General features: G+C 38.4%; 106 protein-coding genes, 11 pseudogenes and 1 riboswitch (1 of these 118 running past the window's edge). Of the genes and pseudogenes, 16 read left to right on the forward strand and 101 right to left on the reverse strand.

Annotated elements, in window-relative coordinates:
- Positions 1–64 precede the first annotated feature (64 nt).
- Both JCM9140_RS04190 and JCM9140_RS04195 read right to left on the reverse strand, forming a co-directional pair.
- Positions 65–571, reverse strand: a complete 507-nt coding sequence (locus tag JCM9140_RS04190; RefSeq protein ID WP_156314763.1) for a YhcN/YlaJ family sporulation lipoprotein — start codon at positions 569–571, stop codon at positions 65–67.
- Between the two features lie 17 nt (positions 572–588).
- Positions 589–777, reverse strand: coding sequence for a hypothetical protein (locus JCM9140_RS04195; protein WP_034742813.1), 189 nt, complete (start codon positions 775–777; stop codon positions 589–591).
- Positions 778–1,036: 259 nt separating this feature from the next.
- Here JCM9140_RS04195 and JCM9140_RS22970 point away from each other — a divergent pair, with 259 nt between their 5' ends.
- Positions 1,037–1,177: an aspartyl-phosphate phosphatase Spo0E family protein gene (locus JCM9140_RS22970; protein ID WP_081727559.1), complete on the forward strand. Its 141-nt coding sequence runs from the start codon at positions 1,037–1,039 to the stop codon at positions 1,175–1,177.
- Positions 1,178–1,246: 69 nt separating this feature from the next.
- Positions 1,247–1,430, forward strand: a riboswitch (Lysine riboswitch).
- A 131-nt stretch (positions 1,431–1,561) separates the two neighbouring features.
- Positions 1,562–2,448: pseudogene (gene dapA, locus JCM9140_RS04200) on the forward strand (4-hydroxy-tetrahydrodipicolinate synthase).
- A 25-nt stretch (positions 2,449–2,473) separates the two neighbouring features.
- Here the strand turns inward: dapA and JCM9140_RS04205 are convergent.
- The 6 genes from JCM9140_RS04205 to JCM9140_RS04230 all read right to left on the reverse strand — a co-directional run bounded on the left by JCM9140_RS04205 (position 2,474) and on the right by JCM9140_RS04230 (position 9,737).
- Positions 2,474–3,409 carry a DMT family transporter gene (locus JCM9140_RS04205; RefSeq protein ID WP_034742816.1) on the reverse strand — a complete coding sequence of 312 codons (936 nt, stop codon included), beginning with the start codon at positions 3,407–3,409 and terminating at the stop codon, positions 2,474–2,476.
- Positions 3,410–3,592: 183 nt separating this feature from the next.
- Positions 3,593–4,792: a M24 family metallopeptidase gene (locus JCM9140_RS04210; protein ID WP_034742818.1), complete on the reverse strand. Its 1,200-nt coding sequence runs from the start codon at positions 4,790–4,792 to the stop codon at positions 3,593–3,595.
- 37 nt (positions 4,793–4,829) lie between these two features.
- Positions 4,830–6,281: an aldehyde dehydrogenase family protein gene (locus JCM9140_RS04215; protein WP_034742821.1), complete on the reverse strand. Its 1,452-nt coding sequence runs from the start codon at positions 6,279–6,281 to the stop codon at positions 4,830–4,832.
- A 15-nt stretch (positions 6,282–6,296) separates the two neighbouring features.
- Positions 6,297–7,334: a homoserine dehydrogenase gene (locus JCM9140_RS04220; protein ID WP_034742824.1), complete on the reverse strand. Its 1,038-nt coding sequence runs from the start codon at positions 7,332–7,334 to the stop codon at positions 6,297–6,299.
- The gene (locus JCM9140_RS04225; RefSeq protein ID WP_034742827.1) at positions 7,324–8,526 is read right to left on the reverse strand and encodes a M20 metallopeptidase family protein; all 1,203 of its coding nucleotides are present in this window, start codon (positions 8,524–8,526) and stop codon (positions 7,324–7,326) included. The genes JCM9140_RS04220 and JCM9140_RS04225 overlap by 11 nt, the downstream gene beginning before the upstream one ends.
- A 20-nt stretch (positions 8,527–8,546) precedes the next feature.
- Positions 8,547–9,737, reverse strand: a complete 1,191-nt coding sequence (locus JCM9140_RS04230) for a cystathionine gamma-synthase family protein (protein WP_034742830.1) — start codon at positions 9,735–9,737, stop codon at positions 8,547–8,549.
- 187 nt (positions 9,738–9,924) lie between these two features.
- Between JCM9140_RS04230 and JCM9140_RS04235 the strand changes: the two genes are divergently transcribed.
- Positions 9,925–11,616 (forward strand): PucR family transcriptional regulator, encoded by a 1,692-nt coding sequence (locus JCM9140_RS04235; RefSeq protein WP_034742833.1) that lies wholly within the window; start codon positions 9,925–9,927, stop codon positions 11,614–11,616.
- A 28-nt stretch (positions 11,617–11,644) separates the two neighbouring features.
- Here the strand turns inward: JCM9140_RS04235 and kapB are convergent, their stop codons facing one another.
- The 7 genes and pseudogenes from kapB to gltB form a co-directional block, all read right to left on the reverse strand.
- The gene (gene kapB, locus JCM9140_RS04240; protein ID WP_034742836.1) at positions 11,645–12,025 is read right to left on the reverse strand and encodes a kinase-associated lipoprotein KapB; all 381 of its coding nucleotides are present in this window, start codon (positions 12,023–12,025) and stop codon (positions 11,645–11,647) included.
- A gap of 13 nt (positions 12,026–12,038) precedes the next feature.
- Positions 12,039–12,230: a hypothetical protein gene (locus JCM9140_RS04245; protein ID WP_034742838.1), complete on the reverse strand. Its 192-nt coding sequence runs from the start codon at positions 12,228–12,230 to the stop codon at positions 12,039–12,041.
- A gap of 16 nt (positions 12,231–12,246) precedes the next feature.
- On the reverse strand, positions 12,247–12,498 hold the full coding sequence (locus JCM9140_RS04250; RefSeq protein WP_034742840.1) for a hypothetical protein: 252 nt from the start codon (positions 12,496–12,498) through the stop codon (positions 12,247–12,249).
- A gap of 92 nt (positions 12,499–12,590) precedes the next feature.
- Positions 12,591–12,971 (reverse strand): hypothetical protein, encoded by a 381-nt coding sequence (locus JCM9140_RS04255; RefSeq protein WP_034742842.1) that lies wholly within the window; start codon positions 12,969–12,971, stop codon positions 12,591–12,593.
- A 110-nt stretch (positions 12,972–13,081) separates the two neighbouring features.
- Entirely contained in the window at positions 13,082–13,738 is a 657-nt protein-coding gene (locus JCM9140_RS04260) for a YpjP family protein (RefSeq protein ID WP_034742844.1), read from the reverse strand.
- Positions 13,739–13,828: 90 nt separating this feature from the next.
- Positions 13,829–15,315, reverse strand: a pseudogene (locus JCM9140_RS04265) (glutamate synthase subunit beta).
- 99 nt (positions 15,316–15,414) lie between these two features.
- Positions 15,415–20,009 (reverse strand): annotated as a pseudogene (gene gltB, locus JCM9140_RS04270) (glutamate synthase large subunit).
- A 655-nt stretch (positions 20,010–20,664) separates the two neighbouring features.
- On the opposite strand from gltB, the gene JCM9140_RS04275 reads away from it, so the two are divergent.
- The 4 genes from JCM9140_RS04275 (at position 20,665) to JCM9140_RS04290 (ending at position 24,825) form a co-directional block, all read left to right on the forward strand.
- Positions 20,665–21,624 (forward strand): toxic anion resistance protein, encoded by a 960-nt coding sequence (locus JCM9140_RS04275; RefSeq protein ID WP_369384399.1) that lies wholly within the window; start codon positions 20,665–20,667, stop codon positions 21,622–21,624.
- 75 nt (positions 21,625–21,699) lie between these two features.
- Positions 21,700–22,599: a hypothetical protein gene (locus tag JCM9140_RS04280; RefSeq protein WP_034742846.1), complete on the forward strand. Its 900-nt coding sequence runs from the start codon at positions 21,700–21,702 to the stop codon at positions 22,597–22,599.
- Positions 22,600–22,803: 204 nt separating this feature from the next.
- Positions 22,804–23,745, forward strand: a complete 942-nt coding sequence (locus JCM9140_RS04285) for an MBL fold metallo-hydrolase (RefSeq protein ID WP_034742847.1) — start codon at positions 22,804–22,806, stop codon at positions 23,743–23,745.
- 102 nt (positions 23,746–23,847) lie between these two features.
- The gene (locus JCM9140_RS04290) at positions 23,848–24,825 is read left to right on the forward strand and encodes a DUF2777 family protein (protein WP_034742849.1); all 978 of its coding nucleotides are present in this window, start codon (positions 23,848–23,850) and stop codon (positions 24,823–24,825) included.
- 51 nt (positions 24,826–24,876) lie between these two features.
- Here the strand turns inward: JCM9140_RS04290 and JCM9140_RS04295 are convergent, their stop codons facing one another.
- From JCM9140_RS04295 to JCM9140_RS04310, 4 genes are read right to left on the reverse strand one after another with little or no spacing between them, the layout of a single operon-like run.
- A complete protein-coding gene (locus JCM9140_RS04295) occupies positions 24,877–26,343 on the reverse strand; it encodes a PH domain-containing protein (RefSeq protein ID WP_034742851.1) in 1,467 nt (488 codons plus the stop codon).
- Positions 26,336–26,812, reverse strand: coding sequence for a PH domain-containing protein (locus JCM9140_RS04300; RefSeq protein WP_034742852.1), 477 nt, complete (start codon positions 26,810–26,812; stop codon positions 26,336–26,338). Before JCM9140_RS04300 ends, JCM9140_RS04295 begins: the two co-directional genes overlap by 8 nt.
- A 26-nt stretch (positions 26,813–26,838) precedes the next feature.
- Positions 26,839–27,057 (reverse strand): hypothetical protein, encoded by a 219-nt coding sequence (locus tag JCM9140_RS04305; protein ID WP_034742854.1) that lies wholly within the window; start codon positions 27,055–27,057, stop codon positions 26,839–26,841.
- Positions 27,058–27,067: 10 nt separating this feature from the next.
- The gene (locus JCM9140_RS04310) at positions 27,068–28,195 is read right to left on the reverse strand and encodes a conserved virulence factor C family protein (RefSeq protein WP_034742856.1); all 1,128 of its coding nucleotides are present in this window, start codon (positions 28,193–28,195) and stop codon (positions 27,068–27,070) included.
- 176 nt (positions 28,196–28,371) lie between these two features.
- On the opposite strand from JCM9140_RS04310, the gene JCM9140_RS04315 reads away from it, so the two are divergent.
- Positions 28,372–29,094 (forward strand): metallophosphoesterase family protein, encoded by a 723-nt coding sequence (locus tag JCM9140_RS04315; RefSeq protein ID WP_034742858.1) that lies wholly within the window; start codon positions 28,372–28,374, stop codon positions 29,092–29,094.
- Positions 29,095–29,100: 6 nt separating this feature from the next.
- Here the strand turns inward: JCM9140_RS04315 and JCM9140_RS04320 are convergent, their stop codons facing one another.
- The 6 genes from JCM9140_RS04320 to JCM9140_RS04345 form a co-directional block, all read right to left on the reverse strand.
- A complete protein-coding gene (locus tag JCM9140_RS04320) occupies positions 29,101–29,523 on the reverse strand; it encodes a TlpA disulfide reductase family protein (RefSeq protein WP_162232186.1) in 423 nt (140 codons plus the stop codon).
- Between the two features lie 74 nt (positions 29,524–29,597).
- Positions 29,598–30,035, reverse strand: coding sequence for a BrxA/BrxB family bacilliredoxin (locus tag JCM9140_RS04325; protein WP_034742860.1), 438 nt, complete (start codon positions 30,033–30,035; stop codon positions 29,598–29,600).
- A 14-nt stretch (positions 30,036–30,049) separates the two neighbouring features.
- Positions 30,050–30,388: a thioredoxin family protein gene (locus JCM9140_RS04330; protein ID WP_034742862.1), complete on the reverse strand. Its 339-nt coding sequence runs from the start codon at positions 30,386–30,388 to the stop codon at positions 30,050–30,052.
- A gap of 181 nt (positions 30,389–30,569) precedes the next feature.
- Positions 30,570–30,830, reverse strand: a complete 261-nt coding sequence (locus JCM9140_RS04335) for a DUF2524 family protein (protein WP_034742864.1) — start codon at positions 30,828–30,830, stop codon at positions 30,570–30,572.
- A 34-nt stretch (positions 30,831–30,864) separates the two neighbouring features.
- Positions 30,865–31,806 (reverse strand): ribonuclease Z, encoded by a 942-nt coding sequence (gene rnz / locus JCM9140_RS04340; RefSeq protein ID WP_034742865.1) that lies wholly within the window; start codon positions 31,804–31,806, stop codon positions 30,865–30,867.
- A gap of 5 nt (positions 31,807–31,811) precedes the next feature.
- On the reverse strand, positions 31,812–32,336 hold the full coding sequence (locus JCM9140_RS04345) for a type 1 glutamine amidotransferase domain-containing protein (RefSeq protein ID WP_034742868.1): 525 nt from the start codon (positions 32,334–32,336) through the stop codon (positions 31,812–31,814).
- A gap of 150 nt (positions 32,337–32,486) precedes the next feature.
- Here JCM9140_RS04345 and JCM9140_RS25030 point away from each other — a divergent pair, with 150 nt between their 5' ends.
- On the forward strand, positions 32,487–33,581 hold the full coding sequence (locus tag JCM9140_RS25030; protein WP_052002055.1) for a C40 family peptidase: 1,095 nt from the start codon (positions 32,487–32,489) through the stop codon (positions 33,579–33,581).
- A 68-nt stretch (positions 33,582–33,649) separates the two neighbouring features.
- Here JCM9140_RS25030 and JCM9140_RS04355 read toward each other — a convergent pair whose 3' ends face one another.
- The 3 genes and pseudogenes from JCM9140_RS04355 to ilvA all read right to left on the reverse strand — a co-directional run bounded on the left by JCM9140_RS04355 (position 33,650) and on the right by ilvA (position 36,698).
- Positions 33,650–34,282: a YitT family protein gene (locus JCM9140_RS04355; protein WP_052002056.1), complete on the reverse strand. Its 633-nt coding sequence runs from the start codon at positions 34,280–34,282 to the stop codon at positions 33,650–33,652.
- A 241-nt stretch (positions 34,283–34,523) separates the two neighbouring features.
- A complete protein-coding gene (locus JCM9140_RS04360) occupies positions 34,524–35,429 on the reverse strand; it encodes a chemotaxis protein (protein WP_439644266.1) in 906 nt (301 codons plus the stop codon).
- Between the two features lie 22 nt (positions 35,430–35,451).
- Positions 35,452–36,698 (reverse strand): annotated as a pseudogene (gene ilvA, locus JCM9140_RS04365) (threonine ammonia-lyase IlvA).
- Between the two features lie 233 nt (positions 36,699–36,931).
- Here ilvA and JCM9140_RS04370 point away from each other — a divergent pair.
- Both JCM9140_RS04370 and JCM9140_RS04375 read left to right on the forward strand, forming a co-directional pair.
- Positions 36,932–37,129 (forward strand): hypothetical protein, encoded by a 198-nt coding sequence (locus JCM9140_RS04370; RefSeq protein ID WP_034742870.1) that lies wholly within the window; start codon positions 36,932–36,934, stop codon positions 37,127–37,129.
- Positions 37,130–37,199: 70 nt separating this feature from the next.
- Positions 37,200–37,835: a trimeric intracellular cation channel family protein gene (locus tag JCM9140_RS04375; RefSeq protein WP_034742871.1), complete on the forward strand. Its 636-nt coding sequence runs from the start codon at positions 37,200–37,202 to the stop codon at positions 37,833–37,835.
- Between the two features lie 28 nt (positions 37,836–37,863).
- On the opposite strand, the gene JCM9140_RS04380 is transcribed toward JCM9140_RS04375, so the two are convergent.
- The 3 genes from JCM9140_RS04380 to JCM9140_RS04390 all read right to left on the reverse strand — a co-directional run bounded on the left by JCM9140_RS04380 (position 37,864) and on the right by JCM9140_RS04390 (position 40,180).
- Complete coding sequence (locus JCM9140_RS04380) at positions 37,864–38,250, reverse strand: YppE family protein (RefSeq protein WP_034742873.1); 387 nt, start codon at positions 38,248–38,250, stop codon at positions 37,864–37,866.
- A gap of 72 nt (positions 38,251–38,322) precedes the next feature.
- Entirely contained in the window at positions 38,323–38,862 is a 540-nt protein-coding gene (gene racA, locus JCM9140_RS04385) for a chromosome-anchoring protein RacA (RefSeq protein ID WP_034742875.1), read from the reverse strand.
- 382 nt (positions 38,863–39,244) lie between these two features.
- Positions 39,245–40,180, reverse strand: coding sequence for a DUF2515 family protein (locus JCM9140_RS04390; protein ID WP_052002057.1), 936 nt, complete (start codon positions 40,178–40,180; stop codon positions 39,245–39,247).
- Positions 40,181–40,332: 152 nt separating this feature from the next.
- Between JCM9140_RS04390 and recU the strand changes: the two genes are divergently transcribed.
- Both recU and JCM9140_RS04400 read left to right on the forward strand, forming a co-directional pair.
- Positions 40,333–40,950: a Holliday junction resolvase RecU gene (recU, locus tag JCM9140_RS04395; RefSeq protein ID WP_034742877.1), complete on the forward strand. Its 618-nt coding sequence runs from the start codon at positions 40,333–40,335 to the stop codon at positions 40,948–40,950.
- A 17-nt stretch (positions 40,951–40,967) separates the two neighbouring features.
- Positions 40,968–43,532: a PBP1A family penicillin-binding protein gene (locus JCM9140_RS04400; protein WP_052002058.1), complete on the forward strand. Its 2,565-nt coding sequence runs from the start codon at positions 40,968–40,970 to the stop codon at positions 43,530–43,532.
- Between the two features lie 41 nt (positions 43,533–43,573).
- Here the strand turns inward: JCM9140_RS04400 and JCM9140_RS04405 are convergent, their stop codons facing one another.
- The 8 genes and pseudogenes from JCM9140_RS04405 to JCM9140_RS22975 all read right to left on the reverse strand — a co-directional run bounded on the left by JCM9140_RS04405 (position 43,574) and on the right by JCM9140_RS22975 (position 52,641).
- Positions 43,574–47,167 carry a dynamin family protein gene (locus JCM9140_RS04405; RefSeq protein ID WP_034742879.1) on the reverse strand — a complete coding sequence of 1,198 codons (3,594 nt, stop codon included), beginning with the start codon at positions 47,165–47,167 and terminating at the stop codon, positions 43,574–43,576.
- Between the two features lie 76 nt (positions 47,168–47,243).
- Positions 47,244–47,747, reverse strand: coding sequence for a YpoC family protein (locus JCM9140_RS04410; RefSeq protein WP_034742881.1), 504 nt, complete (start codon positions 47,745–47,747; stop codon positions 47,244–47,246).
- A complete protein-coding gene (gene nth / locus JCM9140_RS04415; protein WP_034742883.1) occupies positions 47,744–48,400 on the reverse strand; it encodes an endonuclease III in 657 nt (218 codons plus the stop codon). The genes JCM9140_RS04410 and nth overlap by 4 nt, the downstream gene beginning before the upstream one ends.
- Before the next feature lie 15 nt (positions 48,401–48,415).
- Positions 48,416–49,120 (reverse strand): DnaD domain-containing protein, encoded by a 705-nt coding sequence (locus JCM9140_RS04420; RefSeq protein WP_034742885.1) that lies wholly within the window; start codon positions 49,118–49,120, stop codon positions 48,416–48,418.
- A gap of 159 nt (positions 49,121–49,279) precedes the next feature.
- Positions 49,280–50,571: pseudogene (asnS, locus tag JCM9140_RS04425) on the reverse strand (asparagine--tRNA ligase).
- A gap of 148 nt (positions 50,572–50,719) precedes the next feature.
- Positions 50,720–51,903 (reverse strand): annotated as a pseudogene (locus JCM9140_RS04430) (pyridoxal phosphate-dependent aminotransferase).
- 68 nt (positions 51,904–51,971) lie between these two features.
- Positions 51,972–52,457 carry a cell wall elongation regulator TseB-like domain-containing protein gene (locus tag JCM9140_RS04435; protein WP_034742887.1) on the reverse strand — a complete coding sequence of 162 codons (486 nt, stop codon included), beginning with the start codon at positions 52,455–52,457 and terminating at the stop codon, positions 51,972–51,974.
- Between the two features lie 13 nt (positions 52,458–52,470).
- Positions 52,471–52,641, reverse strand: coding sequence for a DUF4264 family protein (locus JCM9140_RS22975; protein ID WP_081727561.1), 171 nt, complete (start codon positions 52,639–52,641; stop codon positions 52,471–52,473).
- Positions 52,642–52,755: 114 nt separating this feature from the next.
- On the opposite strand from JCM9140_RS22975, the gene JCM9140_RS23555 reads away from it, so the two are divergent.
- Complete coding sequence (locus tag JCM9140_RS23555; RefSeq protein WP_156314765.1) at positions 52,756–52,911, forward strand: hypothetical protein; 156 nt, start codon at positions 52,756–52,758, stop codon at positions 52,909–52,911.
- A gap of 118 nt (positions 52,912–53,029) precedes the next feature.
- On the opposite strand, the gene JCM9140_RS04440 is transcribed toward JCM9140_RS23555, so the two are convergent.
- The 13 genes from JCM9140_RS04440 to JCM9140_RS04500 all read right to left on the reverse strand — a co-directional run bounded on the left by JCM9140_RS04440 (position 53,030) and on the right by JCM9140_RS04500 (position 65,728).
- Positions 53,030–53,896 carry a ComEC/Rec2 family competence protein gene (locus tag JCM9140_RS04440; RefSeq protein WP_034742889.1) on the reverse strand — a complete coding sequence of 289 codons (867 nt, stop codon included), beginning with the start codon at positions 53,894–53,896 and terminating at the stop codon, positions 53,030–53,032.
- A 34-nt stretch (positions 53,897–53,930) separates the two neighbouring features.
- Positions 53,931–56,747 (reverse strand): ATP-dependent DNA helicase DinG, encoded by a 2,817-nt coding sequence (gene dinG, locus JCM9140_RS04445; RefSeq protein ID WP_034742890.1) that lies wholly within the window; start codon positions 56,745–56,747, stop codon positions 53,931–53,933.
- A gap of 28 nt (positions 56,748–56,775) precedes the next feature.
- Positions 56,776–57,756 carry a tetratricopeptide repeat protein gene (locus tag JCM9140_RS04450; RefSeq protein WP_034742891.1) on the reverse strand — a complete coding sequence of 327 codons (981 nt, stop codon included), beginning with the start codon at positions 57,754–57,756 and terminating at the stop codon, positions 56,776–56,778.
- A gap of 63 nt (positions 57,757–57,819) precedes the next feature.
- Positions 57,820–58,203 (reverse strand): aspartate 1-decarboxylase, encoded by a 384-nt coding sequence (panD, locus tag JCM9140_RS04455; protein WP_034742892.1) that lies wholly within the window; start codon positions 58,201–58,203, stop codon positions 57,820–57,822.
- A complete protein-coding gene (panC, locus tag JCM9140_RS04460) occupies positions 58,204–59,058 on the reverse strand; it encodes a pantoate--beta-alanine ligase (RefSeq protein ID WP_034742893.1) in 855 nt (284 codons plus the stop codon). It abuts the gene before it with no gap.
- Complete coding sequence (panB, locus tag JCM9140_RS04465; protein ID WP_034742894.1) at positions 59,055–59,894, reverse strand: 3-methyl-2-oxobutanoate hydroxymethyltransferase; 840 nt, start codon at positions 59,892–59,894, stop codon at positions 59,055–59,057. The genes panC and panB overlap by 4 nt, the downstream gene beginning before the upstream one ends.
- 250 nt (positions 59,895–60,144) lie before the next feature.
- Positions 60,145–61,128 carry a biotin--[acetyl-CoA-carboxylase] ligase gene (locus JCM9140_RS04470; protein ID WP_034742897.1) on the reverse strand — a complete coding sequence of 328 codons (984 nt, stop codon included), beginning with the start codon at positions 61,126–61,128 and terminating at the stop codon, positions 60,145–60,147.
- Positions 61,125–62,264 carry a CCA tRNA nucleotidyltransferase gene (locus tag JCM9140_RS04475; RefSeq protein ID WP_034742900.1) on the reverse strand — a complete coding sequence of 380 codons (1,140 nt, stop codon included), beginning with the start codon at positions 62,262–62,264 and terminating at the stop codon, positions 61,125–61,127. Before JCM9140_RS04475 ends, JCM9140_RS04470 begins: the two co-directional genes overlap by 4 nt.
- A 15-nt stretch (positions 62,265–62,279) precedes the next feature.
- Positions 62,280–63,416 carry an N-acetyl-alpha-D-glucosaminyl L-malate synthase BshA gene (gene bshA / locus JCM9140_RS04480; protein ID WP_034742903.1) on the reverse strand — a complete coding sequence of 379 codons (1,137 nt, stop codon included), beginning with the start codon at positions 63,414–63,416 and terminating at the stop codon, positions 62,280–62,282.
- Between the two features lies 1 nt (position 63,417).
- Positions 63,418–64,131 (reverse strand): bacillithiol biosynthesis deacetylase BshB1, encoded by a 714-nt coding sequence (gene bshB1, locus JCM9140_RS04485; protein ID WP_034742929.1) that lies wholly within the window; start codon positions 64,129–64,131, stop codon positions 63,418–63,420.
- A complete protein-coding gene (locus JCM9140_RS04490; RefSeq protein ID WP_034742932.1) occupies positions 64,124–64,534 on the reverse strand; it encodes a methylglyoxal synthase in 411 nt (136 codons plus the stop codon). The genes bshB1 and JCM9140_RS04490 overlap by 8 nt, the downstream gene beginning before the upstream one ends.
- A 29-nt stretch (positions 64,535–64,563) precedes the next feature.
- A complete protein-coding gene (gene dapB, locus JCM9140_RS04495) occupies positions 64,564–65,364 on the reverse strand; it encodes a 4-hydroxy-tetrahydrodipicolinate reductase (protein ID WP_034742935.1) in 801 nt (266 codons plus the stop codon).
- A complete protein-coding gene (locus tag JCM9140_RS04500; protein ID WP_034743049.1) occupies positions 65,357–65,728 on the reverse strand; it encodes a nucleotide pyrophosphohydrolase in 372 nt (123 codons plus the stop codon). Before JCM9140_RS04500 ends, dapB begins: the two co-directional genes overlap by 8 nt.
- 162 nt (positions 65,729–65,890) lie before the next feature.
- Between JCM9140_RS04500 and JCM9140_RS04505 the strand changes: the two genes are divergently transcribed.
- Positions 65,891–66,763, forward strand: a complete 873-nt coding sequence (locus JCM9140_RS04505; protein WP_034742937.1) for a YitT family protein — start codon at positions 65,891–65,893, stop codon at positions 66,761–66,763.
- Positions 66,764–66,791: 28 nt separating this feature from the next.
- On the opposite strand, the gene JCM9140_RS04510 is transcribed toward JCM9140_RS04505, so the two are convergent.
- The 39 genes and pseudogenes from JCM9140_RS04510 to JCM9140_RS04700 form a co-directional block, all read right to left on the reverse strand.
- Positions 66,792–67,469 carry a zinc metallopeptidase gene (locus JCM9140_RS04510; protein ID WP_034743051.1) on the reverse strand — a complete coding sequence of 226 codons (678 nt, stop codon included), beginning with the start codon at positions 67,467–67,469 and terminating at the stop codon, positions 66,792–66,794.
- A 127-nt stretch (positions 67,470–67,596) separates the two neighbouring features.
- Positions 67,597–68,385, reverse strand: a complete 789-nt coding sequence (gene ypjB, locus JCM9140_RS04515; RefSeq protein ID WP_034742940.1) for a sporulation protein YpjB — start codon at positions 68,383–68,385, stop codon at positions 67,597–67,599.
- 74 nt (positions 68,386–68,459) lie between these two features.
- Positions 68,460–69,060 (reverse strand): annotated as a pseudogene (gene lhaT, locus JCM9140_RS04520) (lipoprotein heptaprenylglyceryl N-acetyltransferase LhaT).
- 76 nt (positions 69,061–69,136) lie between these two features.
- A complete protein-coding gene (locus JCM9140_RS04525) occupies positions 69,137–69,919 on the reverse strand; it encodes a menaquinol-cytochrome c reductase cytochrome b/c subunit (RefSeq protein WP_034742942.1) in 783 nt (260 codons plus the stop codon).
- A gap of 52 nt (positions 69,920–69,971) precedes the next feature.
- Positions 69,972–70,643 carry a menaquinol-cytochrome c reductase cytochrome b subunit gene (gene qcrB / locus JCM9140_RS04530; protein WP_034628475.1) on the reverse strand — a complete coding sequence of 224 codons (672 nt, stop codon included), beginning with the start codon at positions 70,641–70,643 and terminating at the stop codon, positions 69,972–69,974.
- Positions 70,644–70,658: 15 nt separating this feature from the next.
- Positions 70,659–71,153 carry a Rieske (2Fe-2S) protein gene (locus tag JCM9140_RS04535; protein ID WP_034742945.1) on the reverse strand — a complete coding sequence of 165 codons (495 nt, stop codon included), beginning with the start codon at positions 71,151–71,153 and terminating at the stop codon, positions 70,659–70,661.
- 288 nt (positions 71,154–71,441) lie between these two features.
- Positions 71,442–71,903 carry a YpiF family protein gene (locus JCM9140_RS04540; protein ID WP_034742948.1) on the reverse strand — a complete coding sequence of 154 codons (462 nt, stop codon included), beginning with the start codon at positions 71,901–71,903 and terminating at the stop codon, positions 71,442–71,444.
- Between the two features lie 158 nt (positions 71,904–72,061).
- Positions 72,062–72,605: pseudogene (locus JCM9140_RS04545) on the reverse strand (ReoY family proteolytic degradation factor).
- Positions 72,606–72,712: 107 nt separating this feature from the next.
- On the reverse strand, positions 72,713–73,966 hold the full coding sequence (locus JCM9140_RS04550) for a tetratricopeptide repeat protein (RefSeq protein ID WP_034742950.1): 1,254 nt from the start codon (positions 73,964–73,966) through the stop codon (positions 72,713–72,715).
- 115 nt (positions 73,967–74,081) lie between these two features.
- A complete protein-coding gene (locus tag JCM9140_RS04555; protein WP_034742952.1) occupies positions 74,082–75,038 on the reverse strand; it encodes a hypothetical protein in 957 nt (318 codons plus the stop codon).
- Positions 75,039–75,373: 335 nt separating this feature from the next.
- Entirely contained in the window at positions 75,374–76,666 is a 1,293-nt protein-coding gene (aroA, locus tag JCM9140_RS04560; protein WP_034742954.1) for a 3-phosphoshikimate 1-carboxyvinyltransferase, read from the reverse strand.
- 54 nt (positions 76,667–76,720) lie between these two features.
- Positions 76,721–77,818 carry a prephenate dehydrogenase gene (locus JCM9140_RS04565; protein WP_034742957.1) on the reverse strand — a complete coding sequence of 366 codons (1,098 nt, stop codon included), beginning with the start codon at positions 77,816–77,818 and terminating at the stop codon, positions 76,721–76,723.
- A gap of 74 nt (positions 77,819–77,892) precedes the next feature.
- A complete protein-coding gene (gene hisC, locus JCM9140_RS04570; protein WP_034742959.1) occupies positions 77,893–78,993 on the reverse strand; it encodes a histidinol-phosphate transaminase in 1,101 nt (366 codons plus the stop codon).
- A 39-nt stretch (positions 78,994–79,032) separates the two neighbouring features.
- Positions 79,033–79,836, reverse strand: coding sequence for a tryptophan synthase subunit alpha (trpA, locus tag JCM9140_RS04575; protein ID WP_235715274.1), 804 nt, complete (start codon positions 79,834–79,836; stop codon positions 79,033–79,035).
- A pseudogene (trpB, locus tag JCM9140_RS04580) lies at positions 79,826–81,027 on the reverse strand (tryptophan synthase subunit beta). The gene trpA and the pseudogene trpB overlap by 11 nt, the downstream one beginning before the upstream one ends.
- Positions 81,005–81,661, reverse strand: coding sequence for a phosphoribosylanthranilate isomerase (locus tag JCM9140_RS04585; RefSeq protein ID WP_034742961.1), 657 nt, complete (start codon positions 81,659–81,661; stop codon positions 81,005–81,007). The pseudogene trpB and the gene JCM9140_RS04585 overlap by 23 nt, the downstream one beginning before the upstream one ends.
- Positions 81,645–82,421, reverse strand: coding sequence for an indole-3-glycerol phosphate synthase TrpC (gene trpC, locus JCM9140_RS04590; RefSeq protein ID WP_034742963.1), 777 nt, complete (start codon positions 82,419–82,421; stop codon positions 81,645–81,647). The genes JCM9140_RS04585 and trpC overlap by 17 nt, the downstream gene beginning before the upstream one ends.
- Complete coding sequence (trpD, locus tag JCM9140_RS04595; RefSeq protein ID WP_034742965.1) at positions 82,414–83,433, reverse strand: anthranilate phosphoribosyltransferase; 1,020 nt, start codon at positions 83,431–83,433, stop codon at positions 82,414–82,416. Before trpD ends, trpC begins: the two co-directional genes overlap by 8 nt.
- A complete protein-coding gene (gene trpE / locus JCM9140_RS04600) occupies positions 83,426–84,937 on the reverse strand; it encodes an anthranilate synthase component I (protein ID WP_173585931.1) in 1,512 nt (503 codons plus the stop codon). The genes trpD and trpE overlap by 8 nt, the downstream gene beginning before the upstream one ends.
- A 286-nt stretch (positions 84,938–85,223) precedes the next feature.
- Positions 85,224–85,595, reverse strand: coding sequence for a chorismate mutase (gene aroH / locus JCM9140_RS04605; protein WP_034742967.1), 372 nt, complete (start codon positions 85,593–85,595; stop codon positions 85,224–85,226).
- 2 nt (positions 85,596–85,597) lie between these two features.
- Positions 85,598–86,686 (reverse strand): 3-dehydroquinate synthase, encoded by a 1,089-nt coding sequence (gene aroB / locus JCM9140_RS04610; protein WP_034742969.1) that lies wholly within the window; start codon positions 86,684–86,686, stop codon positions 85,598–85,600.
- Positions 86,686–87,858 carry a chorismate synthase gene (aroC, locus tag JCM9140_RS04615; protein WP_034742971.1) on the reverse strand — a complete coding sequence of 391 codons (1,173 nt, stop codon included), beginning with the start codon at positions 87,856–87,858 and terminating at the stop codon, positions 86,686–86,688. Before aroC ends, aroB begins: the two co-directional genes overlap by 1 nt.
- Positions 87,859–88,022: 164 nt before the next feature.
- Positions 88,023–88,793: a CheR family methyltransferase gene (locus tag JCM9140_RS04620; protein WP_034742982.1), complete on the reverse strand. Its 771-nt coding sequence runs from the start codon at positions 88,791–88,793 to the stop codon at positions 88,023–88,025.
- A 154-nt stretch (positions 88,794–88,947) separates the two neighbouring features.
- On the reverse strand, positions 88,948–89,391 hold the full coding sequence (ndk, locus tag JCM9140_RS04625; protein ID WP_034742984.1) for a nucleoside-diphosphate kinase: 444 nt from the start codon (positions 89,389–89,391) through the stop codon (positions 88,948–88,950).
- A 171-nt stretch (positions 89,392–89,562) separates the two neighbouring features.
- Positions 89,563–90,534, reverse strand: coding sequence for a heptaprenyl diphosphate synthase component II (gene hepT / locus JCM9140_RS04630; RefSeq protein ID WP_034742986.1), 972 nt, complete (start codon positions 90,532–90,534; stop codon positions 89,563–89,565).
- A gap of 59 nt (positions 90,535–90,593) precedes the next feature.
- Positions 90,594–91,442, reverse strand: a complete 849-nt coding sequence (locus tag JCM9140_RS04635; RefSeq protein ID WP_034742988.1) for a menaquinone biosynthesis protein — start codon at positions 91,440–91,442, stop codon at positions 90,594–90,596.
- Positions 91,439–92,046, reverse strand: a pseudogene (locus tag JCM9140_RS04640) (UbiX family flavin prenyltransferase). The gene JCM9140_RS04635 and the pseudogene JCM9140_RS04640 overlap by 4 nt, the downstream one beginning before the upstream one ends.
- The gene (locus JCM9140_RS04645) at positions 92,043–92,906 is read right to left on the reverse strand and encodes a UbiA-like polyprenyltransferase (RefSeq protein WP_034742992.1); all 864 of its coding nucleotides are present in this window, start codon (positions 92,904–92,906) and stop codon (positions 92,043–92,045) included. Before JCM9140_RS04645 ends, JCM9140_RS04640 begins: the two are co-directional and overlap by 4 nt.
- A gap of 21 nt (positions 92,907–92,927) precedes the next feature.
- Positions 92,928–93,635 carry a demethylmenaquinone methyltransferase gene (menG, locus tag JCM9140_RS04650; RefSeq protein ID WP_034743060.1) on the reverse strand — a complete coding sequence of 236 codons (708 nt, stop codon included), beginning with the start codon at positions 93,633–93,635 and terminating at the stop codon, positions 92,928–92,930.
- 5 nt (positions 93,636–93,640) lie between these two features.
- Entirely contained in the window at positions 93,641–94,438 is a 798-nt protein-coding gene (locus JCM9140_RS04655) for a heptaprenyl diphosphate synthase component 1 (protein WP_034742994.1), read from the reverse strand.
- A gap of 109 nt (positions 94,439–94,547) precedes the next feature.
- Positions 94,548–94,766, reverse strand: coding sequence for a trp RNA-binding attenuation protein MtrB (gene mtrB / locus JCM9140_RS04660; RefSeq protein ID WP_034742996.1), 219 nt, complete (start codon positions 94,764–94,766; stop codon positions 94,548–94,550).
- A 226-nt stretch (positions 94,767–94,992) separates the two neighbouring features.
- Positions 94,993–96,471: a stage IV sporulation protein A gene (gene spoIVA, locus JCM9140_RS04665; RefSeq protein ID WP_034743063.1), complete on the reverse strand. Its 1,479-nt coding sequence runs from the start codon at positions 96,469–96,471 to the stop codon at positions 94,993–94,995.
- Between the two features lie 232 nt (positions 96,472–96,703).
- The gene (locus tag JCM9140_RS04670; protein WP_034742998.1) at positions 96,704–97,423 is read right to left on the reverse strand and encodes a YphF family lipoprotein; all 720 of its coding nucleotides are present in this window, start codon (positions 97,421–97,423) and stop codon (positions 96,704–96,706) included.
- Positions 97,424–97,447: 24 nt separating this feature from the next.
- Positions 97,448–97,651, reverse strand: a complete 204-nt coding sequence (locus tag JCM9140_RS04675) for a DUF2768 domain-containing protein (protein ID WP_034743001.1) — start codon at positions 97,649–97,651, stop codon at positions 97,448–97,450.
- A 343-nt stretch (positions 97,652–97,994) separates the two neighbouring features.
- Complete coding sequence (locus tag JCM9140_RS04680; RefSeq protein WP_034743002.1) at positions 97,995–98,261, reverse strand: stage VI sporulation protein F; 267 nt, start codon at positions 98,259–98,261, stop codon at positions 97,995–97,997.
- Between the two features lie 82 nt (positions 98,262–98,343).
- Entirely contained in the window at positions 98,344–99,369 is a 1,026-nt protein-coding gene (locus tag JCM9140_RS04685) for an NAD(P)H-dependent glycerol-3-phosphate dehydrogenase (protein ID WP_034743004.1), read from the reverse strand.
- Positions 99,370–99,387: 18 nt separating this feature from the next.
- Positions 99,388–100,008, reverse strand: a complete 621-nt coding sequence (plsY, locus tag JCM9140_RS04690; RefSeq protein WP_034743006.1) for a glycerol-3-phosphate 1-O-acyltransferase PlsY — start codon at positions 100,006–100,008, stop codon at positions 99,388–99,390.
- Positions 100,009–100,152: 144 nt separating this feature from the next.
- A complete protein-coding gene (gene der, locus JCM9140_RS04695) occupies positions 100,153–101,466 on the reverse strand; it encodes a ribosome biogenesis GTPase Der (protein WP_034743008.1) in 1,314 nt (437 codons plus the stop codon).
- A gap of 218 nt (positions 101,467–101,684) precedes the next feature.
- Entirely contained in the window at positions 101,685–102,179 is a 495-nt protein-coding gene (locus tag JCM9140_RS04700; RefSeq protein WP_034743012.1) for a YphA family membrane protein, read from the reverse strand.
- Positions 102,180–102,289: 110 nt separating this feature from the next.
- On the opposite strand from JCM9140_RS04700, the gene JCM9140_RS22980 reads away from it, so the two are divergent.
- Positions 102,290–102,424 carry a YpzI family protein gene (locus JCM9140_RS22980; RefSeq protein ID WP_081727563.1) on the forward strand — a complete coding sequence of 45 codons (135 nt, stop codon included), beginning with the start codon at positions 102,290–102,292 and terminating at the stop codon, positions 102,422–102,424.
- Positions 102,425–102,471: 47 nt separating this feature from the next.
- Here the strand turns inward: JCM9140_RS22980 and fni are convergent.
- From fni to JCM9140_RS04750, 10 genes and pseudogenes are all read right to left on the reverse strand, one after another.
- A pseudogene (fni, locus tag JCM9140_RS04705) lies at positions 102,472–103,520 on the reverse strand (type 2 isopentenyl-diphosphate Delta-isomerase).
- A gap of 16 nt (positions 103,521–103,536) precedes the next feature.
- The gene (gene rpsA, locus JCM9140_RS04710) at positions 103,537–104,694 is read right to left on the reverse strand and encodes a 30S ribosomal protein S1 (RefSeq protein ID WP_034743014.1); all 1,158 of its coding nucleotides are present in this window, start codon (positions 104,692–104,694) and stop codon (positions 103,537–103,539) included.
- An 89-nt stretch (positions 104,695–104,783) separates the two neighbouring features.
- A complete protein-coding gene (locus tag JCM9140_RS04715; protein WP_034743016.1) occupies positions 104,784–105,374 on the reverse strand; it encodes a lysophospholipid acyltransferase family protein in 591 nt (196 codons plus the stop codon).
- A gap of 1 nt (position 105,375) precedes the next feature.
- A complete protein-coding gene (gene cmk, locus JCM9140_RS04720; protein ID WP_034743018.1) occupies positions 105,376–106,050 on the reverse strand; it encodes a (d)CMP kinase in 675 nt (224 codons plus the stop codon).
- A 172-nt stretch (positions 106,051–106,222) separates the two neighbouring features.
- A complete protein-coding gene (locus JCM9140_RS04725; RefSeq protein WP_235715276.1) occupies positions 106,223–106,897 on the reverse strand; it encodes a flagellar brake protein in 675 nt (224 codons plus the stop codon).
- Between the two features lie 98 nt (positions 106,898–106,995).
- Positions 106,996–108,345, reverse strand: a complete 1,350-nt coding sequence (gene ypeB / locus JCM9140_RS04730; protein WP_034743023.1) for a germination protein YpeB — start codon at positions 108,343–108,345, stop codon at positions 106,996–106,998.
- Between the two features lie 19 nt (positions 108,346–108,364).
- On the reverse strand, positions 108,365–109,477 hold the full coding sequence (locus tag JCM9140_RS04735; RefSeq protein ID WP_439644268.1) for a cell wall hydrolase: 1,113 nt from the start codon (positions 109,475–109,477) through the stop codon (positions 108,365–108,367).
- A 244-nt stretch (positions 109,478–109,721) separates the two neighbouring features.
- Positions 109,722–113,174 (reverse strand): methionine synthase, encoded by a 3,453-nt coding sequence (gene metH / locus JCM9140_RS04740; RefSeq protein WP_034743027.1) that lies wholly within the window; start codon positions 113,172–113,174, stop codon positions 109,722–109,724.
- Positions 113,175–113,208: 34 nt separating this feature from the next.
- Positions 113,209–115,047 carry a bifunctional homocysteine S-methyltransferase/methylenetetrahydrofolate reductase gene (locus JCM9140_RS04745; RefSeq protein ID WP_034743030.1) on the reverse strand — a complete coding sequence of 613 codons (1,839 nt, stop codon included), beginning with the start codon at positions 115,045–115,047 and terminating at the stop codon, positions 113,209–113,211.
- Positions 115,044–115,343, reverse strand: the end of a protein-coding gene (locus JCM9140_RS04750) for a methionine biosynthesis PLP-dependent protein (protein WP_034743033.1). Its footprint extends 819 nt past the window's final position; 300 of the gene's 1,119 nt are visible here — the last part of the coding sequence; its start codon lies off the right edge, out of view; its stop codon occupies positions 115,044–115,046. The genes JCM9140_RS04745 and JCM9140_RS04750 overlap by 4 nt, the downstream gene beginning before the upstream one ends.

Genomic DNA, 115,343 nt, shown 5'->3' on the forward strand with positions numbered 1-115,343 from the left:
CGTTCATGTTCATACATTGAACGAAGTAGAGGCTTATTTTTTCAATCAGGTAATTCCCATCCATTTATCTTCGTCCATGAGCCGCATCATCAAACAAGTCTGCTAAATCTCCTGCTGCTCCTGATATTGACTCAAACGGTTTACCAAGTCCAACATGATGTTCCACTGCATTCATTCGATTAATTATTTTTCGATCAGTCGTAATCGTTACTTGTTGTAAATCAGTTATTTTTTCCACTTCTTGTTCAACTGCACGAATTAACCTTACTCGGTCTTGTTCACTTGATTCTAATCCAATAACAATACGCTCTCCATCCGACATAACATGAGCATCACGAACATTTTCTAAAGCCTCTATACTTGCTTCAAGTTTTCTTGTTAAATGAGAGGTCGCTTGGTAATCGTTTAGTTGGTTGCTTTGTTTCTTTACGTGCGGATTCTGACTGTGTTGATATTTATCACGTAAAACCCCTGGTCGATTACTTAAAATGCGAGCTCCTTGATGATTTTGACCTTCATGCCGCATACTTAAGTTTCGATGATTCGTCGTATAGGAACCTTCTCCTGACAAATGAATGGAAGGGTCTGTTAACCCTTTGGTGAATCATCGGGAATCATTAAATCAGAAAGAGGTCCTTCAAGCGCACGTACATTTTCCACTCCGTAGCCACTAAAGCCTTCTCTACGATCTGGACTTGCCCCCATTTCGGCTTCTTGAGGAACTGTACAGCCTGTAACAATTGCAGAAGCAACGATTACATATCCTAAAAATCTCATTAAAATCCCTCCTGTTCTTATTGTACGAAGAAGAAGGTCATCTCAATCTGAAAAAATTAGGTAACAGTTCGCGGAAATTGTCGTTTTATTACTAAATTCATCTATTATTGACTACTTTAGGAGAAACACTTTTCAACATTTTTCTATTGGGTATAATAATTTTATAAATAGACATTTGCTTAGATACACCAGTGATACAGCTCCCATTTCTCCCTAACCAATTCGTCTGTTTTTTATTTTTTTTAAGGTGGAGACTAACATGTTGTGTGTAGAAATAGAGCAAAAACGATTACAGATGTTGAATCTTGCTAAAAAATACGGAATGACCGCAAAGGCAACCGTTGAATGTAGCCAAGAATTGGACAAGCTTTTAAATTTATTACAAAGAAATTCCCAATAGGCATTGCAATCATTGAAAACATTTGGTAAGGTAGACACAAATTACGTTATATCTTGCTTCATAAATTGAAGTGAGGGTAGAGGTGCAAGGATCATTAGTACATTAGTGGAGGAGAATGAGCTCTAAAGAAACTAGTGAAAAGGGATACTTGCCGAAGCTTATTGAGCACTCATAACTCATAAGCTGGGACTGTTCTAAAAAAGGACAGTACTGTCATATAGCAAGCATCGCTATATGGAGGGCTATCTCACACATTGAATTGGTTTGGCTACAAATGCTTAACCTAACAACAATGAGTAGAGGCCTCATTGTTGTTTTTTTGTGCCTCCCAGTAGCCCATCTTCTCCCTGCGTATATAAAATTTTTGAATTGAGGGTGAATTGGATGAATTTTGGTCGTATTTTAACTGCAATGGTAACACCATTTAATCAACATGGACAACTTGACTTACAGGCAACAAAAGATTTAGTAAAACATCTAATCTCAAATGGATCTGAAGCATTGGTTGTAGGTGGAACAACTGGAGAATCCCCTACTCTTTCGACTGATGAAAAATTACTGCTATTTAAAACAGTTGTTGAAACAGCCAACGGTCAAGTTCCTGTTATAGCTGGAACTGGTTCGAACAATACGTATGCTTCCATTGAGCTTACAAAACAAGCAGAAGAAATTGGCGTAGACGCTGTAATGCTTGTCGTTCCCTATTACAATAAACCTTCTCAAGAGGGAATGTTTGCTCATTTTAGCACGATTGCCAATGCAACGAAGCTACCAGTGATGTTGTATAACATCCCTGGTAGAAGTGTTGTGAATATGGATGTAGAAACGACGCTGCGTTTAGCACAAATCCCTAACATCGTTCGATGAAAGAAGCAAGTGGTGATTTGGATGCCATTGCAAATCTTATTGAACATGCTCCAGAAGGCTTTAGCGTCTATAGTGGTGATGACAGTTTAACGTTGCCACTTTTATCAATTGGTGGTACAGGTGTTGTCTCAGTTGCTTCTCATATTGTTGGTAATGAAATGCAACAAATGGTCCGCAACTACCTAGCAGGTCAAGTTACAGCAGCTGCTATGCAGCATCGTCAACTATTACCGGTCATGAAGTCTTTATTTACGGCTCCTAACCCTACTGCAGTAAAAGCTGCTTTAGAGATGAAAGGAGTTAAAGTTGGACCTGTTCGTTTGCCTTTAGTACCTCTAACGGCTGAAGAACAGCAACATTTGCAATCAATCGTACAACCTTCTATTAATTTCTTCGTTAGCTAAATTTCAAAAAAGCATGTAGCAAACGCTACATGCTTTTTTTATATACCGGCTTTTCAACCGTCCTTGATTTAAAGAAATGATTCTCTATATAACCTGTTCCAAACAAAACGCCAATAACAATAAAAAGAAAGCCAAACGTCTGATACCAGTAAACTTGTTCATTTAAAAAGATAGCTGAACTAATTAAACCGAAAAAAGGAACGAAATTATTAAAAATTGCTGTTTGCCCAGCTCCAATTTTCTGAATGGCGGCATTAAATAAAAAATGTCCTACGGCAGTTGCTAGGATAGCTGAAATGAAAAAAATGATGTAGGCATAGACAGGTGCATGGAACATAGTCCCAATGCTGCCTGGCTCAAGAACGAAACTAAGAGTAAGTAATCCAAAAGATCCAATCAACAGCATTAAGCTAGTCATTTGCCTTGAATCGAGTGTAGCTGTTGCTTTTTTAATAAAGATGAAACTAATAGCTTGTGCAAACATGGCGACAAATAGCGCTAATTCCCCGAAAGAGAAAACGTGTTCGCCTCCCCCTCCCTGAATAAACATAACCCCAATAAAAGCTAAACCAATTCCAACTATTCTCCACTTTGTAACTGTATCTCCAAGAAAAATCATAGCCAAAATAGACGTTGTCAGAGGAAGCAATGCTAAAATTAAGACAGCATTTGACGCATTTGTAAACGTTAATCCCGTTGCTAAAAAAGCATGATGACAAACTACACCAAAAAAGGTCGCAAGTAGCGTATATTTCCACTCTTTTCTCGTTAATGGCTTTATCCATTTCCTTCCTAAAATCATTGCAGTTGCAGCCATGCCGGCTACCATAATCCGAAATACCGTCATCGTGATTGGAGGAAATTCTTCCACTAATATTTTTAACATTACGACATTTAATCCCCATAAAATCATGACAAAAAAGATGATCGCATATGTAAAAAGAAGTGATTTGTCTTTCAATCTTGATCGTCCTCTCTACATTATGTAGTAGTATCGTATCATTACAATGATGAAAGATCATTAATTTTTTTCGGGTTTCGTAATATTTTACACAATACAACGCTTACACTAATGGATTCTATAAGAATACAGAAAAAGGGTGATTCAATACAGGACACGTTACCCTGTTGAATCACCCCTTTTTTACGGTGTATGCTCATCTGAAATAATCGATAAATTAGGTTTTTCATACAATCCACGTGGGAAATTTGTTAAAAGCTCTACTCCTTTTTCCGTAATTCGAATCGTCTCTGTTATTTCTACTCCATAATCGTTGTACCAAATTCCTGGCATTAAATGAAACGTCATATTAGGTTTTAAAATTGACTCATCTCCTGGTCTGAAGCTTATCGTATGTTCTCCCCAATCTGGTGGAAAACTAAGGCCGACAGAATAACCTAACCTTGAACTCTTTCTATGACCATATTTGCCTATTGTCTTGCTCCATATTCTCTCCACTTCTTCTGCCCTAATACCAGGACGAATATAGTCTAGTGTAACATCTATTCCTTCTTCGACTACTTTAGAAAGTTCTTTGACCTCTTTAGGTGCCGTACCTATAGCCATTGTTCGAGCCATGGGTGCATGATAACGCTTATAGGCACCTGCTATTTCTATTGTTAAAAAATCCCCCTTCTCATAAGGTCGATCTGTCCAGGTAATATGAGGACAAGAGGTGTTTTCATTTGTTGGCATCATCGGTACAATTGACGTATAATCTCCTCCGAAACTAGGTGTCCCTTTAATCTGAGCATAATAAATGGCTGCTGCAACATCAGACTCTCTAGCCCCTATTTCTACACTTTCATAAGCAGCTGTCATGGCATTTTCGACTATTTTTCCAGCCCTTCTCATGTAGTTAATTTCTTCTGGTGACTTGATTAAGCGGACCATGTTTACAAGGCTTGATGTGTCTTTAAAAGTTGCATCAGGCAATCCATGTTTTAATCGTTCAAAACAAAGTGCCGTAAAATAATGAACATCTTTTTCAACACCTATCGTTCTTCTTCCTTGACCAATTTCTGTTAGAATATTTGCGACAAAATCGATCGGATGCCGATCCGTTGATTGTACATAAAAATCAGGATAGGCAATAATATGGTGTTCATCAAGCCAAGTTGTTTTTGCTACACCATTTGCATCCATTTGACGGCCGATCCAAAGTGGCTGCGCATCTTCTAATGTGACAACCATTATTTGGTGTACATAAAAGCTCCATGCCGAATAATTGGTTAAATAATACATATTGGAAGGGTTCGAAATTAAAAGAACATCCACCCCTTCATCCACCATTCTTTTTTTGACTGCCTCCAACCTCTTTTTGTACTCTTTTAATGCAAACAAAGATTTCACCCTCTTTCTCATCCCTGTTCTATTTCATTTACAAAAACGGGGATCTTTGTAATTTAAATGCGACAACTTTCTGTTCTGTCATTGCCTCAATTTGATACTTCACCCCTTCACGACCAAGACCTGATCCTTTAATCCCTCCAAAAGGCATCGCATCAATTCTGACATCACTGCTATCGTTGATCATCACTCCACCAAAATGTAGTTCGTGAATCGCTTGAAATGCAGTGTCTAATTTTTCAGTAAAAATTCCAGCTTGTAAACCGTACCCACTTTTATTCGAATATTCAATGCCTTCCTCTAGAGAGTTAATTGATTGAATGAGTACGACTGGACCAAACACTTCTTGTGTTGCAATAGTTGCCTGTTCAGGAACATTTGTTAACACAGTTGGTTCTACAAAGGTCCCTATTCGTCTTCCCCCACATTGTACAATTGCACCTTGCTTCTTTGCTTCTATAATCCATTTTTCCACGCGTTTTGCTTCCTTCTCCGAAATCATCGGACCGATGTCGGTTTTTTCGTCATTTTTATGGCCAACCTTCAATTTTTTCGTTTCCTCAACAAATGTTGTAAGAAAGGTTTGATAGATTGATTTCTCAACGTAAATTCGTTGAACACCGATACAGTTTTGACCTGCTACTCCAAATGCTCCTGAAACCGTTGAATGAATTGCCTCTTTTACATTGGCATCTTTTAAAATAATGGTCGGGGAATTAGAGCCTAGTTCCATTCCTGTTTTTTTAACACCGGCTTTCTTTGTAATCTCTTTTCCTGTTTCATAACCTCCGGTGAAAGAAACGAAACGAACATCGTCATGTTCCACTAATGGCTCGCATATAATTGAACCATGGCCAGTAATAACGGATAATATATCTTTAGGTAAACCAGCATATAAAAACGCTTCAGCAAAACGCAAAGCACTTAACGGTGTTAAGGAAGCCGGTTTCACTATTACTGCATTTCCTGCAGCAATGGCTGGACCGACTTTGTGTGCAACAAGATTAAGTGGATCGTTAAATGGGGTAATAGCAGCGACAATGCCAATTGGAAAACGATAAACATACCCAACTCTGTTTTCATGTCCGGGCATTTGTGAAAAAGGAATCGTATCGCCTTCAATCCTTCTTGCTTCCTCTGCACTTAATCGTAATGTTTCAATGCAGCGAATGACTTCTTTTCTAGCCTCTCGAATGGTTTTACTGCTTTCTAGCACAATGGTTTTCACGTAGACATCTTGATTTTCTTCAATATAGGAAGCTGCTTTGTGTAGAATTGCCATTCGTTCATGTACAGGCAAGCTTGCACTCTTTTGAGCACCTGATTTAGCTTTTTGAATAGCAAATTCTACATCTTCTTCCGTTGCAGAAGGAACTGTTGCAATAAGTTCCCCTGTACCTGGATCGTAAACCTCAATGCCCTTTTTTCCATGAATCCATTCTCCTCCAATTAACATGCGCTCTTGAACGATTGGTTTAGCCATACCGTAATCCCCCTATTATTTAGTCCGTTCAATGTGAATCAAATCAATTAAGACGGCAAATCCCGTCTCTTTGATTCCAGCCCCTGCGCCAACGAGTGTAATAGGTCCAGATAAATCACATTCATATGTGATCGCATTCATTGCCCCAGATATTCCAGCTAATGGATCATCTAAAGAAACCATTTCCGGCTGGACCGTGGCAAGAAGTCCTTGATCTGTTTTCTTGAGAGATCCAATCAATTTCCATCGTCTTCCTTGTTCTTTGGCTTCTTTGATATCATTTGTTGTCATGTTCGCAATTCCCTTGCATGTAACATCTTCTCTCTTTAATGGATACCCTAGAACAACATTCGCTAAAATAAGAATTTTATATAATACATCATAGCCTTCTACATCCGCCGTTGGATCTGCTTCGGCAAAACCTTTTTCCTGTGCCTCCCTTAACGCTTCTTCATAAGTGAGACCATCTTCCATTCGCATGAACATGTAATTTGTCGTACCATTCAGAATGCCTCTTATTTCCGTAATGTCATTTCCTGTTAGTGTTAGCTCTGGAAGTCGTAATGCAGGCGAACCGCTCATCACAGATCCTTCAAATAGCCATTTCACACCATTTTCTTTTGCCAGTGAAAATAAGCGATCATATGCAAGAGCCACTGGACCTTTATTTGTCATCACAATGTTTTTCTTATTTGTAAAAGCAACCGTGCAATGGTCAATGGCAGGTTGACCTGTTTGCACATCCGTAAATGTCATTTCTACAACAGAATCAGCATTCGAATTGGTTATGGTTTCTTCACTTGACCATCCTCGAACTAATCCAGGTGTATCAGGATAGTCGTATAGCGCTCCCGTCTCCTTGACCGTTTTCATAACGGTATCTAAACAAAGCCCATTAGGATGATGCAATGACCCTTTATATAGATCAGAAATCGATACAATTTTAAATTCGATTTCATTGGCTGCCTTCAGTTGTTGACCTTTTTCTCGTAAAATTTCAACAAAACCTTGACCTACTCCGCCAAAACCAATCAAATCCAATTTATGTGTCAATTTGATCCCCTCCTCTTTTCATAGAAAGCAAGGCTGCTTTTACTAACGTCTTTGAACCCAACTCAAGGACGCGTTCATCAAAACAAAATGTTGGCTGATGTAGACTGGTTTTTTCTCTAGTTGATTCACAAGCCCCAAGAAACATCATGGCTCCAGGAATTTCTCTCAAAATATGGCTAAAATCTTCACCACCCATGCCGTATGGTACGGAATGAATCTTACATGTTGGGTCCACTAGTGAGAGGGCACTCGCTAATACTTCTGTTTTTTTCTGGTCATTAAATAAAGCTGGTTCTCCGTGGTGTATTTTCAGTTCGTACGTGCCTTTATATGCCTTAATAGATGTCAGCCCATCTCTTAATTCATTGGTTAATTTCTTTCTAGCCTCTCCTGAATACGTCCTCATCGTACCTCTTATGGTCACCTCTGAAGGGATAACATTGGTTGATGTTCCTCCTAATAGTTGACACACACTTAAAACTGCTGGGTCAGTCGCAGAAACACTTCTTGAAGGCAAGCTATAGAAAAATGGAAGAATGATAGACGTGAGCCAAATAGGATCAATGGACTGTTCAGGATAAGCTCCGTGTCCACCAGTGCCCGAAATAACAACTTCAAACGTATCAACATTAGCCATTGCAATGCCGGGCTTTATTTTTGCTTCTCCTAAAGGAAGCTCAGGGTCTATATGCAAAGCGTAGAACGCTTCGACATCCTTGATCGCTTCCTTCTCCAACATGTATTGAGCACCTGTTTTTCCGTAATGGTCTTCCGTTTCTTCTGCAGGTTGAAACAAACATTTTACTGTACCTGGCAATTGACCTTGCTCAAATAAACTTGATAGCAAATAGACCGCTCCCAGAAGCATAGCCGTATGCCCATCATGTCCACATGCATGCATAATGCCTTTATAGCTAGATTGATAGACAAGATCTGTTTTTTCCTGTATAGGCAATGCATCTATATCAGCTCGAAGACCAATAATTGGACTTGAACCACTACCAACAGTCACTAACACTCCTGTATCAAGTCCTAATTGATCTTTACCAGATTGGACTGTAACACCTGGTAGGCTCTTGACCTGTTCGATAATATAAGAGGTTGTTTCCACCTCTTCAAAACTCAATTCCGGATTTTGATGCAAATGTCTTCGCCACTCTACTAACCTTTTTTTCCATTCATCCATGCCCATCGCCGTATCATCCTTACGTTTTATGCCTTTATTGAATCAAGTGCTTGCTTTAAGTCATAAAGTAAGTCCTCTATATCCTCAATTCCTGCCGAATACCTAACTAATCCTTCTGGTATGCCTAGTGCTGCTCGTTCTTCAGGTGTATTTTCAACATGACTTGTCGTTCTAGCGGGACCAACTGTTGTTTCTACTGCCCCTAAATTGGCTGCCCGATGTGCGAATTTTAATTTAGGTAAAAATTGTCTAACGGCTTCCATTTCCCCTTTTAAAGCAAAGCTTAGCATTCCACCAAAGCCTTTCATTTGTTTCTTCGCAATATCATGGTTTATATGATTTTCTAAACCTGGGTAGAAAACGGCTTCGATTTTGTCATGTTGCTGCAAAAATTGGGCAACCTTCCAAGCATTTTCTTGTTGTTTTTCAACACGAAGTTGCAGTGTTTTCATTCCTCGTATAATCAAGTATGCAGCCATAGGATCCATTGTAGCGCCGTTAATTTCGCGATAATGATAAATGGCATCAACTAATTCTTTCGAGCCGCATACGACCCCACCTAATGCATCTGCGTGCCCTCCTAGAAACTTTGTAGCACTATGAATAACAAGGTCAACACCCAATGTTAATGGATTTTGATTGATAGGAGTTGCAAAAGTATTGTCAACAAAAACGAGTGCATTGACCTTTTTTGCTGCCTTTGTAATTCGTACAATATCTGTGATTTTTACAGTCGGGTTGGTTGGTGTCTCTAAATAAACCAATTTACACCCTTTGGCAATTTCCTTTTCCATTTCCTCGTGGTTTCCCGTTTCTACTAGCTCCACGTCTATATTTAATCTTGGTAAAAATTCAGAGAATATTTTATTGGTTCCTCCATACGTATCCTTAATAGAAACAATCCGATCACCGGGTTTAAGTATGGTTAACAATGAGTTTGAAATCGCCGCCATACCCGTTGAAAAGCTTGTTGCTGCTTCCGCTTGTTCTAGTATTTTTACTTTATCTTCAAATGATTGAACAGTTGGATTTGTATTTCTCCCGTAAATATGACCTTTTCGCTTACCAGTTGCGACTTCATACCATTCATCGACATCATTATAATTATAGGCAACACTATGAACGACTGGAACTTGAGTTGCTCCGTGTGCCAAATAGTCTTTCTCTCCTGCCCAAACTGAATTTGTACCTGTTCTCACACTATTCTTTTCTTCCATGTTGCCACCCCTTTCTTTAGTTACTTTCATCATATTCAATAAAAGATGACAAAACATTCATCAAATTGTATGAAAAAATAGCATTTGCTATCATCCACTTTTACAAATATTCGCAATTTACCTTACAATAGAAGGTATCATAATTATTAGTGATTAAAATAACCTTGATATAAGGAGGAAAAGTCCAATGAGTATTTCTATGAAGCATGTGCATTCGTTAGACATCCTAAAATCAACGGTTATTCGAACAGGACTTAACGAGCTTGACTCTACTTATGTCAATTGGGTATCTGTTATTGAAACACCCGTTGAAGCCTTCGTTCGAAAAAATGAACTCGTTCTTACTTCTGGAGTGGGATGTGCCGAAAACGAGCAAGAGTTTTATAAATTTGTTAAAGAAATCATTCAATCAGGAGCATCTGGACTTGCTATTGCACTAGGCCCCTTTATTAAGTTCATACCTCCATCGATCATCGAGCTTGCTAGCAACCATCAGTTTATTTTAATTGAACTCGATTGGTCGATTCGTTTTTCTGACATTTTAGAACAAGTACTTGGAGAAATCCATGAACAAAAGCATCAACATCTAAAAAGAATAGAGCAAATACGAAAATCCTTATTGGATTTTATTTTATCAGGGCTTTCATTAAACATAGTAGCTGATCATGTATCAAAATCAATTGAATGTCCAGTGTTAATAGCAGATAAAAGAGGTGTAATACGTGGTAAGTCTAATGCATTCCCTGATCCCTTACTTGATAAGTGGGCTCAATTTTTGCACAAACAATTAGAGGAGGATGGAATTTATCATTCGTTAGACCAGACATTTGATTGGGTAGAATATCAAGGAGAGTATGCACTTCAATTAACCATTCATTCAACAGGTAACATACAAGGTTATATTGTAGTTGGTGGATTTGGACCAGAACCATTTAGTGAGGAAGAACATGATGAGTGGGTTATGTTATTAGAACATGTGACTACTGCTGTTGCGATCCATTTTTTGCATGAACAAGCGGCAAAGGAAGCGGAATGGAGATTGCGTGATGATTTTGTCTGGGAATTATCAAGAGATGCGATTCCTTCAAACGACCTGATGCGTTCAAGAGCAAAGTCTTTAAACTATCAAATTAACCTGCCATACATTTGTATTGTCGCAAAACCGGAACAACTTAATGAGAGCTTTCAATCGATGACCCATTTATCCATAACATTTGATCACTGGCTACATGAATGGATAAGACATATGGAGGAAGAAGCTGAATCAATAGCAAAATCCATGGCACTAAAGTCGATGGTCACCTACCAGAATGAGGAGTTGATTATCTTTCTTGAAGTTAGTCATCAGAAAGTCATTGAACAAGTCAAAACCTATATTGGAAAGTTACAAACACGATTTCAATTTTTGCATCCTTCCCTTTCTGTTACATGGGGAATTGCCAAACAATACGGATATTCTTGTTTTGCAGGGAGTTATCAAGAAGCAAAAAAAGCATTAGATATTGGCCGAAAGCGGAATGGGAAAAATACGATTTCCGTTTACGCTGATACGAAGGTAGACCGAGTGATGGAAAGCTTAGAAAAAAATAGTGATTTGCAAGAAATAGCCATAAACACACTTGATTCTCTTTTGCGCTATGCAGAAGAACGGCAAATTGATCTTCTCCATACATTTACAACCTACCATCATAATCACGGCAATGTTAGTCAAACAGCTCGCGAGCTAAATTTACATCGTCAGTCCCTTCTTTACAGACTTAGAAAAATTGAGTCCCTCACGAACTGTTCCCTTGATAATCCTGATGATCTCTTTATATTGGATTTAAGTATTCGTCTTTGGTTAAACGGGTTGGATATAAAAAGAACTGAGTTTAGATGATTCCTAAACTCAGTTCTTTTTCGTTCTTTTACATTAATCCATATTCTTTCTGACATTCTAATAATTTTTCTAAAGACAATTGTGCCCATTCTGATTCATCGTCTGTTAGTTTTGATATTTCTTTTTGTAAAGCTTCATCCAATGATTGTTTATATTCAGGGATTTCCCCTTCGTAAGGTTTTAAAGAAGAAAGTGGTACCCATGTTTTTTCAAACTCTGCCAATGCTTTTCGTTGATGAAACAAAGGGACATTCGTCATTTTAGGATTGTGAAGGTCTCCTTGTAACGGGTGCTTAATGACAGCCCTTATTTTTACTAGAGCTCGGCCATTTTCCTCCTGTTTCTCCATTAAATCTGCAATATACGCCCCTGTTTTGTAAAAAGCTCGTACAGCGTTACCTGAAGTCATTTTACCACTCTCCTTATATGCCACCTAATCCGATAGCAAACATAGTAAGCAAGTACACAATAATCAATAAAAACCCTATAGTAAAGCTCCAAATCGCACGTTTCTTTTGTTGATGCAATAAGCTATAAATACCAAACCCACCGAACAGCCCTGTAAGGATAAACAAAAGAAAAACAGTTAATACAATGACAATTTCCTGAGACATTCATGACACCCTTCCGTTACAAACCTGGAACTAACCAAGTGAACAAGTTCCACATAAATTCAGAGATAGGTACGAAATACTGTTCCGAAACGGCACCTAACGTACTAGTATCAGAAAAACTATCGATGATAATGAAAGTAAAAGTAATTAAAATAGCTATAATCGTAACGGCCAAAATAACGGCTAATAGCAGTACATAGCCAAGTATAATACGAATCGCCCATTTTACCCACTCTGGACGGTTTTTTCCTTCTACACGTGATTCCAAAACAATCCCTCCAAAACATAATTCATAGTTTTATCCTATCAAAAAATAAGGGGAAGTTGAGAAAGAATTACGAATAAATCATGACAACTTTTTTAATTTAGGTCAAGTTTTGACAAGATTGCTTCAATTGGTACTCCTTCTGAAGTAGAAACATCACTAAAATCATAATCCGCTAAATTGAGAAAACGATCCGTTTGCTCCAATCTCTCTTCCAGATTAAGACCTTCTTGATTTTCAATATCTGTCTCCACCTTTTTAACTTCATCAAAGTCTTCTCCATTATATCCATCTATCTCCGTAGAGCCTTCTTCATAAACTGTTTCTGGCAGATCCAAAGCATGATTAGTTCGTTCTACATAAGATAACGATAAATCAGCATCATGTTCCGTGCCTGTGAATTGAATAATAACGAAAACCCAAACAGTAACAAACAAAGAAGCAGCTACTATTAGAATAAGCAATTGTTTTAACATGTAACGAACCCTCTTTTAAAACTATTTCCTACTATTATACCATATGTTCATTTTACGAGGTGTGTCATTTGTCACATAATTTCAAAGTCAAAAAGAAAACCGTGTATATTTTATGAATATACACGGTCTAGACTATTCCATTTTGGAGGCATATCTTTTCCCCAATAGATGTTTCCTATCGTATGATGCTTCTCATGATTATCGGCATACGTATGATAATGGAAATTAAACATATAACCTTGTTTAGGAGGTTGGTCTCTTCTAACATGGAACCTGAAAATGTCCTCCCCACTTTCTTCATTATAGAGATGAAAAATTTTCTCCCCTAACCCTGAAGAGGGAGTAGTTGACATCTTTAATTGTTGCCATTCGTCATCAGTCAAAGTCCCTGTTGTTTCTCGAATAACAGAATCTAATTGAGGCACAATTTCCTCTTCAAATGACGAACTTATTTTATCTGTAATAACTGTACCGAACTTAAGTAAACTTTGTTCAACTGCTTTTTTCATAATAAGATCATTTAATAAATCAGCAGAAGATATGTTACGGTGGATATATTGATCGGTTCTAGCCGGTAATACTTCACCAAACAAATCATAGCTTTCTGCATTTACTTCATATATAAGTGGTTTCTCCGTGCTTTCACCATGTGTCTTCTGTGGCTCTTCCGCTTGTACCTCTCTAACAAAATCAACAGAAGGTACGAACAAACCGAAAGTAAGAAGAGCAGATGAAATGACGAGACCACGCTTCACGTGTCGAAGCATATTTATACGCCCTTTCATAGTTTCATATTTAATAGTAATTCTATTTTCTCATGAAATCTATGAAAACGCCATTACAATTCAGTTACAGTTTTATGGTAGATTTGAACTTCCCATCAAATAGCGATCACACTCTCTCGCTGCTTCACGTCCTTCATGGATAGCCCATACGACTAAACTTTGACCACGGCGATTATCTCCAGCAGCAAATACGCCAGGTACACTCGTCATATATTTCCCATACTCAGCATCAATCGTTGAACGAGAAGTCGTTTCAACTGCTAGTTCATCAATGATACGTTGTTCTGGTCCTGTAAAGCCAACTGCAAGAAATACCAAATCAGCTTCCCACACTTTTTCAGTCCCAGGAATCGGCGTACGAATTTTACGACCTTTTTCATCAATGGTTGTTTCTACCCCAATTGTATGAATTTCTTTTACATTTCCATTTTCGTCACCAACAAATTTTGTTGTGCTAACTTGGTAACTTCTTGGGTCTGTTCCATAAACTGCTTGTGCTTCTTTTTGACCATCTTCAACTTGATGAACAATTGGGAACAACGGCCAAGGGTTCTTTTCAGTGCGCTCTTCAGGTTTTTGACGGTTAATATCAAATTGAGTTATTGATTTTGCGCCATGACGGACTGATGTCGTAATACAGTCAACTCCTGTATCTCCACCACCAATAACAATAACATGCTTTCCTTTAGCGGAAATATATTCGCCATCTTCATGGTTAGAATTTAAAAGGCTTTTTGTATTAGCTGTAAGAAAATCCATCGCATAATGAATCCCTCTTAATTCACGTCCTTCAACTTCTACATCACGCGGCTTTGTAGCTCCAGTACAAAGTAAAACAGAATCGAAATCCTTTTTTAACTGAGATGCTGAAACGTCTTTTCCAATCTCAACATTCGTTTTAAATATAATTCCTTCTTCTTCAAGAATTTTCACACGACGTTCAACCGTTTGGTTCGCAAGTTTCACATCCGGTATACCGTACGTTAAAAGTCCACCAATACGATCTTCGCGTTCAAATACAGTAACAGTATGTCCTGCTTTATTCAATTGAGCTGCTGCAGCAAGACCAGCAGGACCAGAACCGACGATGGCAACTGTCTTGCCTGTTCGTTTAGAAGGTGGTTGTGGTACGATCCAACCTTCTTGGAACCCACGTTCAACAATATGATACTCTATGCTTTTGATTGACACTGCATCATCGCTTATCGCAACTGTACAAGATCCTTCGCAAGGCGCAGGGCACACTCTTCCTGTAAACTCTGGAAAGTTGTTTGTTTTATGAAGCCTGTCTAATGCTTCTTTCCATTTTCCACGATAAACTAAATCGTTCCACTCTGGAATTAAGTTATATACTGGGCATCCAATTTCCCCAGAACCGTCCATTGTTGTTCCCGTTTGACAAAATGGAACACCACAGTCCATACAGCGAGCACCTTGTTGGCGTAAAGCTGGTTCAGGCATGATAATTTGAAACTCTTTCCAACTCTTTGTCCGTTCAAATGGATCACGTTTTGTTGGATTTTCTCTCTTGTATTCAATAAACCTGTTGGCTTCCCCATCGCATTCACTCCAATCTCTTCTATCTCTACTAATCAAAAAACAGATACTCAAGGGGAACGATTTTAACGTTATTCAATCATTCCCAATGAGATTCATATCTATTTTCCGCTTACTCGTGATTTATCATTTTTGTTTTCATCGAAGGCAACCATGACTGCATCAGTGTCTGTTAAACCTTCTTGTTTAACACGATTAATTGCTTCTAACATACGTTTGTAATCTTTCGGAATCACTTTGACAAACTTAGGCAACACGTGGTTCCAATTTTCAAGAACCTCAGTAGCACGTGCACTGTCCGTGTATTTACAATGGTTTTGAAGCAATGTTTGTAAAAGCTCGAGGTCTTCTTGCTCTATAACAGCTTCTAGATGAACCATTTCTTTGTTGCATTTAGATTCAAACGTCCCATCTTCATCATAAACGAACGCAATACCACCAGACATACCTGCTGCAAAGTTCTTCCCTACAGAACCTAAGTTAACAACAACACCGCCAGTCATATATTCAAGACCGTGATCACCCACACCTTCAACAACGACCGATACTCCAGAATTTCGGACAGCAAAACGCTCACCAGCAATACCGTTAATGTACGCTTCACCGCTTGTTGCACCATAGAAAGATGTGTTTCCGATTAGAATGTTTTTCTCAGCTTTGAACGTTGACACTTTTGGAGGATAAACAATGACTTTACCGCCTGATAAACCTTTACCAGTGTAATCATTTGCGTCTCCTTCAAGACGTAATGTCATACCTTTCGGAACGAATGCACCAAAACTTTGACCTGCTGACCCTTTAAAATCAAAGGTAATGGTATCTTCAGGTAAACCTTGTGCACCGTATTTCTTACTAATTTCACTTCCGACAATCGTACCAACTACACGATCTGTGTTCTTAATAGGGAAAGTTCCTTGAACCTTTTCTCCATTTTCAATGGCTGGCTTACTTGCCGCAACTAGCTCTCTGGCATCAAGAGATAATTCAAGTTGATGATCTTGACTCTTTGTGCAGAAGTTACGATCATGATCTTCTGGATTAGGCTGATAGAGGAGATTTGATAAATCAACATGTTCAGCTTTCCAGTTATCAACAGCTTTATTTTGTTCTAAAAGATCTGTACGACCAATTAATTCATCTAAATTCTTGAATCCTAATTCTGCCATAAGTTCACGAATCTCTTGCGCTACAAAACTCATGAAATTCACGATATGATCAGCTTCACCCATATACTTTTTGCGAAGCTCAGGGTTTTGTGTTGCAATTCCAACAGGGCATGTATCAAGGTGACATACACGCATAATAATACAGCCTAAAACAACTAAAGGAGCTGTTGAGAAGGCATATTCTTCTGCACCGAGTAATGCAGCAACGACTACATCACGGCCTGTCATTAATTTACCATCTGTTTCAAGCGTCACTCGATCACGCAAATTATTTAAAAGAAGAGTTTGATGCGTTTCTGCTAATCCAATTTCCCAAGGCAATCCAGTGTGTTTAATACTTGTTCTTGCAGCTGCTCCGGTTCCACCATCGTAACCACTGATGATGATTCCATCTGCACGACCTTTTGCAACCCCAGCTGCTATTGTCCCAACACCTGTTCCTGCAACTAACTTAACACTTACTTTTGCAGTTGGATTTGCATTTTTCAAGTCATGGATAAGCTCAGCTAAATCCTCAATTGAATAGATATCATGATGTGGCGGAGGTGAGATCAAACCCACACCTGGTGTCGAACCACGTACTTCTGCTACCCAAGGGTAAACCTTATTCCCTGGTAATTGACCGCCTTCACCTGGCTTTGCACCTTGTGCCACTTTGATTTGAATCTCATCAGCATTAACAAGATAATGACTTGTAACACCGAATCGACCAGATGCTACTTGTTTAATAGCACTTCTACGTAAATCTCCATTTTCATCAGGTGTAAAACGATTAGGGTCTTCTCCACCTTCACCAGTATTACTTTTTCCCCCGATACGATTCATCGCAATCGCTAATGTTTCATGCGCTTCTTTTGAAATCGAACCGAATGACATCGCGCCCGTACGGAAACGTTTGAAGATTTCTTCTACCGGCTCAACTTCCTCTAAAGGAATGGACTTACGACCTTCTTTAAATTTCAACAAGCCACGTAATGTTGTTTGTTCTTTTGTTTGCTCATTAATGGCATTTGAGTATTTTTTGAACAAATCATAGTTATTATTGCGACATGCATTTTGAAGCATATGAATCGTATGAGGATTGTATTGATGCGGATCCCCATTACGACGCCACTGTAAGTCATCACCCGGATCTAATGCTTTATCTACACCTTCTTGTTTCGAATAAGCACGGTTATGACGAGTACGAACTTCTTTCTCGATCAATTCTAGATTTACTCCACCAATTCTTGTAGTCGTCCAAGTAAAGTAGCGATCTACAACCGAATCGTGAATCCCAACAGCTTCAAAAATTTGTGCCCCGCGGTAACTTTGAATCGTTGAAATTCCCATTTTTGATAAAACTTTCATAATGCCTTTTGCAGCAGCCTTCACGTATTTGTTAACTGCTTCTACATAAGAGACATTTTCAAGAAGACCATCTTGAATCAAGCCATCAATTGAGTCGAAAACAAGGTATGGATTGATTGCTTCTGCTCCATAACCAAGTAAACAAGCAAAATGATGTACTTCTCTCGGTTCACCAGATTCAACAAGAAGACTAACTTTCGTTCTAGTTCCTTGACGAATGAGATGATGGTGTAAGCCTGAAACTGCCAAAAGTGCAGGAATGGCCGCTTGAGTTTCACTCATTCCGCGATCACTTAAAATAATTAAAGTGTGTCCAGCTTTAATCGCTGCATCGGCACGTGCAAAAAGTGAATCCAAAGCATCTTCTAGTTGACTCTCATCCTTTGAAATATCAAACAAGATTGGCAACGTAATAGATTTGAACCCTTCCATTTTGTTATGGCGCAACTTTGCTAGTTCTTCATTGTCCAAAATTGGATATGGAAGATGAATATGACGACAACTTAATGGTTCCGGATTTAACAAGTTACGCTCCGCTCCGATTGTTGTACCAGTTGCTGTTACTACTTCCTCACGAATAGCATCAATTGCTGGATTTGTTACTTGAGCAAAAAGTTGCTTGAAGTAGTTGTACAAAAGTTGAGGTCTCTTTGAGAGAACAGCAAGTGGTGAATCATATCCCATAGAACCAACAGGATCAACTCCATCTTTCACCATTGGTTGAATGACTTTAGATAATTCCTCGTACGTATAACCAAAAGCTAATTGACGTGTACCGAGGTTTTTGAAATCAGTATTTTCCACATGAGCCGTTTCAAGTACGTCTTCAAGTTGAATTAAATGATCTTTTACCCAATCTTCATAAGGGTGTTCACTAGCAATTTGATGTTTAATCTCATCATCAGGAATAATTCGACCTTCTTCTGTATCAACTAATAACATATGACCAGGGTGAAGACGCTCTTTGTAAAGAACATTTTCAGGATCGATATCCAATACACCAACTTCAGATGACATTAAAATATAATCATCTTTCGTCACATAGTAACGAGATGGACGTAAACCATTTCGATCTAGACAAGCTCCAATTTGTTTACCGTCTGTAAAAACGATTGCCGTTGGACCATCCCAAGGTTCCATTAATGTGCTATGGAATTGATAGAATGCTTTTTTCTCCGCGCTCATTCGATCATCATTCTGCCACGGTTCTGGTATCATCATCATTGCTGAATGAGCCATCGATCGACCAGAAAGCGATAAGAATTCAATCGTATTATCGAACATCGATGAATCTGATCCACTGCTATCTACTACAGGTGATACTTTTTCAATATCATCACCAAACACATCCGATTCAAACATGGCTTCCCTAGCATGCATCCAGTTAACATTTCCTTTAACGGTATTAATCTCACCATTATGAATCATATAACGATTTGGATGTGCTCTTTCCCAACTTGGGAACGTGTTCGTACTAAATCTAGAGTGAACTAGTGCAATCGCTGTTTCAAAATCTGAATCAGGAATGTCCAAGAAAAATTGATCAACTTGTTCAGTTGTCAACATTCCTTTATATACGATCGTACGACTAGATAGACTCGCAAAATAAAAAGATTCATCTGCAGGAACATAGTCCAGCATTTCACTTTCAGCACGCTTACGAATGACGTACAATTTGCGCTCAAAACTTAATTCTGTTTTCAACTCTGGGTTTCGTTTAATAAATAACTGTCTTATAAATGGCATAGCTGCTTTTGCCGCATTACCAAGCATTGAGTCATCAACGGGAACATCGCGCCAGCCTAAAAGTTCCATATTTTCTGTTTTTATAATGGCTTCAAGGCTTTTTTCACATTTTTCCCTTGCTTCTTCATCCTGTGGCAAAAACAGCATCCCTACTCCGTAGTCGCCTGCTTCAGGAAGAGTTATACCATCTGCTAAACAGACTTTTTCAAAGAAACGATGTGGAATTTGCAAAAGAATTCCTGCACCATCTCCTGTGTTTACTTCGTCACCTTGCCCACCACGATGTTCTAAGTTTCGTAGAATTTGAAGTGCATCTTGAACAACTTGATGCGATTTCTTCCCTTTCATGTGGCTAAAAAGCCGATACCGCAATTATCATGCTCAAATTGTGGATCATATAGGCCTTGTTTTTTCGGTAATTGTGAGTACCGCATTGGCATCAACCCTTTCTCCAAAAAGTAAATATCAATCAACTCTCCCCAAAAACTATGAGCTAATATACAGGATCATATCATTTTTCTGACATTTCGGCAAATTGAAATTTGCTGAATTCTGTTATGAAAGCGCTTCCTGTAGGGTTGTTTTGCAAAATTTTTTTTTGATGATGTCTTTAACACCTCAATAAAAAATGTATAATCACTACGTTCATTTGTATAAAAATTCATTTATTATTCAATTGTTTATATAGAAAATTATTATGCGACTATTTTTTCTGGCGGCAGTCAGTTTCACTTTCTTTTAACTACTCTTTAGCCAGAGTGGCTTAGTCAATCGAAAACACGACTCATTTTAGTTAAACTTACTCTATAAAATCTCGTCACGATTACTACTTATAATAATGTGATATTTGGAATGAGGAACCACATAATCACTTCTTTTCCTTCTCCTCTCTTAAAATGATAAAGGATTCGACAAAAAATATCTATTCATAAATCCTGCCATTCATGTAACCGTAATTTTCCCTTCATTACATACTTCTAGAGGATGATTGAATTAGTCGCTAAAATACATCATAATATTACATTGAAACGTTTTTATCTTACATTCCGTATTACAGTGAGAGTTGATCTATTTAAGGAGGACTTTGACATGAAATCTCAGGACGAAAAAGGAAATGCACTCAAACAATTCAAGCAAGATGAAGACATAGATAAATTGCTACGTTCATTGGATTCGTTAGGTGAAGAACAGCAACGGGAAGCTGGTGAATCGCTCGAAGCGCTAAAACGCCCTGTTAAGGAAATGATGCAAGATCAATCGAACCAGCTACCAAATCAATTACATCAATTAAGAGAAACAGTAAGTCAGTTAGAACCTACACATTTAAAGACGACTCAAACGAAAAAATGGCTGAACAAGCTTCTGCGAAGAAATCCAATTGAGCAATACGCGAAAAAATATAAAACCGTAGAGGCTCAAGTCGACCATATCGTTGAGGGACTTCTTAGTGGAAAAGATAAACTTCAGGAAGATACGCTTATGCTCCATCAATTAAGAGACGTTGCAAAAGAGCGAATTGCTAATTTAAACGACCAAATTGAGTTAGGCCACCAACTAAGCAGAATGCTAGAAGATGAAATGACAAAAGAACAATGGGCAGATAACCCAAATGAGTTAAAAAAAGGACAACTAAAAGTCGTTTCACGTGTAAAAAACATGTCTCAAGCGGTTATGGTTCTACAGCAGTCGCTTGCCTCCGTTGATATTATTGTAGAAAATAATGACAAGTTGGAAGAAGCTATCTTTAATGCGATTACGATGACGAAAAACGTTATAACCGTATCGGCATCGATCCAGTTAGCTCTTTCTAATCAGCAGAATGTCATTAAAGCAGTGAAAAATGTTAATGAAGCAACAGAGTCCATGTTATTATCTAACTCTGAACTATTAAAACAAAACACCGAAGAAACGTTAAAGACATTAGAAGAACCCGCTATTGCTATCGAATCGTTTCGGAAAGCCTACAATAATGTATTTGAAGCTATTCAGTTAACAGAACAATCCAACAAACGAATTGTACAATCTGGACAAGAGTTATATCAGAACTAGATTCACTAAATAAAGAAATGAAAACAAAGTTATTACAATAAACAGACGGATATTATAAGGAAAGGAGGATTTAAGATGGAGTGGATTGAAAATATGAAGCTTATGTTTACTCCCGCTCATAAAAAGCCGGTTGAAGACCATATTATTCGAGATAAGACAACGCGAAATATGATTACTGATACAGAAGAATTACTTGTTCGACTTGCTAAAAATGCACCCGCCGCGAACAAAAAGAAGTCAGTCCGAAGAAAACAACAGGAATGGCAAATTAAAATCAAGGTTACACATAAGTGGATTTCTATTGTGATGATGGATCAAAAACATTCATCATCCCCAATTAAGAAGCGATTTGTCATTGTTTGTTATCGAAAATATATGAAAGCCAAGAATGGAATAGGCTTATGCAAAGAAGCTAGTATACGCTATTTAAAAGATGGTCGAGCTCATACCCGGTCTATTCGAGACTCATCGTTATTTCAAAGTTTGTTTTATCGAATTCACCAACTTGATTTAGCCTTTTCTAATGAAACTGTTTCGTTTGAGCAAACTTCTAAAGAGTTATTATTACATCAACAAAACGCGTTACAAGAAACAAAGTCCAACGACTTACCATTTTTAATTGATGAAGCAAAAAGATACATACAAACGGTTCAGCAATTCTCCGTCGATCCTTTAATTGAAACACGTTTAAAGCGCCTCCTTGCTCAAGGAGAAAAACTTCAAAATGATTTTACATTATTAGATTTTGAGGAGCGCCATACGGTTAGGCGTATGTTTAAAGAGGACATTCCATCTGTCATCCATACTTATTTATCTTTAACACTAAAGCATCAACTTGATCATAAAGAAGAATTATTTGTTGCTCTTTCAAAAATGGAATTAACCTTAATAAGCTACACAGAGCGCTTAGAAACGTTACGCGTTGAACGAATGAATCACCTCTTAAAACTTCAATCATTGAGATATGATAAATAGGTTTTTTATAATGGCTCTTTTCGCAAATTTGTAGGTTTCTATTGGCTGCAAAAGAGCCTTGCTCGTTCCATTCCACTGAGGGAAAAAGCATCTTCATAGCAATAAGCTTTACGAAAATAACCTTTGTAAAAGATTCCCTTGTTATCTTCATAATCTATGCTTACACTTAATGTAAGTGCTCTCATTAGATTGGAGGTTGGGTTAATGGTTACTGTTGAGACATTATCTTCTAGACTTTCGTTAATAGATGGACTTGATATGGGAATGGCAAATCGAACTGGGACATATGTTTTACACGAAGAGGAAATCACATTAATTGAATCAGGGCCTTCTCCTTCGGTTCCAAATGTTCTAAAAGGGCTTCAGAAACTACATATAGCCTTTTCCGATATTAAGTATGTTGTCGTCACTCATATTCACTTAGACCACGCAGGAGGAGCCGGTCTCCTTCTTAGCTACTTACCGAATGCGAGGCTAGTTGTTCATCCCAGAGGAGCTAAGCACTTAATCAATCCCGCTCGTCTTATTGAAGGCTCAAAAGCAGTCTATGGATCAGAGCAATTCCCACAATTGTTTGACCCGGTTGTACCTGTTTCAAAAGAACGGATCATAATAAAAGAGGATATGGACACATTGTGTATCGGGTTAGATTCAACCCTAACCTTTTATCATACACCTGGTCATGCAGCCCATCATTTTAGTATTTATGATAAAAAATCAAAAGGAATTTTCACTGGGGACACACTAGGTGTCTATTATTCTGAATTAGAAAAGGAAAACTGTCATTTCGTCCTACCTTCCACTTCACCTAGCCAATTTAATCCTAGAGACCTACTTAAATCCATAGAAAGAATTGAGAGACTGGACATTGACTTTATCTATTTTGGTCATTTTCAAGCTTCTAATAAGCCTGATTTCGTTTTTCAGCAATTACGTCAATGGCTTCCACGTTTTCTTTTGGCCGGCAGAGCCATTTATAAAGAGGATAAGGCTGTCGAAAAGCTTCAAGATCATTTACTTGTTTTAGTACAAAAAGAACTTGACCGTCAAGGAATAAGTAGAAACCACAATGTTTATAAGCAAATTCATTTAGACCTTTACCTTTGTTCATTGGGGATTATTGATTTTCTCCAGAAAGGACAATGAAAGTCAGTAAATGCGAACAATACCTTCCAACTTGCACATAAATATCTCAGATGCTTATAATGTTGATACTACCTATTAACACGTAAAGAAGTGAGGGATTGTATGGATCGGAAACAAGCTCAAAAGATTATAGGAACTTTCGTTGCAATAGACGCGCAAGTAAACGGTTCTTTTTATGGAACTCTAGAAAAAATCATAGCCGAACCAAAAAAAACTTGGAAAGGACTCGTCCGGATTAAGGGAGTCCTTTCACTTCCTAAGTTCCAAAAAGAGGTAGACGGTATGCTTTTAGAACATCTTCTTTTTAAAGACAACGAACTGGTTGAAGTTGAAGGTTCGAAATTAAAAGAATGCGAAAAACACAAAATGAGTAAGTCGTTTAAAGAGAGTGTAATAAAGGCCGTTGAAACTCGTAACAAGGAATGGGAAAAAGATATTAATCTTCTGAAGCAAAAACAAACAAAACTTGCAGGAGCTATTTCTTCATTCTACTCAGAGGATTTCTCGCCAAAAGTAGCAGAAAAAAACGTTATCACCTACACATTTCATCATGATGGCAATGACTATATCCTTATTGACGAAGCGGAAGAAAGATTAGAACTTAGAGATTGTCCATTCACATTAAATTGGGAGATTAAAAACAAGAAAATGTCTGGTTTATACGAAGACAATGGGGTTTTTGTCTCAAATGACGGGTATCGGTATGTACCGAAAGAAGGAGCTGTATTCACAATTGATCGTAACCAATTTGATCCATATACCATCCTTCAGAATGAGCTAGAGCCCGCTGCGTTGCAATCACTGGAAAAAATGTTAGCCCATTTCGGACTTACACATGAGGATTTAATTGAATGTCACAACTCTTTACTAACACAATTGCTAGAAACGACGGGAAAAAAATCATTTAAGGGGGTCAACTTCCTTTTATACAAAGGGCAAGCAGAAACCATAGTAGTTCAGCACCATTATGATCGAACATTATCCAACGTAGCAACTGATTTGATTTATGATCGCTTTGAATTCACTACAGAAAAAGGGAAACGTGCAATCTCTACTTATACGAACGAATACTCTACATAAAATAAAGATGTCCCAAAAGATTTCTTCTCTTTTGGGACATCTTTATTATTGCTAGCCATCTCTACCGCTTGAATCAGAACGACTTTGGAACCAGGTAAGTAGTTCTTCTGCTCGCTTCCGATCTAGATCTAATACGATAAATGACTTCCCGATCACACTTGACAACACCGAAAATCGAAAACTCGCTAGCCTTTTTTTCCTTTGAAAAAAAGAAGTCCTTATTTCAGCGGCTTGTATCTTTGGTTTTTCAGACACGACTAACATTTGACTAATTTTACGCGATCGAATCCATAATAGTTTCTCATTGAGTCCTGATCCTGCATCTTTGTATTGCCAATAACCAAAAAGAACAGCAATAGGTACAATTCCCAAACTATAATAACCAGCTGGATGAAGAAACCACCCTATACTTAATGCAACTAAAAGAGGAAACCAGGTCGCTCGAAGCAAGAATCGAATGAGTGAACGTTTAGGCACCGGATCCACTTCAAAATGCTGGGCATATTTAGGCAAAATGGTCGATAGTAATGTAACCATTTCATCATCTCTTGTAATCGGTAATAAAACGGTCGATAACTGCTCTTCGTTCGTCCCGCCTCCTGCGCTTTCAATATAGACGGAGCCAAATCCAAATGGTTGCCGAAAAAGATTACGAACGACACGAACAGCTGTTACTTTATGTACATGTATCGTTAGTTGTCTTTGTTCAAGCAATCCTCTTGTAATAACAAGTTCATTTCCATACTTTTCAATTTTAAAGCCGCCATATTTAAGGAGCGTCCCTAAAAAGGAAATACACCACGAGACCAAAATAACGATGGCCGCAATCGTAGCAATCAGTACGAATCCAGATCGAGCAAAAAAGCCAAATAGCTGCTCATACAGTGCCTCAGGTAAAAATTGTTCGATTTGACTAAACAATGCAGCTACTGCCGATATCGTTAATCCTAGACCGCTTGATGTCAACGCCGCAATTACTAAGCGCCTAGATGTAAGTGACCATGTGTAATCTGACTGCGCGTCGGCCTCTTCGCCTAATGTAAGTTCCTCATGTTCACTTTCTTCTAACTCAACTCGTTTGTTTAATAATTTCGAACGAATGGTTTCAGCTTCTTCGCGACTTATGGCAATCAGGTTCACTTCTGGCTCTGCTCCTCCACCAGCCGTTTCAATTTTTAATTTAACTAAGCCAAACAGACGCTGTAATACACCTGCAGTAATATCAATACTTTGAACCCTTTTGTGCTGGATATATCTTTTCTTTTTTATAAGAAAGCCTTTTTGGATATACAGTTCACCATCTTCAAAGCGATACTTAAATGTTAGCCAGTGTGTAATTCCGCTTAAAAAAAGAAAGATTAGAATACCAAGCCATATATATTCAAAACGAAAAAAACCAGCCTGTTCACTCGTACTACCGAGAAAAAGCGTCAAAATTAAAGGAATCAAAAAGCTTCGTAATGCTGTTAAAAAGGAAACAAATATAGCTGCGATATGAAGTCGTTTTAGGTCACTCATCCTCAGCCACCGCCGCAAGTTCAGCAATTCGATCTCGCAACTCATCTGCCACTTCCACAGTCAAAGATGGAATTTGATGAACGGTGGCAGCTGTAGAAATCGAAACGGCTGCTAACTTATATTTCCGTAACAAAGGTCCTTGAACGGTATCAACATGTTGAACTCTAGTCATCGGAATTAATGTTCGCTCCACAATAAACACACCACGTTGTAGATCAATCTCATTTTCTAACACATCATAACGCCATCTTTTCCATCTAATGGGTGGGATCATAAATACAGTAACCAGTACATAGACGAAATAGCTAGCTAATAAAATCCAAAGAATCCACAATGGAATGTGAAACAAATAGACCAAAACGCCATAACCAATTGGTACGAGAGCAACAAATAAACTTTGGAAAAAAGCTTGTAATCGCCAAACCGGTAATGCTTTTTGGGATAAGGATTGAGATGGTTCAAGACGCAAATCAAAACCTCCTCTCACTAAAATATTTACGAGCTTTCTTCCTCATCTGTTACAAAGATGATTTCTACTCCTAACTGTTTTAACACCTCAATTAACGATGTGTTAAGGTCCTTGTCGTAAACAAGACCAATTGATTCCACTAATTCCAACTGTTCAAGGTATCCCTTTTCCGCATCTTCAATCAATTCGATCATGTCATCCATTCCGTGCTTTTGTAATTCTTTTAACACTTCTTCCTTTGTCATACTTTCACCTCTAGTCATTGTTTTTTCGTGATTCCGTCATTTGTTTCCATACAGACCCTTTTGCTTCTTCTCCCCCAACAATTCTAGCTAACGCCATTTTTGCTTGTAAGGCTACTTCAAATTCCGGATCAGATTCAGCTTCCTTCAAAGGTTCAACTGCACGTTCGTCTCCAACTTCATACAAAAACATCGCAGCACGCCAACGAACTAATTTGTTTTTATCCTTAAGTGCTTCGATCATAGCTGGAATAGCTTCTTCCATTCCTAAATCGGATAAGCAGTCCCCTGCTGTTCGCCGAACTGTTACGGAAGAATCTTTTAGTGCTTCGTACAAATATGGCAACACTTCTTTTGTTTCAATCATTCCAAAATAAACAGTTGCTAAACGACGAATGGATGCTTTCTCATCATGTAATGCTTTCTCCAAAACAGGCAGGTCTTTTTCTTTTGGGTCCATTCTCTCAAGTACCGCATAGCGCTCTTTCCAATCTTCATGCTCAAGCATGTCAACCGTCACTTCAATGAAGCGTTCACGTTGTGCTGCTTGGATATCTTCTGCGCCATTAGCCATCGCAACAAGTCCATTTAAGCGTTCCTCTGAATAGGCTGCTGATAATTCAGCTGCTACTTCTTTTGCAACATCTTCCAACTCTCCGTAACGAACTCCTTTTTCAACCCATTTCCGTTCCATTACAACATTGTCTTCTGGTTTCTGAGCTTTTGCAATTGCTTCTGCAAAACGTTCAGGTAGTCCCTCTCTTTTTTCTTGCTCACCATCCGTTAATTTAATCTGCATTGGAATCCCTTTAAACGTTTGGACAAATACGTTTACTTCACCAAAATGCTCGTTAACTTTGTTTTCATTAGTGTCAGAGTTGACATCCTCTCCAAAGACCGCACGAACTTGTGGCAAGATAACTTTCCAATCAACTTTTGGATTTCGATCAATCGCGATAAAATCAGCTACATGATACACACTTTTTATGCCTTCTATATTAAAAATTGATTGTATGTATGCTGGGGCTTCATCTTTGTTTTTAGCTGAGTAGCTATTTCTGGCACTTTCACCTAAGCTTTCACTTAAAGTTAACTTCATCGTATTTGGACTTGGCGTCGGTTCAATTGATGTTATGTTCATAATAAAATACCTCCAAAGCTTGAAATATCTTCACTCTTGATCTTATCATAGCAGAAAAAATGACGCCAATTAGAAGATTTACGACTCTCCAAGCATAAGTTTGTTAAAAATTATGGAAAGAAACATGAAAAATAAGGCTAGTCTGTTATAATAGAGAAAAAGGGAGGGTTTTTTTAATGAGAATAGCTTTTTTATCGGATATACATGGAAACGCTACCGCATTAGAAGCAGTACTTCGTGATATTCAATCCCAGCGTGTTGATAGGATTTGTTTTTTAGGAGACTTATGTTTTCGGGGTCCTGAACCAAAACGTGTTTTAGATATTGTCCGTAGCCTTGATGCAGATGTAATCAAAGGAAATGCGGATGAATGGCTCGTTCGAGGCATTCAAAAAGGAGAAGTTCCAGATCATGCACTTGAAATCATGCAACAAGAACGAGATTGGACGCTACAAAGACTGACAGAGGAAGATATTACATATTTAAAAGAGCTTCCAACTGAGTTGGTTTTAGAAGATGGACTAGACTCCATTGTTCATGCATTTCATGCAACACCAAATAGCTTATTTGATGTTGTCCTTCCAGATGATACAGAAGAAATTGAAAATACGATCATGCTACGTGATGATGCAGACCTCTATGTTTATGGTCATATCCATCATCCGTTTATTCGCTCCTTGCACGGGAAAAATGTCGTGAATACAGGTAGTGTTGGAATGCCATTTGATGGACACCCACTTGCCTCTTATTTGGTCGCTGAAATTGAAGAAGGACGCCATCGTCTTCATCTAAACCGAGTTCCCTATAACCGAGAACATGTAGTGGAGATCTATAAGCAAGGTGGGTATCCAAATATTGAAACAATGGGACGAGTGATTTTTTATGGTGTAAGACCATAAATATCCTTATCCTTCTAATAAAGCTCCAACCCCATTCATAATGTCCATTATGGTTGCCTTATCGTGATACATAAAGGCAACCTCTTTCTTTTCATTCAACAAAACCGTAGTCGGCACCCCCATACACTGATACAAATCATACACTTTAGTGCCATCGTCTTTTAAAACTGGGAATGTATATCCGTTTTCAGACAAAAAAGAAGCTAAGTCTACTTCAGGATCTCTTCCAGTTACATGAATCATAACCATTTCCATTTTATCTGTCTCCATAGATTGAAATAGACTTTGTTTTGCCTCTATATCACGCTTTGAATCCGGACACCATGATGTCCAAAATGAAATCATCGTTACTTTTTTATTCGCATTTTGAAGCGACCAATTTTTCTCACTGTTTACCATTGGTAATGAAAATTCTGGAGCTTTTCTCAAACCGATCATCCTTTCAAAAAAAGAAATATGGTGACCCATTATTAGTTTGAGTCACCATCAGCGTTTTTATTTGGTTAATTTGAACAATGCTCGTTGTATGCTAAAGCTAAATTACGAATCACATCTTCAGGAGTTGCTCCTTCAATTTGTTCACGCGGAATGAAATGAACAACTTTATTTCCTTTCAAAATCGCCATTGATGGTGAAGATGGTGGAATATCTGAAAAATACGAACGCATCTTTGCAGTTGCTTCTTTATCCTGACCGGCAAACACTGTAATAAGATGATCAGGTGTTTGATCGTGCTGAAGCGACGTCACTGCAGCTGGCCGAGCTAATCCTGCAGCACAACCACAAACGGAATTAATGACAACTAATGTGGTCCCTTCAGCTTTCTCCATATATTGTTCTACTTCTTCTTCAGTTGTTAGTTCTTTAAACCCATTTTCCGTTAATTCAGCTCTCATCGGCAATACGACTTGTCGCATATATTCTTCATACGCCATTGACATCATAAAATCCCCCTTTATTTTTCTTGATCTAGTGCCACAGCAGCAGCATACGGCTTTAGAACATGATGAATGAATCCAATTGACTGGAACGCATATACGCGTTCGACTCCTAATCCCTTTTGAAATATGAGTAAACATGGTACACTTTTGATTTTCCAATTTTGAGCAAAGCTCGGTGAGTGATTAATGTTAACTGAAAAAATAGGCAAAGACTCATGGGTAGCCTGCACAATGGATATCATATCTTTTGCTACCTTACATGTCCCACATAATGGTGTATAGACAAAAACAACGGTAACTGGCCTACGCTCTGCCAAGATTACGTTAAGCTCGTTATATGAAATGTCCTCCATATCATTCCCTCTTTTCTATTCTATTTTATCAGAAAAGGAAAAATGATGCATGTTGGAACCCTTTTATTCGATTAAAAAAAAGCTGTCCTCCACCTAAGCTAAGACCAACCTAAGAGAAAACCCTATCCCTCTTAGATCAAGTTAGCCTAGGTAAGAGACAACTTTATCCTCCATTATTATCCTAACGCTTTAGAATAAAATGGTTTTGCAATTGATTCACTTGAATCTGAGTGCGATGCAGTTGATCGCGTTGCTCAGGGCTAGCAGCATGCATAAGCGTGTCTAGCTCGTCATTTAAATCTTGTAAAGTTCTTTGTGCTTGAGTATACTCCTCAGGATCACCTTGTTGTACACGCTGTGAATCATTAAACGTCTTTTGCGCTTCTTCAATCGTCATTTCTGCTCTTTCTAAAAAATGTTCAAGATGAGTGCGCTCAGCCATGATCATACCTCCAAATGTGGTTTTATTTCTGATCTTACTTTGCGCAACCAAGTTGAACGTTATTCATTAATCTATAGACCATGAAATCATGAGCAATTATGGAATGAGCAAATATCATTTGGACTTCTTTTGATAACTCTTCTTCCTCTCCGGCATATCTTGAACTAATATGAGTCAATATTAGCTGCGATACATTCGCTCGTTTCGCAAGCTCAGCTACTTCAGTAATGGTCGAGTGACCAAATTGCTCAGCATGTTCTTTTTTATCATGACGGAATGTTCCTTCGTGTATAAGTAAATGAGCTGAATCAGCAAACGTGACCATCTTCTCCATTGGTCTTGTATCTCCAGCGATTACAACAACCCTACCTTGTTTCTTTTCAGTAACATAATCAGTCCCTATAATCATCTGACCATCAGGAAGTTGAACTCTTTCTCCCCTTTTGATTTTTTGATAAATTGGACCTGGTTCAATTCCAAGACTTTTTAATTGATCAACCATCAGTGATCCAGGTTGATCAGCTTCAATTAACTTAAAGGCGTAACTTGGCATAACATGGTCTAGTTCCGTCACTTCCACTTTTATTGAATCGTCTTCAAAGATAACTCCTTCACTTATTTCCACAAAATCAATGTCATAGGATAAAAACGATTTTGATATCGTTAGTGAGCTTTGGATAAACTCTTCTACACCTTTAGGGCCATAAACAGTTAGTGCTGTTTTAGCGCCTTGAGCTGATCTTGAACAAAGCAAGCCGGGAAGCCCAAACAAATGGTCTCCGTGAAGATGACTGATAAAAATTCGATCTATTTTTGTTAGCGTAATCGGAGTTTGCAAAATTTGATGTTGGGTTGCTTCCCCACAATCAAATAGCCACTGTGTGCTTTTTTTCTGCAAGAAACGGACTACTAGGCCACTAACATTCCGAGTCGTCGAAGGAACTCCGGAACCTGTTCCTAAAAAGTGAAATTCCATCTCGTTTACCTTTTTGCTAATGCGTCGGCAAAAGCTTTTGCATATGGAGGCAAATCAGGTGGTCTACGACTAGATATAAGATGCCCATCAACAACAACTGCCTCGTCAAACCACTCTGCTCCTGCGTTTTCCATATCATCTTTAATGCCAGGCGTGCTTGTTACTTTTCTTCCTTGAAGGATCTTGGCAGAAATTAATACCCATCCAGCATGACAAATTTGCCCAATTGGTTTTTCGTCTCGGTCCATTTCTTTTACAAAGGATAAGACTTGATCATACCGGCGTAATTTATCAGGTGCCCAACCACCTGGTACGAGAATCCCATCATATTCACTTGCCTTTACTTCATCAAAAGCAAAATCAGAGGTAGCTGGTACACCATATTTCCCTATGTATGTTTTTCCTCTTTCGTTTCCAACAAAATCAACTGTTGCACCTTCTTCGCGAAGTCGCATCACTGGATACCAAAGCTCAAGATCTTCAAATTCTTCATCCACAATCGCCATTATTTTTTTGTCTGCTAAGCGCATTGTTCTCACTCCTTCTCTAATTTTCATATACAAACAGTATAGCATGTCTCACGATGTTACTAAAACGAAGATGTTCTATCCTTTATTCTTCTTCATAAAATAGGTGGTAGATTACGAACAACTAGATTGACAACTAGGAGGGATTTGCCCATGAAGACGACAACCAAAAGAACTCTTCTGCTTTCTACTGCGATGATTGGAACAGCCATATCTTTACCTCTAGATAGTGATCAAGCTAAAGCAGCAACAAAGCCAATCTCTAGCGAAAAAACACTTGAAGTAAATCAACTATTAACTTTCGGGGCTACTGGACCCCAAGTCTTAGAATTACAAAGTTATCTAAAAACGTTTGATTATTACAAAGGAAGGAAAGATGGTGTTTTTGGTCCACTAACCAAACAAGCAATTACTACATACCAAAAAACACATCAGTTAAAAGTGGATGGCATTGCAGGGCCTGAAACGATTAGCCACCTCCTTCTTGCAAGTGATGTAAAAAGAAACAAGGATGAAAATAAATCAAGTGTAACAGAAACAAAAAACAATCCCGACCAAGCGATCACCTCAGAGAATGGCTCGGCTTCATTAAAAGGAGAATCAATCCGTACTTTTAAGCAAGGTGATAGAGGCGAACGTGTTAGCGAACTTCAACAGCAATTAGCAGAATACGGATATTATCAAGGCGTTGACGGAATTTATGGTCCTAAAACAACAGCAGCCGTTAAACAGTTCCAAAGAGCTCATCAACTTCAAGTTGATGGAATAATTGGACCTAAAACGAAAGCAATGTTAGAAGAAGCGGATCATGTTATTCATGCACCAGAAACCAATCAAACTGCTGATTCAAATACATCAACAGTAAAAAATGAACCTTCAAATGAAAATTCAACCTCAAGTTCAAATGTTATACAAACAGCTACATCTTTGAAAGGAAGTCCTTATGTGTGGGGCGGTACTTCACCAGCTGGTTTTGACTGTAGCGGCTTTATCCAATACGTATTCAAACAACACGGAAAAAGTGTTCCTCGAACAACAAGCGACCTCTATCAACAAGGTCAGGCTGTTTCAAACTTACAAGTAGGAGACATTGTCTTCTTTACTACTTATCGAAGCGGACCGTCTCATGCCGGAATTTATCTAGGAAATCGACAGTTTATTCACGTTGGTTCTTCTACGGGAGTAGCTACCGCTTCGCTAGACCAATCCTATTGGTCTACTAGGTATTTAGGGGCAAAACGTTTTTAATAGGCAAAATAAAGGACACCCAAAAAGGTAACGAATCTTTTTGGGTGTCCTTAAATCTATATGCCTTTTTATGATTCATTCATCGATCGAGAATGGGCTTCTCCAAATGCTGGTTGTTCCTCTCGTACTTTAATTGGTGATTTTTTATAGCGTCCAATTATGGTACTTGCGACAAAAATAACGAAAACCGACAAAAGCGCATTTCCCCATCCTACTAATAAACCGGCCAACACAATAATCGATAAATCACTAATAAATATCGATACGCCTCGATTAATACCCCATTTTTGATCTAAGTACAAGGCTAGTATGTGTATTCCTCCAAGCGAAGAGCCGTTGTTTAGGACGAATGTTACTCCAAAACCTATACATAGTCCTGCCAGTACGGTAGCTAACCACATCGGAATGGAGAAAAATGGTAAAAAGTCTAATGCGTCACGAACAATAGAAATACCAATAATAGACATGAAACTAGATATCGTAAACCATTTTCCTAGTTTCATAAAAGACATCCAAAAGAACGGTAAATTAACTAAGAAAAACAGCACACCCCACGACCAAGAGCTCATAAATGTTAAAACCGTCGCAAGTCCTGCTGTTCCTCCAAAAGTGAGGTTATGCAAAGCTAAAAATTTCAATCCTAGTGCTGTTAAAAACAAACCTACTATGACAAGGGAAACCATTTTAAAACGTTCAGCCATATTTTCACCCCCATTTATCCTACTACACTCTCTACCTTACGCGAAAAAGCAAGAATGGTCAATGTATAAAGGTGAATTTTTATTCATCTGAATTATCTGAATAATATACAAGGTAAGAGTTTGTTAGATTTTCTATCAAAAAATATGCAGGTTTTTATGCATTGACATGCATAAAAAAAGAAAAAGCCATAGAATAATCTCCTTTCTATACTAGAACGGAATACTCGATGGCTTTCTCTCTTTACAGGATAAGTTGATCAATCGTTTCAATTAACTTAACAATTTCTGGTTTACTAACTTGTGCATCTGCTCCTACACCTTTTCCTTTATGGTACAAATCTTTTGTAATTAAAGATGAGAATATGATGACAGGGATCTTTGATAACAGATCATTTTCTTTGATTCGTTTCGTAAAATGATGACCGTCCATTTGCGGCATTTCAACGTCAGTAATGATTAACTGTACTTCATCTTTTATATTAGATCCAACCTGATTATGTAGAAATTCAAGGTAATCCCAAGCTGCTTTCCCATGTTCAAAAAAGGTCACTTGTTCATATCCTGCTTCAGATAGAGTTTCATATAATAGCTTTCGAAGCATAGCCGAATCTTCTGCTACAACAATCTTTTTTTGACTTCTTTCCCGTTCACCAAGCACTTTAACTTGTGAAACGTTAATGCCTTTTTCTGGATTGATCTCAACAACAATCTTTTCAAAGTCAAGCAATAAAATCATTTGTTCATCCATTTTCACGATGCCTGTACATGCATTTTCGATGCCTTGCGAAAGTTCAGCCGGTTTTTCGATCTGCTCCCACGAAATCCGATGTATTCGAGAAACATTATGCACCCTAAACGCGACTTTAATTTGATTTAACTCTGAAATGATTAGTTTATCTTGTTCAGGCTTTTCAGATGGAGCTAAGCCAAGAACGTTTGAAAGATTAACAACCGTTAACACTTCATCTCTTAATCGGATAATTCCTTCAACATGAGGATGACTATTGGGCATTGGTGTGACAGCAGGTGCTTGAATAATTTCCCTAACTTTCATCACATTTATACCAAATAAGCTTGTCCCCACTTCAAAAGCAATCACCTCTAATTCGTTCGTACCACTTTCAAGCAATATGCCTCTTTGTTCCACTTGAAGTCCCCCTAAGTCCATCTCAAATGAGTAAATGAAATAAGCTTTCGTCTTTATTAATTTCCTGATAATCGAAACCTTTTTTAACAAGACGATCAATTAAACCAGGGTAGTCATCCCGACATTTTAGTTCAATTCCAAGGAGAACAGGCCCATTTGACTTGTTGTTTTTCTTCGTGTATTCAAATCTAGTGATATCATCATTAGGTCCTAGTACGTCTTGTATAAATTCTCTAAGTGCTCCAGCACGTTGAGGAAACTGTACAATAAAATAGTATTGAAGTCCTTCATACATAAGGGAACGCTCTCTCATCTCTTGCATTCTCCCAATATCGTTGTTTCCTCCACTAACGATACAAACGACGTTTTTCCCTTTAATTTCATCTTTATAAAAATCAAGAGCACTTATGGACATGGCTCCAGCCGGTTCTGCAACAATTGCATTTTGATTATATAACTCAAGGATCGTTGTACAAATTTTCCCTTCAGGTACCAAGACAATATCATCTAAAATTTGTTGAGAAATTTCAAACGGAATTTGACCAACTTTTTTAACAGCTGCTCCGTCAACAAATTTATCGATTTTTTCTAATTCAACGACTCGACCTTCTTTTAAAGATTGTTTCATCGACGGTGCACCAGCTGGTTCACAACCAATCATCTTCGTATGAGGACTAATACTTTTTATATAGGTTCCGACACCGCTGATTAAACCGCCACCACCGATAGATGAAAATAAATAATCGATATTCTCATCGATATCATTCATAATTTCCATTCCAACCGTACCTTGTCCAGCAATGATTTTTTCTTGATCAAATGGATGAATAAAAGCCATTTCATGTTCATTGCAGTAAGAAATAGCTTCATTAAATGAATCATCAAACGTATCCCCAGATAACACAACATCCACGTAGTCTTTCCCAAAAAACTTCACCTGGTCCACTTTTTGTCGCGGGGTTGTGGAAGGCATAAAAATACGACCATTAATTTTTAATGTTCGGCAGGAGTATGCTACACCTTGAGCATGATTTCCCGCACTCGCGCATACAACTCCATTATTAAGTTCTTCTTGACTAAGGCTGGAAATTTGATGAAAGCTCCGCGAATTTTAAAAGAACGAACAACTTGTAGATCTTCTCTTTTTAAGTAAACATTGCATTCATATCGTTCTGACAAAACTTCATTTTTTTGTAAAGGTGTATGTGTAACGACGTCTTTTAAACGCTGATTAGCAATAATAATATCTTCTATATGTACGCTTCCCATTATCGATTTCCTTTCACTTAAGGTGCTTCTCTACTTTTTCATCACAATATATCTTATCTTACCATACCCACTATCATTGCGTAACCCCTCTTCCTTTTCATTCCTTTCCCATATCATTTTATATTGACGATTGATTATTTAGGCGTTGCTTACTATAATGGAGTAGATAAGCGAATGTACACAAATACATATGTTAATTCGAACATAGCTGTTAATTAAAGGGAGGGTTATTGATGACTAAAAAGATATCACTGTTTATGATTATTACGACTTTACTATTTGTATTGCCAACTCAAGTTTTAGGAGCTGGTGGCGGAAATGGTGAAGCGGCTAGTAGCGAACCTTCAGGCATGCTTGTTTTAGCCCTTACACTCATGTCAATTTTAACTATTATTACAATGATTTTTTTCTCATTCCGTGATAATGGATAAGGTTTCTACGAACGTGGACAAACAAGTCCACGTTTTTTTGTGTCAAATTTACAATGTGGAGATGAAATAAATGATTTGGGAAGGACTAACCTTTATTGGAACAGTAGCTTTTGCGCTAAGTGGAGCGTTTGTTGCAATGGAAGAAAATTATGATTTAATGGGGGTTTATATTTTAGGTCTTGTTACAGCCTTTGGTGGTGGTGCAATACGAAACCTCCTTATCGGTGTACCAGTTTCTGCCTTGTGGGAGCAAGGATCTTTTTTTATTGTAGCAATTGTTGCGATTACACTTGCTTTCCTATTCCCGTTTTTAATCTTTCAGCAGTGGATTAAATTTGGGCTTTTGTTTGATGCAATTGGACTGTCTGCATTTGCAATACAAGGAGCTATGTATGCAACCGAGATGGGGCATCCTTTATCAGCTGTTATTGTCGCTGCCGCATTAACTGGAACAGGCGGTGGAATGATTCGTGATGTCCTCGCTGGTCGAAAACCACTTTTCCTTCAAAAGGAAATGTATATTATTTGGGCGATGATCGCAGGTGCACTTATTGGTTTAAATTTAATTTACTCACCTATTGGTTACACTTTTCTATTTATAGTTGTCATTGTTTTACGAATGTTATCTGTTCACTATAAATGGCAATTACCTAGAAGGAAAATGAACCACTTTATCAAACCCAAACCGAAAAATCATACAACTTAATATGCAAAACAAGATGACGGACCTGTTATTAGTCTGTCATCTTGTTTTGCAATGCTCGGTATAATTGTTGTAAAACATATTCTACGGATTTAAATGTCTCCATTTGCCTTTTCTTTCCGGTTGCTTTATAAAAAGATTTAATAGCAACAATCTCTAAATTCTCTTCTGTCTGCTGTAACTGACTTGGGTGTAAATACAGTGGCTTTTCTTCTTGTACGAATAACAAGGCTAAAGGTAACCATTCAGCCCGAACCTTGTCCACTTTTTCAGCAAAAGGCTTAACAACATTAAAGAAGTCTGCTTCGTACTGATCATCTTCCTTAACTTGTTCTATATAAATCGTTTCAGCTTCTTTATTTAAACGTCTTAACTCTTCTGTTAAATGTACTAAACGTAATCGTCTTTCTTCATTCATTCCTATACCCCCTTACTTCATCTTAGCAGATTGTCTGCTTAAGTCAAAAGTATGAAGGCTGTAACTCGCACATTAAAAGGAAAACAGCTGCATAAATGATCTCCTTTTTTTAGGTTTTGTATTTCCTCCAACGACCATAGGTAATTCATCTTCGTTAATAGAACGAGGAGGTTGAATTTTATTTTCCATTCTTGTTAATCGATCCTCCAGGTTCTTAATCATGTTCATCATTTCTTCTAATTCTGTTCGATGTTTTAACAATTGATAGCTAACAACATCGTCTGCTTTTTTTGATATCTTCTCATCAAGTTCATCGAGTCGGGTGATCATGGCCTCTAACTTTTCTTCATAAACAGATGTTTGTATAAATGAATTACTCTCCGCTACTTCTTCCTCTTTGGGCTGATCAAATTGAATATCTTTCATTCGCTTGCCTTCTTTAAGCTGAATCTGAACGTTTCGCATCATTTCCACATGCTTTTCCGTAAAAACGTAATGACCATGCTCATTTGTTTCACACGCAAAACCGAAATACTTCGCCCACCGTTGTACTGTTGTTGGATTCACACCTAATCGTTCTGATACTTCCTTCGTTTTCATCGTCATCTCCATTAGACGTCCCCTCCTAAAATTGGTTGTGTCATACGAATTCAATAAAGAAACAGATAACCCTCCACTCTTGACAAAACTAGAACGAATTCGGCAAAGAAAGTGTCAATCTTCCACAAAGCTATTAAGCGCATTCGAAAATTGACAAAACTTGTTATTTTTTGATCAAACTCTTAATGAATGTCGAATTGTTATTTATCTAATACTAATATAGAAAGGAGGCGTCCGAACATGAACAAAAATCGCAAACAACAAAGTGAAATGAATACCCATGACAAAACAAAGCAACAAAGACAAGAAGGTTACACAGGTGATAAAAAGCTAGGTGGACCAAATCGTCCAGCAGAATAAGGTTAAAAAGGGTGACTCATGTAGTTACCCTTTTTTAAGTGACCAAAGTTGTGAACTTTTTTAGCAAATAAAGTTCTATCCATTTAATCTTTAACCAAGCCGTCCTTTCAATCGGTTGGGCTTTTTTAAGTGGAGAAAAAAATTTTTCTGTATTCGTTACAGAAAGGCTCCAATCTATTTTTTCATTCCAATGATGCTGAACAATTGGGTATGTAGTTCGAAGCGTTGGACTTGTGTTTCCTGTCGTCCAACCCATGTATTGTTCATAGTCTGCTCTAGATCCACTTGGAAGGGTATGACGAGAAAAATCAAAAATACTTTGATAAATGTCTGGATGAAACAACAAGTGGTACAACTGTCTCCCTAACCAAATTCTCGATGAAACTTGCTTAAAGTTACGTACATAAAGACCATATACCTCTCCCTTTATCGTTGGGAAAATAACATAGCTCATATGAGCGTGCTCTTCTAGAACATACAATATAGAAGAGAAAACTTTTCTTCTATACAAAGGATGTTTCATGACGGTTTCTTCGATCACGTGTTGTTCATTTACGATTAGAGCCGTACAAAGTCTTTCCACATCTCCCTTTTCTAAAAAATGCTTCCACTCTTTTTGCATAAAAGACGATACCTGTAATTTTTCAAGGAGGTTAAAGTCGATATTTTTTTCCTTTTTAACGTGTTCATACCAAAGCAATTGCGGATAGGCATCTGCAAAAATCGTCCAATTAGCTCGCTCAAAAGTATGAAAAAGCTTAGATCGAAATGAAGAAGATATAATTTTTTGAAACCATTTGCTTTGTAAATCCGTCATATTCCAGCCAGCATTTCTAGACACCATTCCCGCTAGCAAAGCCCAACGGATTTCTGGGTGTTTCTTGTAAAAATCTTCATACATTATGGTACGTGAAATATTATCTTTGTTGCCCGCTTTCATTTTCCGTAGAATGTTATCGACAATTGTCATCTGATGCTTCACCTACCTTTTACCTATAGAAAAAATTCACTACAACTTGACTACATATGGTAAGATAATGTGATGGAGTCACCTTTTACTTTTTCTTGTTTCATGTGATTCCATTCATATAAGTGATTTTCTTTGAAAGGTATGTGAAAGAAATGGCCATACGTTATCCAAATGGACGACGCTTTACGAAAAAGGCATCTACCCAAAACAACAAGCAAAATAAAGAGCTAACGTATAGCAATCGCGGGATGACCTTGGAAGATGATTTAAATGAGACCAATCAATATTACCTAGAAAAGTCAAAAGCTGTTATCCATAAAAAACCTACGCCTATTCAAATTGTTCAAGTTGATTATCCGAAACGAAGTGCAGCGGTCATTAAAGAGGCTTATTTTAAACAGGCTTCAACAACTGATTACAACGGAGTGTACAAAGGCCATTATTTAGACTTTGAAGCAAAAGAAACGAAAAATAAAACATCTTTTCCGTTACAAAACTTTCACGACCATCAAATTGCCCATATGAAACAAGTAAAAAATCAAAATGGGATTGCATTCGTTATTTTACGATTTTCACTTACAGATGAGATTTATTTACTTGATGCAGCCCATTTAATTTCCTTTTATGATCAAAAAGAAACATCGAGAAAATCCATTCGAAAATTAGATATTGAAAAATACGGGGTTTTGATTAAAATAGGATATCATCCACGTATTGATTATTTACAAGCAGTAGACTCACTATATTTTAATGAACAGTCTACTAAATAGAGAAAGGGGGACATACGATGTCAAATGAAACAAACAACAAAACACGCCAAGGGCGTCGTCAAGCCCGTGAAAAGTCAAAAAAAACAAACACAAATAAAAAAGGTTTATGGAAGAAAATCTTAATTGCTTTGGTTGCTTTAGGTGCCGTCGCTGTTATTGCTGGTGGGATTACCATTTTTGCTATCATTCAAGGTGCCCCACCGCTTGACGAAGAAAGACTGATGCTTACACAAGGTTCACAATTTTACGATCAGGATGATGTTTTCGTTTCTCAATTAGACTCAACCGAGCGAAGACAAAATGTACGTATTCAAGAAGTGCCTCAAGTTGTCGAAGATGCTTTTATTGCCGTTGAGGACATTCGTTTTAGGGACCATTTCGGGATCGATATTCGTCGATTATTCGGTGCAGTAAGAGCGAATATTCAAAGTGGTTTTGGGGCAGAAGGTGCAAGTACTATCACGCAGCAACTTGTCAAAAATTTATTTCTAAATGATCAAAAACAATTAACCCGAAAAATTCAAGAGCAGTATTTAGCGATTAAGTTAGAACAACAGTATTCAAAAGATCAAATTTTAGAAATGTATTTAAATCAAATTTACCTAGGTTCTGGGGTATATGGAGTTGAGCTTGCTTCTCGTACTTATTTTAACAAGTCAGTTGGAGATCTTTCTTTAACCGATGCCGCTTTACTTGCTGGAATTCCTCGTAGACCAAGCTTTTATGACCCTACGAAAAATCCTGAAGCAGCAGAAAGTAGAAGAAATCTTGTCCTTTCTTTAATGGAGCAACATGGAAAAATAACAAGTGAAGAAGCTCAAGAAGCAATGAATATCCCTCTCTCTGATCAATTGGTTCTTACAGAGCGCGAATCATATCCTTATGAAGCGTTTTATAACCAAGTGCTAGCTGAGCTTGAAGAGATGGATGGTATTACCATTAATGATATTTACAATGCTGGTCTAAAGATTTATACAACACTTGATGTGTCAGCACAAGAACAAGTCGAGAGAGTGTTGCAAACAGATGAGTACGTTACAGTTTACCCTAATAATGAAGACTTCACTGCGGCCGTTACGTTATTAGATACACAAACGGGTCAAATTAAAGCATTAGGAAGTGGACGCGAAGATACCGGATACCAAAGAGGTCATAACCTGGCGACTGATGAAAGAAGACAGCCAGGTTCAACGATTAAACCAGTATTAGATTATGGACCAGCGATTGAATACTTGCAATGGTCTACAGCACATCGAATCGTTGATGAAGCTCATTCTTATTCTGATGGTACTCCAATTCGAAATTTCGATCGACAGTTTCAAGGTCCAATGTCCATGCGTACCGCTCTCGCTCGCTCACGGAATGTGCCAGCCATTAAAGCGTTACAAGAAGTTGGTGTCGGTCGTGCACAAAGCTTTGCTGGAGGGTTAGGAATACCGTTTGAATTACAAGAAAATGAAACGACCATGCCTGAAGCTTATGGATTAGGTGGATTTAATACAGGGGTTACGACCAAAGAATTAGCTGGTGCCTATGCTGCCTTTGGAAACAATGGTACATATATTGAACCTTATACTGTACGAAAAGTTGAATTTCCCGATGGCCGTATTATTAATATGGAACCCGAATCTACTCAAGCTATGAGTGATTACACGGCATATATGATTACGGATATGCTAAAGACTGCTGTAACAAATGGAACGGGCGGCGTTGCTAACATTCCTAGTTTACCGATGGCTGGAAAAACAGGGACAACAAACTTCCCTGCTGAGATACGCGAATCACGCGGTTATCCAGACGGAGCGGTTCCTGACATTTGGTTCTCTGGATATACAACAAACTATACTATATCGGTTTGGACTGGCTTCTCCAGGCAACCAGTTGATATTAGTAACAACTATTTCCCAAGTGGTGCGAATGAGCGTCAAGCAGCTCAGCAAATTTTTAAAGCAATTATGCAAAACGTTTCAGCTGATATTGAAACGGCTGATTTCACTATGCCTAACTCAGTTGTACGTGTCGCTGTAGAACGTTCAACTGGTTTACTTCCAAGTTCATTTACACCACAAAGCGAAATCATTCACGAACTTTTTGTACGTGGCAATGAGCCTACACGCGTATCTGATGAGTATAGAGAACTCCAGGCTCCAACAAATGTAATGGCAAGTTATGAAGAAAACACAAATCAAATTATTGTCACATGGGATTATCCAGAAGATCTCGTGGACGACGTTACATTTGAAATTCGATTAGCTATTGATGGCGGAAATCAACAAACTCTAGACCGTAAAAAAGAAATGCAATTTATTTACGGTGATCCACAACCTGGTTCTACCTATGTATTTAGCATTGTAGCAATTTCTGACGAAAATTCTAACTTACAAAGTGATCCTGCTTCCGTTGAGGTAAAAATAGAAGAAGAGGAAGAACCTGTTGAAGAGGAAGAAGAAGAAGAAGAAATAGAAGAACCTGTTGACGAAGAGGAAGAAGAAACCATTCCTGACCCACTTGAAGATGTAGATGATGGAAATGAACCCGAGGAAGATCAAACAACAGAAGAAGAGGAAGTTGAAACGGAATAATTTTAAAAAGAAGCCCTCGGATTATCCGAAGGGCTTCTTTTCTATCCAACCTCAATGTCAAAAGCAGAAAGTGTTCGTAGTTCATCTTTCAAAGAGTCAACCTGATATGGGTCATTCAAAGCATCAAAACGGTCTATTTCTCGCTTTAATGCCTCGTACATTTCTTGTTTTGCTTTTTCAACTAATACCTCAAAAAACTGTTGAAGTTGTTCTTGTGCGCTCTTTTCTAATTCCCTTAAACGTTCATTCGATTTCGAAGCACCTACTTGAACAAGATCCTCTTTTAACTGCTTTACTTTCCCCTGCTCAAAAAACGACTTTAATGATTGAAAATAGTGAGCATATGATTCAACATCAACAGGAATGAATCGCTCTTTAGTCATCACTGTTAAGTCAATTTTTTCAAGCTGATAAGACAGAGAAAAAGCCTGAAAGTCATTACGTACCTCACGTATGGTTTCTACCACCCATTCTTCAATAGCTTTCCCTAAAGCTATTTCAATTCGAACAAAAGTAGCTTGAAGTTCTTGTTTGATAAAGTGCTCCCCTTCACTTCTCCATTCTTTCAGTGAGGAAAGAAGTGCTTGTTGTTGTGCACGTTTGCTACTACCGACAACGGTTGATACATTTACCTGTTCGCCAAATAGATCGCTTAACATGTACCGAACTCGGTCACGTAAATACAAAAATAACTGACTTACTTCTTGTGTACTCATTTTTTGTGCATTCAATGGTTTATAAGCTTCAATTTTGTTAACCCAAGAACGTACAAGTGATTCAATCTCTTTTCTTTTTACATCTTTTTCTTTCTCTTCCCCTGTTGCATATTCGAGCCCCTCTTGGAGAAGGGATACATAGCGAGTTCTCTCTTCCTTAACTAGCTCGAAACTTAACCGTTTTAGCTCGGTAATCGTTTTTTGGTAAAAAGCTTTTTCAAAAGCAGTAAATAATGGATCCTCTTGCTCACTGTTCTGTTTTCCGGCAAGCCCTTTCTTACTAGATAAAGGATATAACCTTGGACTCGTTACTCCATTGTGGACAAGCTGATCATATACATGTTTTTTTACACCATTTAGCTCTAAAGTACTACCTGCTAAATCGGCAGCATTTAAAATAAAGTACAGCTTATCTGTTCGAAAGCCTTCATTGACCTTAGCCATCTGTTGCAAAAACTGTTGATCAGACTTAGAAAAGGCATGGTTATAATAAGTTAAATAAAAGATAGCGTCCGAATCACGTAATTGCTTGAATGCTACATTCGTATGTCGACCATGAATTGAATTAACTCCAGGTGTATCAACTAAAATAATTCCTTTTTCTGTAAGCGGGCAATCATAATAAAGAGTTACTTTTTCAATTAAACAAGCATCATGTTCATTCGCAACAAACGGTTGCAATTGTTCTATCGAAACTTTAAACGAACTTCCAAGTTCCCATTTGCCATCAGCCAAACTATTTTTTAATGTTGTTAAGTACGCTTGATATGTTTTTTGCCAACTTGTTGTTGCTGTTTTGTCTTCTTTCCAGCTTTTAATTGTTTCAATATTAACATTTCGATCTAGCTGACTAGCAACAGATTCAATCTCTTTGTTTAGTTGGTCCTTAGTCTTCACTTTCACAACAGCTGTTCTGGACTCGTAACCTTCTTCGGATTTTTTCACAATATTGACCGTTGCTGTCGTTGGATGAGGGGAAACAGGAAGAACGGTTTCTCCTAGTAAGGCATTAGCAAAACTTGATTTCCCAGCACTAAATGCTCCAAATAGAGAAATCGTAAATGTCTGTTCGCGAAAACGAGATAATCGACTTTTGAGAACAGACCGTTCATACTTCATTCGTTCTTCTTTCTCAAAATCATTTACTACCTGTTCAACCTGCGCTACCCATTTAGCGGCTTCTTGCTCATTAAAGTTACTAGATTCCGCGGACTCTTCTTGCTCCCAATTTGTATCAATAACCGACTCCTCAGGCAATGTGATGGAATCAAAGGAGGAAGAATGAGAAAAGCGAGGAATTTCTTTCTTCATTGTTTCATCAATGACGCGTTCATAAGCACCTGCGTCTTGAAATTGCTCCACTTTTTCTCGTTTTGCTTCAATACTTTCGACATATCGATCTTCAATTTTCGTTAATTGCATGACAAAAACATCTAAATCATATAATTTTTCTAACTCTTGCTCTAATGATTTTTTTTCATGTTCCCAATACTCTTCCATTCCTTCTGACATTAGGTCTATGATGGTTGCTGCTTTTTGACGAAGTTGTCTAATAACCTCCATCGTACGATCTTTCGTATACGTATATACATATTCTCGATTTTTTGGCCCTGCTTGTAATGATTGTTTGAAGAACGGTTCATCAATGGTTACATGCATGTTCGTTAACTCTTTTTCGACATATTCTCGGTTTGTTAATTTTCCGAAGTCATATGCTTGAAATAGTTGATGTAGGTGAAATTCCAATTGGCTTTTCACTTTATCTTGCGTTTCTTCAATTAGTCGTTTTAATCTAGCTTCCTGTTCTTCTTCTGTTTTCTTTTTCGAAAACAAAAATCCTACTTTAAAACCTGGTTCCATACTTTCTAACCAGTTTCTTGCCAATTCGGTCGTTGTGTATGGGAAGATCGTTACATCCTTTACTATCCCCTGCCATTTTTTATTAAAATCTTCTTCAAATCGCTTTCTTGCGTGGAACATTTCTTCATATTGTTCAGCGAGTTCATGACGCTTTGTAAGTTGGTCTAGTGAAAACCCTTGTTGCTTCATACTTTCTTTTACATCGTCTAATTGATCTTCTTTTTCTTCCTCTAGTCGATGAATCATGCTTAAATAAAGTCCTTGTTGAAGACGCTGTCCAGCATAAGGCAAAAGTTCGCCACCATGAAATAAAATCGCTTTCATATCTTTTTCAAATTGACTCAATTGATTTAGATGATGTTCTTTTGCCTTCATGCTCGTATATGTTAGTTTAATCATATGTATTCCCCATGCAGAAAACGTGTCACGAACAGACTGATCAAATGCTTCAAATGGTAATTCTGATTCATCATGTTTATCAATTTGATTAACAACTAAATATAGTGGTTTTTTTTCATCAGACAATTGCTTCAAAAAGGTTAAATTGGTTTCAGATTGGACATGGTTATAATCCATTACATATACAATAAAATCTGTCGTATATAGAGCTTCAACCGTAACAGCCTGATGAGTAGGATCAGTTGAGTCAACACCGGGTGTATCGTAAATGATGCTATGATCTCCTAAAAAAGGAAGTGGTGCTTCAATTGTCAATGAAGAAATTTCCCCTCCATTCATCCCCCATTCACGAACTCTTTGCCATGGAATTTCCCCATTCCACTGTTTCTTCTCACCGTTTAATGACTGTACCGACAATCCTAATTCTCCATTTTTAATGCCTATAATATTAGCACTTGTTGGAATCGGGCTCGTCGGAAGCATTTCTGCTCCAAGTAAATGGTTCAAAATTGTTGATTTCCCCGCTGAAAAATGACCACAAAATGATACTTGGAATGCCCCACTCTTCTTTTTTTCATCGACCAATTGTTGACGCTCTTGTTCTGTCTCTGTTACTTCTATTACATTTACTGGAACGTCTACTTTCATGGCTCTACTCATGTCATCACCTGCTCCTTTTAAAAATCTATCTATGTATTCAGAAAATAAAGGATAAAGAGGAGCTAAAAATAAGCCCCTATTTTTCTTTTAACTCCATTATTTTTACTCGTGCATATAATTTTCTCACTTCTATAAACAATGATTTCAATTGGACATACGAATGATATTTACCGGCTTGCAAAAGGATAAACTCTAGCCGTTCTTCAACATTAACGGGTTTATATAGTAGGGATTGAACAGATGAAGTAAGACCAGTTAGATTCGTTACTTGTCTACCATTTAGCCAAAATAACGCATCAATCAATAATGCCAACATGCTGTTCATTTTTTCTTTTGCTGCAAGTGGGTTTCTATCTTTGTAATACTGTTCAAGTATTGGCCTTTCTTTGTCCCAACAAGCAAACAACATAGGAACAAAAACATCCTTTTCTTCCCAAGGTCGCTTTTCCATTGTTATATCATAATAGAAAGGAATAGCTTGGCATATGTCTAGAAAAGAAAGAGATTCAGCATCAATGTTCACAACAGTTTGCTGATAAAAGGGCGAAACTTGAAACGATTCAGGAATGGTTACATTCATTTCGTGGCTCTGGCTTTCATTCTTTTTTGCCCTTCCCGACACATCTCGAGCAATGGACACGTTTCACATTGTGGAGACTGTGCTTTGCAATGGTACCTCCCGAAAAAGATAAGCTGATGATGAGAATCGGACCATCGTTCAATTGGAATTTTCTTCATTAATGTTTCCTCCACTTGACGAACATTGTCTTTCCACCGACAAATGGCTAGTCGTTTTGAGACACGTTCAACATGTGTATCAACCGCAATAGCCGGGACACCAAAGGCTACAGAGGCAACTACATTGGCCGTTTTCCTTCCCACCCCAGCTAATGTAACTAATTCATCCCTATCTTTTGGAACCTCCCCATTAAAATCTTCAATTAGTGATTGCGCAAGTTTTTTTATGTTTTTTGCTTTACTACGAAACAATCCGATTGAACGAATATCTTGCTCCAGTTCTTCAAGTGGTACAGCTAAATAATCTTCCGGTTGCTTATATTTTTCAAACAATTTAGGTGTCACTTTATTTACAAGTGCATCTGTACATTGAGCAGATAATAAAACAGCAATGACCAATTCAAAAGGATTTGAATGAGTTAATTCACATTCTGCTTCAGGATACATCTCGGCAATGACATCTAAAGCTTCGATTGTTTGTTTCTTTGATAACATTTCTTTCTTCCTCTCCTACGACTTGTCAAGCCAACTAAAACTAGGATAAGATTCTGCTTTTGCTCTCTTTTGCTCTTGTTTAGGTGGATTTTGGTATTTGCGAAATTTTTCTCCATGCGTACGAGCTTGTTCCGCTGTTTTGACCCCATTACGCTTCCACTCAAAAAGAATACGATCAATATATCGAAAATTTAATTTCCCTGATACAACGGCCTCACGCAATGCCTGCGTAATAAGTTCAACTGTATGTTTATCTTGATCGATCCACATACCTAACGTTTCTGCTTCAATGGGAGACAATGGTCTGCAGAATTCTTCCTCAAATCGTTGGTACAACAATCCTTCTTGATTTTCTTTTTGTTTCTCTTCAAGTTGCGCTTCCTCTCCTTTTACAAATTGTAAAAGGCGGTGCCATAGCGGTTCAAGCGTATAATATTCAAACAAAATACCTTGTTCATCCCATTTTTTTTCAAGTGTTAGAAATCCTTTTCGAATTAATCTTCCTAAAAGCTCAGCGCATTCATTCATTGAATAAGACATTCGTTCACTTAAAAATTCAGGTGTTGGAAACCCATCACCATCATCGATAAAAGCTTGGACATGTAGCAATGCTACAAGCTCTTCTTCCTTTAGCCCTAAACGGTGATAATATTGCAACAACAAAGAAGGTATTGTGATATGTTTTTGAGTTGTCCATTTTACAAGTAAGTTTTGATCCATTTTTGAAACACCTCTGTCCTTTATTATAACACGACAGGACGAACTAGTCGTTTCCTTTTCCTTACACGTCTCTATGTAGCGAGAACACAAAAAGGAAGGGTGCGTTAAAAAGGTTTAAGCTACCTTTTTAACGCACCCATATATCTTTTCCTACTTCCTTTATGGATACAAGCGATTTAAAAGTCTTGGGAAAGGAATCGTTTCACGTACATGTTCGACACCGGAAATCCAAGCGACTGTTCGCTCAAGTCCAAGTCCGAAGCCAGAATGTGGAACAGAACCATATTGACGAAGATCCAAGTACCATTGATATGCTTCAAGTGATAAATGATGTTTTTCAATGTTTGCTTTTAACAATTCATAATCATGAATCCGCTCTGAACCACCAATGATTTCTCCATAACCTTCAGGGGCAATTAAATCTGCACATAGCACCACATCTTCTCTGTTCGGGTCAGGTTGCATGTAAAATGGTTTCAGTGAAGTTGGATAATGCGTAATGAAAACAGGCTTTTCATAATGCTCAGCAATGGCCGTTTCATGCGGAGAACCGAAATCATCTCCCCATTCTATATCATCAAACCCCTTATCTTTTAAGAACGTTATCGCTTCATCATACGTGATTCGTGGAAACGGTGCTTGAATTGCTTCAAGTTTTGAAAGGTCACGCCCTAACGTTTTCAACTCTAGCTGACAACTCTTTAAAACGGATTGAACAACATAAGAGACATATTGCTCCTGAATCTCTAGATTTTCATTAAATTCAACAAATGCCATTTCAGGTTCAATCATCCAAAACTCAATTAAATGACGGCGTGTTTTCGATTTTTCGGCACGAAACGTTGGTCCAAATGAAAAAACACGCCCCATCGCCATGGCTGCGGCTCCATGTATAACTGTCCACTTTGAGAAAGATAAGCATCTTCATCGAAATATTTTGTTGCAAACAACTCCGACGTCCCCTCAGGGGCACTACCAGTTAAGATAGGTGGATCAATTTTCACAAAATCATTGTTATTAAAAAACTCATATGTTGAACGAATAATTTCATTTCTAATTTTCATTACTTCATGCTGACGTTTGGAACGTAACCATAAGTGACGATGATCCATTAAAAATTCGGTTCCATGCTCTTTAGGTGTTATAGGATAATCAGTCGCTTCATGCAATACCTCAATATTTGTTACAGTTAGTTCGTATCCAGACGGAGCACGTTCATCAGCCCGAACCATTCCCGTTACATATATAGAACTTTCTTGTGTTAAATTTTTAGCTTTTTGGAACATTTCTTCCGCTACTTCAGCTTTAACAACGACACCTTGAATAAAGCCTGTCCCATCTCTTAATTGTAAAAAAGCAATCTTTCCGCTAGAACGCTTGCCTGCAAGCCAAGCTCCAATTGTCACTTCCTGCTCGACAAATTGTCCCACTTTTGCAATTGTTGTTTTCACTTTCATACCTCCTACTATGTATACCATTAAACATTATACCCTTGTCGAATTTTTCAAGTCAATTCATGAAATAAAAATTCGTTATAATATGGCAGGGGGTGTACGAAAGGCTAACAACATACCTTCTCGTACACCCCCTTTTTTCAAATTAATTCGAGTGTTTTTTTACGAATCGCTCAATACGTGTTAATGCTTCTTCTAATGCATCAAATGAAGTCGCATAAGATAAGCGTACATTTTGAGGTGTACCAAAACCTGAACCAGGCACTAAAGCAACCTTTTCTTCCTCTAAAATAGCTTCAACCCAAGCATCTACATGAGTAAAACCATTTAGTTTGGCCGCTTCACTAACATTCGGAAATAAATAAAATGCACCTTTTGGCTTCACGCAATAAACACCTGGAATCGAAATTAACTTTTCATAAACCCCATTTAAACGTTCTTCAAATGCTTGTCTCATTGTCTCTACAGACCCATCATCTTCTGTATACGCCGCGATCGTTCCATATTGTGCATTGGTTGTTGGATTCGACGTACTGTGACTCGCAAGATTGGTCATGGCCTTAATAATTTCAGCATTTCCAGCTGCATATCCAATTCTCCAGCCAGTCATTGAGTGTGACTTAGATACACCATTTACGACAATTGTTTGCTCTTTTAAAGCGTCTGAAAGCTGAGCAATCGAAGTATGTGAAGCTCCACCATATACAAGCTTCTCGTAAATTTCATCGGAAACAATTAATACATCGTGTTTGATGCAAACCTCTCCTAGTTCACGCAACTCTTCTTCGGAATACATAGATCCAGTTGGGTTACTTGGAGAGTTAAGAATAAATGCTTTTGTTTTTTCTGTAATAGCTTCTTCAAGTTGTCTAGCTGTTACTTTAAAATCATTGCTTTCTAGCCCTTCAATATAAACTGGTTCACCGTCAGCAAGCTTTACCTGCTCAGGATAACTCACCCAATAAGGTGTTGGAATAATACTTCATCCCCATCATCTAATATCGCTTGAAATAATGTATATAAAACATGTTTAGCTCCAGATCCCACTAGTATTTCAGCTGGTGAATAGGTGATTTGTTGATCGGATTTAAACTTACCTATAATGGCTTCTTTTAATTTTGGCAAACCAGCAGAAGGAGTGTATTTTGTATGACCTTCTTCCATTGATTTAACAGCAGCGTCAATTATGTATTGCGGTGTATTAAAATCTGGCTCTCCTGCTCCTAAACCAATCACATCATGGCCTTGTTCTTTCAGTTCTTTTGCTTTTGCTGTAATTGCAAGAGTCGTTGAAGGTGTTAATGTTGAAACTCTTTTAGCTAATTTCATATGTATGTCCCTCCCAAGTAATATACTATACACTATAAATTGTTGCTTATGATCCTTCAAGTGTCAAATCACAAATCTGTTCGCAATAAATACCTTTTCATAAATGTCCCATCCTCAAAGGTAACATAATAATACCCTTTTCGATTTTCATGGTTCACATAAGTGATTTCATAAACAGGTAAACCGCGTTCAAATCCAAGCTTGACTGTTTCGATCCGCTCAACATCCTCATTGGTCGTGACGATCTCCAATGCCTCTTCCTTCGTTATTCCATCCTGTGCTTTTTCGATATGATGAAAATCATAGTCTGCTGATACCCATACATATGTGTCGATCCCTTCGTCATCCACTCCACTAAAGACGTAATACGCATCTGTTCCATGAAAATACATGACATCTGAAATCATGGTTAACAAAGATTGGCCTTTTACATATCGCTCTGCTTGTTCATAATGATGTTCTAATGGCTCTCGTATTATTTGATACGCATAGACACTAAGACCCGTAAAAATTAAAAACAAAAACAGTATAATAATGATTATCCATTTTCTCATATCTGTCCCCAAACTACGTACGATAAATCGTAAAAACCATTGTAGTGTCGTCCGTTTTATCTAAAGACAACCCAAACAGGAAGTCTTCGTCTTTAAGAGTTCGATTTAAGGCATCAACAACTTTATATGTGTCTTCTGCTTTTTTTAATTTCGTTGTAGATAATGGAACGATGTGTTGATTCATTTAATCTCCTCCATAAAAAAATAGTTCTTTCCTTCATGCACAACTTTTGCTAAACATAGTAACGGTCATGTCGGCTATACTAAACATACGCCAAACAAAAGGGGGCGTAAACGATTGTCTAACCATTTTCAATCAATAGCAAAGCGATACCAACAAGAAAAGGAAGAAATCGCCTTGTTGCGCCGCGACGGATTGAAGTGGCATGAAGTTTTTCCAATTTCAATTCGTCAGACGTTATTTCCTGCTTATTTTGAAAGAGAACAAGAATAAAACGACGTATGTTCATCATACGGGAAAAACGGCTAAAAATACAGCCGAAATATGAAGCCTACTCACACCTCAAAATGTTCTGCACCAATGCCTCGTGCAGAACATTTTTTTATTTTTTTTACTTTGCCGCTTGAAAATGAACCGTTACGAGCTCATAATCTGTTTGACTCACTTTTACAATCACTGACCCATTTTGCTTCGTGCGGTACGTATCAATCCATGTTTCTTGTAATCGTTCCAACAATTGACCACTCACTTCTCCATTCTCTCTCGTAAATAGAATGGCGACTTGAGGATCCAATTCATTTAAAAACCGTTGAGAAGTTCCATTATTTGTTCCAAATTCTGCAACCTTTAATAATGAGACTGGAGAAAGTCCTTTTTGCACCCAATCTTTTTCAAGTTCTTCGTTTGCTTCTGAAGAGAAGAAAAATTGATGCTTATTATGAACAGTCACCAAAAACGATAATGTTGGCATAATGGACGACTTACTAGGCAAAATCTTTACTTCTACATGATCCGCTAACCTTTCTTCTTGTTTATCAGACCACCCGATAATATCAACGTCCAAATGTTCATATTGTGTCTTCGCTTGATTCATTCCTGCCTCTGGCACAATTAATGTCTTAACACCTAGACGAGACGTTACTTCTTCTACATTGCCACTATATTCTTTTTCAAACCGCGGTAAAATAATGGTTTCAATGGAAGAAACATTAAGCTTTTTCAAACGAAAAAACAATGATTCCGCACAATCATTAGATCCTGTACCAATCAAGACAGATTCCTCATTTGGTAGTTCAACATATGTTGCCTCTCCATTAGGAAGATCCAAAAACACGAACCCTATATCTTCTTCTTCTAATTGTAAATCTAATTCGACTTCTTCGTCTTGACCGTTTGATGTAATGACCATACGAACCTCTAGGCCTAACATCACACTTAAAACAACAAAACATAAAAGTCCAATAAAGAGTTTACGCATTATGTCAGATCCCTCCAAATCATTGAATCGAAACTTACATAAAGTCTTTATAGTTCTCTAACAATTCTTCCAATTTCCCTTCATAAACAGGTACATTCGGCAAAGACCGAATAAATTGTTTTCCGTAGCGAGTTGTTGAAATACGTCGATCAAAAACAAATACACAACCGCGATCATGAGTTGTTCGAATTAATCGGCCAAACCCCTGTTTGAAACGGATGATCGCTTGAGGGAGAGAAATGTCCATAAATGGGTTTCCTCCTTCTGTCTTCGCTTTTTCATATTGAGCTTGTAACAATGGCTGATCGGGAGGTGAAAAAGGCAGACGGACAATGACAAGTGTCTTCAGCTCATCACCAGGTAAATCAATGCCTTCCCAAAAGCTACTCGTTCCAAAAAGCACAGCTTGGTCTGTTTGTTTAAACATCTTCATTAACTTAGCTCTACTTCCACTTGTTACTCCCTGACCTATCATTTGAAACGTTCCAAGTTCATTCAACTTTTTCAAATGATGATACACTTGTTTAAGCATTTCATAGGATGTAAAAAGGACTAACATTTTTCCGCTTGACATCTCCATCATTCTCCAAATTTTGATGGCTACTTCCACTGCAAATTCCTCATCACTCACTTCTTTTATAGCAGGAAGATCCGTTGGTAAAAGCATCCGTACTTGATCAACATAGGAAAAAGGTGACGGAATAAAGCTCGTTTCTACACCAAAATCAATCAGTCCTAAACGCTTTATTTGGTAATCAAACGATCCATTAACAGCAAGGGTGGCCGATGTCATGACAACACTTTTTTTCTTAGCAAAAAAGTGATCAGCAAGAAGATCTGAGACATCAATTGGTTTACTGTAAAGAAAAGTTGCATTTTTTGCTCCTCTTGGCTCTACCTCGATCCAATACACCATATTAGGATCATGTTCAAGAAGCAACTCATATAATGTTTGTTCTTCTTCCATTAAACGTTCTATAAATCCAGTTGCATCTGCAATGAAGCTTCTGGCTTTAAATGTCATATCGTCCTTTTTATCAGAAAAAGGAGCTAACCAAGATTGTAAAATTTTCATACAATCTTTTGTTTGCATATGCACCCTCATGGCACATTCTAGAATAGCTTGCCACATAGAGCCCTTTTCCTTAAACGTTTCATATCGGTAACGCAAGCGGCCAACATCTGTCGAACTAGATTGATTTTTAGATAAAACATATCCATGTAGCATCCTAAACAATTCATCTATTTCATCTTTTACGTTCTGCACCATTTCTGCCATAACAGCAAGATTCATATTTGCATGAACTTGATACTCTTGGATAAGTTGGTCCAGTTGTTCAATAATGCTATCTTCTTGATTGACTCCTAATCGTTGAAACAAAAAAGCAAATGACAGGAAGTCGACTTTTGCGCCTAAGTGGTCACTTGCCGTTTCCTCAAGATGATGAGCTTCATCTAAAATGACATATGAATACGAAGGTAGCAACCTTTCATCATGGACGAGATCTGTACACAAAAGCGCATGATTTGTTACAACAATATTAGAATTCTGCGCTTTCTTTCTCGCTCTGTGATAAAAGCATCGCGAAAACCAAGGACTGTACCGACCAAGATCAGATGTAGCATCACTTTGAACTTCATACCAGTATCCCTTTCCACCAGATGGAAGGTTCAGTTCTTCAATATCCCCATTTTCCGTCTCTGTTAACCAAATTAATAACATCGCTTTTGTTAATAGAACATCGTAACTGTCTTCAGCGATGGTTTGTAACGATTGTTCAAATTTCCGTAAACATAAATAATGACTTCTCCCTTTTAAAAGCGTGATGGTAACTTGAAACGGGAGCAAATGATTTAAAAGTGGCAAATCTCGAGATAATAACTGCTCTTGTAAAGGGATGGTTTTCGTACTAATGATCACCGGTTCTTGAGTCGTGTGTGAAAAAAAGGCTGCCGGAAGTAAATAAGCCAAAGACTTTCCGGTACCCGTTCCAGCCTCAATTATTTTATGAACATTTTTTCTAAATGCCTCATTTACTTGAAGCATCATGTCTTTTTGACCTTGTCTGAGTTCATACTGCAAGAAAGCTGATTGCATTTTCCCTTTATCTGCATATAGCATTTCTAAAAAGTCCTCAAATGATTCAAATTGATTGCTTTCATTAGCAACCTCCACCTCTTCTACCTTTTTTAAGGCAAGTTGCCGATAACAATCATAAGAATCATCCGTTTCACCTTGAAGGAGTTTGTCTTGGATAACCTTTTGCAACATCGGTTCAAGATCACTTTTAAAACTTCGAGATATTGGTGCTAGCTGTTGAAGCGTTAATATTGGGAGTTGCTTAATCTTATGTAATAATGATAAAAAAAGAGCCGCTGTTACTTCTGCATCGCTGTCAGCTTGATGGGGACGGTCATGACTAAAACCAAGTTGCTCAGCTAATTGACCTAATTTATAACTTTCTTGTTTAGGCAACAGCACTCTAGACAGCTCGACCGTGTCATACTTCGGTATATTAGGAAATCTTTTCCCGATTAGTTCCAGTTGGTTCGTTAAAAAAGCATAATCAAAATCGACATTGTGAGCAACGAAGCTACTATTTTCAAATAGCAACAGCAGTTCATGACTAATTTCTTGAAAAGAAGGGGCATTTTTGACCATATCATCAGAAATACCCGTCAGCTCCTCAATAAATGCTGGAATAGGCTGTCCAGGATTTACAAATGTAGCAAATGTCTCGACAATTTCGTTGTCCTCAATCACAACAGCGCCTATTTGAATGACTCGATCTCCTTTAGCGACTGAATGACCTGTCGTCTCGACATCCACTACAGTATATCGTTCTTTCATAGTTCACCTCATCTACGTAAAACACTTATCAACATTTAAGTAGATCAGACATTTCGGGCCAACTTTCTTGTAGCCAGTTAAGCGATTGCTCAACCTTTTCATTGCCAGGATCCAATTTTATTGCTGCTTCAAATGCATTGACTGCATTTATTTTATCTTCTAATAAGGCATAATTCCAAGCTAAACCATGCCAAACTCGAACCGATTGTACATGTTTTTCCTGTACGCGTTTATAACAATGAATAGCAGCTTGATGATATCCGTGCCATTCACATACATACGCAAGCGCAATTAAAGCTTCTTCTGAGTCCAACAAAGAAATACTTGTCGTCCACGCAGTCCAAGCCTCATCAAGCTCCCCTTCTTCATAGTGACAGCACCCTAGAAAAAAGAATGCCTCTCCATCATCAGGTACTTGTTCGACGTAATCCTGAAAATATGGTTTTGCTATATGAAATACTTTGTTAAAGAAATAACAGATCCCTAAATTATACACGACATCATTGGAAGACGTAAGTTCATTTGCTTTTTCAAATGAAGCGATTGCCTCATCTAAACGCTCTTCCTTTGTATGAACACACCCCATACCTACATGTGCAAAATGTGTGATGATCGGGTAGGCACTCACCTGTATGAGGTATAGAAATGATTCTTTTGCTAGGTCAAAATGATTAGCAAACAAATAAGAAAAGCCTAAGTACAACCTTCTTATTTCGTCATTAGAGCCTGTGACCTTTTCTTTTTTTAACGTTTTGGCAGCTTGTTCAAACATTTCTAAATCATAAAAGGTTGTTCCTTTTGAGAAATAGGAAAACGTTATACCTCTACCGTTTTTTGGTTGTTTCAGATCATGAATTTTTTCGTCTAACTCTGTCCATTTATCTAAAAGGGAACCAGCTGTTTCCTCTAAATAGGCTAATTGCTGTTCTTGCTCTTTTTCTGACATGAATGCCCATTTCTTCTCTATATTTTTATATATGGCATTCCAAGATGACATCCAGTTTTCCAAAAAAAACCCTCCTCTCGATGACTATACTTAAAGTGTTTATCGAAGAGGAGGGGAATATGCGAATTATAAGACGGTAGAAGCTGGCTCTTGATTTAACATTTCAACAATTTCATTATGCTCATTCATAATGGCCACTTTTGGCTTATGTTCCAGAACGTTTTCATTAGCAACTAGCGCATAAGAAATGACAATAATCACATCCCCCTCATGAACAAGTCTTGCTGCTGCACCATTTAAGCAAAAAACATTGCTACCACGTGGTCCTTTAATTACATAAGTCTCAAATCTCTGTCCATTGTTATTATTTACAATTTGAACTTTCTCATTTTCTAAAAGATCAACAGCATCCATAATATCTTCATCAATCGTAATGCTACCGACATAATTCAAATTAGATTCTGTCACTCTCGCTCGGTGAATTTTCGATTTCATCATCGTTCGAAACATTTACGCTTCCTCCTTTAGTTCTAAAATATAATTGTCAATTAGTCGTGCTTTTTTATAAGCATAAGCAACGGCAAGAATGACCTTTCCTTGAAGGTTCTCAACGGGTTCTAAACTTGGATAAGTGAGTACATCAACATAATCAAGTGTTCCAGATCCTTTTTCTAATGATTTTTTCAGTTCAGCAAGAATCGCAGAACGACTCGTTTCTCCTAATTGAATCCATTCCGCTCCTTTTCTAAGTGTTTCATATAAAAAAGGCGCTTCTTCTCTTTCATTTTCTTCTAAATAAACATTTCGAGAGCTTTTTGCTAAACCATCTTCTTCCCGAATTGTTGGGCAACCTGTAATCGATATCGGAACATTAAATGCCTGAACCATGTTCATAATGATCGCTAATTGCTGTGCATCTTTTTGTCCAAAAAAGGCTTCTGTCGGTTGGACAATTTGGAGTAGTTTCATCACAACTGTCGCAACGCCGTCAAAATGACCAGGTCGGCTTTTCCCACAGAGAACGTCTGCTCCATTTGTAACATGTATCGTCATCGGCATGTTAGTCGGATACATCTCATGAACAGATGGGTAAAAAACAAGATCGGCCCCAGCTTCTTTGGCGATTTTTTCATCTCTTTCAAAATCCCTTGGGTATCGATCAAGATCTTCATTCGGTCCAAACTGTAATGGATTTACAAAAATGCTAACCACAACAAAATGTTTTTTCTTTTTTGCTGCATGAATAAGGCTCACATGACCTTCATGCAAATACCCCATCGTTGGAACAAAACCGATCGTTGTACCTGATTTCCTTACATGGTTCAATTCATTCCTAATTTCCTTTATCCTTTCAACTACTTTCACTTACTCACGCCTCCGTATAAGCCACTTAGTGCGTCTTCTGTCATCGTAAATGAATGTTCAGCAGCTGGAAATTTCTTTTCTTTGACTTCGTGGACATAGGTTTTTAACGCCTTTTCAATGATAGGTGAAATGTTTGCATAACTTTTAGCAAATTTCGGAACATGGACCTCTCCATAGCCTAATATATCATGATAGACAAGGACTTGACCGTCCGTATCGACACCAGCTCCAATTCCAATGATCGGAATGTTGCATTTTTCACTCAGCATTTTTCCAACCTGTTCAGGAACGCACTCCACAACGATTGCAAATGCCCCTGCCTCTTCCAAAGCTTTCGCATCAGCTACTAGCTTTCTTGCAGACTCAGGGTCCTTTCCTTGAACACGGTAACCACCTAATACGCCGACAGCTTGAGGTGTTAAGCCTAAATGTCCTACTACAGGTACTCCTGCTTCTGTTAGCTTTGAAATCGTATTTATTACCGAGCCTGCTCCCTCTAACTTTACAGCGTTTGCTCCACCTTCTTGCATGAGGCGCTTAGCATAGGAAAACGTCTCCGTCAAATTAGCGTGATACGATAAAAATGGCATATCAGCGACTATAAACGTATTACGTGCTCCTCTTCGTGCAGCTTTCGTATGAAGAAGCATATCATCGACCGTCACTGGAATCGTCGAATCATAACCTAATACGACCATTCCAAGAGAATCACCAACAAGAATCATATCCGTCCCCGCTTGTTCTACAAGACGTGCTGCAGGCGCATCATAAGCTGTCATCATGGTAATTTTCTCACTATTTTGTTTCATTTTCTGAAAATTTGCTGTTGTTTTCATTTTGCATTTCCTCCTTTTTTATGAGGAGTGCTTCATGACGTCAAAAAAAACCTGCTCTATCCACTACACTTATTGTGTATGACAAGAGGGCAGGCTTTTAGCTGCATACGAAGGCTATTCGTTTGCACTATAACGTATGAACATGAACCCCTCTGTCCTAGTCCTTAATTGGATCAAGGCAGATCCGCTTTAATTGTTGTTGCGGTGCAGTTCCAATTGGATACCGCCCATTCCACAAAAGTATAACAGATTATGAATCAGCTTGGGAAGCAATTTCAATATCAGCAGAGTAGATCTCATGTACTTTACCTTTTTCATCTTCTAAAAGTAAAACTCCATCTTCTGTAATCCCTTTTGCGAAACCGTAAATGACTTCACGCATCGTTCTAGCATAGATAAAAGTTCCTACACTTACGGAATGAGCCTCCCAAAGAGGCCGAATTAAATCAAATCCTCTTTCTATGTACAAATCGTATAATTGTTCAAATTCATTCAATACCGCTGCGATGATCTTCGCACGATCAACATTTTTTCCTTTGACAAGAGCAACTGATGTAGCAAGCTCTCTTATTTCAGGAGTGAAATCGTCATGATGTTGATTAATATTCATCCCAATTCCAATAATGATCGAGTTTACACGATCTGGATCAGCTTGCATTTCTGTTAAGATACCAACAAGCTTTTTTCCATTAATAAGAATGTCATTCGGCCACTTGATATCACAGTCGATTCCCGTCGCTTTTTTCAAACCTCTGACGACAGATACAGCTGTTAATAAAGTCAATTGGGGCGTTTTTTGAGGAGGGAGTTCAGGCCTAAGTATCAAACTCATCGACACACTTGTCCCTTTCCTAGAGAACCACTGGCGGCCAAGTCTCCCTTTTCCTTTTGTTTGTTCATTGGCAATGACAACATGCCCTTCCTTGGCTCCCTCTTGTGCAAGTTTATGAGCTGTGTACTGCGTTGAGTCCGTTTCGTCAAAATAGGTTATTTCGTGACCAATTCTTTTGGTTGTTAGTCCGACTTTTACCTCGTGGGAATGGATCCCATCACCTTTTCGAATTAAACGATATCCTTTACGCGGAGCAGACTCTAGCTCGTACCCATTTTTTCTTAATTCATCAATATGCTTCCAAACAGCCGTTCTCGTGCAGCCTAATTGCTGGCTGATTTTTTCCCCTGAAACAAATTGATCTGAGTGTTCTGCAAATATTTTTAGCAGTTTCTCTTTCATGTTTGCCCCTCCTCCCCAAACAAAACTTGAATTAATTCTTTCTTATCGTTTTGACATGTTCCTAAAACAACTAGACGCTCAGCAGTGTCTAGTGCCTCTTTCATCCATGGCCCTGGTTCCTTTTGATCGTCTTGTAACAGGTCACGGCCTGTTACAGCAAGCTCAGACCTATGGTGAATCGGCAAAGAATCCCACATGGCCTTTAGTTGTAATGAACTCTGCGTTTCTAGACCTAAAAGTGAACGGAGCCTTTCCACATCATACGCAACTTCTAACGAAGAATAATAAAGGTCAAGTGGCGTCCATACTTGATCGTTTCTCTTTTTAATATACGTTAGGCGAACTCGGATGTTTTTAGAAAGTTCATTGGATAAAGCAAGCCTTTTTAAGTAACCTTCATCTACATGCTCAAGGCAAAAACAAAAAGCCGTTAATGTAATAAGGTTTGATTCGTTAGACAATGAACTTAAATGACTGAGTTGTTCCAAAGAATGTTCTGTTAAGTTCATCTGTGGAAGTGACCGGTATAGCTCCGTTTGTTGAAGTATACATAAAGCTTGATTTCTATACTCCCCTTTTAACAGTTTGACCCATTCTTTCATAATACGTTCAATGGCAACAGTATAAATGCGTTCTCTCTCTTCAACAATGGTCTCATACAGCTTTGGATCGACTGAAAAACCTAAATCACTTACAAAACGACAAACTCGTAACATTCTTAAAGGATCTTCTGTCATACGTTCATATGGAAGAGTTGATCTCAATTTCTTTGTAGCAAGATCATTTACACCGGACACGTGATCAATTACTTTTTCATTTTGATCAAGCAGCAATCCATTTATGGTCAGATCTCTCCTCTTTACATCAGCTTCAATAGAATGACCTCGAATTGTGGTTATTTCAAATTGCTCTTTTCCCTCTCTTACAAGGATGGTCTCGTGTATATTGTTTAATTGATACGTTTTTGGAAATAAGCTTGCCACTTCTCGAGGCGTCGCAGTCGACACAATATCAACATCTGAAATCTCTCTTTTTAATATCAAATCGCGGACTGCACCGCCCACAATATAGGCCTCGTATCCATGAAGTTGTAATGTATGTAAGATCTTTTTGGCTTTTTCCCATCCACTTACCACTATGCTTCCTCTTTTCTACAATGACTCACTAGTTAAGATTCGGTCGTATAACTCTTCATATTTTGAGACAATAATTTGCGAGTGAAATACCTTTTTCACTCGTTCAATACCCCGAAGCGAAAAGGCTTCATAACTGGCATCATCTTGTAAGAGAGAAATAGCTTTTTCTGCTACACAGTCGATGTCACCTATGTCACAAAGATACCCTGTTTCCCCATCAACAATGACTTCAGGAATTCCCCCTGTGTTCGTTCCTATTACTGGTACACCACAAGCCATTGCTTCTAGTGCAACTAGTCCAAAACTTTCCTTTTCACTTAAAAGTAGCATAAGGTCACTCATCGATAGTAATTCAGCAATATGTTTTTGGTTCCCTAAAAACAATACTTTGTCTTCAATATGTAATTTCTTTGTCAATTGTCTCGCAATTGCAAGCTCCGGCCCATTGCCAATTAAAAGTAATTTGGATTTGATCGTTTCTGCTATTTTGGCAAAACTGTTTATCACATCAGGTATCCGTTTCACTGGACGGAAATTAGAAATATGAATGATGACACGCTCGTCATCCTGCAAATGATAATGTCTTTTTAAATCAGCTACATCGAGTTTCATGTATACACGCTCATCAATGAAATTGTATACCGTTTCAATCGACTTTTCCGTTGAGACAAGCTCACGAGTTTGCTGAACTAACTTATCTGAAACAGCTGTCACAAGATCGGATTGTTCAATTCCAAATTTGATAATGTCCTTGAGTGACGGATCATACCCTAACACTGTTATATCTGTTCCATGCAAGGTTGTTATAATTTTCACATCATGATCGACCATTTGTTTTGCTAATATGGCACAAATAGCATGCGGAACAGCATAATGAACGTGAATAAGATCCAACTTTTGGCGTTTTACTACTTCTGCCATCTTACTAGCTAAAGTTAGGTCATAAGGAGGATATTGAAAAACAGAATATTGATTGACTTCCACTTCATGATAATAAATGTTTGGATAAACACGATCTAGCCGAAAAGGAACGCTTGATGTAATAAAATGAACTTCATGTCCTCGTTCTGCTAATAACTTTCCAAGTTCAGTAGCGATCACTCCTGATCCCCCAACAGTTGGATAACAACTAATCCCAATTTTCAAGCTCATGTTAACGTTCCTTTCCCTCAAGCATGTTCGGAATGAGTAATGGTTTTGTCGTTTTAAAACCTTCAGCAAATTTCACGCCAACCTCTTTACCGAACAATCGCTCCCTTGATTCTACAGTTGCAATGTACCCATTTGTTAAAGGGGTTTCTACTGAATCTACAGATGAAGTAAATTGACTTTCATAAGCCTCTAATGACTTCAACTTGGTATGATATTCATTAGATACATCTACAACGAAATCGGGTCGGTCATACCCGTTAATAAAGTACATATGATGTTGATTTGGACGAAATGCTGCTAACCTCTTTGCACAGTCATAACGCTTTATTCCCGCATTAAAAGCCGCTTCTACCACAACGTTTGTGCAAGCCGAGTGGTCTGGGTGGCGGTCCACCGTATATGGAGAGAAAATAATTTTCGGTCTATATGTTCGGATTACAGAGACTACTTCTGCAAGCTCTTCTTTCGTTACATATTGTAAGCCTCGATCTGAAAGTGAAAGTTGAACTCGCTTTGAAAGGCGTAAAATTTCTCCTGCCCGTTTTGCTTCTTCTTGCCTCGTTTCAACCGTACCGTTAGAAGAATATTCCGCCATCGTCAAATCACAAATTCCTACTTTATAGCCAAGACCCGCATACTTAGTTAAAGTTGCACCCATCCCGATTTCAACATCATCGGGATGGGCACCAAAAGCAAGAATATCTAAACTAGTCATTGTATTCGTCCTTATCAGCTTCACGCCATGCAAAATCACCGCGCTCTAACCCTTTTATTAACACTTCAGCTGTTCCAATATTCGTTGCAAGTGGCACTTTGCGCACATCACATAAACGAATAAGAGCCGTTACATCTGGTTCATGAGGCTGAGCCGTTAAAGGATCCCGGAAAAATAAAATTAAATCAAATTTATTTTCAGCCACTAAAGCTCCAATTTGTTGGTCTCCACCAAGTGGTCCTGATTTAAAGCGAGTAACCGTTAGCTCAGTTGCCTCCATAATCCGCGTTCCTGTCGTACCTGTTCCAAACAATTCATGTTTCGCTAAAATATGCTCATAGGCAGTAGCGAATTGGACCATTTCCTCTTTTTTCTTGTCATGGGCAATAAGTGCGATTCTCATTCGTATTTCTCCCCCTTAACGAATTGTTCTTACTCAATAATATGTTCTAATCCGTATACTAGCGTATCAATGCGTAGCACCGATTCAACAGCTAATTTAACACCAGGCATAAAGGACGTTCGATTGATCGAATCATGACGAATCGTTAATGTTTGGCCGTCACCTCCAAATATTACTTCTTGATGAGCTACACGTCCAGGTAATCTAACACTATGTATTCTCATTCCTTCAAAATCTGCCCCTCTTGCCCCTTGTAACTCTTCTTTCTCATTAGGATGGCCTTGCGTTTTTTGTTCTCTCACTTCTGAAATGAGCTGCGCCGTTTTAACAGCTGTTCCGGATGGTGCATCTAATTTCCGATCATGATGTTGCTCAATAATCTCAACATCTGGCATGTATTTGGCCGCAACTTGAGAGAATTTCATCATTAAGATGGCTCCAATCGCAAAATTCGGGGCGATGATAGCTCCAAGTCCTTTCTCTTCAGCAAGTCCTCTTAACTGCGTAATATCTTCGTCAGTAAAACCAGTTGTTCCGACAACCGGACGGACTCCGTTAGAAAAAGCAATTTCCATATGCTTTCTCCCAAAGGCCGGAGCTGTTAAATCAATTAGAACATCTACTTGATTTTCTTCAAAACAACGTTGCATATCTGTATAAATCGGAACTTCAACTTGATGAAACCCGTCAAGTTCACTCAGTTTCATGCCATCATGCTTTGAGTCAACCGTTGCCACTAGTTCAAAATCATCTGTATGAACGACCATATTTACTGCTTCTTTTCCCATATTCCCTCTAGGTCCTGCAATAACAATTCTTACTTTACTCATTTGGTACACCCTCTTCTTCTATTCTTGTCCATCGATCTTTATCTCGTGTTTCAAACTTTTCCATTACCAGATCAAAAGCTTCTTCTAAATCAATATGTAATGAGTTAGCAAAGCAGATAAGAACAAACAAAATATCGCCCATTTCTTGCTCCATTGTACGCTCTTGTTCTGTCGTTTTTTTTGGCTTTTCTCCGTAGTAATGGTTTACTTCGCGAGCAAGCTCTCCCACCTCTTCACTCATTCGAGCAAGCATTGCAAGCGGGCTAAAATAGCCTTCCTTAAATTGACTTATGTATTGATCTACTTCTTCTTGCATTCGTTTCATTGACTTATCATCCACTTGTGTCACCTCACACTCTCTCATGTTAGCGAAATGTGGTTCATTTGACAAATAAAAAAATAATTTGCCGTTAAATGGTAATTTTACTATAATAGACGATATTGTGTTGATCTTCAAACGCTCTCTCTATTTTATAAGAGAAAGAGCATCGGATTTATAATTGTATTTTATCATATGGAGGACTAAATGGCTTACAAGGTTCGTTTTAAAAATATACTTTTTATTCTATTAGGTTCGGCTATATTATCGTTTGGCCTTGTTTATTTTAATATGGAAAACAATCTAGCTGATGGCGGATTTACTGGTATTACATTAATTCTTTATTTTATGTTTTTCATCAATCCAGCCATCTCCAATTTAATTTTAAATATTCCTCTTTTTTTTATTGGTTGGAGAGTTCTAGGGAGAGTAACGTTCATTTATACAATTATTGGTACCGTTGCCGTTTCGTTTTTTTTAGAAGTTTTTCAAAGGTACCGATTTCTCTCCATTCCTTTGCATGATGATTTAACATTAGCAGCCTTATTTGCTGGTGTCTTTATCGGTGTTGGACTTGGAATAGTTTTTCGGTATGGAGGCACAACCGGAGGCGTCGATATTATTGCAAAGCTTGGGTTTAAATATCTTGGTTGGAGCATGGGGAAAACGATGTTTCTCTTTGACGCTATGGTTATTGCGACATCTCTTATTTATTTGAATTACCGCGAAGCAATGTACACTCTTTTAGCTGTTTTTGTCGCGGCAAAAGTGATTGATTTTATTCAACAAGGTGCTTATTCAGCAAAGGCTTCGCATATTATTTCTGATAAAGTTCCAGAAATAGCAGAAGCCATTATGAAAGAGATGGACCGCGGTGCCACAATTCTGAAAGGAAAAGGAAGCTTTACAGGAAGCGACAAGGAAATCTTATACTGCGTTGTCGGGCGTAACGAACTTATTCGTTTGAAAACATTAGTCGAACGAATTGACCCACATGCCTTTGTAACAGTAAACGATGTGCAAGATGTAATTGGAGAAGGCTTTACATTAGACGAAAACAAAAAACCGTTACAACATTAAAAAGCTTGGAGCATAAGCCCCAAGCTTTTTAATCATCACCGTTCATACCGATATACATTAGTATAAAACGAACAAGCTCTAACAGAGCAACAAGCGCACCAGCAACATATGTTAATGCTGCAGCATTTAAAACTTTACGAGTATCGCGCTCTTCATCATTGCGGATCACTCCCGTGGAAACAATTTGTTCCATCGCCCGGCTTGAAGCATTGAATTCTACTGGTAAAGTTACCAATTGGAACAGAACAGCTGCTGCCATTGCAAAAATACCTAGTAGAAGAAGACCTTGGAGACTCATTAAGATACCAGCTATAATGAGAAAGAACGACGCATTTGATCCGAAACTAGCAACGGGAACAAGAGCATGACGGAATCGAAGAAAAGCATAATCTTCTGCATCTTGCATCGCATGACCAACTTCATGGGCAGCAACTGCAGCGCCAGCAACAGATGTACCATAGTAGTTGTCCGTAGAAAGACGAACGACTTTCGAACGAGGATCGTAATGATCTGTTAATGTTCCACGAGTTTCTTCCACTCGAACATCGTACAATCCGTTATCATCCAAAATTTTTCTTGCTACTTGTGCACCAGTTAGGCCAGAAGATGCGTGAACTTGAGAATATTTTTTGTAAGCACCTTTCACTCTCATCTGTGCCCAAATCGGAATGATGAGGAGAAGGATAAAATAAACGATAAACGCCATTGACATTGAATGTATCACCTCTGTTGTAAGTTCTTACTAACATTTTAAATTAGAACATCAAACAAAGTCAAACAAAAACCCTATCAAAGCAGTGGTTTCACATAGTTCTCACAAAATTGTCACACGATTATTCCTTCACTCGTACCTTCTGCTTTTCCGCTTTGTATTTACGGTACCCCACATACGAAAGCGACATCGTGATCATTCCACCAATTGTAAACATAACCCACCACAACGAAGGATCAGCAGCATCTTCTTTTACTCGCTGATAAAGATTTCCCCATTCGCTCTCCATCAATTCAATATGCGAGATGACTTTATCTTGATCCACTGACTCTGATCTCATGCGTTCTAAAAACGTCACTTGCGAATCAATTTTTTGCAATTGCTGTGGCTCAAGATTTATAAAGAGCGCTGGCCTAATCATCTCATAATGACGCAAAAATTCATTAAATCGATGTTGATAAGCTTGATTCTCACCATCTGAATACGCTTCTTTCATAGATGCAAGTGCATTCATTACAGATTTTTCTGTTTGCAACCAGAGTGGATGATGTTCGCTAGAGAGGGCGTCAACAGCTAAACGAAACGCTGTTACTTTATAAACTCGTTGATCCACTGCCATATCTATAGCTGTAACAGCATCAACTGCACTTTCAAAGGACCCAGTGACAGTTCGTAATGAAGTCATCGTTACGCCTTCTTCCTGAAAATCAATATCTAAAAACGATACAGAAAAATAATCCAACATTTGCTTAGCTTCATCATAATTCTCTTGCTTCACTAACTGAAGGATTTGGTCGGATATGTGATTTAATTCTTTCCATGTATGCTGCGATGGTGTTTCATCCGCTTTCATACTAACCGGAAATATAAAAACGAGTACGGCAACCATTGCCATAATTACTTGACGCATGTTTGTCCCTCCTTCTTCTCATAACATCCTATGAAAGGATGGACAAGAGTAGACCAAGAAAGAGAGACAAACTGTTATTGAATTTCAAGAGTAAGACGATTTTTTCTTACACTCAACAAATAAACAACCGTAATGGAAAAGATACTGAGCCAAAATGTAAAATAACCGATCAGCTCGATTTCCGGCATCAATCGAGCTGATACCCATGGGTGCATCATAAATACATAGTCGATGATATCATTATGTAAAGTCCATACAGATGCTACAATTAAATGCCAAGGTTTTATTCGGTAATATGGGGCATATAAAACGGCTTGAATGGCCATACCAGCATGGGAGAAAATTAACATATAATTGTTAAAAGTTAACGTATCTCCCGCCCAACCCCCTGCCAAGTTCATAGCTACAGCCCAAATTCCATACTTAATCAGTGTAACAGCTGCTAACGCTTCAAATAATGGCCAATTACGCCCAAATAAAAAAGCAATTAAGACAAACACAAAAAACAAAACTAGCTGTTGGACTATCTGGTACAAATAACAGGAAATGAGACGGTGTTAATTCAAGTTGAGATTGATACCAAAGATAACCAGCTATTGTACCAGGCACGTTAATGAGCAAGAGAAGCACAATCACCCATCTTTGACCAAAGAGTGAGAGGATATGTTTTCCCATCGTATTTCCTACCTTCTAATAAGTGATACTTACACATTTGTACAAAAAAAGCTGACTGAATCAGTCAGCTTTTCTCTTATTCATCTTCAGGTTGACCGTGAGCTGCAATGTATTCAGCAAGAATTTCTAACTCTTCATCTGATCCATCAAATAATCCAGCAGGCATGGAACCAATACCGTTAATAATAACGTCCATAACTTCTTCTGGAGTTTTCTCTGTATCTAGAAGAGATGGTCCACCCGCTCCACCAGTCATTGTATCACCATGACAACCAATACATGAAGCTTGTGCTGAGTAAATCGCATAACCTTCCGCATCAGTATTAATATCAGCTTCTTCTACAATCGCTCCTTGTTGAGCAGCCGCTTCCCAGTCATGCTGGTCAACAGACTCCCAAGTTAGATAGAAAATAGAAATGAAACCTAACATCATCATACTAGATGCAATAGGGCGTCTAAATGGACGACGCTCTTTCCCAGTATCTAACCAAGGTGCTAGTAAAAGCGCACCAAAAGCAAGTCCTGGCATAACAATTGTCCCGATCACATTATAGTCACCAGAAGCATATTGATATTTTAGTAACTGATACAAGAATAAGAAGTACCAGTCAGGCAATGGAATATATCCAGCGTCAGTAGGATCAGCCATACGCTCAAGCGGTGCTGGATGAGCAACCGTGATGAGAAGGTAACCCATTAAGAATACTGCACCAACCATCCACTCTTTTAAGAGGAAGTTCGGCCAGAACGCTTCTGTTTTACCTGGATATTCCGAGTAGTCTTTAGGAATATTGGGTTTGCGATTGTTTGCCTTGACACGAGAGTCACCGACAAACTTCATCCCTTTACCACGTTCCATCTCGTTCCCTCCTTTTCAATTGTCTGCTTTCAAAGCATTTGAGTCTTAAATCTTACAACGGTCCAGAAATACCTTGTTTACGGATCATGTAGAAGTGAGCCGCAAGTAAACCAAGCAATGCTGCTGGTAAGAAGAATACGTGAATCGCAAAGAAACGAGCTAATGTTGCAGCACCAATGATTTCTCCACCGGCAAGCAATGTCTTTGTGAATCCACCAACAATCGGTACACTTTCAGCAATTTGAAGTACTACCGCTGTTGCGAAGTATGCCTTCATATCCCAAGGTAATAAGTAACCCGTTACTCCTAATGCAAGCATAACAAAGAAAATAAGGACACCAACTACCCAGTTTAATTCACGAGGCTTCTTATAAGAACCTGTAAAGAAGACACGCAATGTGTGTAAAAACATCATAACAATAACTAAACTTGCGCCCCAGTGATGCATACCACGTACAATTACACCGAAAGCGACTTCATTTTGCAAGTAAGCTACAGATTGATAAGCGTTGACAATATCCGGAACGTAGTACATCGTTAAAAACATTCCAGATAGAATCTGAATAACTGTAATAAAGAATGTTAACCCTCCAAAACAGTACACGAACGCAGAGAAGTGGTGAGCTGGATTAACATGCTCTGGTACTTCATGATCGGCAATATCGCGCCACATCGGCGTAATATCAAGACGCTCATCAACGTAGTCGTAAATTTTTTGAAGCATCGATTACGCCCCTCCTTATGTTCGCTGATTAATTTGACCTAAGTATACTTTTCCATCTTCCACGACAACTTCATACACATCAAGTGGACGCTGTGGAGGTGTACCCGGAACGTTAATACCATCTCTATCAAACCTTCCGAAATGACAAGGACAATAAAATTCGTTAGGATCTTGCGTTCCATATGCAACCGTACATCCTAAATGCGTACATGTCGGTGATAAAGCAGTTACTGTATTATCACGAATGTAAATGAACGCTTCACGAGTCACTTCAGATTCATACCATGCATCAACTTGGTCAAAAGAAAATCTGAACGTTTGCGGCTCGTCAGTTAATTCGTCGACATCACATACATAAACTAGGTCTGTTTCCGCACCAGCTCTTAGAGCAGGATCAAGTGCAAATCGAGCCATTGGCATTACTGCTCCTGCTGCCATAAAGCCACCAACACCCATCAGTGTGTATGTTAAAAATTGTCTCCGTGAAACTTTGTGGTCTTTTTCACTCACTCGTTTTCCCCCCTAACACAATAAGGTCGCCCAAAAAGGGCATAAATTTAGCACATATAATACTAGGACATACCCATGATAATACAACATGAATGAATAAGCAACATTTTCCGCATTCTGGCACAAATTCGGCATATTTTTAATAGGGACAGCTAGTAAATGTCATTGACTATCATATCAAAGTATGTTCACTTATCAAAATTTAAAAATGGGTCAGAAAGCTGTTTCACCTTTTTAACGTCTTAAAAGGACGACTAAACGGTAACGATACACAAGTTCTTCGTTTATTTATTTCCCTTGCCACTGATTTGTCAAGATCGGGATCATTTGTTTCATTTGATCATTGATGACATCTTTTTTATGCTGATTGTCCATATGTTCAAGCGGGATGGTTGGCAACCATAGCAACATACCTTCTAACTCATTTTCTTTTGCTTTCCACTCTCCATCGGATGTTAAGAAGATAATATGGTTCATACCGCCTTTTTTTAATTCATCTACCCAACTATCGATACGGGCTAATCGACTATTCATATCTTCTGTCTTTACATACGTAAAACCAGGAAACTGTACGACTCTTCCATGAAATTGTTTCTCAACTTCCATCGTTATGATGGAAATAAACTCACCCATAGCCACTGTTTGTTTAACATCCTTTTGCCAAGACAAAGGAATGAGAGGAATAATTGCTGTATCAACGTACTCTTTCGCTTGTAAATAAGTATCCATTTCAGTTGCTTGCCATTTCATATGTATTACACACCTTTCAAAATTCTTGTCCTTTTTTGAACAATAAAAAAAGCAACTCTTTTTTTATTCCCAAACGCTGACAGTATACCATAACTGTCCAAGGTCAAAAAGAGTCGCCTTTGTACAAAACTATTCTTACTAACCACCAACACTCTCTATTAAACATCCTCCAAATGACGAAGCTCCCAAACTAATGAATGAAAAAGATCTTTATCTTGCTCATCAAGAGCCTTATCAATTTCCTGTAACAAACGTTCTTTCCTAAATGACTTTAGCGATCGATCAAGGAGCCACTCAGTTTCTTTTTGAAAGGCTACTGCCAACTCTATGTTCTCAGGAATATGAGGATTGTCTTCTAAGACAACAAGGTACGGTGTACTGCTTAGCTCCACTAAAATGAAGTTCAATATAAATATCTTCAGTTTGATTAAGGCGGATGTCATGAAACGCCTTTTCAGCGTCTGTAGTAATGTGCTTTTCTTTATGAAAAGAAAATGGAATACTGTCAACTCCTTTAGCCGATATAATTAATGCTTTAGGAGTATGCGCCGCTTGTTCAACAAAATGGACTCGCTCCATTAAATCGTCATCACTCATTAGGTAATTCAATAACCATGCACATTCTCGTCTCTTTAGTTCAAACTGCTGCAAAAAATTTTTTAAGAAATCCTTTTTATCTACAACTGGAATGATGTTGCCCACGCTTCACCCCTCCTATTTTCCTTCTTAGAATATGAGTATTCAATTGGTGGATTGTATGATGTTACTATTCGCTACATTTTTTCATTTTCCTTTTGAAAAAGTAAATTTCATTGTAGATTCTCAAGAAGTTCAACCACATCAGCACGTCCTGGCTCAAGAGTCAACAGCTTTCTAAAATGCTCAATTGCTCTTTCACGTAGTCCATACTCTAAAAGAAAGTAGCCATATTCTTCAAGGAAATCTTCATCTTCTTGAAGTTGTTGTTCAATCTCTTGGTAACGAACAAGGGCTTCCTCGAAATGATCCAATTCTTTCAATGCTGTTGCTTCATACCATGTGTAGATTAGATCTTCCTCTCCGATTTCGCGTATGTGTTCGATCAATTCAAGTAGCTCTTCATACAATTCATTATGCTTAAAGTATGCTGCAAGGGTTTGTACAGCTTCTACATTTGATGGGTTTATGGCGATTACTTTCCGTAACCAGTTAACTCCATCCTCTGGCTGTTGCTTTTTGAATCGTAATTTTCCTGCATGAATATATAAAGACTCATTAAATTCATCTACTTGTATGCCTTTTTCTAACGTCTCAAATGCTTCCTGAAGTCTTCCTTCTGCTTCATACGCTTTAGCTAAGTACGTATAAAGACTAGAATAATCCGGATCTAGAGATAATAAGGCTTCAAACTGTTCAATCGCAAGCACATAATCTCCAAGCTGAAATGCAGTAAATCCGTATCCAAATAACGCATTTGGATCCAAGTGTTTTTTTAATCCTTTTTCATAAAATTCTAATGCATCCTCAAACTGGCCACTTGCACTGTATGCATCAGCCAATAAGAGTTCAACATGAGTATTAGGAAGAGGATCTTTTGCGTACACAGCTTTTTTTAAATAAGGGATGCTTTTTATGTAATCTCCTCTTTCTAAATAAAATTCCCCAAGCCCATAAGAAATAATCGTCTCTTCAGGTGCTTCTTTAGCTGCTAATAATAGCTTTCGTTCTGCTACTTCATCAAGAGATTGCATTTGATAAAGATCTGCCAACAAAAGTTGAGCTTGCAAGAAGGCTTGGTCCCCCTTTTTTATTTCTAATAGCATTTCAATTGCCTCATCTTCTTGATCAAGATCAATCAAAAGCTCGGCCGCCATCGCATAAAGGCTCCCTTCATCTGGATAAAGCAATAACAACTCGTCAATGATTTTTTTCGCTTTTTCAACATGACCTAATTCCTGATATAATTCGGCAATGTCATACTTCATTTGATGGTCAGCTGACTCTTCAAGACGAGCTAATTGTGCAAGTCCCTCTTCAACATAACCACTTCCAATATCTTGCATAGCTTTTTCTAGTACATTCATATAACTCCCCCATTTTCATTGTTAGTCCATACTTTCGACATTCATTATTTATCCCCTTTTCAAAAATGAAGAAAACCATCATTCGTGTGAATGACGGCATTCGAAAAAGGTATCATTAAAATGCATTAATCTGCTGTTGCGGCATCATATCAGAAAAATGTGACAATGATAAAAATCTTGCCGGTTTCTTAACTTCTATTAGGCGACCGTAACCAGGCTTAAGCGATATCGACTCATTCGCTTTTACAATTTCACCTTTAATTACAACAATAGCCGGATCTTTTTTATCATAACTAATTCGTTGTTTATGCGCAACTTTTTGATCCAAGTCATAAAGGTGGTCACCAGCATCTTCGTAAAATAAAAGATAATCGACGTCGCTTCCAGCAAGCATCATTCCTTTAAGAGGATACAATCCAACTTTTTGTAGTAAAGGCTTTTCCCATTTTTCCATCGCTGTTAGCGGATTATGAGTATGGATTTGAAAATCCATACAATGATTTTCCCATTCTTTTAATAACGCAGCCTCCAATCGTAACACAGAGGAGGAGATGACCGGTATGAGAACAGTAGGATATGTTAATAATGTTTGCGATATATGTGTCCAAGGTACCGATCGAATTTGTTGAAATGATTCGATCTCGATTCGGACGAATGGAATACGAAGATTTTGACACTTCCTTAAAACAGCAGGGCGCAATAGGCTTATCGGTAACGTTAGCCCTACCAAATAATCCAACGTACTATTTGCCATTGCATGTTTTGCACGTTTAAAGTCTGAATCAATCTCTCTTTCATACTGTACTTTTTGCGAAACAGCTACAGCTGTACACCCTTTTTCGATAAGGTGACTCTGTCTATCTTGAAAAGCTTGAAAATCTTGAGACGTTAGCAAATGCTCATCAAACATAATTCGACCATTTGTCATGATCGTTCCCGACATGTTCACTCTTTGCTTGTTCCATTTTTCAAATGCTGTTGTTACATATTGAATTTGTCCTTCATTAATTAAATAAGACCGGATTTTATCCTTTTCTTCATCAACTTTCACCACTTTATCTAATAAATACATTCCCATTCCTCCTCAAAAATGATTTATTATAGACAAGCTATGTAAGAAAGGACAGAATGAGAACGAAGAATATACAAGAAACATAACAACATTTAAAGTCGGAATTTTTTAAAACTTACCATTGACATTCTTTTATAATTATATATAATAAAAATAAGCGTATGGTTTCTCTCCACTCCTATCCATACAATTTTAGCATTTTGCTAAACCTCTGTTTGTAAACGCTTACGTTTTCAAGCAGAGGATTTTTTTTATGAACGCTTATGAAAGAAAAAGCAAGTTCAAAAAAACAAGGAGAAACGAATTCCCCTTGTTCGATCTTAAATTGATTTATTTTATTTCGTTTGTAACTGCTCAATGTGCTCAAAAAAGTTCGGGTAAGATACTGCAATTGCTTCACTCCGATTAATGTGCACGTCGCCCTCAGTAATTAAGCCAGCAACAGCCATCGCCATTCCTATTCGATGATCCCCGAAACTACTAACAACAGAACCTGTAAGTGCAGCTTTTCCTTCAATAATCATCCCGTCATCTGTTGCTTGAATGGAAGCACCTAATTTAGTTAATTCACTCACAACGGTATCAATTCGGTTCGTTTCTTTTACTTTTAACTCCTCCGCATCACGAATAACTGTTTTTCCATGTGCTTGAGTAGCCAATACCGCAATGACAGGAATTTCATCAATTAACCTCGGAATAACATCACCACCAATTTCAATTCCTTTTAGAGTAGAGGTAGAGATAGTAATGTCGGCAATGGGTTCACCTCCAACAGTGGTTTCATTGTCAATCGTCATGGAAGCACCCATTTGATCGAGCACATCAATAATCCCTGAGCGAGTCGGATTCATCCCAACTCCTTTAATCGTGATCTTGCTATTTGGAACGATTGCTCCGGCTACTAAGAAAAAAGCTGCAGATGAGATATCACCTGGAACAACGATATGTTGAGCAGTAAGAGATTGGCCCCCTTCTACCGAAACCGTTAACCCATTACGCTTCACCTGCACTCCGTATGCTTCAAGCATTCTTTCTGTATGATCTCGTGACAAAGCAGGTTCTGTTACAGATGTAACCCCCTCACTTTGGAGACCAGCAAGAAGAATAGCTGATTTCACTTGAGCACTTGCTACTTTTGATTGAAAGTGAATTCCTTTTGTTGAACCACCCCGAATAGATAGAGGGGTAAAATTCCCATTTTCACGCCCATCAATGATCGTTCCCATTTCACGCAAAGGTCCTGTCACACGTGCCATTGGACGCTTTGCAATTGAATCATCACCAATAATAACAGAGTGAAACGGTCTTGTAGCCAGAATCCCCATTATAAGACGCGTTGTTGTTCCTGAATTCCCCACGTCCAAAATGTCGCTAGGTTCACTCAAACCATCCCAGCCTTTACCAACAATCTTTACTTTGTCACCAGCTTGCTCAATTTGGATTCCTAACTTTTTAAAGCAACTAATCGTACTCAAGCAATCTTCGCCTGGTAAAAAACCTTCAACAGTCGTCGTACCTTCTGCGATCGCACCAAACATAACCGCTCGGTGAGAAATCGATTTATCGCCAGGCACTTGAATCGTTCCATTTAAACCAACTTGTGATTGTTTTACTAAAGCAGTAGTCATTCTTTTCCTCCTCATATTTGATTAATGTTCTATCGTTTTCACCAGGTAAGCTGGTTATAAAACATAGGTATCATACAATTCCTGTTTTAAATGAATTTGCGCTCGCTCTCGATCATCCTCCGTTCGAAATGTTAACCGAAGGACCCCCATAATATCTTCACGTGTTTCCAAAATACGAATATTCGTTAAACTTATTTGATGCTGTGCCAATATACCTGTCACATCAGAAATAGCTCCAGGATGATCTGGCACATCTACAAATAAATCATAAAAAGAAGGGATTGCTCCTTTTTTTCGAGCCGGTAGACCATCTCGAAACTGCTTTGCTTGTTCAAAATATGTAAAGATCGCATCAGCACTTTCTTGTTCAATTAAATTCCTAACACTTTGCATTTCTTCAGTCCATGAGTCAAGCAAATCAAGTAAACTATCCTTATTATGCAAAAGAATGTCTCGCCACATCGCAGGACTAGCAGAAGCAATTCTAGTAATGTCTCTAAATCCTCCAGCAGCTAATCGAGAGACAAGAGGATCTTCGCCTTCTATTTTAGCAATCTGGTGAACAAGACTGGCAGCAATTACATGTGGAAAATGACTAATTGCTCCAGCTAAGCGATCATGTTGTTCAGGTGATAATTCAATGAATTTAGCTTTTGTGCCTTTTAACCAATTTTGTAGCTGAATGACGGAACGTACATCTGAACCTTGCCCTGGAGTTAAAATGTAAAAGGCATTTTCAAACAAGTGAGAACGCGCCGCCTCGACTCCACTTTTATGCGAGCCGGCCATCGGATGTCCTCCAATAAACGTTACATTTTTTTGTTGCAATCCTTTTGCTTTGTTCACAATCCGTACTTTTGTACTTCCTACATCTGTTACAATGGCTCCTGTTTTTAAGTTATATTGAATAAGTTCTTCCAATAGTTGCTCCGTTTTTAAGACTGGTGTGGCAAATATAATTAAGTCTGCTCCTTCCACACCTTCTTGTAAAGAAAGGACTGATTCATCTATCACTTTTAATGACATTGCCACTTTTGCCTGCTCAAAAGAGATATCAAATCCGCGAATATGGACATCATGCTCTTTCTTTATGGCCAGCGCAATGGAGCCACCAATTAATCCGAGCCCTATTATAAAAACCGTTCGCTTCATGCCAAACTCCCTTTCCCCTATTTAAGAAAAAACGTCCTTCATCAAGTGTGAAAGACGAATTTTCTCTCTATTCCTTACTGTCCTACTTTATTAGAATGTAATATTTCTTCTAATACAGCAAACAGCTCCTTATTCTCTTCTTCTGTTCCGACTGTAATCCGGACACATGTCGGGAAACCAAGTGCCTGTCCAGAACGAACAATAAAACCTTTCTTTAATAGAAGATCAAAAACTTCATCTCCAGAACGATTAAAATCAATTAAAATGAAATTTGTTTGCGATGGGTAATACGTAAGATTATGATTTTCACAAAATTGTTCAAATTGCTTCAAGGCAGCTGTGTTTTTTTCAACACAATCAGCAATAAATTGATCATCGTCTAAAGCAGCAGAAGCTGCCACGTGAGCAAACGTCGTGTTATTGAACGGAGGCCTTACTGGATCAATTAAAGAAATAAGATCTGGATTTCCTACCCCATATCCAATGCGTAACGCTGCAAGCCCATAAGCTTTAGAAAATGTGCGTAAAATCATTAAATTGTTATACTTTTTTAGTAAAGGCAATGTTTCTGGGTAATCCTTTGCCGTTACATATTCATAATAAGCTTCATCTGAAACAACAAGCACGTGTGATGGGACACGTTCTAAAAAGTTCGTAAATGCTGCTTCATTCACATATGTACCAGACGGGTTATTAGGATTGCAAACCCAAACAATTCTCGTTTGTTCATCAATCGCTTCTAGCATTGCATCCAAATCGTGCACGCCATCAACTGAAGGTACTTCTCGAACTTCAGCCCCCTCAATTGTTGCATTTAATTTATATTGAGAAAAAGTTGGATCAGCTGTTACGGTATTCGTTTCAGGCGACAAAAAGGCACGGCATAAAAATTGAATTACTTCATCAGATCCATTACCGAAAATGAGCTGATTTTCGTCAACTCCAATTTTTGTAGCAACTTTTTCCCTAATCATCGCTGCGTACCCATCAGGGTAAATAGCCGTTTGAGCTGCGGCATCTTGAATCGCTTTTGCAGCTTTTGGTGATGAACCATACGGATTTTCGTTTGATGCAAGCTTGACAACTTTAGTTAATCCTAACTCTCTTTTCACTTCTTCAATTGGCTTGCCTGGCTTATAAGACGGCAACCCATGTAATTGTGGTTTAGCTTTCATGGTTACACCTCATTTTTAAAATTTCGTCTCCCTATTATGTTACGACGAAATGAGTGAAGAGACAAACGTTTTTATTTTCATAAGTGCCGCTGGCCGAGTCTCCTCATTTTTTAGCGCTTCTTCTTGTTCACCAATAACTGTAACGAGCGCACTTCCAACAACTACCCCGTCTGCGTACTCTTGCATAACTTTCACTTGTTCGGCCGAAGATATTCCAAATCCTACAGCCGTTGGTATTGAACTTGCTTCACGGACTGTTTTTAAAAAGTCATACACTCGAGGATCAAGCTCATTTCTAGCTCCTGTAACCCCTAAAGATGACACACAATACAAAAAGCCTTTCGCTCGTTTGGCTATTTTCACCATCCTTTGTTTGGATGTAGGTGCTACTAACGAAATAAGGGAAAGATCATGATCATCACATAATTTATCTAAATAATTACTTTCCTCATATGGTAGATCAGGGACGAGCAATCCATCAATTCCAAGCTCAGCTGCCTCATTAACAAACCGTTCTTCCCCGTATTGTAGTAGTGGATTGAAATACGTAAAAATAATAACCGGAATCGTCAATCCACGCTCCCTCATTTTTGGAACAAGATTGAGTGCCGCTTCAAGGGTCATACCTCCGTTTAACGCTCGTTTAGAAGCAGCTTGTATAGTCGGTCCATCAGCCAAAGGATCTGAATAAGGGATTCCGAGCTCCAAAATACTAGCACCAGCTTCCTCTAACGTTAATGCAATATCTACAGTCGCTTCCCCTGTCGGGTCGCCTGCGGTTATAAAAGGAATAAATAACGGTTGATCTGTATTTGTTGCTATATCCATTCGCTTATTCGTCATTTGAATCACCTCTAAAATGCTTCATTAAAGTATGAACGTCCTTATCACCTCTTCCAGATAAGCACACAAGGATGGTATCATCTGGTGTTAGCTGTTTCGCTCGTTCAAAAGCTTTTGCAAGTGCATGAGCAGATTCAATAGCAGGAATAATTCCTTCTTGTTCTGATAGCAACTTTAAGGCATCAAGTGCTTCTTGATCTGTTACAGCCTCGTAAGATACACGACCGCTACTTGCTAAATAAGCATGTTCAGGACCTACTCCTGGATAATCAAGGCCAGCCGAGATTGAATATGGCTCCGTAATCTGGCCAGCTTCATCTTGTAAGAGATACGTAAGAGAACCGTGAATGACCCCTTTTCTTCCAAGGGTAATGGTAGCGGCATGCTTGTCTGAATCAACACCATGTCCTGCTGCCTCGACCCCAATCAATTTAACCTGATCCTCTAAAAACGGATAAAACATCCCAATCGCATTGCTACCGCCTCCGACACAGGCAATAATTTCACTCGGCAATTGACCTACCTTTTCTTGGAACTGCTTTTTTGCTTCATCTCCAATAATTCTTTGAAAATCTCGAACCATTTTCGGATAAGGGTGGGGACCAACTACAGATCCGATTAAATAAAACGTATCTTCAGCATTGGCAACCCAGTACCGAATTGCCTCATTCGTTGCGTCCTTTAACGTTTTGCTTCCTGAAGTTGCAGGGATAACCTCAGCGCCTAATAATTCCATTCTAAACACATTTAAGGCTTGCCGTTCCATGTCCTCTTCACCCATGAACACTTTGCATTCAAGTCCAAATTTAGCTGCAATTGTGGCCGACGCTACTCCATGTTGACCAGCCCCTGTTTCAGCTACGATCTTTGTTTTCCCCATTTTTTTAGCTAGTAATGCTTGCCCCATTGCATTATTAAGCTTATGAGCACCTGTATGAAGGAGGTCTTCCCTTTTTAAATAAATTTTTGCTCCACCAAGTAATTTGGTTACATTCTCAGCATAAGAAAGAGCCGTAGGCTACCTGCATATTCTTGCAAGTGGGTCATGTATTCGAGAGCAAAGGCATCATCATGACTCACCTCTTCTAACGCTGCTTCTAATTCTTCAATTGCATTCATTAATGTCTCAGGAACGTATTTGCCACCAAAGTCACCAAAGCGACCATTTTTATCTGGGTACGTTGTAGTCATAACTTTTCACCCTTTCTTCTAGCAGACTGATAAGCTCAGTAGACTTCATTCCATTCTTTTCAATTCCACTTGAAACATCGATTCCATCCGGTTCGTACTTTAATACTTCTTCCACATTTTCAGGTCGTATTCCACCAGCAATAAAGACTGGTACTTTTTGCCTTTTACCTTCTTTCAAATAGGAAGGAATGGTGGTCCAGTCAAACGAAACACCTGTACCTCCCCATTGGTTCCCCACTTTGCAATCGACAATATAGCCAGACGCGATCCCTTCAAACATTTTCATCCGTTTTAACGCATCTTCATGATGATGAATCGCTTTAAAAATCGGTAATGCGAGTCGTATTTTTATTTCTTTGACTTCTTCTGGCGATTCATCTCCGTGGCATTGGATCACATCAATTGGTAGACCATCGAGGGCTGCCTCAATTTGATCAGCTCGTTCATTGACAAAAAGCGCAACAATCTTTTTGTCATTCTTACTAGTGTTCGAAAGCCAATCCTGCACTTTCTCTCTCGTAACCTGACGTTTGCTTTTAGCAAAAACAAATCCAATGTAATCAGCAGAACTCTGTAATGATCGATTTGTATCTTGATTAGAGTGATTGCCACACAGTTTAAGAAGAGGACGCAATGGCTTCTCCTCCAAACAATGCAGCAATTCCAACTTCTGGGCTTTCAGCTCTCATTAATGACTCTCCTACCAAAATGCCAGAAGCACCTACTTTTCCTACCCTCTCAATATCTTCTCGGTGAAAGATCCCACTCTCGCTTACAAATAGGCTACCTTCAGGAATTAATGACGCCATTTCTTCTGTCTGGCTTAAAGACGTTTCAAATGTTTTGAGGTTACGATTATTCACACCAATTATTTTCGGTGTAAAACAAGCAAGAAGTTCTACTAACTCTTCTTTCGCATGAACCTCAACTAAACACTCAAGTCCAATTGAATATGCATAGTCGTATAACTGCTTTAAATCTTCGACTGGAACAGTCCCAACAATAAGTAACATTGCATCTGCACCAATCCGTTTCGTTTCATCTATTTGCTTTTTGTCTATAATAAAATCTTTTCGCATAACGGGAATCGATACTTCTTGTTTAATGGCGGTCAAATAGTCACGATGACCTTGGAAATAAGAAACATCGGTTAAAACCGATATGGCATCTGCTCCACCTTTTTCATAGCCTGTCGCAATAGTAACAGGCTCAAAATCCTCACGAATAATTCCTTTTGATGGAGAAGCTTTTTTCACTTCAGCTATCAATCCAACAGAACGATTGGGATGACTTAAAGCTTCAAAAAGCGAAAAGTGGCGGACGTTGATTTGTTCAGGTAATGTGGTTAATTGAACAATTTCTTGACGTTTCGTTTCTAATATTTTCTCAAGCATATTGCTGTTTCTCCTTTTGTAATGTTTGGTAATGACGATAAATCTGACCTGACTCAATTGATTTCTTTACTTCTTTTACACCATCTTCAATCGAACTCACACGTTTGCCGGCATACAACGCAGCAGCAGCATTCAGTGTGACAATCCCACTCGCCGCTTCGTTCGCTTCACCTTTAAATACTTGTTGAATGATTTGAGCACTTTCTAATGGTGTATTCGCTCGTATTTGATCAAGTGTTCCTCTTTTTAAACCAACATCCTCTGGAGTAATCGTATAGCTTAATTTCTCATTTCCATTAACTTCTATAATAGTAGATTCGCTTGTAATCGAGAGTTCATCCAAACCGTCACCACCTGTAACAAACAATGCTTTGGTCGTTCCTAAACGCAACAAGGTCTCTGCCATTTTGTTGGCGAATTCTTTATCGTAGACCCCAATCAACTGATGTTTTGCACCAGCTGGATTGGTCAACGGACCTAATAAATTAAAAACGGTGCGAAAGCCAATTTCTTTTCTAGGTGCGACAGCATGTTTCATCGACTGATGATAAAGAGGGGCAAATAGGAAACATAAATTTACTCTATCAAGAGCAAGCTTAGCGTCTTCTTTTGTTTGCTGAGTTGGAATACCTAGTACTTCAAGGACATCAGCACTTCCACTCTGAGAAGACACTGCACGGTTACCATGTTTCGCTACAGGCACACCCATTCCTGAAAGAACGATCGCTGTAGCGGTCGATATATTAAATGTGCTTAAATCATCTCCGCCTGTGCCACAAGTATCTACAACACCATGATCATTGGTTTGAATTCGAAGGGAATGAGATCGCATTGATCTCGCAAACCCTGTCATTTCATCTACCGTTTCCCCACGAAAACGCATGATCGTTAATAAACTCGCAATCTGACTCTGTGTAGCCTTTCCTTCCATAATATCATTCATTGTTTGCTCGGCTTGCACTTCTGTCATCGTATGTCCGTCCATACAAGAACGAAGAATATCTTTAAGCATTTGTCGTAACCCCCTTTTGCCCAAACATCTTTTCTGCCAATTGAGCAGCTCGAATTAACGCTTTCGCTTTGTTTTGAGTTTCCTCATATTCTTTCTCAGGGATAGAATCGGCAACGATACCCGCACCAGCCTGAATATATGCTTTTCCATTTTGAATAACCATCGTTCGGATCGCTATGCAAGAGTCAATATTTCCGTCATAACCAAGATAGCCGATAGCTCCTGCGTAAACACCTCTTCTCGTTGGTTCTAATTCTTGTAAAATTTCCATCGCTCGAATTTTCGGAGCTCCAGAAACGGTTCCAGCTGGGAACGATGCCATGAGGGCTTCAAGTGGCTTCGTACCAGTGCGAAGAGTCCCTGTTACTTTTGAGACAATATGCATCACATGTGAGAATTTTTCAATTGATAACATGGTAGGTGTTTTAACCGACCCATATTCGGCAATGCGACCCACGTCATTTCTAGCTAAATCGACTAACATATAGTGTTCAGCTCGTTCTTTCTCATCAGCAAGCAATTCTTCAGCTAATTGTTCATCCTCTTTTTCATTTCGGCCTCTTTTTCTCGTTCCGGCAATCGGGTGAATTTCAACATGGCCATCTTGAACTTGAACTAGCCTTTCCGGCGAACTACCAACAACTTCCATTTGGTCAAACTTTAAGTAAAATAAATATGGTGATGGATTCACCATCCTTAATACTCGGTATACATCAAGTGCAGAAGCAGAAACGTTCATTTCAAAACGTTGTGATAATACAGTTTGAAACACATCTCCAGCCAAAATGTATTCTTTTATTTTTTCAACATCCTGAAGAAACGCTTCTTTTTCGTAATTTGATGTTACGTGGTCAAAGGATACTTCTTCATTCGTATTCGGAATATTTTTTAGCATCATTCCACTTATCGGCTTTTCTAATAGTGAAGATAATCTATTTATTTCGGCTCTTGCCTTGTGGTACGTATTTACTAATGTCTCTTCTTCATTTGGCCTAACGTGAACGATGACGGATAATTCTTTATCTTGATGGTCGTATGCAATCAATGTTTGGCAAAATAAAAATTGGTAATGTGCCAGACGTTCTTGGCTATTCGTTTCCAATGTTGGTTCAATGGTCTCGATGGCATCGTAGCTCATATAACCTACAGCTCCACCTTTAAATGGGATTGGAATGTTTATCGGCTGTACATTAAGAAAGTTCATCGTTTCTTCAAAAGCGCCTTGAAACGTTCGTTCTTCAATTATGGTTTCACCATGCTTTGAATACGTACGGTATACACCACTTTCTTCAGTTAACTCAAACATCGGATTCAACCCAATAAAAGAATACCTAGACCATGAAGATTGTTCATCCTTGCTTTCAAGCAAAAACGAAACTTGTTCACCTAACTGATGTACAATTTGGACGGGTGTTAAACCATCGGCAAAAAAACGTTGGAAAACAGGGATAGTATGGTACGATTTGGCTGCTTTTTCAAACTCTAAGAATGTTGGGGTTATCATTTGCAATCACTCCTTTTTGGAATGAATGAAATGAGTGGGAAGATATGGGTAGGAAAATGTAACGTGCTAAAAACACGTTCTAGGATAAAATTATATAAACCTCCTAAACATGTTTAGGAGGTAATGGTTACACGTATCCCTCTACTAAACTCAGCTCTCCTCAACTCAATCTCATTCTCTACTAATCTCAATATTCATACAATTCACAGTAAAATTCATCACTCTAAACTAGGCTAAGAAGAATATACAATTCTTCATCTCATCTGCCCCCTAGTCTACCTGTTTCTTATTCATTCGTCAAGGTTAAATCAGGTCTTAGTTTCACAGCATCTCGTAAGTAAGCATGTTTTACCTCTTTTTGCTTAACATCTGTGTTTACTGTTAGCAATACTCTTATACAAAGAGGCAAGCTTCCCGGAACAGGTATTTCTTGAGCACACACGACCGGTACGTAGGACCATCCTTCAAACTCTCGTAAAACTTTTGCTGGAAAGGCTGCTGTGACATCTTCTGTTACCGTAAAAAGGACTTGTGCAACGTTTTCGGGTTCAATACGATTACTTGAAATAAGAACTTGCACAAGTTCCTTAGAAGCTTCTAAAACATCTTTCTCATTATTCGATTTGATTGTAATTGCTCCACGTATTCCTCTAACCATTCCTATTCCACCTCCAATTGTTCATCAAGTAACTCTTTTATACTGTTAGGTGGGATCTCTAATAAAATCGCTTCTTCTAGTTCACGTAAAAGAACCATTCGAATTGTTCCAGCTTCTGCCTTTTTGTCCGATTGCATTTTCTTTAATAGTTGAACAGGCTGCAAATGGCTAGGTATTTGGGTTTTGTATCCTAACAGCTGAAACCATTGCTCATACTTTTCTACTTCTAGATCTACTTTAAATGTTTTTTCACTAAGTTTTAAAGCATAGATCATCCCAATTGCAACGGCTTCACCATGGGTTACCTCGCCATATCCCAATTCTGATTCAATCGCATGTGCAAGAGTATGACCAAAATTCAAATAAGCACGAACACTTGATTCCGTTTCATCTTCGGCTACAATATTCGCTTTAACCGCTAATGACTGTTCTAATAAATCGTTCACTATTTGCACAGGAATATCGTTAAATGAACTCACTTCCTTTTGCAACCACGATAACAATCGTTGATCACGAATGAATCCATGTTTGATTACCTCAGCAAATCCTGACCGCCATTCTTTTTCAGGCAATGAATATAGAGTTTCTGTATCATAAAAAACGGCCTCAGGCTGATGAAAACTCCCGACCATGTTTTTGCCTAGAGGATGATTAATCGCCACTTTCCCCCCCACACTACTATCATGAGCTAAAAGAGTAGTAGGAACTTGAACAAAACGTATGCCCCTCATATATGTAGCTGCTACAAAACCAGCAAGATCACCTACAACACCGCCTCCTAAAGCTACGATAACAGATTTACGATCAAGACCGCACTCAAGTGCTTTCGTCATCACATTTTCGTATACAGAAAATGACTTTGATGCTTCCCCACTTGGAATGACTTCTGTGTGAATAGGAAGCTTTTGTTCAAAGCTTCCCACTACGTCATCTAAATAAAGGGGGGCAACTACTGAATCAGTGACAACAAAAACAGATGAAACAGGTTGTGTTACAATCGATTCGAGTAATGTCCCAATGGTAAAACGTAAACGAGCATCAATAAAAACTTTGTACGTTTTGGACTTCGTATCAATTAAAACTTGCTTCATTAAAACTCCCTCGCTTTAGACTGATGGCGTTCGACATTTTCTTGTATAGTCTCCATTTGGTCATGTCCAAATGCTTCAAGCAAAGCATTCGCGATTTCCCATGCAACAACAGATTCCGCAACTACGGATGCCGCTGGTACCGCACAGCTATCTGAACGTTCAATACTTGCTTCAAAAGGTTCTTTTGTATCAATATCCACACTTTGAAGAGGTTTATACAGCGTCGGAATTGGTTTCATGACCCCACGAACAACAATCGGCATCCCTGTCGTCATTCCACCCTCAAATCCACCTAAACGATTTGTTTTTCGCGTATAGCCTTTTTGCTCATCCCAAATAATTTCATCATGGACTTGACTGCCGGGTACATGAGCGGCCTCAAATCCAATACCTATCTCTACACCCTTAAATGCATTAATACTCATGACTGCTGCTGCCAATTTGGCGTCCAATTTACGATCATAATGAACATAACTCCCTAAGCCAATTGGAACGTTCTCGACAACGACCTCGACAATCCCGCCAATGGAATCGCCATCTTTTTTCGCAGCATCAATCGCTTCCATCATCTTAACACTAGCTTCTTCATCCAAGCATCGAACTTGAGAAGCTTCTGATCTTGTTTGAAGATCTTCAACTGATTCATAGGTAACATGCTCTGCCTTGACTCCACCAATTTCAAGGACGTGTCCACCAACTTTTATCCCAAAACTAGCTAAAATCTTCTTAGCAACCGCACCTGCTGCCACTCGTACTGTCGTTTCACGTGCAGAGGAACGTTCCAGAACATTTCTCATGTCACGATGCCCATACTTAATAGCACCATTTAAGTCAGCATGTCCAGGACGCGGACGAGTTAGCTTTCTTTTTACTTCTTTTTCTGCCTCTTCACCAATTGGTTCAGCACCCATAATTTTTGTCCAATGAGTCCAGTCTTTATTTTCAACGACAAGTGCAATTGGTGCACCAGTCGTTTTCCCATGACGTACTCCACTTAAGATTTGAACTTGATCTTTTTCTATTTGCATTCGTCTTCCACGTCCGTAACCACCTTGGCGACGTGCTAAATCCTTATTAACATCCTCAGCAAGCAATTCTAACTGAGCCGGAACTCCTTCAATAATTGTTGTCAATTGCGGGCCATGTGACTCACCAGCTGTTAAATATCTCATCTAAACTCCTCCACTTCCACAACGCTTTCTCTTTATCGCTTTTATGCGTTAAATTATAACATACCTTTCACCTATTGTCTCAAAAAATTTAGACAATTTCGGTATTAATTAGACATTTTATCAAACTTATGATCAAACGTCTAAGTATTATTTATGTTTCTATTTTATTTTTTATAAAAAAATGTATCCTCTGATTCAAAATCATACAACGACGGATTAAATATTTGCTCCGTACTTCCAACAAATAAAACACCACCAGGCCTAAGTGCTTTACTAAATTTCAAATATAGCTCATGCTTAGCTTCTTCTGTGAAGTAAATCATAACATTTCGACAAACGATCAAATCATACTGGTCATCAAACCGATCAGCCAGTAAATTTTGCTGTTTAAATTGAACCGTTCTTTTCACTTCATCTCGAACTTTGTACCCCATCGGATCCTTTTCAAAGTAAGCAGTTAGGATGTCTTTTGGCACTTCTTTTAAGGAGCGCTCTGTATACAATCCCAACTTCGCACGTTCTAAAATGGCTCGATCTAAATCAGTAGCTAAAATAGATACTTGTGTTAGCGGCATAAACTTAGACATGATCATAGCCAACGTGTAAGGCTCCTCTCCAGTCGAACAAGCTGCGCTCCATAGCTTAAGTTTTTTTCTTTCTTGTAAAAGTCTCGGAAGAATCTTTGTCTCTAAAACGTCCCATCTTCGTCCGTTTCGATAAAATTCAGAAACATTGATCGTCATGCGCTCGAGAAACTCATTAAACAGATCCTTATCTTTCGTCATGGCTTGAAAGAATGGTAAAAACTGATCAAATCCCTTCTTGTTTCGAAGTGACTCTAACCGACGCTTCATCTGTGCTTCTTTGTATTGAGATAAATCAATGGCTGTTTTTTTCTTAACTTGATCAATAAATTGTTCGTAATCTTGACTCATACTGTAACCTCTCCGTTATGTAATGGGTTAATCATACGACGAATACAGAAAAATTGCTATGTCATTTTTTCATTCAAAAGAAGAATAACACAATAACAGCTAAAAGATAAAAAAAGTCCGCCCATAATCGGACGAACTTTTTTTAGCGCTTACATTATACCCATTTACTAACTACTTTATCATATTCATTCAGTTCCTGTTCCTCAAAAAAGAGTGAAATCTCTCTTTCAGCACTTGCTGGCGAATCAGATCCATGAATAACATTCATTGAAACTCGCACTCCATAATCGCCACGAATCGTTCCAGGTGCTGCTTCAGCAGGGTTTGTAGAACCCATCATTGTACGGGCTGTTGATATAACATTTTCACCTTCCCATACCATTGCAAAAACAGGACCAGATGTAATAAAACTAACTAATTCTCCAAAAAATGGACGTTCCTTGTGTTCACCATAATGCGTTTCAGCTAACTCTTTAGGAATGGTCATTAATTTCGCTCCAACTAACGTGAAGCCTTTTTTTTCAAAACGTGAAACAATGTCTCCAATTAGATTACGTTGAACCCCATCTGGTTTAACCATTAAATATGTACGTTCCATTTGTTAATCTCCCCTATCAGAGTATGTAATATTTCCTTATTAGTATAACAAATAGTAGATAAGGGGACAATAAAAGTTGTGAATTTTTTCTAGGAAAACACTATCATTTCCATTTAGTAGACAAAAAACAAGAATGTGCCATAAGGGCTGTTTGACCCTTTGGCACATTCTTTAAAATTTGCGCTTCCCAATATAAGCTGCAATTTCACGCAAATACGTCTTTTCCTGTTGATCAGGTAGCCTTTCTAACGCCTCATAGGCTTTCTCTAAATATAAATCACTAATTGATATAGAATACTCGATTCCACCAGACGCTTTAACCGCTTTGAGGATTGGAGAAATATCAACGTCTTCAGGATAATTTGAAGCCAGCATTTTTGTAATAGCCATTTGAATCGACTCATCATGATGCATGGCATATAGAGCTGGTAAGGTTACGTTCCCTTGGCGTAAATCGCCACCTGCAGGTTTTCCTAATTGCTCTTCGGTTCCGACGAAATCTAGTACATCATCTGTAATTTGAAAAGACATACCTACATTATAACCAAATTGATAAAGATTTCTTTGAACTTCCTTATCAGCGTTTGCTGCTAGGGCACCAAGTTCACAACTAACCGCAATTAACAAAGCCGTCTTCCTCTTAATTCTTCGTAAGTAGACACGAAAATTTTGTCCCCAATTATATTGGTCCCGAATTTGTTCAATTTCACCAAGGCACATTTCTAACATGGCATTCGACAGTATTTGATGGATTTTAGGTTCAGTAAAAAATGTAGATGTTTCAACAGCTTTCCCAAAAATAAAATCACCCGTATACATCGCAACACGATTATCCCATTGTGATTTAATGGTTTTCTTACCTCGACGTAAATCTGCATCATCGATCACATCATCATGAACGAGGGAAGCCATATGAATCAATTCAAGAGGAACAGCAATATGCTTCAGGCCATTAATATCATAATGGCCAAATTTTGCAGCTAGAAGGACAAATACTGGACGAATTCGCTTCCCACCTGCTTTAAGTAATTGCGTGGCGGCCTCCTGTAATACATCGTTCCTAGCTTTAACGGTATCCTCGAGCTCTTTCTCAATGATTGTTATATCTGATTGGAATTGCATATAAATTTCTGCTAATTTCATGTCGTCCACCTTATATCATCATCACGACGATTTACTCGTCAGCTTAGTCTAATGTAAATTTATTTGCTTATTGCCCCATCCCATATTTGCAATTTTTCCACAGGATTTGTTAAGTACTTCATTTTGTATAGCAACTGATAGTAATAGAATAACCCTTTTTGTTCTTCTGGGCCAAAGTCATTGCAAAGCTTTTGAAAATAATGGTCCCAAAATGATTTTTCGCCGCCATGTGACTTAACTATTTCAGCAATCATGGGCTGATAATTTTTGGACTCACTTTCCAGCTTACTTTGTAAAAAAGAGCGATAAATTAAGCCAACTAAACTAGGATGATGACGTAACGTTTCATTTCTAACGGCAAAAACGGCAAACGTCATTGGCAAGCCTGTTTGGTTAAACCATAATTCACCTAAATCATAATGATGTAACGATGATCCATATTCGCGCTTGGCTACTATCGCATCATCCCCAATTAATAAACAAGCATCATGATCTTCTAGCATGCTCCCTACATTCGGATTCATTGTCGTATATGAAATCGTCATGGAATAAAAATGCTCAAGAATAATTTTCAACAAGTTTACTGATGAAGCCGAGCTCCATGTTAATGCAACCTTTTTCCCATTCAACTCATTGATTGGAACTTTCGAAAAGAGAAAAATAGAATTTACCGCTCCATAAGAAGTAACGGATAGATTCGGTAAAAGCGTATATTCTAATGCATGTTCTGCATAAGCAAAAGAAGAGATTCCACCTATATCCACTCTTCCTTTTGCCATTTCATTATTAAGTTGTGCAGGAACTTGCGGTACAAATTGACAGTTGTGCTCCTTTAGCATCGGTCGATCCAAATAAAAAAAGAAAGGACGTATATTTGTATAGGAGATCTCTCCAATGACTACACTCATCTTTCTTCCCCCCAGCGTGTAAAGAGCTGATGTTGAACCCCTAAACTATCAAGTGCTTTTCCAACAAGAAAATTAACTAGATCATCCATCGTTTTGGCAGATGATAAAAACCTGGCATAGCAGGTAGAATCTTTGCACCCACTTTGGACAAGCGTAACATGTTTTCTAAGTGAAGCTGATTTAAAGGAGTCTCTCTTGGCACGATTATCAGTTTCCGTCCTTCTTTTAACATAACATCTGCTGTTCGTTCTAAAAGGTTATCTGATGCCCCATGAGCGATTCCTGAAAGTGTCCCCATGGAACAAGGAATAATAATCATCCCGTCATTTTGATATGAACCACTTGCGATTGGAGCTCCATAATCATGTAAATCGTGTGTATGTAGCTCGCCACCAAAATTCCCAAACAATTCATCTAAGATGGCTTCACGATCAGATGTATCAAGTAAAAGTTCCTCCTGAAACACTCGCCAAGCTGCTTCCGTCAAGATTAGATGTACTTTATAAGAATTAGCTAACAATTCCTGAGTGAGCCGCACCCCATAAATGGCCCCACTAGCTCCTGTTATCCCTACTGTAAAGATCCCTTTAAACCCTTCAATCATAGCATGACATCTCCTATCGCGAACACGAACAATACAAGGCTTAAAATTCCATTCATCGTAAAGAAGGCGACATTAAGTTTTGAAAGATCATCCTCAGATACAAGAGAATGTTCATAAATCATAATGGCTCCAGCAACTAAAACACCAATGAAATAAAGCCAGCCAAGTGGAGTAAACAAAAACAAACTTACAAAAGAGAGGAAACTGATCACATGTAGATAACGTGCTATTTTTAAAGCTCGTCCAATTCCAAAACGACTTGGTATCGAGAACAATCCATGCTCGCGGTCATAATCAGCATCTTGAGTTGCATAGATTACATCAAAACCGGCTGTCCATAACGCGACAGCCAAGAACAAGAGTAACGCTTCCCACGTTAACGTTCCTGTTGCTCCAACCCAACCCCCAAGTGGAGCAAGTCCAATCGTAATCCCTAATATAATATGGCACATCCAAGTAAAACGCTTTGTGTAAGAATAAATAACTAAAAAGAACACCGCAACAGGTAATAAGTAGACAGCTAACATGTTTAACTGGAATGCTGCATAAAATAGTAATCCAAATGAAATAATAATAAAAAGCAATACTTCCACTTTTGAAACAAGTCCCGCTGGGATCGCTCTGTTAGCCGTTCTCGGATTATGTTTATCAATTTTTTCGTCGATAACCCGATTCAATGACATTGCCGCACTTCTTGCACCAACCATCGCAACTGTTATCCAAATCCATTGAGATAAACTTGGCACCGTACCATTCACAATAAAAGCACCCATAATTGCACCAAAGAAAGCAAAAGGTAATGCAAAAACGGTATGCTCAAACTTTATCATTTCTAAAATAATCTTCAACTTTCTAATCACGAAATATCTGCTCCAATTCTGTTATTTAGCTTTCATTCCTAGATGCATGGCAGCCACTCCACCTGAATACGCTTTTACTTGTACGTTAGAAAAGCCTGCTTCACGAAACATATCAGCTAATTTATCTCGATCTGGAAAAGACATCGTTGATTCTTGTAACCAAGAATATTCTTCATAGCTTTTCGCGAACATCTTTCCAAATAATGGCATAATTTGGCGAAAATAAAAAAAGTATAATTGCTTAAATACTGGAATTGTCGGTTGGGACGTTTCTAAGCAAACAACTTTTCCACCAGGCTTTACGACTCGGTGCATTTCCCGAAGCACCTGCATGTAATCAGGTACATTCCGCAAACCAAAACCAATGGTTACAAAATCAAATTCATTGTCTTTATACGGAAGCTCCATTGCGTTACCATGATGCAAGTGAACTTGGTCCAGTTTTTTCTCCTCGATTTTTTCCTGGCCTATTTTTAGCATGTTCTTACTAAAGTCCAAGCCATCCACACGCCCTGTTGGGCCAACTTCTTCCGCTAATGAAATAGCCCAATCAGCTGTACCGCAACAAACATCTAAAGCTGAATCTCCTTTTTGGACATTCATAATTTTCATCGTATCTTTACGCCATGCTTTATGACGTTGGAAGCTAATTACTGAATTCATAACATCATACTTTTTGTAAATTGATTCAAAAACTTGATGAACTCGTTCTTCTTTCGTTTGTGTCATCATGCTCACCCTTCTTCTGCTGCTATTTCATGATACGATGAATTTCCTAATAACTCATCTACATGCTCAATGACAAAGTTTTGAAAAGCGTGAAGGTTCTTGCTTTTAGATAAAAGTTGATCTTTCATATCTTCTACTCTTCTATCAATACTTTGGAGCTTGTCTTCATCTGGCAATTTATTTTGAATAATCGACTGAATAATGGAGTTGCTTTGGCCATCTAACCACTGACTTTTCGCTTGCAGCAACTTTTTTAAATAAAAGAAATCTTTGATGACCCCTTTCCAAGCCGACTGTTCAAAATAATCAGCCATGTTTTGCATTAACGCTGACTCAATCTGAGATGATATTTGTTGGACATCTTGATAAAGGAGCTCACCCTCATGGTCCGTATGATATAAACTCATCTTTGACTCATTAATTTCCTGAATCGATTGACTAAAAACTCGAATCATTGGAACATGGTTTTTCTCTGCAAGTAAATAATAATACAGTCCAACATAATAATCACCTGCGAGCACTGTTAATTGGCGGTTTTTCCGCAATTTATCAGAAGTAACGGGATGAAGGGAGACCTCATCGTGCATGTCTAATGCAGCTTGAAGCAATAATGCTGAAATTGTGATCAATTTTGCCTCAGAATTAGATAGTCGTTTGTTCAACATAGCATATAAAAAACGAACCTTATCATCATCGATTTTTGGTTCTGGAACATACGACTGTAGATATAAATGCTCTGTTAAACTGTAGAAGCTCCTCTTGATCTCTTTCACTTTATCATTAAACTGACTTTTACTCACCATATAAAATCCCCCAAATTCCGTCCTTCATTGTTGTCGTTGCCTATTAAATTCCGCATTTTATTATAACATAGGTTTCAACATTCAATAACCATAGATCTTTCCATCGGCCTTATTCTTCCGTATCAACTGTTCCATGGCTTGTTTGTATAATGGCTTTTCCCCTAATCTTCACAGCTGATGTATGCTCTGTAAATTGGGCGATCATCACTTCACCTTTATCCAATTTCTCTGAGTGGTGAAACCGTGTATCTGAACCTCTCGTTAACCCGATCACATTGACTCCATTTTCTTTCGCTTTTATCACGAAAAATTCATTTTGATTGCTCATCTCAACTCTCCTCTTCTCAGGAAATTCACCCTTTTCTAATTTAACAAGACTATCTTACCATGAATAAAAAAGAATGCCTATCAACTTCCATACAAGTTATTCTAATGAATCGTTATTTCGTACAGCTACCATTGGTTGTGTTTTCATTTTTAAATTTTAGCATAGAAAGAAAGAATAAAGCAAAAAGAACTCCCCTTTGGGAGTCCTTTCTATGCAACGATATTTATTATAAGATAATGGCAATAAGTCCACCAGAACCTTCATTAATAATTCGTTCTAATGTTTCTTTTAATTTGTATCGAGCATTTTCCGGCATGAGTGATAGCTTAGCCGAAATTCCTTCTCGTACAATTGAATTGAGCGAGCGCCCAAAAATATCAGAGTTCCAGATGGAAAGTGGATTTTCTTCAAAGTCTTGCATCAAGTAGCGAACAAGTTCTTCACTTTGTTTTTCCGTACCAATGATCGGAGCAAATTCAGATTCTACATCTACTTTGATCATATGAATAGATGGTGCAACTGCTTTTAACCTTACCCCAAATCTAGAACCTTGACGAATAATTTCCGGCTCATCTAAGCTCATATCCGATAAAGCTGGAGCAGCAATGCCATAACCGGTTTGTTTTACCATTCGGAGAGCATCAGCTACTTGATCATACTCTTCTTTTGCATGAGCAAAATCTTGCATTAATTGAAGAAGGTGATCTTTCCCTCTAATTTCAACCCCAACAACTTCTTTTAACACTTGATCATATAAGTCATCTGGAGCATACAAATCGATCTCTGCTATTCCGTGCCCCATTTCGATTCCCGCTAAGCGCGCATCATCAATAAACTCATATTCTGTAAAGTGGCCGACGACTCGATCAACATCACGGAGTCTTTTAATATCTTTAACTGTCTCGCGGACAGACTCTTCGTAACTTTGGCGTAACCAATGATCTTCTCTAAGTACCATAACCCAACTAGGAAGGTTCACATTCACTTCATGAACTGGGAACTCATATAATACTTCTCGAAGCACGTTGTTAATATCTTGATCTGTCATGCTTTCGATACTCATCGCAAGACAAGGAATATCATACTCTTCAGAAAGCTGTTTTCGAAGTTGTTCCGTATCAGGGTGATGTGGCCGAACACTATTTACAACCATAATAAACGGCTTTCCAACTTCTTTTAATTCCTCGACAACACGCGCTTCAGATTCTAAGTAATCTTGACGCGGGATTTCTCCAATTGAGCCATCTGTTGTTACGACAACCCCTAACGTAGAATGCTCTTGAATGACTTTTCTCGTTCCAATTTCCGCTGCCTCTTGGAACGGAATAGGCTCTTCATACCAAGGAGTGTTAATCATTCTAGGTCCATTATCATCCTCATAGCCCTTTGCCCCTGGTACGGCATAACCAACACAATCGACTAAACGAACATTCACATCAAGACCGTCATCCACATGAATGGAAATGGCTTGGTTAGGAACAAATTTGGGTTCCGTCGTCATAATCGTTTTACCAGCTGCACTTTGTGGCAATTCATCTTGCGCTCTTGCCTTTTCGGATTCATTCTCAATATTCGGGAGAACGACTAGCTCCATAAATTTTTTAATGAATGTCGACTTCCCTGTACGAACTGCACCAACTACACCTAGATAAATATCGCCGCCAGTGCGTTCAGCAATATCCTTGAAAATATCTACCTTTTCCACGTGATCCCCTCCCGATCGAGTAAAAATTTGAGTCTCCACTTCTTTCCGAAAACCTCTGACACTATCATATCTATGATGTTGTCCAAGGTTTATGACAACCTTTACTAGAAAGTAAGAAGATTCTCGTTTTTGGGCTACCGAGAAGGGGAAAAACAATAATGCCCCTTCCTCTGATATATATATCAGCGTGGAAGGAGCATTATACCAAAAAAATGAGAAATCTATTAATTTTTTATCTAAGTTCCATCGCATAAGCCGGTTCTCCGTTATCATCTAGCACATACGGAACACTTCTAAACGGCACAAAAGGGGTATCTTCATAAAGAAGTGATCGAATATCCTCACCTTCTTCAAAGCTATGATCCTTCTCTTGCAGCATCATATTTAAATCAATTCGATAATCAATAATAATCTCACCATCATTTGTTAACAATAATGGTAAATACGTATCATGATAAGGGCTTCTTACATGTGGTGCTTCTTTGTAATTCAATGCTTCATAATCAAGTTTAAAAAGTCCAACATCGACCATCTCATCTATTGGCGCAAAACGGTTTTTTCTCATATAATCGTTTAATTTTTGTTGAAACTGTTGAATTTGTCTCTGTGAAGTTAAATCAATTACTTTTATCTCAGGTGCTTCTTCTACATTGACTAGTACGTATTGAAAAACACCACCGTTTTCAAATGCCGTACCTGGTGGTTGTTGTAAATATCTTGGCACCAATTGATTAAAATCAATTATATAACGTTGATAAAGTGACGTGTTTTGATCAAACGTACGAATAGGCAACACGCCTGTATCTGTTTGAAATTGATCTACGGCATGTTGAACAGATTGTAATTGATCAGGATAAGCCAACCGATTTTCTGCCCGTTGATCATCCGGAAACAAGCAACCATTTAAGAACAACAAACAAGTGGTCACTGCTAAGAAAAATAACTTTTTCATGTGTATTCAAACTCTCCTTTCTTATTATAAACTAGCCGTTGGCCCAATGATTACAATAAGAAAGACTATCCATCCAGCTACAAGTAAACATACAAATGAAAAGACTAATACTACTTTTTGTAGCCATCCTTTCAATTTTGCTCGACTAAAAATAGCAGTTCCAGCGGATACAAACATTAATGCAAGTGCAATAAATGAGATCCACATATTCATCATCGCTTGAGACACGATTTATCATCCTCCATATTCCTATTTGCCCATCACATTATAGCACAGCTTGTCCAAAATGTCGGTGACAGTCTTACGTCAATTTGACTGACATACGAAATTGTCCTCTGTTCACATGAAAAATGAATAATTCATTTTATAAAATGTCAAAAGGTAGAGTAAAAGGAGTTAACTCACTCCTCACCTAAAAAAGCCTTTTCCTCAAAAAAATTGGAGAAGTGGGGGCACACTTCTCCAAACGACGAAACCCTTCGTCTAAAACACAGCCCTATAGTAATGTTCGTTCCTTACAAGTATATGCATGAACCACCATTTTGCTTGTGGCATTTGCTACTTGGTCCATTTATTTTTTATTGAACATTTTTGCAAGTGAAGCAAAGTCCATTGGCATTTCATTGTTTGTAATAGCCTTAACAATTTGATCTTCTTTCTCTTTTGAAACTGGTTTGCCTGCTAATTTTGCCACTTGTGCAATGAGCTCTCTAACAGCCGTTTCATCTTGAAGATTTGTGTTGCTAACCGAATTAGCTAGCTTCATCAATTCGTCAGGCTTTACATTTGTTTTCTTTTGGATTTGGTCCATGAAAGATGAGTCATTATTTTGAAACATGATGTGCCCTCCCTCTTTCGTAATATCAAGATATCATATGCAACGATAAGAAGAAGGTGCACAAATGACTTATTTTCTTCCATTAAAAATCAATATTCAGTTGTTCCACTTCATGTTTTTTAACTCTTCCCATTAATCGTTCCGTTGCTTGAGCGGGCTGTAGGCCTTCAAATAATACAGCATAAAGTGCGGACGTAATTGGCATGTCGACTTCAAGTTTAGTAGCTAATTCATACGCAGCCTTTGTCGTACGAATCCCTTCTACAACCATTCCCATTGAAGTTAATACCTCTTCTAATGTTTTACCTTGACCAATCATATAACCAGCACGATAATTGCGTGAATGCATACTCGTACATGTAACAATTAAATCTCCTAATCCCGAGAGACCTGCAAACGTTAACGGGTTTGCTCCAAGCTTCACCCCAACTCGTGCGATCTCTGCCAACCCACGTGTCATAATGGCCGCTTTTGTATTATCTCCCATTTTCATACCATCAGTTAGACCACAAACAAGAGCAATTGTATTCTTCAAAGCTCCACCTATTTCTACTCCAACTAAATCCGTGTTTGTATACACACGAAAATGTTGATTGATAAATAAGTCTTGCGCTAACTCAGAAGCCGCTAACCTTTTTGATGATACCGTTACAGTTGTAGGTTGACGAAGGCTTACCTCTTCTGCATGACTAGGTCCAGACAATACAACAACATCCTTTAACTTTCCGCTGTTATTCATCTCTTCTTCAATCATTTCTGATATTCGTTTATGACTACCTGGTTCAATTCCTTTACTCGCATGAATGATTGTAACTTCTTTTGATAACACAGAAGCCATTTCTCTTACGGTTTCTCGAATTGCTTTTGTCGGAACAACGAGTAAAACAACATCCACACCATCTAGAACATCTTCCATATTCGTAAATCCAACAATTCGATCAGACAGTCCTATATCCGGAAGATATTTTGTGTTTGTGTGATGTTCATTTATTTCAGCGATTTGCTCTTTTCTTCTCGCCCAAATGTTAACGTCTATTTCATTATCTGCAAGTACCATAGCTAAGGCCGTTCCCCAACTACCTGCTCCTATAACAGCAACCTTAGTCAATTGATTCACACCTTTCCTTTATGACGATTTCTGCCCTATTTTGCTTTCTGATCCTGCTAGTAAGCGTTTGATGTTCGTTCGGTGTCTCCATACAGAAAGAACCGCAACTATGACGGTTAAATAACCATAAAGAATAGGATAATCATAATATGCAAGAAAGAAAAAAGTGAAAACGGGTGTTAATACGGCAAACAAAATAGAGCCTAACGAAACAAACCTCGTAACAAAAATGCTTCCAATAGCAATGATTCCTGCAAACAAAGCTGGAAAAAACACCAACGTCGCTAACACTCCAATGGTTGTTGCAACTCCTTTTCCTCCTCGAAAGCCATAATAAACAGGCCAGTTATGACCGAGAATAGCAGCAAAGCCAGCTAGTGCAGGATACCACCCTAATTCATCCGGAGAAAAAATAACCCCAATCCATACAGCAACGATTCCCTTTAACACGTCGAGAGCTAGAACACATAAAGCAGGTCCTAGACCTAGCACTCTTAAAGTATTCGTGGCCCCCGCGTTTCCACTTCCATGCTGACGAATATCTACTTTTTTGATTTTTTTTGCAATTATATAACTAAAGCTTAGTGACCCTAATAAGTATCCGATTAAAATAACGAGTATTAGTCCAAATACATACATTTACCTTCCCCCACCTCTACGGCTCTCCTTATTACTAGATTTGAATGTTGTTTCTCTATGTTAAGCTTATTTTAACTGGTCTTGCTACATGTTTCCATTCAAATTAGTGCTATTCAAAAAGGAGTAACCTTTTTGAATAGCTCGTTAGGCATTTTTCTTTCTTGCAAATATTTTTATCGGAGTTCCTTCAAAATCAAACGTCGCACGTAGGCGATTTTCTAAGAAACGCTCATACGAGAAATGCATAAGCTCCGGCTCATTTACAAAGAAAACAAACGTAGGTGGTTCGACTGCCACTTGGGTAACATAATTAATTTTCAGACGTTTTCCTTTATCCGTAGGAGTAGGATTCATGGCAACGGCATCCATAATCATATCGTTTAAGACATTAGTTGGAACACGTAAATGGTGATTTTCCGAAACCTTTTTCACCATCGGCAACACATGTTGCAATCGCTGTTTTGTTTTAGCTGAAACAAACAAAATTGGCGCATACGTTAAAAATAATAACTCTTCGCGAAGCTTCGTCTCAAAGTTCTTCATCGTTTTGTCATCTTTTTCAACCGCATCCCATTTATTCACGACAATCATCACGGCGCGACCTGCTTCATGTGCATAGCCGGCAATCTTCTTATCTTGCTCGATAAGCCCTTCTTCGGCATTGATGACGACAAGGACAACATTTGACCGCTCAATCGCTTTTAACGAACGCAAAACGCTATATTTTTCAGTCGCTTCGTAAACCTTTCCACGCTTACGCATTCCTGCTGTATCAATTAAAACATAGTCTTGATCATCTTTTGTAAACGGAGTATCGATTGCATCGCGGGTGGTACCAGGGATATTACTAACTATAACCCGTTCTTCCCCTAACATCGCATTAACGAGAGATGATTTGCCGACATTAGGTCGTCCAATTAAAGATATGCGAATCGTGTCTTCATCATACGGATCTTCTTCTTCGTCTGGAAAGTGTTTAATAACATCATCCAACAAGTCTCCTAAGCCTAAACCATGCGAACCTGAAATTGGATAAGGTGTATCCATTCCTAATGAATAAAATTCGTAGAGCTCTTCTTGCATATCTGGATTATCAATTTTATTCACACCCAATACGACAGGCTTGTCTGAACGAAATAATATTTTGGCAACCTCTTGGTCAGCACTTGTAATTCCTTCTCTGCCATTTACAATAAAAATGATAACATCAGCTTCTTTAATCGCAAGTTCTGCTTGAGCCCTCATTTGTATTAATAACGGTTCATCTCCTAATTCAATTCCACCTGTATCAATTAAATTAAATTCGCGATTTAACCATTCCCCTTTGCTATAAATACGATCACGAGTCACCCCTGGCATATCTTCGACAATAGCTACCCGTTCTCCTACAATTCTGTTAAATATCGTTGACTTCCCTACATTAGGACGTCCGACTATCGCTACAACAGGCTTGGTCATAACGTCACAACCTTTCTCATTTACTATGTAAAATCATCCATTTTTCTTGCAACTTGTTTATTCTACTTGATTTATTCCATGTTGTCGACTCTACTTTTTAAGAACTTTGTTCTAGTATGGTTGTTTTAGCTTCTTTTAGCAGCAATCTTGATAACAGAATAGCCATCTTATTTAAACACCAAATGACACTATATAAAAAAACAACGATGGCAATGATATCAAAAAAATAACAAACTTCCTATCACATACTCCATCTTCAAATGGTGTTGACTCACTAACCCCGTTAATAATTCACCTTGAATTAATCCTCCAACTGCAATCAAAAGGCGGTGCTTAAATGAAGCAGTAAGAAAAAAAGCAATAACTGCTACTAACAACCCTGTCATCCACCGACTATCAATATACGCAACGACAGGGTCATAGATGAGCAACATTTGAAACCCAGCAAAAGCAGCCCCGATCGTTATCGAAGCAACAAAAGAATGGGCAAGATTAAATTTCTTTTCGTTGCTCATTTGCCAAAATACGTAAATAGATAAAAGGAAATAAACGAAATGGAATGAAATATTTGCAATCTCCATGGTGGTAGGCAATAGTATAAATAAGCTTAATAAAGACAGCGCTGTCCAAAATCTCGCTTTTGATTTTGACCAAAAAAAAGTAATGATAACCCATAAAGCCCATCCAAACCAATAGATAAATATTCCTTCCATGCTTCCACCTCCTTTTTTAAAAGTATCGACGAATCGTGAAAGTTCTAACCATATAAATACATAGAAAATCTAGTAAAACAAATACTAAATGAGAAAAAGGAGGGTACTAAATGGGAAGAGATCGCCAAGAATCTAAATTAAAGAAATCTGGTCGTGTAGAGTCCGATCGTGACCAAAACTTACATTACCCTGGAGCTAGCAAGATGCAAAGTCCAGAACAGGCAAGAAAACAACAAAGACCGTAACGCATGCGAGAAAAAAGGTCGCATCTACAAATGCGACCTTTTTTGTACTACCTCCGGCTAAAAATTGATACATCAAAGCCTCGTTGACTAGCCCAGTGGTATGTATCTCCAGATATTATCAGTGGTTTCTTTTGTAACTCGAATAACGTTTTTGCCTGCACTGCTGTCATGATTAAACGAAGCTCTTCATGGATTTTTTGTATTTCATCTATAAGTGCAAGTTGTCCGTGTTTCATTAAAACCTCTAAGAAATAGCCAGCAAATCCCCCCGCGGATGCACCCAAGGCAATTGATTTCGCTAAATCAATTGCACTTCTGAGTCCGCCTGAGGAAATAACGTAAACATCTCCAACAGCATGATAAGCTTCAATAAGTGAACAAGCTGTTGTAATCCCCCATTCATCAAAAAAATCAAGCTGATTGTTTCTGCGCCTATTTTCTACTTTGGAAAAATTGGTTCCCCATATCCCCCGACATCCACAGCCATCACACCAATAGATGTCAAAGTTTGAACCGTCTCTTTGCTCATGCCAAACCCAACTTCTTTGACAATAATTGGAACGTTTAAGGAGGCTACTATTTTTTCGATACGCTCAATTGTAAACGCAAAATCACGGTCACCTTCTGGCATCACTAACTCTTGAATCACATTTAAGTGAATCTGGAGCGCACTGGCTTCAAGCATGTCAACAGCGACCTTTGCTTGCTCTACAGTCGCCTCACTTCCTAAATTGGCCAGGATCGTTCCATGCGGGTACGTTTCTCGCACAATTCGAAAACTATCTTGCTGGGATGGGTCCCGCAACGCTGCCATTTGAGAGCCTACAGCCATTCCGATTCCCGTCTCCTTTGCGACTTCCGCTAACTGCCGGTTAACTTCTTTGGTGCGTTCTCCTCCTCCTCCTGTCATCGCATTGATAAAAATCGGCGAACTTAATGAAAGTTCGCCGATTTTGGTTGATAGGTTAATTTGTTTATAATTTACTTCTGGAAGGCTATTATGAATAAACTTCAAGTCATCAAATCCATGTGTTAGAGAAGGCCCTGTCGAAAGGGCGTGTTCAATATGATCTAACTTCCTAATAGATCGACTCACCATATCACCCTATTTATTAATTTTTGTATTTTTTTAATTGATCTCCAATCATATCTCCAAGAGAGAAACCAGATGATTCTTCTTCTTTTGCCGCCTCATAGGCTTGAAAATCAGCATCACTAGATTCCTCCTCTTCAAGTAAATCTCTAATACTTAATGAAATCCTTTTTTCCTCAATATTCACATCAAGAACCTTCACTTCAACGGTTTCACCTTCTGTCAATACCTCAGATGGGGTACCAATGTGACGGTTGGCAATTTGCGAAATATGAACGAGACCTTCAACACCAGGTGCTAATTCAATAAATGCTCCAAAGGATACGAGACGTCTCACTACACCTTCGACAACATCTCCAACAGCTACTTTACCTGAGTAGCTTTCCCAAGGCCCTGGCAAAGTATCTTTAATTGATAAAGATACACGCTCACTATCTTCATCTACCGACAGAATCTTTACTTGAACTACGTCACCTTCATTTACAACATCTGAGGGTTTTTCAACACGATGGTGAGCAAGCTGAGATATATGGACCAAACCATCAACCCCACCAAGATCAATGAAAGCACCAAAATCCGTTAAACGCTGAACCTTGCCCTCAACCGTATCTCCTGCTTTTAGTGATTGAAGTACATTGCGCTTTTTGTCTTCCACTTCTTCATCAAGAACAGCTCGTTGAGAAAGGATCAATTTATTATTTTCCTTGTCTATTTCTGCTACTTTCACACGTAGCGTTCGGTCTTTATAATCTGAGAAATCTTCAACAAAATGACGTTCTACTAATGAAGCAGGAATGAAGCCCCTCACACCAACGTCGACCACAAGACCTCCCTTAACAACATCTGCTACGGTTACATCTAGAACTTTTCCACTATCATAAGCGGATTGAAGCTCGTCCCATGCTTTCTCTGCCTGTACTGCTCGCTTTGAAAGGATCAGCTCATCATCCTCTAATTTAAGAACTTTTAACTCGAGCTCATCGTCAACTGAAAGAACATCACTTACTTTTTCGACATGCAAACTTGAAAGTTCACTTATGGGCACAATCCCATCTACTTTAAAACCGACATCGACAAACGCTTGTTTATCTTCGACTTTTGTCACTTTTCCTGTTACGACATCTCCCACAGAAAATGATTTCATCTCTGTTACTTCTTTGTTCATTTCTTCGACCATTGACTTTTGCCTCCTTCAATCCCCGCTATTTTTGCGGTATGTAACTAGTATTTTATCTATCTTTCACGCAAGCGAAAGAAAAGTAATAACTACTGTTTTGGCTCATGTTTATCAATGAGCTTTTTAATTTCTTCCATGATCCGCTCTGTTGCTTCCTCAGCCGAAGCCTTTTGCTCCCTTAGTTGAGTGAAATCGATAGGCGTTCCATATACTAATTTTAAAGATTTAAACGCTTTATATGGACCAATAATTGCACAAGGAATCACGACTGCTTCTGTTCTTAATGCGAAGAAACCTGCGCCAGATAACCCTTTTCCTAATTGACCATCTTTGCTTCTAGTCCCTTCAGGAAAAAGACCAATCATTTTTCCTTCTTTCAAAAATTTCATTGCTGTTCGGATTGCTTGTTTATCACTCATACCTCGTCTTACAGGAAAAGCACCTAGTCGTGGCAATAAGTTCTTTAATATGGGCATCTCAAACAGTTCTTGCTTAGCCATATAATGTAATTGGCGTTTAATGTATGCTCCTAAAAGTGGAGGATCAAAATTATGAATATGGTTACAACATAAAATAGTTGGACCATCTTCAGGAATATTCTCTTTTCCGATCACTTCAACTTTGTAAGATGTTGAGAGAAACATTTTACTAACATTTTGACCAAATTGATAAATCCCCATTTTATTTTGCCCTTTCCTTAGCTAACTCGATAATTGCTTTTGCTACATCTGGAATTGTAAGAGTTGTTGAATCAATCTCCACCGCATCATCCGCTTTTCTTAAAGGAGCAAAAGTTCGTGTAGAATCTAGTTGATCTCTATGGGCTATTTCTTGTTTTAACTTTTCTAAATTTACGGACATACCCTTTTCAACTTGTTCTTCATATCGACGTCTAGCGCGTTCTTCTACTGATGCAGTTAAAAACACTTTTACTTTTGCATCTGGAAGGACATATGTACCAATATCTCTCCCATCTAGCACGGCCTGACCTTTTTCGGCAAGCTTTCTTTGGCGTTCGACCATTTCAATCCGGACACCTTCATGACTAGAGACTTGGGACACATTAGCTGTTATATGATTCGTTCGAATTTCTTCTGTCACATCTTCACTATTTAAAAATACTCGAACACCCTTTTTTTCATGCTCAAGATGGATGGTTGTCCTTGATAACAATTCTGTTAGTACGTCTTCATCTTCAAGACTAATTTCTTCACGTAAAGCTGCTAATGTGAGCGTTCGATACATAGCACCTGTATCAATATAAAGAAACTCTAATTGTTCAGCAACTAGTTTAGCAACTGTACTTTTACCTGCTCCGGCAGGGCCATCAATAGCAATATTCATCTTTTTATCCATTACCTACACACACCTCATATACAATAAGAACAATTTGAAAGTGTTTACACTACCACTTTTTCCAAAATGTTCTCTACTTCATCTTATCATATTCTTACATTCCGGTCTAACTAAAGGTATTAATTATAAATGATTTAATGATTTTTTTCTACTTCTATATTCAATATTCTTTTTACAAGTCTTCATTTTTCCTTCGTAAAGCTAATTGTCGCTCAAAACAATATCGAATAACTTTTTGTTGATCACGTTCGTCAATGTCTAAAAATTGTAGAGAAACACGTTTCTTTGCGTCTAATTTAAGCCTAAACACACGAACAATTTTACATAATGCTCGAACATATACAATTTCTCCTGACTGCATATGCAAAACAAGAAAGACAAGTATTTGCCCCTCATCTATAAATGGTTGATCATCCGGTATAGAAAGCAAACAGCCACCGCCACTTAGATCAATTGTCAAAGTCGTGAAGGGAGGAAATTCCTCATTCACCGGATGAACGGCTACATCAAGCGACGTATCAACTCGTACATAGCTTCTCCTTTGAATCCTTATATATTTATCATTCCCTGGATCTTTCAAAAAAAGGACAGGTATGTTCCCCTTCATTCTTCCAACAATTTCTGTATCAAACGCATACATGGCTGAATCATCAGCTGTAATAAAAGAAGCCCGAAACTCAGTACCATCAAAAAAGAAACTTGGTTTACCAGTTTCATCACTTATAGGATAATCAATCACAAAAATATCTTCTTTCCTGTCTACTAAACGACATTTAAAACGCCTAGTTGTTTTTTCAAGTTCTTTTATTTCCTGCAGTTCTAAGAAGATGGTTGACCCTATTTTCATCAATCTCCTTACTCCCTCCAATTCCTACTCACTCCCTTATTATCTCATGAAAAAGCAAAAAGAAGAAGCATCATATGCTTCTTCTTCTACTTTTTCATTTAGGTAAAGTCATAAACAGGTTCAGATTGATTCAGACGATCAACTTTTTCTTCTGTTCCGTCGATGGCGTTAATAAACAACCGGTACGTCTCATCTTCAATCACACCGTAAAACTCATAGCAAAGTACTTCTTCACCTAAATCATTTTCAATAACAGCTAGATGATCTTCCATTACTTCTAAACGAGGATTTAACCTGTCTCTTGCTTCCTCATTTGTTAGTTCTGGCTCAGGAATATTTCGGTCTTTATGATTGATTAAATAACTCTTTGCCTCATATCCTAGAACATCGCCATCATCTAATGCCACTTCGAGGCGAATTAAATCCGTATATACGCGAACATTATCTTCTAAATGTACAAACTCTAACATTGCGATGGAGTCATATTGCCGGCTTTCTATTAGTTGCATGTTTTCTTTTCCATGTTCTTCTAAATAGTCTTCGGCAATTTCAACCGCTTCATTTAAACCAATTGTTTGTTCTTCAATTTGACGGTCTTGTAAAAACCAAATTGGCTCTCCACCATTTTGACTCAAATCCATGTAGTAATTTGTTTCATGCTCTGGATCATCAACTACGATTGTGTAGGCAGGATAAGCTAGGCCATTACCTGTCTCTGAAACATGGACAGCTGTATTCTGACTCACATCTAAGTATTGACGTGCTAATCTTTCTGCTTCTTCTTTTGAAACAGGCTCTCCGTCCAACGCTTCTTTTAATTCACCATTTAAATCGTCTATGGCGGCAAGCCCCGCTCCCCATTCCGTTTCACTGTAACTTTGAATAGACTTATTCATTACTTCTAGATTATGAACAACCATATTGTCTATTGGCTCTTGGGACGCGCGCATTTCTTCTTCAATATTTATCCATTGATCCCCATTAGCAAGCATCATAGCTTGAGAACGACGAACTTCTTCTCGTATATCTTTCGAATAGTCATATAATTTTTCTAATGTTGAGTATTCATCGTCGGTTAGTGGGTCTGCGTCTAAGTCTCGGATAGACGTACGATAACTAAACCTACCTAACTTGAATAGAAATTCTTCTGTCTTCCCTAGATCAACTGAGCTAAGTGGAAGTTGGCCAATGTTCTCTTGTGCTAAACTAACAACTCTCCAAACATCAGCTAACGCCGGTGTTAGTTGATGGCGTGAGTTCATCGCCAAAGTTGCTCCTAATTGGTCTTCAATTTGATCAATATGAAAGGCAAGCTCATGAAACGCTCTTTGATAGTTATTTTCTGCTGTCACTCTTAAGACTTGCTTTTCTTCACGCTCTTGAAAGCCCCAAATTCCAGTTGCGACAACAGCTACTGTTAAAAGACCAATCACAAAATTTCGTACCATAGTCAATCACCTCCATAAATTAATGACAGAAAATATGTTTTCCAATTCGCTTAATTTGTGGTCTTGTCCAAATCCAACCTGATGTAGCTGTATCCGGATTGAAATAATATAAAGCATTACCAGATGGATCTTGGCCATTAATTGCATCAAGAACCGCTCGGCGTGCTGTTTCATTTGGTTGCATATAAATTTGCCCATCCGCTACTGCTGTAAAAGCACGTGGCTCAAAAATAACACCAGATGCTGTATTCGGGAATGTCGGACTGTTAATCCGGTTAATTATAACAGCTGCAACGGCGACTTGACCGACATACGGTTCACCGCGCGCTTCTCCATATACAGCCTGAGCCATAATTTGAATATCATTTTCAGAGAAGCCAGCTGGAACATTCGTTGCCTTTTCGATATTTGCATCATTATCTTGCTGTTCTGGTTCTTCTGGATAAGGCACAGGTTCTTGCGCAGGTGCAGGAGTTGGTTCTGCTCCTGGTGTTGGTTGCTCTACCTGGCCTCCCTCAGGCGCTTGCTGCTGTTGCCCTCCAGGTTGTTGCTGCTGTTGTTGTTGCTGTTGCTGTTGCTGCTGTTGCTGTTGTTGCCCTTCTGGTTGCTGCTGTTGCTGTTGTTGCCCTTCTGGTTGCTGCTGTTGCTGTTGTTGTTGTTGCCCTTCTGGTTGCTGCTGTTGCTGCTGTTGCTGTTGTTGCCCTTCTGGTTGCTGCTGTTGCTGCTGTTGTCCTTCTGGTTGCTGCTGTTGAGTTGCACCATCCCGACTTCCTTTTGGTCCTTTTTGAATTTCTTTTGGTGTCCCACCATAATGTGTAAATTGACGACCTTCATTCAAAGCCTTTTTTACAAATTCTTCATTATAATTTGTTGCCCGCTCCAACATGTCTTTCATTTTTGGCCCTACTAATCCATCTACATCTAGACCGAATTCTTCCTGGAAATTTCGTACGGCCCAATACGTGCCCCAATCATAGACCCCATTAATCGTCCCTGTGTAAAATCCGTTGTATTGAAGTCTAGCTTGTAATTCAACAACATCGTCACCCGTTGCACCCCTTTGAATCACCTGATCTGAGAATGCATGAGTCGTTGCCATATTCATTGAAAACCCAATACATATGATCGCCATGATGAGTGGAATCTTGAATGAAAACAGATTACGTTTCATGTTGTAGACCTCCTTGTGTTCGTGGTATCTGTTTCATGACTTGGTCATGATTGATATGGATAGTGTTTGTTTTCAACCTAGTTTTATGCAAATTTAAATCAAAAACTTACCAATACACTTCTAACCTTCTCCTTTTAAGCCTTATATGATCATGTTTCAAAACAAAAAAGCTGATGAGAGTAGTTTTTCTCTCATCAGCTTTTACTTATCCTAATACATTGAAATATCGTCCTTCTGGGTGAGCAAATACCATAGCTGTAACCGAGGCTTCCGGCTCCATCATATGCCCTTCCGTTAACTGAATACCGATTTTCTCGGGCTTCAGTAGCTCAAATAACTTTTCTTGATCTTCTAAGTTAGGACAAGCTGGATACCCAAACGATACACGCACACCTTGATATTTTGCGGCAAAACGTTCATCCATTGTCAAGTCTGCAGAGTCCGGAAAGCCCATTTTATCGCGCATTTGTTGATGAACACGCTCAGCAAATCCTTCTGCAATTTCTAATGCAGCTGCTTGTATTAAATGACTATATAAATAATCTCCATCACGTTTTGCTTGATCGGCTAACTCACGAACCCCATGTCCAGCTGTAACAGCTAAAAATCCAACATAGTCCATTTCACCACTAGAAACCGGACGCAAGTAGTCTGCTAAGCATAAAAAGGGTTTGTGACTTTGACGCGGAAATGTAAATCGTTGAATTTCTTTTTTCTGATTAGTTGGATCATAAATAATAATATCATTTCCATCTGCTTGTGCAGGGAAGAACTGATACATTCCATGAGCTTGAATAACTTGATTTTTCTTTGCTTGCACTAAAAACTCATCAACACGTTCCTTTAATTGAACAGCTCTCTCATCTTTTTCAGCAAGAAGTCTGCTCACCTTGCCTTGTAAACCTAGATGTCGTCCTAGTAACATTTGCATATTAATATATGGCTCAAGGTGTGAAAGCTTATAATCACGTAAAATGTGTACATCCAAATCTGCAGGAGTATAGATCGGACCATCACGTTTGACATCTGAACGTACACCCTCAGCTACCGTGCGCTCATTTAATGGTTTGCGCTCTGGAAGGCGAACAGCATCTTTTTTCGCTCTAGCCTCTGCTAGTTCTGCAGCCAGTACTTCTCTCTCCTCTGGTTTTGATAGACGATTAGCAATTTCTAGTCCGTTCATCGCATCTTTGGCATATAACACAAGTCCATCATATTCAGCTGCAATTTTCGTATCCGTGAATTTTCTCGTTAGCGCTGCACCGCCGACTAAAATCGGGATCGATATTTCTTGCTGCCGTAAATCTTGAGCCGTTAACACCATTTGCTGTGCTGATTTAACAAGTAAACCTGATAAACCTATTGCATCAGGGTTTTCTTTTTTGATTGCTTCGATTAATTCATTCGATGTTACTTTAATTCCAAGGTTCACAATCTTAAACCCATTATTCCCTAGTATAATTTCAACTAGATTTTTTCCTATGTCGTGAACATCACCTTTTACGGTCGCAAGCAGTATTTTCCCTTTTCCGTTATCATTTTCTTTTTGTTCCATATGAGGCTCTAGGTGAGCAACCGATGCCTTCATTACTTCTGCACTTTGAAGAACTTCCGCCACAATCAATTCGTTGTTATTAAATAATCTACCAACTTCATCCATGCCATCCATAAGTGGCCCATTAATAATATCTAAAGGATCGCTGTACGTTGCAAGTGCTTGATCTAAATCTTCTACTAGTCCTTCTTTTGTTCCTTCGACAATGTAAGAAGCAAGGCGTTCTTCAAGTGTCAAGTTCGAAGTATCCACTTTTTTCTCTGCTTTTTTACCACGATAAAATGCCGTGAACTCAGCAAGCGTTTCATCTGTTGTTTCAAACAACAACTTACTTGCCATTTCTTTTTCTTCATCAGAAATCGATGCATAACGTTCTAACTTTTCCGTATTCACAATCGCATAATCTAAGCCCGCTTGTGTACAGTGATACAAATAAACAGCATTAAGGACTTCACGCCCAACTGGAGGCAAACCGAAGGAAACATTACTTACTCCTAAAATGGTTAAACATTTCGGAAGAGCTTCTTTAATAAGTCGAATTCCTTCTACCGTTGCATTAGCTGATCCAATGTACTGCTCATCACCTGTTCCAACAGGAAAAACCAATGGATCAAAGATAATATCTTCAGGTTTCAGTCCATATTTATGAACAAGCAAATCATGTGAACGTTTCGCTACTTCTAATTTTTTCTCAGCGGTAACAGCCATTCCTTCCTCATCAATTGTTCCAACGACTACAGCAGCACCATATTTCTTAACAATAGGAATAACTGCTTCAAAACGCTCTTCGCCATCTTCCAAATTAATTGAGTTGATTATCGCCTTTCCTTGTGAATATGTTAAAGACTTCTCAATTACTTTTTCATCCGTAGAGTCAATCATTAATGGCACTTTCACTTTATTGACAAGAAATTGGAGGAAATTTTCCATGTCTTCAAGTTCATCTCGATCAGGGTCTGCTAAACAAGCATCAATAACATGCGCTCCCTTTTTTACTTGAGCTCTCGCAATTTCAGAAGCTTCTTCAAATTTCCCTTCCGCGATCAAACGTTTGAATTTTCTCGAACCAATAACGTTTGTGCGTTCCCCGACAAAAAGTGGACGCATGCTATCATCATAAATAAGGGGTTCAATTCCCGATACAGCGTGAGGATGTGTCGACTCAAACGTTCTTGGTGCAAAATCTTTAGTTGCTTCAACCATTGCTCGAATATGATCTGGTGTCGTTCCGCAACAACCGCCAACGACGTTTAACCAGCCTTTTTCAGCAAACCCCTTTAGTTTTGTTGCAAGAGAATCTGGTGATTCATGATAGTGCCCTTCTTCATCTGGTAGCCCAGCATTTGGATAACAACTTACATATGTTGTAGCTAGCTCAGATAATGAACGAATATGGTCTCTCATAAACTCCGGTCCTGTTGCACAATTCAACCCAACCACTGCTGGATTCATATGTTCCAATGACAAGTAAAAGGCCTCGATATTTTGTCCTGCTAGCGTCGTTCCCATTGGTTCAATTGTACCTGAAATAAATATTGGCAACTTCACATTTAGTTCCTCAAACGCCCGTTCAATTCCAATATACCCGGCTTTTACATTACGCATATCTTGACTTGTTTCAAGAAGCATTATATCGGCTCCACCACGAATAATGCCTCTAGCCTGTTCATGATAAGATTCCACTAATTTTTCAAACGTAACTCCACCTGTTACCGATAAGGATTTCGTAGTCGGCCCCATCGCTCCCGCAACAAAACGAGGCCATTCTGGCGTTGAAAATTCATCCGCTACTTTTTTTGCGATGGCTGTGGCCAAACGACTTAACTCTTCTGCTTTATGGCCAAGATCATAATCATCAAGGACAATATCTGTCGAACCAAAGGTATTCGTTTCAATAATATCTGCCCCTGCCTCTAAATAGGCACGGTGAATATGTTCAATGACATGAGGAGCTGTTTCGTTTAAATATTCGTTACACCCTTCATATTCTTCTCCACCAAAATCCTCTGCAGATAAGTCAGCTTGTTGCAGCATGGTCCCCATTGCTCCATCAAGGATTAGAATTTTCTTTTCTAGCTGTTTTTCAAACAAAGACTTAACCATATGTCCGTCCTTTCTACTTCACACATCAGTTTCCTTACTTACTTGTCTGTATAATTGGTTTTCTTGACTCAATATACTTAGTTAATTCTACTGTCATCTCATAACGCATAAATGGAGTGATTAAATAAATACCATTAAAGAAATTTAGAGTTGCATCAATAAGATGTTTGGCTATTTTTATTCCCTCTAAAGTCGCAGCTTCTTTGTCTTCTCCACATGCTGCCATAGCACTTCGAATGTCATCCGTTAATTTAATACCAGGTACTTCATTGTGAAGAAATTCTGCATTCCGGGTTCCTGTTAACGGCATAATTCCAATGTAAATAGGTTCTTTTATATGTTTCGTTTCATTTGCTAATGCTTCGATTTGCTCAATGCTATAAATAGGTTGTGTCATAAAGTAGTCTGCACCACTTTCAACCTTCTTTTCCATTCGTTTTACTGCTTTATCCAAATGCCTAACGTTTGGATTAAAAGCGGCTCCGATAGAAAAATTGGCTTTTTGGCCAAGCTCCTTACCAGAGAAAGAAATTCCTTCATTTAATTGTTTCAAGAAAGAAATGAGTTGAAACGAACTTACATCGTAAACGGATGTAGCACCCGGGAAATCACCAATTTTTGTTGGATCCCCTGTGACAGCCAACACATCATCAATTCCTAAAGCATCGAGACCCATTAAATGTGATTGAAGACCAATTAAATTCCGATCGCGACATGTAACATGCACAAGCGGTCTAGCACCAATTGAATGTTTCATCATGGATCCAAGAGCTAAATTATCGACGCGAGGTGAGGCAAGTGAATTGTCTGCCATCGTAATTGCATCAACCCCAGCTTCATGTAACGCCTTAGCTCCCTCCATAAAACGCTTCGTGTTTAACTTCTTTGGGGGATCCAATTCAACAATTACTGACTTTCTCTCTTTTACAATATCCGGTAGAGGTATTTCTTTTCTAGGAATCGAAATTGGATTGCGTTCAACACCTAAAATGGTTTTCACTTTTTTGGTCGTAATTGGTTGCGTTACATCTCTCATTTTAGCAAAAGCACGTATATGGTCTGGAGTTGTTCCACAGCAACCACCTAGCAAACGAACTCCCTGTTTAATGAACTTCTCGCCCATATCTTGAAAATAATCGGCATTTGATTGGTAAAATACACGTCCATCACGATAATCCGGCAAACTAGCATTCGGGTATGCAGATAAAAATGCACGCTCTGGTAAGGCAATGGTTTCAAACGAACGCAACATATGAAAAGGACCTGTCCGACAATTCAATCCTACTACATCAGCACCAATGTCTGTTAATTGCTCAAAAGCATTTGAAACGGCAATTCCACCGTTCATGACACCAATTTCACCAAGAGATAAATTAACAACTATTGGTTGAGCTGTCAATTTACGCGCAAGGGCAGTGGCCATCTTCGCTTCCTCCAGATCATAAAACGTCTCAAGCAAAAGACCATCTACGCCTTCAGTTAAAAGTTCATTCATTTGTTCCAAGAACGCAGATTCAATTTCCTGCAAATCCCACTCTTCTAATTGAAACCTACGAATGCCACCAATTGTACCTAAAACAAACGATTGGTCCTCAGCTGCTTTTTTTGCAATTTGAACACCAGCCCGATTTATCGAGTGAACCTCTTTTTCTAAATTGTATTTTTCTAGTTTTAATCGATTGGCTGCATACGTATTGGTTTGAATGACATCAGCTCCTGCAGAAACATACTCAGCATGCGCACGATGAATTTTTTCAGAATTGGTTAAGTTTACTTCTTCAAAGCATTGATCGACACCTCGCTCATAAAGCAAGGTTCCCATGGCTCCATCACCAATCAATACTTTTGATGCTAATTTTTCTAAAAAACTCATCCATTGTCCCTCTCTTTCACATGACGGAATGCTTGATCAAGATCAGCAATTAAATCAGCGGCACGCTCAATCCCTACAGAAAAGCGTAGCAGTCGATTACAAACTCCATTTGCAATACGAATCTCTTCCGGAATGTCCATATGGGTTTGAGTTGCAGGATACGTCATCAAGCTCTCGACTCCCCCCAAACTTTCAGCAAATGACACCAGTTTTAAGTGTTGCAGAAATGGGTTTACCCACTCTTCCTTAAGTATTCTAAAAGAGATCATGCCACCTTTGCCCGGATACAGAACATC

It is taken from the genome of Halalkalibacter wakoensis JCM 9140, assembly GCF_000513095.1.
Classification (GTDB): domain Bacteria; phylum Bacillota; class Bacilli; order Bacillales; family Bacillaceae_D; genus Halalkalibacter; species Halalkalibacter wakoensis.

Coding starts and splice junctions, on each gene's coding strand:
- JCM9140_RS04375 (WP_034742871.1), top strand. CDS start 37,200: ATGATTTGGGAAGGACTAACCTTTATTGGAACAGTAGCTTTTGCGCTA.
- aroA (WP_034742954.1), bottom strand. CDS start 76,666: ATGACTACTGCTTTAGTAAAACAATCACAAGTTGGTTTAAATGGAACG.
- JCM9140_RS04245 (WP_034742838.1), bottom strand. CDS start 12,230: ATGTCTCAGGAAATTGTCATTGTATTAACTGTTTTTCTTTTGTTTATC.
- JCM9140_RS04305 (WP_034742854.1), bottom strand. CDS start 27,057: ATGACAAAGGAAGAAGTGTTAAAAGAATTACAAAAGCACGGAATGGAT.
- JCM9140_RS04310 (WP_034742856.1), bottom strand. CDS start 28,195: ATGAACATAACATCAATTGAACCGACGCCAAGTCCAAATACGATGAAG.
- dinG (WP_034742890.1), bottom strand. CDS start 56,747: ATGAAAGAACGATATACTGTAGTGGATGTCGAGACGACAGGTCATTCA.
- JCM9140_RS04550 (WP_034742950.1), bottom strand. CDS start 73,966: ATGAATGTACTAGAAAAAGCTATGCAAGATATTGGAAGTGGTTATGTT.
- trpD (WP_034742965.1), bottom strand. CDS start 83,433: ATGCTTAAAGATATTCTTCGTTCTTGTATGGACGGACATACGATGACA.
- der (WP_034743008.1), bottom strand. CDS start 101,466: ATGACCAAGCCTGTTGTAGCGATAGTCGGACGTCCTAATGTAGGGAAG.
- JCM9140_RS04325 (WP_034742860.1), bottom strand. CDS start 30,035: ATGTCAATGGCGTATGAAGAATATATGCGACAAGTCGTATTGCCGATG.
- kapB (WP_034742836.1), bottom strand. CDS start 12,025: ATGACTTCAGGTAACGCTGTACGAGCTTTTTACAAAACAGGGGCGTAT.
- JCM9140_RS04735 (WP_439644268.1), bottom strand. CDS start 109,477: ATGGCGATCATATGTATTGGGTTTTCAATGAATATGGCAACGACTCAT.
- racA (WP_034742875.1), bottom strand. CDS start 38,862: ATGGAGATGACGATGAAAACGAAGGAAGTATCAGAACGATTAGGTGTG.
- JCM9140_RS04330 (WP_034742862.1), bottom strand. CDS start 30,388: ATGGAGGACATTTCATATAACGAGCTTAACGTAATCTTGGCAGAGCGT.
- JCM9140_RS04725 (WP_235715276.1), bottom strand. CDS start 106,897: ATGAAAATAGGGTCAACCATCTTCTTAGAACTGCAGGAAATAAAAGAA.
- JCM9140_RS04235 (WP_034742833.1), top strand. CDS start 9,925: ATGAGTATTTCTATGAAGCATGTGCATTCGTTAGACATCCTAAAATCA.
- JCM9140_RS04510 (WP_034743051.1), bottom strand. CDS start 67,469: ATGGCGTTTATCGTTTATTTTATCCTTCTCCTCATCATTCCGATTTGG.
- JCM9140_RS04700 (WP_034743012.1), bottom strand. CDS start 102,179: ATGGAAGGAATATTTATCTATTGGTTTGGATGGGCTTTATGGGTTATC.
- JCM9140_RS04470 (WP_034742897.1), bottom strand. CDS start 61,128: ATGAAAGAGAAACTGCTAAAAATATTTGCAGAACACTCAGATCAATTT.
- JCM9140_RS04490 (WP_034742932.1), bottom strand. CDS start 64,534: ATGAGAATCGCACTTATTGCCCATGACAAGAAAAAAGAGGAAATGGTC.
- ypeB (WP_034743023.1), bottom strand. CDS start 108,345: ATGGTACGAAATTTTGTGATTGGTCTTTTAACAGTAGCTGTTGTCGCA.
- metH (WP_034743027.1), bottom strand. CDS start 113,174: ATGGTTAAGTCTTTGTTTGAAAAACAGCTAGAAAAGAAAATTCTAATC.
- dapB (WP_034742935.1), bottom strand. CDS start 65,364: ATGAGTAAAGTAAGAATTGTTATTGCAGGACCTAGAGGGAATATGGGA.
- JCM9140_RS04410 (WP_034742881.1), bottom strand. CDS start 47,747: ATGAATGTAACCATTCCTGAATCGTTTCAAGTTTCGCCCTTTTATCAG.
- JCM9140_RS22970 (WP_081727559.1), top strand. CDS start 1,037: ATGTTGTGTGTAGAAATAGAGCAAAAACGATTACAGATGTTGAATCTT.
- menG (WP_034743060.1), bottom strand. CDS start 93,635: ATGACACAAACGAAAGAAGAACGAGTTCATCAAGTTTTTGAATCAATT.
- JCM9140_RS04715 (WP_034743016.1), bottom strand. CDS start 105,374: ATGGGGATTTATCAATTTGGTCAAAATGTTAGTAAAATGTTTCTCTCA.
- ypjB (WP_034742940.1), bottom strand. CDS start 68,385: ATGCGTCAAGTAATTATGGCAATGGTTGCCGTACTCGTTTTTATATTT.
- JCM9140_RS04315 (WP_034742858.1), top strand. CDS start 28,372: ATGAGAATAGCTTTTTTATCGGATATACATGGAAACGCTACCGCATTA.
- hisC (WP_034742959.1), bottom strand. CDS start 78,993: ATGAAAGCTAAACCACAATTACATGGGTTGCCGTCTTATAAGCCAGGC.
- JCM9140_RS04420 (WP_034742885.1), bottom strand. CDS start 49,120: ATGGATCAAAACTTACTTGTAAAATGGACAACTCAAAAACATATCACA.
- JCM9140_RS04745 (WP_034743030.1), bottom strand. CDS start 115,047: ATGAGTTTTTTAGAAAAATTAGCATCAAAAGTATTGATTGGTGATGGA.
- JCM9140_RS04555 (WP_034742952.1), bottom strand. CDS start 75,038: ATGTATTTATTAGATAAAGTGGTGAAAGTTGATGAAGAAAAGGATAAA.
- JCM9140_RS04500 (WP_034743049.1), bottom strand. CDS start 65,728: ATGAGAGAGTGTGAGGTGACACAAGTGGATGATAAGTCAATGAAACGA.
- JCM9140_RS04620 (WP_034742982.1), bottom strand. CDS start 88,793: ATGAGTCAAGATTACGAACAATTTATTGATCAAGTTAAGAAAAAAACA.
- JCM9140_RS04440 (WP_034742889.1), bottom strand. CDS start 53,896: ATGCGTAAACTCTTTATTGGACTTTTATGTTTTGTTGTTTTAAGTGTG.
- JCM9140_RS04525 (WP_034742942.1), bottom strand. CDS start 69,919: ATGGAACGTGGTAAAGGGATGAAGTTTGTCGGTGACTCTCGTGTCAAG.
- rnz (WP_034742865.1), bottom strand. CDS start 31,806: ATGGAATTTCACTTTTTAGGAACAGGTTCCGGAGTTCCTTCGACGACT.
- JCM9140_RS04280 (WP_034742846.1), top strand. CDS start 21,700: ATGGAGTGGATTGAAAATATGAAGCTTATGTTTACTCCCGCTCATAAA.
- JCM9140_RS22980 (WP_081727563.1), top strand. CDS start 102,290: ATGGGAAGAGATCGCCAAGAATCTAAATTAAAGAAATCTGGTCGTGTA.
- JCM9140_RS04225 (WP_034742827.1), bottom strand. CDS start 8,526: ATGGGCATGGATGAATGGAAAAAAAGGTTAGTAGAGTGGCGAAGACAT.
- aroB (WP_034742969.1), bottom strand. CDS start 86,686: ATGAAGCAAGTTTTAATTGATACGAAGTCCAAAACGTACAAAGTTTTT.
- ndk (WP_034742984.1), bottom strand. CDS start 89,391: ATGGAACGTACATATTTAATGGTTAAACCAGATGGGGTTCAACGTAAT.
- trpE (WP_173585931.1), bottom strand. CDS start 84,937: ATGATAACCCCAACATTCTTAGAGTTTGAAAAAGCAGCCAAATCGTAC.
- JCM9140_RS04345 (WP_034742868.1), bottom strand. CDS start 32,336: ATGCGCTTAGCAGACAAAAAAATAATGGCGATTGTGGATGAAGAATTT.
- JCM9140_RS04435 (WP_034742887.1), bottom strand. CDS start 52,457: ATGAGAAAATGGATAATCATTATTATACTGTTTTTGTTTTTAATTTTT.
- JCM9140_RS04195 (WP_034742813.1), bottom strand. CDS start 777: ATGAGATTTTTAGGATATGTAATCGTTGCTTCTGCAATTGTTACAGGC.
- JCM9140_RS04275 (WP_369384399.1), top strand. CDS start 20,665: ATGAAATCTCAGGACGAAAAAGGAAATGCACTCAAACAATTCAAGCAA.
- JCM9140_RS04380 (WP_034742873.1), bottom strand. CDS start 38,250: ATGAATGAAGAAAGACGATTACGTTTAGTACATTTAACAGAAGAGTTA.
- trpC (WP_034742963.1), bottom strand. CDS start 82,421: ATGCTTGAGAAAATATTAGAAACGAAACGTCAAGAAATTGTTCAATTA.
- JCM9140_RS04370 (WP_034742870.1), top strand. CDS start 36,932: ATGACTAAAAAGATATCACTGTTTATGATTATTACGACTTTACTATTT.
- nth (WP_034742883.1), bottom strand. CDS start 48,400: ATGTTATCAAAGAAACAAACAATCGAAGCTTTAGATGTCATTGCCGAG.
- JCM9140_RS04670 (WP_034742998.1), bottom strand. CDS start 97,423: ATGAAAAAGTTATTTTTCTTAGCAGTGACCACTTGTTTGTTGTTCTTA.
- qcrB (WP_034628475.1), bottom strand. CDS start 70,643: ATGCTTCAAAAAATTTACGACTACGTTGATGAGCGTCTTGATATTACG.
- JCM9140_RS04680 (WP_034743002.1), bottom strand. CDS start 98,261: ATGTTTCAAAATAATGACTCATCTTTCATGGACCAAATCCAAAAGAAA.
- panD (WP_034742892.1), bottom strand. CDS start 58,203: ATGTTTCGAACGATGATGAAATCGAAAATTCACCGAGCGAGAGTGACA.
- JCM9140_RS04295 (WP_034742851.1), bottom strand. CDS start 26,343: ATGAGTGACCTAAAACGACTTCATATCGCAGCTATATTTGTTTCCTTT.
- JCM9140_RS04505 (WP_034742937.1), top strand. CDS start 65,891: ATGGCTTACAAGGTTCGTTTTAAAAATATACTTTTTATTCTATTAGGT.
- JCM9140_RS04390 (WP_052002057.1), bottom strand. CDS start 40,180: ATGACAATTGTCGATAACATTCTACGGAAAATGAAAGCGGGCAACAAA.
- plsY (WP_034743006.1), bottom strand. CDS start 100,008: ATGTATGTATTTGGACTAATACTCGTTATTTTAATCGGATACTTATTA.
- JCM9140_RS04540 (WP_034742948.1), bottom strand. CDS start 71,903: ATGAAATGGCAAGCAACTGAAATGGATACTTATTTACAAGCGAAAGAG.
- mtrB (WP_034742996.1), bottom strand. CDS start 94,766: ATGAGCAATCAAAATGAATTTTTCGTGATAAAAGCGAAAGAAAATGGA.
- recU (WP_034742877.1), top strand. CDS start 40,333: ATGGCCATACGTTATCCAAATGGACGACGCTTTACGAAAAAGGCATCT.
- bshB1 (WP_034742929.1), bottom strand. CDS start 64,131: ATGACTAGTTTAGATATTCTTGCTTTTGGTGCCCATCCCGATGATGTT.
- JCM9140_RS04290 (WP_034742849.1), top strand. CDS start 23,848: ATGGATCGGAAACAAGCTCAAAAGATTATAGGAACTTTCGTTGCAATA.
- JCM9140_RS04355 (WP_052002056.1), bottom strand. CDS start 34,282: ATGGCTGAACGTTTTAAAATGGTTTCCCTTGTCATAGTAGGTTTGTTT.
- aroC (WP_034742971.1), bottom strand. CDS start 87,858: ATGAGATATTTAACAGCTGGTGAGTCACATGGCCCGCAATTGACAACA.
- JCM9140_RS04260 (WP_034742844.1), bottom strand. CDS start 13,738: ATGCTTCGACACGTGAAGCGTGGTCTCGTCATTTCATCTGCTCTTCTT.
- JCM9140_RS04635 (WP_034742988.1), bottom strand. CDS start 91,442: ATGAGTGTAGTCATTGGAGAGATCTCCTATACAAATATACGTCCTTTC.
- JCM9140_RS04335 (WP_034742864.1), bottom strand. CDS start 30,830: ATGGCTGAGCGCACTCATCTTGAACATTTTTTAGAAAGAGCAGAAATG.
- panB (WP_034742894.1), bottom strand. CDS start 59,894: ATGAAAACAACAGCAAATTTTCAGAAAATGAAACAAAATAGTGAGAAA.
- JCM9140_RS25030 (WP_052002055.1), top strand. CDS start 32,487: ATGAAGACGACAACCAAAAGAACTCTTCTGCTTTCTACTGCGATGATT.
- aroH (WP_034742967.1), bottom strand. CDS start 85,595: ATGGTTAGAGGAATACGTGGAGCAATTACAATCAAATCGAATAATGAG.
- JCM9140_RS04215 (WP_034742821.1), bottom strand. CDS start 6,281: ATGGCTAAACCAATCGTTCAAGAGCGCATGTTAATTGGAGGAGAATGG.
- bshA (WP_034742903.1), bottom strand. CDS start 63,416: ATGAGCTTGAAAATTGGGATTAGTTGTTATCCAACTGTTGGGGGATCA.
- trpA (WP_235715274.1), bottom strand. CDS start 79,836: ATGACGAATAAGCGAATGGATATAGCAACAAATACAGATCAACCGTTA.
- JCM9140_RS04400 (WP_052002058.1), top strand. CDS start 40,968: ATGTCAAATGAAACAAACAACAAAACACGCCAAGGGCGTCGTCAAGCC.
- rpsA (WP_034743014.1), bottom strand. CDS start 104,694: ATGGTCGAAGAAATGAACAAAGAAGTAACAGAGATGAAATCATTTTCT.
- hepT (WP_034742986.1), bottom strand. CDS start 90,534: ATGAAATTAGCAGAAATTTATATGCAATTCCAATCAGATATAACAATC.
- cmk (WP_034743018.1), bottom strand. CDS start 106,050: ATGGATAAAAAGATGAATATTGCTATTGATGGCCCTGCCGGAGCAGGT.
- JCM9140_RS04230 (WP_034742830.1), bottom strand. CDS start 9,737: ATGGAAGAAAAGAATAGTGTGAGAACAGGTACAAATTCAGTTTGGGCA.
- JCM9140_RS04405 (WP_034742879.1), bottom strand. CDS start 47,167: ATGAGTAGAGCCATGAAAGTAGACGTTCCAGTAAATGTAATAGAAGTA.
- JCM9140_RS04285 (WP_034742847.1), top strand. CDS start 22,804: ATGGTTACTGTTGAGACATTATCTTCTAGACTTTCGTTAATAGATGGA.
- JCM9140_RS04255 (WP_034742842.1), bottom strand. CDS start 12,971: ATGTTAAAACAATTGCTTATTCTAATAGTAGCTGCTTCTTTGTTTGTT.
- JCM9140_RS04655 (WP_034742994.1), bottom strand. CDS start 94,438: ATGGTGAGTAAAAGTCAGTTTAATGATAAAGTGAAAGAGATCAAGAGG.
- JCM9140_RS04565 (WP_034742957.1), bottom strand. CDS start 77,818: ATGAAGCGAACGGTTTTTATAATAGGGCTCGGATTAATTGGTGGCTCC.
- JCM9140_RS22975 (WP_081727561.1), bottom strand. CDS start 52,641: ATGAATCAACACATCGTTCCATTATCTACAACGAAATTAAAAAAAGCA.